The organism is Kitasatospora sp. NPDC056273 (assembly GCF_042268845.1).
GTDB lineage: Bacteria > Actinomycetota > Actinomycetes > Streptomycetales > Streptomycetaceae > Kitasatospora.
This window is the reverse complement of record NZ_JBHJSJ010000004.1, coordinates 39,443-154,785: the sequence shown is the minus strand read 5'-3', so window position 1 is coordinate 154,785 and position 115,343 is coordinate 39,443. Positions and strand designations below refer to the sequence as shown.

Genomic DNA, 115,343 nt, shown 5'->3' with positions numbered 1-115,343 from the left:
CACCAATGTCATCGGCCAGGCCGGCGCGAGCACGCGGTCCGAGGTCCGCCAACTCCTGCAAGACCCTCTCTCGCGCAATCAGATCGAGATCACCACTAGCCAACTGCGCCCGGAGGATCGTTTCCGACACGTCGCGCACGGTCGGGTCCATATGCGCGAGATCTGCGGCCAGCGCGGCGAGCTCCAGTGGTTGCACTGCCCCGCGCACAGCATCTAGGACGTGCAGTGCCACCTGAGCATCCGAGCCCTCCAATGTACTCAGGAGCCGTGCGGCATTCATCTTGTCGATCCCCGCGGTGCCAGGGCCTTGCGCGATTTCGCTGGCATGTGCAATAGCTGACTTAGGGTCATGACTGGCAAGAGCGGTCGCCATCGTCAGCCTCTCCGCGGGGTTTCGGGAGCGACTAGCGGCTCTCTTGAGCAGACGGAGTGCTTCATCACGGTCAGCGGCAACAGTCGTGCGGATCAACTCGTCGACCGCCTGGCACCAGCTACTCGCAATATTGGTGAGGCCTATTGCGGCTCGGCTGTCCAGGTAGCTGACGGCATCAGCCCGGAATTCCGCGCCCAGCCCCAGAAGGGTGGAGACCACGATATAAGGGTCGGCGGTGCGGCGTCGAGTGAGGAAGTGGACGGCAGCATCGAGATCAAGGAGGCGGAGCGCCTGGACGATCGCGGCACGGGCGGTATTGGGCAGTTTGAGGTCCAACGCGATAAGGCAGACCCGCTCCGTAACTTGGCCGCGCATCTCGGTGGACCTTAATGCGAGCGTACCTAGCACGGCGGTGACAGCCACGAAGTTCCAGGCGGTCATGTCGGGCGTCAACAACGCGAGGCTTGCCCGCTGGTGCACGGCGTCTCCGTGGGCCAGAAGCGCCGCCAGTAGAAGCCGCTTCGTCCTGCCGAGCTGCGCTGTGTTATGGGTGACCGACGAGGTGAGGGCCGGCGTTCTTTCCAGCAGTTGCTGAATGTGATCTGCGAGTCGAGATCCAGCGGCTGGTCGGTGATTGGAAAGCCAGGCCGCGACCAGCGGCCAGTACTGAACGCCTCGGCCTCCCGTGGCTCGGGATTCGCCGTGGCCTCGCAGCCCGCTCGCAATCGCGTTGACCAGTACCTCAGCCACCGCATCAATCACGTCCTCGGCCCGTGCTCGACTATCCAAAGAGAGGAAACTTCCGATGCCCCCTGGCACCTCTGAATCCTGTTGCCTGTCCGCAACCGGCTCCAGCCCCGGCGACGGGCAACGGTGCGTGATCGGGTTGGGCCATCCGGCCGGATGCTCTTCGGGGTGATTGTCCAGGTTGAGTGGATCTACCACCATCGAAAACGAATGACCCTGCGTATCGCCAGGCTGGACGGGCCACAGTTCCAGCGGCATAGCCTGAGCAACTTCGCCGGCCAGCATGTCCCCCGCCCACTGGCGGTGGAAGGGATGGACAGATGCACCACCTCCGGCAAGGCCCATCAGGCCGTCTTGCGCCATCTCCGGTTGCCCTGAATCCAGCAACAGTCGGGCGGCCTCTAGCCGACGCCTACCGGAGACACCGGTGTCAGCAAGGAGACGTTGCAGCGCCTTCAAAGCGTGTGCCCGGTGCGGCTCGCCGCACCGTAGCAGGGTTCGTGAGGCGGCGATGCGAAGTGGCTCCGGTGCTGCAACGTCGTCGATGACGGCGTGCAAGACTCGCTCGACGGGGCGGGATACCGCACGGAGCAGATCGAGCGCGGCAATGGCGTGATCATGAAACTGCCGGTCATGTCTAGCGCGCCAGAGCCAGTAGTCGAGGGTTCGAGCGAGCGCGGCGTGCTGCCCTCGGGCTGCTGGCACACCGTTCGACAGCAACTTGACAGCCAGGATTCGGGCGAGGTCGTTGCCAGCCAGGAGCCAGTCGAGGAGTTCCTCGGCCTCTTTGTTGAGCAAGGCACGGTGAAGAATGGTTCGTTGATGCGCTGCGCCACCGGGAGCGCAGGCGAGCCGCAGGACTCGCCACCACGCCGCCTCGTCGGGATCGAAGCGAGACGGAAGGCGCCGGGCATCCAAGAGATCACAGATGTGCTCGGCGAAGGTGTGGTGGCTGAAGCGCAATCCATCGCCGTCGTGCGCGAGCAGCCCGGTGGAGGTCAGTACGGAAGCGACGACAGCCGACCAGTCGGGCGGCAGTGGCTGAGGCGCGATGCCTTCGCGGCGAAGCCAGTCCAGAGCAGTGGCCAGCAGGGACCGGGTATGCAATGCATGAGGCGCGAGATACTCGATGAGATTCACACGTGCTTCGATGAGGGCCTGCGCAATACTCTCCGCCTGCGGCCAGCCTGCCAGGCGCGCACGGATATCATCCATCAGTTGCCGGGCCCGCGAGTCGTATAAGTAGGAGAAGTAACGCTCGTACAGGTCGAACCGGCTTGCGGGCAGTGGGTGTTCGGGGTCTTCTTCGAAGACGATGGCAGCAACGGTGATCAGCAGTGGAATAGAGGCGACTTCCGCGAATCGCGCCTCCCCCAGTTCAGCAAGGAACCGGTGGGCGAGACCCTCATCCTGGGCGAACCACGCCTTAGCAAATTCGGCACGCTGGTCATGGCGAAAGGGCTCAATCGTGTATTGGGTGAGGTCCTTGTCCCTCTCCCACGCCCGGCGTTCAGCCATTGGCAGGGGACGTGTCGTCACCAGTAGGTGGTAGTCGCGAGACTGCTCCATGAACACCATCAGCCGCTGGGTGAGCTCATTGCGCTCCAACGGGTCTGTGGCCTCGTCGAGCCCGTCGATAATGATGAGCCATCGACTTCCGGGTACCTGTGACTCCAACAGGCCTGGATCCAAGCTGTGGGGCAAGAAGCGGGCCAGGCTCACGCGAACCGCGTCTGCGACGGCGGCCATCAGCCGGGTGTGCGGGCGAGCCGCCAAATCCCGGGCCAGAACACGGACGGGCAGGAGCGTGATGTCGCTCCGCCCGCCGGTTAGAAGCAGCTGCCGGGTCGCGAGCTGCAGGGTGAGGCTGGACTTCCCGGAGCCGGCCTCCCCGATGAGCAGGACGTGGCGGTGTGCGGCCAGTGCCGCCTCTACGGTCTTGGGCTTCAGGGCTTCTAGGTCTGGTGCTGCGACATTGGTGTCTGGGTGAGAGGCCATGGCACCTCCGGCGACGAGCGATGTCGAGACCTGCTGACGCACATAGACCGTGGCAGGATCCTGGCGGTGAAGTCCCACCGCCCGATAGGGGAACGCCCGGGCGGCGCTGCGCTGGGCCTGTAGCAGTGCCTGTACGTCAGACGACTGGGCTTCAGACTGACCTCGAGACGATCCGAGACAGTGCTCCGCGATCGTATCTGCCCGAATCGCATAGCTCTGCCGGGCCGGATCGGCGCTATTCAGCTTGGTGTAGGGCAGGACGTGATGCGCACTGACGAGCATGCCGATGACGACCTGGCGCTCGCGGTCCCACAACGGACTTCCGCTGTAGCCGGGCTGCACAGCATGACCGGTCGCCGACCCGCCCAGCACCAGCCACTCATCGGCCACTCCGGCAACCCGTGTGGACACGATCGTTGTAGGTTCGCCGCTCCCGAACCATGTCCAGGCCTCCTTCCCAAGTTGCGGGGCAGCGAGCGGGATAGGTCGACCCGGAAGCGAAAGCACATCAGCTACGCGCAGCAGGGCAATATCTCCGCGCCACCGCTGGTCAGCGCTACGGAGCATGCTCCCGGCGCCGTCCAGCGAGCGTGCCGGCCACCAGCCGCTGACGCGTGCTCGTGCCCGGACGCCAGGGCCCGCGGGGAAGGCCACCGTCACCGTGTCTGCCTCGTTGGGCTCGTCGGCAGCGAACTGGTCACGCCCCAATGCAAGGTTGACCACGTGTGCGCACGTAAGAATCTCCACCTGCCCCGGCTCAGCAGACGCCACCAGGACTCCGCCGCCGACTACCCGTCCATCGGGCTGCAGCACCGAGGCAAACGCGGAACGAATCGGTTCATCCGCTGTCGGTGGATACACCGTTCCAGCGCTCCGGCTCACTCAGATACTGCCTCGGGACCACCGACTTCGCTCACACTTGTGCTGTTCAATCGCCAGGTTGCCGAGACGTTGAAGCTAGCCTCGCCACCACTGATGATCGCGAGCTTCAGCCCGGCCGTGAGCTTGATCCCGAACTCGACGGTCAGCTCTTCAGGTGCCTGCGGAAGCCGCGTGACCTGGTCGTGCAAGCTCCTGAGGACTGGAACCAGTGGGGCAAAGGCGTCATTCAGGCTCTGGCCTGCATGTTGCACGACACGCGCACCGATCCCCACCGGCTCGATTGCCGAGCTGCCAGGCATCTGGTGGAGCGCATCGGCAGCAGCAGTCGCATGCTCGGTAGGCCACACCTCGACCAAGACGTCGGTACCGTCCGGGAAGTTGAACTCCACGAAATCAGACACGGTCCCCCCGCATTTGCCATGGGTATGAGCAGCTGTGTGCGACTGCCCCAGGAGCCTCAAGCTGAGCTGAGGGTACCGCCTCAGCTCGCCCAGCCCCGTCGAATCACCCAACTACGGCAAACGGCTACCTCGCGGGATCGCCAGCTCGGCGGCGTTCATCAAACCCCTCGCCTACTACAGAGGCAGTTCTGCAGCCTCGTACCAGGACCCTCTTCTGCCGTTGCCGCGCCAGGGCCGCGGTGGAGCCCGACCTCCTCAGTGGGCTCAGCCAGCCTCGACACTCGTCCTTCCCCTCCTTGGACCGTGTGCCTATGACCATCGCCCATGACCGAGGCCGCTTGAGGGGCTCCCGAACACGGAGGTCTTGGCAATCCGGGGCTGGGCGTCACTGTGACGCCGTACGAACTGACCCTCCTCGATCAGCTTCCGCTTCCTCGCCTCATGGTCCGGCCGCATGTCGGGCCCACGCACGCGGAGGTGCCCTGGGGAACAGGATGGCGACCTCGTCGACGGTGTCGTCAGCTCTGCCCATGCGGAGGCGCCCCGCCTCGCCCGTCCGCAGCCGCCTGCCACCGTCACCACTCTGCGTGCTGTCCCGGCTGCCACTACGTCGACCACCAATATCGCTCCTGACACGCAACCGGTACGACCGACAACCCGGCAGAAGGAACAGCGCGGCCCCGGCCCTCACCCAGAAGCCGGGGCCGCAGTCGGCGATCAGGCGCGCAGGCGGCTACGGTTCTCCGCCTGGGTCAGGAGACCGAGGACCGCCCGATCCTGCCAATGCGCGCGCCACCGGTCGGCCTGGTCGCGATCGACGAACAGCCCGAGGCCGTAGTCGGTCGAAGGGGTCAGCTCAATGGCCTCCCACCCGCCCTCGGCGGCGGCAAACCCATCGGCGATCTGGGCGAACGCCGGGCCCCGGAAGTGGCTCACGGCGGTGTCGCTCGTGTCCAACGGCACTCCGGACAGGTCAGAGGTGAACGTCCCGGCGGCGCGCCGCGACTCGAAGTAGGCGGCCTTCTTGTCCTCGATCTCCACCTGCATCACGTTGTGTACCTGGGATCGAAGGCTCGGGGTAGTGAGGCAAGTCTTGTAAGAGAAGTCGATCGTACTGCCGTCCGTCCGCACCACCTCGAACCCGGGGTACTTGCCCTTCTGCGGAGGGGCGATCCGGATGCCAGCCACGCCTACGCCAATCTTCTCCTCGGCCTCGTGGTGCATGTCGAGAAGGTCCCGCACAAGGTCGAACTCTTCGCCAGCCAACTCGGTGCCGATCGGGTTCCCATGCAGAATCTTGCGCACCGCGTCGCCGGCCGCCGTCTTCGTCGTGTACCGACGTCGCCCGATCCAAGTCACTGCCACCAGATCAACCTCCTGATCATCCGCCCGCCACATCCGGGCGCCCCCACAACGATGGACCCGCCAAGCGGCACGAGGGAAGCGAATACCGCGGCTGTGGTAAGGGAGTTCGCGTCTCCAACACCAACCCGTCCGGGCATACCCGGGCCAATTCGTCTGCTCCGCCTTCACGGGGGTTCGGATCCAACAGCGATCCCGGGTCACTCGACCTACGCCGAGCTGCCAGCGCGCTCCAGCTTCGGTGCTCGTGCTTCGAGTTCGGCAGGTAGACACCAGTTTCCGATCGTGGGTGTCATGTAGAGCTGCGCCCGCGTCGAGCACGGCTTCGCCCGTTCACGAATTCTCCACCCCGGCCGGTGAACCGGCCGGGACCGGGCACCGGCGCAGCGCCGTCACTCTTCCTGTGGCAGGACGAAGCGCAGTCGCATCGCGGTGCTGACGATCTGATAGCTAGTCAGGCCGGACTCGCTGAACGGGTTGGGCAGCGGGGTGATCCTCCGGCGCTCGTGGTCGTTGACGTGGGAGACGTAGACGATCCGGTACTCAACGTCGGGCTCCAGCTGGCTCGCCCGTGCGGCCCGCGTCTCGGTGTCCCCGAGGTGGATGTCGCCGTCCGCGCCGGTGGACGACTTGACCTCGAAAAGCAGCGTGCGCTCGCCGTCCCGGATCAGGAAGTCGTAGCCGAGGCTGTCGTTGCCCAGCCCGTCGGCGAGGACGTGGCGGCGCATCTCCGACTTCCACGACTCCTCGGGCGGCACCCCGAAGTGCCGTTCCAGCCAGGCGCCGACCACCACCTCGCCGGCGAGGCCGACCGCGACGGGCTTCTCGCCATTGCCGGACTCCCGCAGGCCGCCCGTGCCGTTCCCTGAGCCGCCGGATCCGCGCTGGCGCGGGATGGCGGCAGCGGGGCCGGGGGCCTCGGGGGGCACCACGTCGACCGGCGTCGCCAGCTGCGCCTCGGTAAGGTCGGCTACCACTGTGCGCGCGAGTTCGCGCAGGTCGTCGCTCCCTATGGGCAGGAGCTCACCGTTGAACTCCAGCGTCGGCGTCTGGGACCGCCCCGACGGTGCCGCTGCCCGGCCGTCGCGCGGCGACGACGGCTGACGGCCCGCCATGTCGCCCTCCAGCCCGAGATCGGCGAGGTTCGTCGTGGCCGGCATCCCGTCCGGCCAGTAACCACGCGAGCGCAGCCAGGCGATCAGTGCCTTGCGGGTCAGCGGAGCGAAGTCGAGGAGCCCCTCCGCCTCCATCTCCTGGGCGACCCGCGCCGCCCCGGGGCAGGTGAACTCCATGGCACCCCCCTGCCGGGTGACCCAGCGCTCGATCAGGCTGCGCAGTTCCGGCAGTCGGGCGTGCACGAAGCCCACATACGCGCCCCGGACCTCGCTCACCGGCGGCAGCGCCCCCGAGTCCTTGCCCGCCGGGGGCAGGTGCTCGGCCAGCCACCGGTCCGCGTGGTCGGCCATCAGCTGGGCGGGGAGCTCCCAGAGCGTCCGGTGCCAAGCCGGGTCGGGGCCGAGCTCCGGCAGTTCGCGAAGCCGCACGTACTCCCCCAGCTCCCGCCCGGCGCGGTGGGAGGCCGCGAACGCGTCGCGCACCCGGTCCGCCAGCCGCGCGCGGTTGCCCTGCAGCCATGCCTCGAATTGGCGGGTATGCAGGGCAGAGTTGTCGATCGTGGCAAGCCCAAGGACCTCCCACGCGCGGTTGGCCCGCTCCAGCGGCACGCCGAGCCGTAGCAGCAGCCGCTGCCAGTCGTCCTCCGAGAGTGAGAGCAGCAGCTCGGCGCGATCGGCGCCGAGGTTCTCGGCCAGCCAGCCGCGCAGCTCCTCACGGCTGTTGAACGTCTCCTGGAGCTGCTGTAGCTGCTCCGCCAACTCGACGTCCTCGCAGGCGAGCACGGGGACCATCCGGGCGCTGCCTGAGCGGGCGGAGGCACGGTCGGAGAGCACCGCCTCCAGCCGGTGGAGCGGCAGGCGAAGTGCTGCGGCCAGGTCGGCCTCCGTCACCTCGGCGGTTCCCCGATTCCGCATTCGCTGCCCCAGCCTCACCAGGGCAATCTCCAGTGCGTCGGCTCGGTACGGCGCGCCAACCAGCTCGGCGATGCCCGGCGCGGCCGCCTCCAGGACCGGCCAGTCCGCTCGCGGCGGTGCCTGGACGACGACCAGGCAGGGGCGCTCGGGGTCGTCGTGCAACACCGAGCGGTCGGTGGCGGTCAGCACGTGTCCGGCAACATGGGTGACGGCCTCGGCAGCGAGCACCAGGGAGCAGGAGCGCAGACGCCGGGTGAGCCGGGCGACCGTGACCGTCCCCGGACGCAGGGCGCGGTCCTCGTCGTACTCCACCACTGCGGCCACCAGGGTGCGCAGCCAGGGGCCGGCAAACTCCAGCAGGGGCGTGCTCGGCGCCTGCGGTGCGGGCAGCTGGTCCGCGACCACCTGGACCGCCGCCTCGCTGCACGGACGGGGCTCAAAGCCGTCGTGGTCCGCGAGGTACTCGTGCACCCGGCCGCCCAGGGCTCGGTCGTCCAGCGGGAGCACCGGGACGGGGACCTGGTCGAGCAACTTGCGCTGCTGGCCGGCGTCCGGGTCCGGCAGGTAGACCGGTTCGGCCGCCTCATCGTCGGGGGCGGCGGGGAGGACCTCCAGGGCGCCGGCCCGGGAGACCAAGAGGGCTTCCAGGTCGGTGGACCGGCCGCCGGTCGGCAGTCCGTCCTGCCAGTGGGGTGGTAGTAGCTCCGACCAGGCCCGCTCGTAGGCGCGGCGGATCGCGTTGGCATGCACCCCGTGGCGCAACTGAGGCGCCTCGAGCAACAGTTGGGGCAGGTGGCGGAGCCGGTCGAGGGCGGTGCGGGGGTCGGCCCAGCGGCGCACGCCCAGCAGGTCGAGCCGTTCCAGCGCCCTGCCGGTCGCCAGCTGCCGCAGCCCCGCGGGCACGACCGAGAGGTAAGCGGGCGGCTGCTCGCTCTCGCTCCACCACCACGCGGTCGAGACCGAGGCGAAGGCGCTCCGGCCCCGGTGGTCAAGGGTCTGCGGTATCCACGGCGCCTGGCAGAGGAAGGCTGCGAGCGGGGTCGGCCAGACGGTGCCGGAGTGGTCGCTGCCTCCGGTGAAGCGGGCCTCCAGGGCGCTGGGCAGCCACGTGTCCAGGCCGTGGACGATCAGCTCGGCGTAGAGCCGACGGCTCTCGTCGGAGAACCCGGCATAGACGTCCTGGCCGGGGAGCTTCGCCAGCCGGCCGTTGTGGGGCCGGTAGGAAACGGTCGAGTAGAGGCCCTCGCGTCTGTTTCGCCATTTCTGGGCCGTCGCCGTCCAGTCCCGGTGCGCCTGGGCGGTCGGGCAGATCGACCAGTAGGCGTCGAAGGACCACGGGTGGTTGAGCTGGCTCCCCTTCACCGGCCCCCAGACAGGGTGGTACGTCGGGCGCAGGCCGTGGCTCACCTCATGGCGTTCCAAGAAGCGCTGGAGCACGACCGGATCGGTGCCGCTGCCCTCGCACACCTCGGCGGCCGGCCGCAGGAGTGCGTCGTGGGCCTGCCGGAGGGAGTCGTCCAGGGTCCAGGTCAGGTCCAGGAAGCGGACGAGCATGTCGTCGACGGCCGAGGCCGCTCCCGCCCATCCCGGACCGAACATCGCGTCCGAGGAGGGCAACCAACCTCCCCGGGTGGGCACGAGCAAGCCTTCGACGCGGCCCGCGCGCGGACCCTGCGCACTCCACAGGCAGCAGGCCAGGTGGAGGCACTCCCGCCGGGTCCCGTCGTCCTGCCCGTCCTGCCGCATCACCGAGGTCAGGACAGGCAGCAGCGCCGCCGGGGTGTACGTCCGCACGAGCCCCTCCTGTTCGAGCCACCGGCGCCCGGCGGCACGCCGGCTCCGGACCCTGCCCCGGCCTGCCGACCACGGGATCGCGTCATGGACGAAGGCGAGGTGCTCCCGCACGCGCACGGGCAGCGCGTCGGGCCGGAGCAGAACGTCTCCGGTGTCAGGGAAGAAGACGTGCCCGGCACCGGCCGGGACGAGCCGGCCGCTCGTGTCGAGGACGATCCGCTTGCCCCGCAGCTCCGTGGTATCGGGGAACGACACCGCCAGGTCGTGGTAGAAGTCCGCCCAGCGCTCGTGGTCCGCCCCCTGCGTGCCGGTGGCTGCGGCCAGCCCCTCGGCCACGGCCTCCGCCCACCCGGCGAGCCGGTCGGCCGGCGGCTCCAGGGACAGGCTGAGTAAACGGCCCATCGTCCGGAGCCGCTCGGCGCGCAGCGGGTCCAGGGCCGGGTTGATGATCGCGGCCCTGCCGGTCGCGCCGACGGCCTGCGGGGTGAAGACCTCGACGCCCTCGGGCCGCCGCATGAGGTAGCCGTGGTCGAACGAGGTGCGGGAGCCCTCCGGGTGGACCCTCGGCATGAAGGCCACCTCGTCGATCTTGCGGCCCAGCCTCCGGAACGCCTCCTCCAGCCGACCCAGTTCGGCCTTCCGCCGGAAAACCAGGTCGATCACGGCCTCGCCCGGCAGCCGCACCCGCCCCTCGTCGACCAGCACGGCCGCCTGGGCGCAGGCCGTGGCCACCTCGTCCAGCAGCAGCTGGTTCCACGGCGTCTCGAGGACGAGCGCGCGGCGGTTGACGTGGGCGAAGAACGGCGCGTTGACGTACCCGTCGACCGGGCAGTCCGTGGTGCTCATCGGCAGGAAGGTGTAGAGCCGGCCGCCCCTCAGCGGTTCGCCCACCGGGACCGCCACCACCACCTCGGCGGACCCGCGCCACCGGTCCCAGGCCTTGCCCATGTCGCCGCTGGCCGCGATGGCGGGAAGGACGCGCTCCTCCGGCACCTTGCTGCGCACCAAGACCAGCTTCAGGCGCCCGCGGCGCAGCGTCACCTCCTCGATCCTGAGGTCGCGGGCCTTGTACAGCGTGGTCACCCGCCGCCCGAAGACGGTGCGCTTCGGGGTGGCGCCGGCCTCGGCGTGGGTCACCACTACCGTGGCCAGACGGTCGAGGAAGAGCTCGAACGGTGCTCTGTCGTCAATGAGTTCGCACAGCTGTCGCGCGGCCGAGGCGCGGGCGTCGGCGTCCTTGAGGGGAAGGCGGACGACGGTGACGATCCCGCGACGGCGGAACCGCCGTACCGGCTCCGGGATCTCGTCCACGGGAACCGGGAGGGTCAGCGCGGACAGGTTGGCGCGCAGCTTGTCGGCCGCGCCGGGGTCGTCCGGGGCCGCCTCCGCCGCCAGCCGGTCGAAGTCCGACGGCCGGGCGAAACGGAAGCAGTATCCGTCGAAGGCCTTCGCGGCCGGGCCCGAGACGCTGTACAGCTCGGGGGCCTCGGCCAGCTGGCGGACACTCTTGAAGCCCACCCCCTTGTGCCCGATGCCCTCGTCCGGCCGCTTGCTGGACGACGCGACCCGGCGCAGCGCGTCGAAGCGCTTCGGCGTCAGCTCACGGCCGCCGTTGGCCACGTAGAGGACCCCGTGCTCGCCCTCGGTCTCGTCGAGCAGGATCTCCACCCGCCCGTCGCCCGGTTTGGCCAGGTGCGCGTCGTGGGCGTTCTGCAGGAGCTCGACGAGCACCCGCCCCTTGTACTCGGGGGCCAGTATTTCCTCGATCACGTCCTTCAGCTCGCGCGAGGTCGTGTCTCCCTCCGCCAGGTTCCTCAGGCACGTCCGCGCCTTCCTCACGGACTGCGCCCACACCTGCCGCCGACGGGAACCCGCCGCCTCGGAGCCCTTCAACCGCCGCCTCCACGTGCCGTACGAAATCATCCGCGGCCACGTTACGAGGCACGCATTTCGGTCATGATCAATGGGTCCGAGGCCTTTATCCACCAGCTGCGTCGATCGTCCACATACTCTGAGCCGGGGGCGACGACTTGTCCGTCGTAATGCCCACGCGATGGAGCCAGGCCCGATGCTCTTACGCCAACCAGGCTCAGCGGTCCTCGACGATGAAACACGCCCGCTGGTAGAGCTCGTCGAACGTGATGATCTCGACGTCCTGGATGGACGTCCGGTACAGCTCGAAGGAGCTGATCTTCTCCGGGTTCACGGCACCGTTCTGGATGAACTCCTGCAGGCTCCCGATCACCACGACCTGTCGGGGGCGGGTGGTGGACAGCCCGACTTCGATCGGGGTGCCGTCGTCCTCGTAGATGCGATCGAGGAACTGACGGGAGATGAGCTGCTGGGCCTTGTTGGCGGTCTTCTGCACCTGGGCCACGCCCCCGCCCAGCTCCTTCGATGCCTGGTAGACGCCCGATCGGTACGGGGTTCTGGCGAGTAGCTCCGTCTTGTGGGTCTTGATCTCGCAGAACAGCATGCTGCTGATCAGGCCCTTGGAACGCATGATGGCGTCGATGCGCTTCCCGGCCCCGCCGAAGATACTGGCGCCTGTGGTGATGCGTTCCAGCTTGCCGTCGTCGATGGACTCACAGGCGATGAGGTTGAGGCCGTAACCGAAGATCCACTGATTCTCCTCGAAGAAGGCCTGCCAGACCGCCTCCGGCCCGCGTGTCGTGGCCAGGCTCTCCGCCTGCTGGAAGTAGTCCGGATCGGTAAGCAGCCGCTCAAACCTCTGGAGCTGTTCCTTGCGGTTGCTGATCAGCCGGATGTCCTCTTCCGTGAGTCCGCCGCCGATCGCGGTCCTGACCGCACCGAGAACCATCGTCCGGTCCTGACCGGTCAGCAGCTGGGCCAGCTGCGCTTCGTCCCCGGTCACCAGCTGGTGGAGGTCGCCGGGGGTGCTCAGGCCCGCGCAGCCCTGGAGGAAGTTGATGACCTTCCAAAAGTTCTCGTGAACGTCGCCGGTATCGACGAGCGCCTTGACAACCCGGGTGGCGCCGGTATCAGGCACCATCAGGAAGATAGGGGTGTCCCCCGCCTTCTTCTTGTCCTTCTTCCAGAGTTTGACCCTCGGCGTGTAGCTGTCGCCCTTCTTGATGATGGTGACGCTGAGCAGGGTCGCTACCTGAGGCCGATCATCGAGGACGAAGTCGGTGATCATTCGGCGGGCGCGGGTGTCGTAGAGGTGCTGGAGCCCATCGCCGTCTCGGGAACCGCGGATCTCCAGGCTGGCGAAGTCCCCTCGGGTGACGTCGAACTCGGTGGTGAGATTGAGGAGGCGGAAGCCGCGAACGATGGGGGTGGCAGGTGCAACGGCCTGGGTCCGCCAGTCCGGCGGGATGTTGGGCATGGGCCGGGGATCGCCTTCGACCACGAGGCGCTGGACGTCAATGCGCCCGAGCTGGCCGAGCACTCTCTCCAGAGTCCGCCAGATCAATCCCTTCGTCATTTCGGTGAAGGCGGGCACGAGCTCGCGCTCCACCGTCAGGACCGCCTCGTAAGTATCCGCTGTCCAGCCGTCACCCGGCATGGGATGGAAGAAGCCGCCGTCACGGCGCAGGGTCAGAACCGCGGTGCGCAGCAGGTCGCGTGCGCTCTCCTCGCCGGCGCAGTCCAGGAGGCTGAAGGTCTGGCCCAGGACCAGGTCGAGCTTGCCTGTGTCCTCATCGCCCAGCGGCAACGGGACCAACGGGCCCGTCGGCGCGACACGGACCGGGGTGTACAGCGGACGACCGGAAACGAACTCATAGGGACGCAGGCCCCATCCGTCCGGTGCCAGAAGCCTGTTCAGCTCCTCGACGTGCCCAGTCGCCTCCTCTACATCGGCCGCCACCTCGGGATGGACCACCCGGGCCAGAAAGGCGAGCAACACCTCATCCGGCCCCTGAGCAAGCTCCAACCTGGGGTCCTCGAAAATCCAGTCGTCGGCCAGGTCGTCGTTGTTGAACCGGTGCTGCTGGATCTCGGCGCGGACAGTCGGGAGCTGGCTGTTCTCTGACGGCGGCCGGTCGAGGTCGTAGAGGCCTTCCAGGAACGTGACCTCGTCCAGCTTTCCCCACCAGGGGCTCGACATCCCGCGCAGGTACTTGAAGATGTCTTGCCGCGTCACCGCCGTGACCTCGGGTCGCGCGTGTACTGGGGCGGGGTCACTGGACGTCATGCCTCCATGATGGACGGCCGGTATGCCACGAGGCGGGCTATCGGGAGATTCCGTTCTCGCGCGGGCATCAAGGAGTCTGGCTGGCTGCGAGAACGTCGCAGCATTTCCAGGCGAGGCCGAGGTGTCGGCAACGATCTTGCTCATCCTCAACGTCGCGCCAGGCGGCCGGCGTTGTGGGAGTGGGCGCCTCTCCCAACGATGTACCGTGCGCCCACGGACTGAGGTCATCCGGCTCTTGCGAAGGCGACCACGTGCAAGGCGCTACCCATCGCACGACCGGCCCGGCGCTTTCGCCCGCCCGGCACAGCCGTTGCCTGGGCGGATGACATTTCGTCGCCCCGCAGCTGCCGCCAGACACGCCGCTGACCCACGCCGATCCCGCAGGCGGTGATCGTCAACGGTCATGGCTGCCGAGCCGGTCCTCAAGACCGAGGCTTCGCTCCAGGACCATGGTGTCGATTAGATCGAGTGCTCGGTGCCCGAGGTCGCCCTCCGGGTGTCGGGCGTAGATGCTGGTGACGACCTCCGTCAGCATGTGCGCGTGCGCAGCGGCAGCCGAACTTAGGTCTGATGTCTTCTTGCCGTGAAGTTCGTAGAAGCACTCGGCCAGGTCGAGGACGAGGCCGGGGTACACCTCCTGACAGCGCATGGCCGCCTTGACAGCGGGTCCGGGGTCCAGCTCGAAAGCGCGGGTGTAGGCGACGTTGGTGAGCAGGTCCTGGACGTGTGGATGATCGGTGGCTGGGAGTTCGCGGACGGTTGTCAGAGCTGTTCGGGCGACCGCATCGTTGGGGTCGTCGCACAGCTTCAGCAGCGCGTCGACCAGTCGGCGGGGAAAGGCGGTGACTGGTTGTAGATCGGCGAGGGCGGTGGCTACCCCGAGGCGCTCTGGCACCCGGCCCTCGGCCACGGCGTCGAAGGCACGTTCCGCGGCCGGGGCCCGGTCGGTCGCGTAGGCGTAGGTGGTCAGGAAGGCGGCGTTGTGGGCGGCTCGTTCGGCGACGGATGCCAGGATCCGGTTGGTGGAGTCTTCGGTGTTGGCGGCGGTGCGCAGGTCCAGCATGCGCGCGGCGAAGGTCTCGATGGCGGCGTAGTCTCCCCAGCCGATCGTGTTCAGGAGTGTGTGGAGGGGCAGGGTGGCGAGCAGGATCCGGGAGTCAGCCGGGTAGTCCGAGCCGGGGGGCATCGTGAGGCCTGGGGCGTCGAGCGCGGTGGTGAGGAGCTCTGCGAGCGTGGCCTTGTTGGTGCTCTGGGTCCGGCCGGCGATTTGAAGGGCGGTTACGCGCGCCACAAGGTCGGGGCTCGACGCGAAGCGCTGGAGCTCCTCCTGTAGGGCCGTGGCAGCCTCCGGGTGGCTCTCGGCGAGGCCGCGGAGGGCGTCGAGGGCTGTCCCTTCGGCGTGTTGCCAGACGGTGCTGACAAGTTGGCCTGCGATGTCACCGCCGTACTCCATCAGGTGAAGCTGGCCCTGGTCGGGGTTGTCCTCCGCTTTCGGTGCCGGCTCCTTCGGGAGTCGGGGAGCAGGCCCGGACGCTGTGCTCGCGGGTGTCGCGGTGGCGCCCGTGGTCGTCCAGATATTGCGGAGAATGGCGACGAGGTCCTGGGGAGTACAGTTCGCGGTGGTGAGGTCGTCGGGGGTGATGTACCCGGTGGTGTTGCCGATGAGAATGGCGAGGCTCTGTCGGCCGTACGTCTCCACGCGGGGGGCGGCGGCCATCACTGCACGCAGTACCTGAACGCTGGTAGCTCTCTTTCCGGCACGGGCCTTGTCCAGGCCGGCCAGGATGGCGGCGACGTAGGTTTCGGGAAGCAGGCCGCTGCGTTCCAGGAGCGTGGTGAAGCGCTCGGGGTTGTGGTCGGTCGCGGTGGTGACGACCTCGGCCAGGCTGATCGCCCCGCCGATGAGCTGACCGTCCTCCTGCCATGCGTGTCCGTCGGCAGCGTGATCGTTCAGCTGCTGGATGAGCTGGTCGTCCTCCATGGCCTCGACGTCTTGGAGGCTGATCGGCGGCCGTAGCGGTGCGAACCGGACAAAGCCACCGAGGGGCTGGATCGTATTCGCGGGAGTATCGACGCGCCCAAGCTCGGTGTCGAGCCTGTTCCGGTGCTGCAGGGTCTCCTTGGTGAGCTGTGAGGCTGGGATGTTCGCCAGGAGGATCTGCGAGATGCTGCCCTTGGGCAGTCTGCCGTCCTCCTCAGCCGGGCTGGTTACGGAGGCGGCCCGTTGCTGAGCGGGAGCGGACTGCTCGGGAGCACGATGTTGGCAGACCTGGGTGAGCGCCTCGGCCGAGAACCCGTACGGGGCAAAGACCCAGCCTTGGACGAGAGCGAAGGAGTTCCCGCTCAGCCATGCGAGCGCGTTGTCGATGAGGTCGGGGTGTCCGGCCGCGAACCCGGCGGCCGCGAGGACCTGTTCAGTGGCAAGTCCAGACTTGGCCATGTCCCGCACGGCGGCGTGGGCTTCGCTGTCGCCGGCGCCCGACGCAGCCAGGATGGCCTGTGCCAGGTGGCCGAGGACAGTGTTGTTGTCACCTCCAGCCATCGGCGGCTGGGGCGGCCGCTGCGGGAAGGTGGCGTCCTGCTCCCCACGGTCCGTGACATGGCCGGTGCGGGTGGCGGCGCTAGCAGCGCGTACAACGGGCAGGACGTGGCGCACGAATGCGGCCGGGTCCTGTCCCGCGAGCTTGCCGATGACGTCCAAGGCGCTGTGGTAGCCGATCCCGAGAAGCTCCACGGGGCGAGGGTCCCGGGGGGCGGCCAGGGCCAGGCTGGATTCCGGCTCCCGAACGACGGACTTCTCCCCGGCTTCGTGCTCCGCCTCGGTGTCGGCCGAGGAGAGCGCGGCGACGTGGAGAACGAGCCGGCGGCTCATATAGGCGCCGACGATCCTGGCGCCCGCCGCCGCAGCCGTGTCCGTGGTGGCGTAGAGGAGGGTGAAAACGTCGTGCCTTGGGTCATCAGTGGCGCCGGCCTTGATCGAGTTCTCGAACAACTCGACGGCCGCGTCGCTCCTCGCCAGCGGCGCCAGGTTGATCACGTCGATGATGCGCGGAGGCCAGGCCGGATCGTCGACATGGGGCTGCATGAGTGCGGCGACTTGGTCCGGGTTGTTGCGGACCATGATCCTGCAGAGCCACACACCGAACCCGGCCGTGGCCGGGTCGGCAAGGTAGTCCCTGACGATGCCGTGGGTCAGCAGCAGTTCACCGAAGGCGGGAGAGCGGGCGGCGAGGGCATGGGCTCGGTCCGACAGAGGCTCGGTGCGGCCGTCGCCCAGGACGGTCAGGGCCTGCCATTCCTGCAGCGTCGGGTCGGGGACGCTGGTGACCAGGGCGATGACCAGTTCCTTGATGTGCGGGCGTACGTCCGCAGCCGCGAGTACGTCACGGACGTCGCGCAAGTACTGGCTTCGGTCCTGCTCCCGTTCGAGTGTCAGGATCTGGCGGACCTGGGAGCGGCGGAACAGGTGCTGCTCCGCGCTGCGCAGGAGCTCCAGCAAGGATAGCTCACCATGGACGTGGTGGCGGGCGTAGGCGTGGTCGAAGTAGGCCTCGTGGGCGAAGCCGATGCGGCCGTCGCTCTTGCGCAGCCAACCGGCGCTGATGAGGTGGTCCACCGTGACCAGGTACTGACTCAGTCGTGCTTCGGGAGCGGTCAGCTCTTGGTGGGTACTCAGCCGCACGGCGAGGATGCTGGTGACCTCCTCGGCCGGCGCGCCGGGCTCGATCCGGTGGACCTCGCGGATGACGCTCTTGAAAAACCGGTCGAAGAGGTGGAGACGCGTGGTGATTCCGGTGGTGTCCTCGCCTCGATCGCCCAGCATCACCAGCATGCGCAGGTGCAGCGGAGTACGAATGAGGTCCTGCAATGTGGGCGGCAGCGCGGCGAGCGTCAGGCCGACTGCGGTCAGTGCCCGCTCCACGTCATGCACCGGGAGCGGGCCCAGGTCGATCTGGAATCCCTCCACAGCGGGCACGGTCAGGCCTTGCAAGCGGTCGTCCTCATGGAAGTCGAACGTCCGACAGGCCAGTAGGACACGCACTCCCATGGCGCGGGCCTGACTAAGCGTCTCGGTGACAGCATGAAACCGCTCCGGGTGACGCCCGGATACGCTGCTGAACGCGTCGACCTGATCCAGCACCAGCACGGCCGGTCCCCCTGCGGCCAGCCGTGCCAGGACGACAGCGGGTGATTCTGGCAGGCCAAGTGCCGCGCCCAGTCCAGCGGCATCGTAGAACTCCCCGGCAAGGCGGTCCAGCCGCGCAGCGAGTACTAGAGGCTGCGATGCGGCCGCATCGACGGGCGGTGCAGTGAGCTGCTCGACGACCTGCCCCAGCAGCTCCGACTTCCCCATGCCCGCGACACCGGTGACCGTCACGACGGGTGGACCGTCAGCGGAAGTGAGCGGCCCGTAGATGGTGTCGGCCTCCGTCCGCCGGATGGCGGCCAGCTGGCCGCGGTCTATCGCCACGCCGAGAGCGTAGGACTGGTTGACCGCGTTGATCCTGACGCGTGTGCCGGGGTCCCTTCCCCAGTCGTTAGGGGTCAGCTGCTTGGTGGCCAGGTGGTTCCAGACGTCCTGCGCGGTGATCTCCTGGCTGAGATGGTCTTCCAAGTAGGTGCCAAGGAGACTCACCACGGTCGCCGGGTCACCGCTCACCAGACAGCGAGCCTTTGCCTCCAGGAGGGTTTCCAGAATCGGCTCGCTGATCACCCCGACGGTGACCTTCCGGAGCGCCTGCCAACTCTCTTCCGGACCCCACCAATCCCACTCATCGCAGATCTTGGTCCAGGACTGCTTCTTCTCCTTGGCGGCCGCGAAAACCCCCTCGAAGTCTTGCAGGTCGCCGGCCATGCGCGCGCTCTCGGTCAGGTCCTGCAGGTGGGAGGCAGACAGAGTCGAGTAGAACTCACACTTGGCGGTGGACGCGATCTTCAGCTGCCTGCCGAAGTCCTTGATGATGCCCCTGCCCACCAGCTTCGCCAGCGTCCACTGTTCATCACCGTCCAGCTGACGCTTGACCTGAGCGTAGGTCCGGGAGCCGTCACCATGCTCAACCCACCACTCGAAGTCGTCCTCGCCCGGCTGCTCGAGCCGAAACCGAACCGAGTCATGCGCCTCATCCAAGAGCTCGAGCAGGCGCAACAGTGCGAGCCGGCGCTCGTAGCGGTTTCCGATCTTGTCGGCGAGGCCTCCCTTTGGCGGCATGGGCGGGCCGTGCTCCTCTCAGCAAGTAAGTCTTCGGTCGTTCTACAGCCATCCTTCCGCAGCGAAGACCCTGGCGGTGACGATTTCGGGTTCGAGAAACACGGAAGGAGAGACATACGGCGCTCCTTCCACACCAGGGTGATGCTGGAGAGGTACCGAAGAAGTCACCGCCAGTGGTGCAGGACCGGGGCGCTCCCGCTGATGCATCCCGATCGTCAGCCGCCCTGCGCCGTGCTTCCGGCGTGCACCGACTGCTTGACGCGTGCTTCGAGTTCGGCGGGCAGGTACCAGCCTTCGATGGTGGGTGTCATGTAGAGGCGGGCTTTGAGGCCGAGGAGGAGTTGGCGGCGGTGTTCCTGGTCGGCCTTTGTCCAGGCGTCGGCGAAGGTCTGGCCGGTCTCAACTTCCACCCAGGCGGCGGGGCGTTGTGGGAGGGCGGCGAGGCGGCGGCGTTCGTCGACGAGGACTTCGAGGGCTTCGGAGTACTCGTCGTCGCCGCCGGGGTAGTCGAACAGGCCTCGTCGTTTCTCCTCGCGCAGGTCGCGCATGGCCTGGGTGACGTGGTTGAGCTGCTCGGTGTGGTCCTCACCGGGAATGAACCGACGCACTGTCATCGCCAGCCCGGCCAACCGCTCCACCAGGGCGGTGATCGCCGCTGTGACGCGCTCGCCCTTCACCGATTGCCCCTTGCAGACCGGCTTGCTGGCCGTCTTCGCGCAGCGGTAGTACTCGTAGATCTTGCCGTTCTTGGCGAGGTTCACCTGGCGGTAGAACCGGTCGCCGCAGCGGTCGCAGTGAGGCACGCCCAGCCAGGGCGAGGCGCCGTTCGAGCGTTCCTTCGTGATCGTGCGCTCGTTCATCGCCGCCTGGATCGCGGCCCACTCCTCCTCCGTGAACAGAGGCTTGGCCATCCGGATCGGCAGGCCCTTGGCGTCGCGGGCGACCTTGCGCGCCTTCACGGAGCGGCCGGTCAGCTTCAGGCCCATCGTCGCCGGCGAACGAAGGATCTTCCCCACGCTGGTCGGGTTCCAGTGGTTCGACGGCGGCGTCTTGCGCTTGCTTGAGTACGACTCGCCCTGGTTCTTGAACGCGTGCATCGACGGGGTGTCGAAACCAGCGGCTTCCAGAGCCGTGGCGATCATCCACTGGCTCTGCCCCTCCAGCAGCAGCTTGCCCATGTACCGGACGGCTTCGGAGGTGACCGGGTCCGGTTCGAGGGTGCGGCCACCGCCAGGTCGGTCGACGATCCGATACCCGTACGGCGGCTGCCCGCCCGCCCAGCGGTCCGTCTTGCGCAAGTGCCTGTGCGCGGCACTGACCCGGGCCTTGATCCGCTTGAGCTCCATCTCCGCGAAGATCGACGCCAGCATCAGAAAAACCTTGGCCAGATCGTTCCCGAACGACCGTTCCTGACCGTTGCGGTAGTCCAGGGTGATGCCGTCATCCGTGAAGACCAGAACCTTGTGGTTCTCCTCCGCCCAGTGCGCCACGTCCGCACAATCCTTCGCGGATCGGAACGCCCGGTCGACCTTGGCCCACACCAACGCGTCCCACTCGCCCTGCCGCTCGGTCAGCCACGGACCCAGGTCCGGGCGCTTCCACGGCGTGACCTCCGCGGAGACATCCAGATCCTCGAAGGACCCGACGATCTCCCACTCCTTCGAGACCGCATGCCGGGTCGCCGACTCCGCCTGGACCAGGTGCGACACCTTGCCCTCGTTGCCGTGCGTGTCCGAGACCCGCAAACCCACCACTGCCCGAACCGGCGCCGAAGCCGTCATAATGCCCATGGGCGTCCCCCTACCGCCCAGGCCAGCAGGCACCCTCGAACAGGCTGCACTCGAACGGATGGACCTTTTTCGAAAAGGTGTCGTTCCGCTGGCGCATCGACTATCTGATGGCCAGTCAGAAACTTGCGGACACCGCCATCGAGGCCTACGTCGAACGCCCCGCCTCCCATGCCGAACGCTGGAGCGACCACGCACCAGTGACAGCCGTCTTCGACATCGACCAACTCCTCAAGCACTGAACCAAATTCGGGAAGCTGGCTTGAACTGCTGCGGTTCGTCGCACGCCCTACCGGAGGAACGATTGGGGCTGCCACTGGCACTGCAACTGCACTCTGCGGCGACCCGCTTCCCTGACTGACAGTTGGCTGATGTTCTGGAAACGCCTCGGTTTGTAAAAACCAAGGCAGTCTGGCGGGAGTCGCCTCGCGGCACAGGTGACGACTCGGGGAAGTCGATTGACGCCCTATTTGAGGCCCAGCCGGCCACTCACCAGTGTGGGGTGTGTCAGTCCGCGACCCGGCGCTGTGGCCCGACCCGGAGCGCTTCGACCCCGCCCGCTTCCCCCTGGCGCGGACCGACCCGGGCAGCTCGGCGCCTACTTTCCGTTCGGCCTCGGCGCCCGCGCCTGCCTGGGCATCAGGTTCGCTCTCCGCGAGACCACGGCGCCGCTGGAACTCCTGCTGCCGCTCGGGCGGTTGGAGTTCCACTCCCGCCCGAGCGGGGCGGCGTACAGCATCGTCGTCCGCCCCAACGGCCCGACTCCGGCGGTGCTGCGCTAAGTCCCCCTGGCCGCCCTTCTGTCCTCCAACCAGGCTGCGATCGCGCGCGACTGTGCGAGATCCGCCTCGTGCACCTCGGGGTTCGTCAGGTTGAGTTTCAACCGGATCTTGGTGCTCTCGGCCAGGGCTGTTTCGGCGACGTTCCATCGGTTCAGGTTGCCCAGGCGAACGGCGAGGTTGCTGAGGCATGAGGCGACGTCATCGAGACTGGCATCGATCGCGGCACCGTGCAGATCCACCGCCTCCTCGATCGCGGCCAGCGCCTCCTCGTCCCGGCCCGCCTGGCCCAACCGGTTCGACAGGTTGTTCAACGCTTGCGCGAGACCGGGCCCGAAGGCCCCGGCATCGTAGTCGGCCAACTCCCGGTACAGGTGCACGGCCTCCTCGATTGCGGCCAGCGCCTCCTCGTCCTGGCCCGCCCCAGCCCATCGGTTCGACAGGTTGTTCAGCGTCAGTGCGAGACCGGCCTGGACCGGCACCGAGGCGCCTTCGCGGTACAGCGCTCGGTACAGGTCGGCGGCTTCCTCCACCAGCGTGAGCGCCTCCGCCGGCCGGTCCAACTCACCCAGCCAGACGGACAGGTTGTTCTTGGTCTTGGCGAACTTGGCGCCGAAGACGTCCGGCTGCTGGTCCGCCAGAGCCCGGTACAGCTGTGCGGCCTCAGCTGCATTGGCCCACGCCTCCTCGCGCTGCCCCGCCCTGCCCAAGAGGTTGGAGAGGCCGGTCAAGGCGCTGGCGAGCCCGGGGCTGAAGGCCTCCGGTGCCCGGTCCCACAGCGACCGGTAGTGACTGACCGCCTCACGTGCGGCCGCGACATCCGCGCCGGCTTCCTCCTGCAGTGACTCACCAGTATCGACCAGCTTCTGTTCGAAGAAGTCCGCCAAGCCGGCAGCAGTCGGCCGCTTGGCCGGATCCCGGTCCAGACAAGCCCAGAGGACACCGGTGATCCAGGATTCGAGGCCCACGGCCTCCAGACTTGCCCGCACGTCGGGCACTTGCCCGACGTAGTTCCACCGACCGGTGGCAGCGGCGATGAGAATGGCGCCGACCGCGAACATGTCTTCCGCTGTCGTCGGACCCTGGGGTTCGTCCTCCGCCGTCAGTCCGGAGAGTTCGAACTCCACTTGTCGGTAGGCATAATCCCTGGGGTAATCCTCTCGGTGACGACTGTGGACCCCATCAAGCGTTGCCGTCATCCACCCGACCAGCTGCACATCGCGGTCGGTGACCAGGACGGTCTCCGGCGTCAAGGATCCGTGGATCAGCCCCCGTCCGTGCGCATGGCGGACCGCGCAGGCCAGGTCGTATCCGATCCGGTAGAAGAGGCCGATGTCCACCGGCCTCCAAGCCTTCCCTGCGATGGCCCGGATGTTCGGCGCAAGACCGGACCGTGAGTGGCCATTTCGCCAGACACAGGAGGCCGCCACCCACGGGGGCTCCTGCTCCTGGTCGTACCGTGCGTCGAGCAGCTTCGGGGCGAAGACCCCTTGCATGCGATCGAGGCATTCGGCCTCCGTCCGGATCAGATCGCGCGCCTGCTCCGGATCGAGGTCACCCAGTGAGGTCGGTGTCCGTAGCGACACCGTTTCGCCGTTCTCGTCGAGTGCCAGGTACATGGGCATGTCGATCCAGCCATGGTCGTATCGGGCGTACAGCGTGTACGGTCCGAGGCTCTGCGGGTCGAAGAGGGACAACGGCGACCAACCCCGCGGAATCTGCGGAGGCTCCGCGCCCGGGCCATCAGCCGATCGACCAAGTTCGGCTTCCCGCACGCCCGTCGCCCCGGTCTCCCCTCGCACGGCCTCGCCCGTTCCCCCCGGCGACACGCCGAGCCGCGCCAGCAGCCGACCCGTCAGCCACCCGAAGGGCCGGTGCTCATCCCCGAGCGCAGCCGTCCCGTCGGGGTGGCCCACCCAGGCCGCGAAGCCCGGGGAGCGACCGACGCCGGCCTCCAGCAGCTCGGCGACGGCGCTCGTGGTGCGCAGCAGCTCCTTCGGGGCGAGTGCGCCCAGCAGGATGCGGCTGGTCTCCGGTGCGAAGTCGTAGAGCCGGTGTTGGGGCAGCAACCCGGGCTGGCCGTCCGGGACTTGCCGCATCAGGCCGCCGAGGAAAACCTCCACGACGTGGCCGCTGTCCGTCGGCGGGCCCAAGGCACCCTGGACCAGCCGCATCACCGGCACCTTGACGGGAGCCACCGCCGCAAGGTGTGCCGCCAGCCGGTAGGCCTCGGGCGAGGCGGCGGAGCGGAACCGGAGCACCGCTTCCGCCTCGTCCTCCTGTCGGGTGTCGGCGAAGTCCCCTCCCGGGCCCGGCCGGTGACCGTTCCAGAGCGGTAGCAGCGCGCTCGCGCCGGGCGACGCGATCAGTCGTGCCCAGTCCGCCACGGCAGCGGGCGAGGGTTCGAGCACCGGCACCGGCAGGGCGTCGAACCTGACCAGGCCCGGGGGCAGCACCGGGTCGGCCACCTGCCAGGCGGCGTTCGGACCCCCTCGGCGGATCGTCGACACCCGCCATCTCCGCACGGGGATACCCGAATTCACCCACAGGCGGGTGGGCAGCGCGTGCACGATCGCGGTGGGGCCGCGCCGCGCCCAGAGGTCGATCGCGTCGCGCATCCGGCCGTCCCACCACGCCTCCCCGACGCCGTCGCTGATGATCAGGACGAGGGTGTCACCGCTGGGGTCGACCAGGCTGGCGGGCGACCGGAACGGTCCTTCGGTACAGTACGGGCGGGCGCTGATCAGGGGAGCCTCGGCGCTGCGGGCGTCGAGGCCGTACACCCGGACGTCGCGGAAGGCGCCGGCCCGCTCCATCAGCCGGCGCACCTTGGCGGCCAGACCCTGCCACAGCACCATCGACACGCCGTCGTCGACGACCAGGGCCAAGGACAGCCACCTCGTCCTGGCCGGCCGGGTGATCGTTTCCGGCAGCCCCGAGTCGGCCATCGCCGCGACCGTCCGCGCCAGGTCGAACTCCTGGATCCGACGGTCGACGAAGCGCTGCCGCAGGGGGCGGAGCGCCTTTCCCAACCGTAGTGCGCTTGCCGGAAGTTGAGGGTTGTCCGGGACCCGGACGCCATGGGCGCGGGCGCCGTCCGCCCCCGCCTTCGGCAGCTGCTCGTCGTCGGTCCGGGAGCCCGCCTGCAGCGGCCGTTCGAACGATCCGTGCTCGGCCGTCTCCTGCTCCTCAGGTCGGCCGACGGGCTCCGCAGCGTCCTGCGGGACGGCCGCCGGGTACTCGGGACGGTGGTCGGACCGCGGCCGGGGTTCGCCGGGAACGCCCCTGCGGGCTAGCGGCCCGACGCCCTGCGGGAGCATGCCGGCCAGCCACAGAGCATCGAGGAGCTCCTCCTCGGAGAGCTCCACGCCGCTTCTGGCCAGGACCTCCGTCAGCCTCCCGAGCATGCCGTCACACCGCTCCGCCGAGCTGGTGCAGGACGGCCTCCAGCAGCCGGCCGGCCTCCAGGTCGACCCCGCTCTTCCGCAGGAAGACCGCGTTCAGGAGCTGGTCGGTCGCCAGCTCGCCAGGGGCCCGGCGGCGGAGGAACTGCGCCAGCAGGTCCTCGACACCGGCCAGCGCGTCCGGGCCCAGGTGGGCGGCCACGATGTCCCGCAGCCGCTGCTCGTCGGGCTCGGGCAGGTCGAGGCGGACACAGCGCCGCAGGAAGGCGGGAGGGAACTCGCGTTCACCATTGCTGGTGATCACGACGACGGGGAACTCCTGGCACCGGATCCGGCCGCGCTCGACGGCCACCGGCTGGTCCGGCTCGTCCGTCTGGACCAGGACCGCGGAGTGGCTCTCGGCCAGTCGGGCGAGCTCCGGGATCGCGAACTCGCCTTCCTCGAAGACCGTGAGGAGGTCGTTGGGCAGGTCGACGTCACCCTTGTCGAGCTCGTCGATCAGCAGCACCCGCGGACGGTCCCGGCGGGCCATGGCGTTGCCCATCGGGCCCAGCCGGATGAACTCACCGATCTCCGGGTCCTTCTCACCGGCGTCCCGGCGCAGGTTGGCCTCGCGCAGCCGGCCGACCGCGTCGTACTGGTACAGCGCGTCCTGAAGGGTGGAGCGGGAGTTCACCGGCCAGTGCAGGACGCGGCCGAGCGAGAGCTCGTGTGCGATGGCGTACGCCAGGGAGGATTTGCCGGTCCCGGGGTGGCCAGTCACCAGCAGCGGCCGGCGCAGGTGCAGGGCGGCGTTGACGACATCGGCCTCGTCCTCCCCGATCAGGTACGGCCGCGAGGCGGCGGTGTCCTCTCCCGGCCGTGCACCAGTCGGCAGTTCGGCGGAGAACCGACGCCAGGGCGGGGCCGGGGGGAAGTCCACGACCCGCTCGGTCCCGTCGCCGCGGAACAACCTCCAGTCCCCCTCGACTCCTTGGGGTCCGCTGTCGACTCCACGGCCTGTGGTGGTCATGAGAAGTTGGCTCCCTTCCGAGGGTCCATCAGTTTGAGTGAGGAGGATTCCGGGCCCGTGCCTCCGTCCTCCCACACCAGGGCGGGGCGGGCGGAGTTGGCCTGGGGATCGGTGGATGCCCGACCCCGGAAGATCCGCACGCGCTCCGGAAGATCGGCCAGCTTGCCGACCGGATCGAGCGGCCGCAGTTTCTCGGCGTCCTCGAAGTCACTGGCTTCCCGGTCCCACAGCACGACGGGGACGCCGAGTGCGAGACAGACGGCGAGCAGGCCCGGCCGTTCGTCCCGGGGCCCATGCAGGACGACGCGGCTGGTGTCCCGGTAACTGGTCTCCAGGAGGTCTTGGAGCTTCTCCCTGGTCGCGGTGGACTTGTCCACGACCAGGGACTCCGCCGAGCCCCGCTCCCATCGACGCCGCTGGGCGGCGTCGCGCTCGGGGACCCATTTGCTCATCTCCGGACAGCTCAGGGTGAGCCGGTACTGCGCGCCGACCGGTCGGCCCGGGACGAAGATGTTCGGCGCGCCCGGATTCCACTCGTCGACGGCGATGTCGAGCCCCTCCGGGTCCACCAGGACCTGCACCCACGGCACGTCGTGATCCGACTCGTCCGCGGCGAACTTGACCGCCTCGCGCAGGTACCGGGCGACTTCCTCCTGCGTCTCGAACGCCGTCGTCGACTCCTGGAGCGGGGTGTGGGTACCGTCCTGCCGAGCCAGGAAGGTCCGGCAGACGTACCGCCGGTCCGTGGTTCCACGGTCAGTGTTCAGTGTCAGGACCACCCGCGTCGTCGGCAAGGCCTGCTGGGCTCCCCACTGCCTGGCGTCCTCGCGTCGCTCGAAGAGCGCCCTCGGGTGGATGCCCGTCCGGTCGGCGACACCGCTGGACCAGCTCCGGAGCTCCGCAGCACATTCCGGCCCGACGGCCGCGGCCAGGTACTCGACCACCCGCAGCAGGGCCGGAACCGGCGGCGTCCCCGACGGGACGCGTTCGCTGTCGGAGACCTCCTCCAGCGCCTCGACCACGTCCTCCAGGTCGTCGACCGCCAGACCGGGGCGGGAGAGCGGCTCCGGGAGCACGGCGTACCGCAAGGCCTCGCGCGCGGCCCGGGGAAGCAAAGCAGAGTGTTCCGAGTAGATGTCACGCAGGAGCGCCAGCAGCCGCCCGTGCTCCTCCAGGGCGAGCAGAGAACCGACACCGAGAGCACGCGCTCTGGTCAACAGCCTGGTCAGCTCGTCACGCTCGGCCTGGCCGTTGAGGGTCACCGCGAGCAGGCTGCTGAGGGACGCGAGCGCACGTCGATCCACTGCCACCAGGTCGACCAGACCGCGGATGGTCGACTTGTAGCCCACCGGCACCGAGTAGTCCAACTGCTCGGCCAGCTCCCGCACATGCTCGGAGCAGTCGTCTCCGCCGATCAGCTGCCATAGCGACTGCTTCAGTTCCACGTCGAACGGGGTCCATGCGGTGGACGGCCGCTCCGCCGGTACGGACACGCCGATGCTAGCCAGCTCGGGCGTGCCGTCGGCGTACTTTCCGAGGACCTCGTCGAAGACGCCGTTCTGCAGGAAGGCGTGCGCCGGGCAGGCCCGCAGACGGCGATTGCCGTAACCCTGATCGTCCCGGATGACCACGCCGACGAGCCGGCCCTCGCAGAAGACCGCACTCCCGGACGCCCCCGACCAGGCCTTCTTGCCGTCCGACCGCGGATCGGGCGCAATCTGCTGGTCGAGCACGTAGAGACCACTGGCCCCAGAGGACAACGGGGACAGTTCCCCCCGGAGATACTCGACCTCGCGCCCCTCCTGCGTACTGGCCTTCGGGAAACCGAGCCCCTCATAACCCAACACGGCCCTGCCGACCGGCCGGCCCCACCGCACCGTCTGCCCTGGCACGACCACGTCACTGCTGAGGAGCAGCAGCGCCACGTCCAGGCCGTCCGGGTGCGGCCAGACCTCATCGACCTCGGCAGACCGTACGGCGTCCTCGCCCTCACCGGGATGCCCCACCCGCACCTGGATCTCCGGCCAGGGCGTTTCGGCGTCCTCCTGCATCACCACATGGCGAGCGGTCAGCACGAGTCTCGGGCCGATCAGATAACCCGACCCGGTGCTCTTTCGATCCTTCGTGGTCCCACTGCGGATCAGCGCCAGTCTGCGCGGATCCATCTCACTCCTCGTCCCACGACCCGGTTTCGTCGTCGCTGATCTCGGCCGTGGTCGCGCCGGCCGCGCGATCACGGACCGACAGCTTCAGCGTCAGCTTGTGGGTCCGGACGGTGGTGTGCTCGCCTCCCGCGCCGACGGTGGCCACGCCGAAGTTCAGCTTGCCGTCGCCCTTGCCGCTGTCGCGCAGTTCGAGGAGCAGTTCGATCTGGGCCTCCTCGACACCGAACGCGAACTGCTGGCCCGCGCCCAGGTCCTGAGCCTGGTAGAGCTCCTGCCTCAGTTCCTCGATGGCTGCTGCCAGCCCGATGCTCTCCATCTCCACTCCCCCTGCGCCCCCACCCTGTACGGACCACCGGTCATACTGGGCACACGCTACAGCCTCACGCGGACACACCGCCAAGCAGGACCACGGAGACCACTAGCCCATGCCACCGCGTCAGAGGGACTCGGACGGAACGCCGCAGGAGTCCGAAGCGAAGTCCACTGCGGAGCTCACAGATTCGATCTGGCGCGCGATGGACAAGCTCCGCGGCTCCTTCGACACCATTCGGTACCAGGACATCGTCCTCAGCCTGGTCTTCCTGCGGCACTTGTCCGTAGCGTTCGACGAACGCCGCGCGGAGCTGACACAGGAGGTGCTTGGCCTGGGTATCGACGAGGACCGCCTCGACGAGTTCTTGGATGACAAGGACGAGTACACCAGCGCCCATACGTTCTGGCTTCCGCCCATCGCCCGCTGGTCGTCGATCACTGCCCCTTCGCCGGAGCGCAGTCTCCGTCGGCGCTTGGACGACGCAGTGAACGCGATCCGTCGCAGACACTCGTCATTGACAGACGTTCTGTCGGGCCTCCCCCTCCAAAGCGGCATCGACGAAGTCCGCCTGACCGAGCTCGTCGGGATCATCGACGAGATTCGGATCGACAGCGCCGACGGCGAGCCCGTGCGCAGTCCGCTTCCCTACCTGTACGAGGCACTACTCCTGCGCTTCGCACGTGCGATGGGGCCAGGAGGCGGCGAATTCCACACGCCTCCGTCTGTTGCTCTGTTGATCACGCGGCTCCTGCAGCCACTGGGAGGTCGGGTGTACGACCCGACGTGCGGAACCGGAAGCCTGCTCGTGGAGGCGGCCAAGTACAGCGCGAGGCACCGGAGGACGGCCGGCCCCATGGCTCACGTCGCCCTCTTCGGCCAAGAGGTGAACGATCAGTCATGGCGCCTGGCCAAGATGAACCTCGCCATCCACGGTCTCGACGGAAGTCTCGCCGACCGCCCCGAGGACACTCTGACTAACGATCAGCACCCAGACATCAAAGCCGACTTCGTCATGGCACATCCGCCCTTCGACATGAGCCTCCGGAGCGTGGACCCGACTGACAACCGCTGGAGGTACGGCGTCGCGTCGACAGGCAACGCCAACTACGCCTGGCTCCAGCACGTGATCTCCAAGCTGGACGATCACGGTACGGCCTGTGTTTTCCTGCCGAGCAGCTCGATGTCCTCCCGAACCCCTCGCGACCGCCAGATCCGAGGTGCATTGATCGAAGCCGACCTGGTGGCGGCCATGGTGGCCCTTCCCGAGCAGCTCTTCCCCCACGCCAAGATCCCAACCTGCCTCTGGGTGCTGGCGAAGGACAAAGCCCCGTACCCGAGGACGGGAAGGAACGACCGGAGAGACCAGATCCTCTTCATCGACGCGCGGACCATGGGCTCCACGGCCGACGGCGCTCTCCGCGTGCTGAGGCCCCAAGAGAATGCCACGATCGTCGACACGTACCGGTCGTGGCGGGGGACGTCCTCCGCCCGCAGGCGCGACGGACCGTACCGGAACGAACGGGGCTTCTGCTTCTCTGGTCGCCTCGACGCGGTCCGCGACAACGGATACACGCTCACGCCCGAGGAATACGTGCGCGCCTATCCCACCATCCGCGAGCGCACCGGTCCTCCGCCGACCAAACTCACGAAGGACCTGTACGGCCTGTTCGAATGATCACTGGCCTGAACGTCCTTCCACCTTCCCGCCGAGGGGAGTGCGCCGCGCCGACACCTTGCGGTGGCCGATCCGCCAGCCGTCAGCCGTGCGGACGACCGTGTCGTCGTAGGCCAGCAGTCCTGAGGCGCAAGCGGCCTGGCGCGCTCGGGCTCGATGCGTCCCGCAAGCGCTGTGTGGTGGGCCTGTTCCGGATACCCGACAGTGTCGGTGGCCGGGCCGCGTGGTCAGTCGGTCCCGCCGGGTTCCACCAGCCTGACAGCAAGCCTGCCGTCCTGGCATTCCATGACGACAGGAAAGGCCGTCATTCCCTGCGCTCGGTCGTCCGGGTCCTCGGGAAGACCTTCGAGGGCCGAGATGTCCACTCCGACGTCTTTCAGTTGCCCAAGGCGGACCGTCACGACAGGCTCCTGGTCGTCGTCACCGGTCCTGTAGGCGAACCCACTCATGGTGTTCACGGCCGGGGAGGCGGCGGCGAACGGCGGGGTCTGACTTCCGTCGTCCACGTGGCCGAAGAGGGCCGCGGCCTCGGCCACCATGGCCCTCGTGCCCGCCAGAGGTTTGAAGTCCCACAGGACCTGGTCGATGAACCGGTCCGAGAGTTCGACGGACCGGCCGTTCACCAGGGTCTCGAAGCACAGTGCTTCTCCACGCCGGTGGACCTCGATACGCACGCTCACGCCGCGCGGGTCGCCCGCGTAGTCAAGCGCGCCGGCGTCCACGATCCTCATGACCGTCATGTCTCCCTCTGCCAGGTCCGTACGCTGAGCGGCGGAGAGGGGCAGCGTGTAGGGATTGCCGCGGAACGGCGAAGGATGCCAGATCGCGCCGGAGAAGCCCTGGAGGACCGGGAGCCTCCAGCCGTCCGGCCTGACGGTCTCCATGAGCGGTTCCATCAGTTCGCCGACCGTCTTGGAACCGTGCCGGAGGACGAGGATGAAGTCCCTCTCGCCGATGACCCCGACGGAGCTTCCGCCGTCGGGGCCCGCATAGGCCCGATCGACGCAGTCACGCAGGACGCCGTACGCGCTCGGGGGCTCGTCCAGGTCGACGGAGACGGTTGTTCGCCCGTCAGAACCGGTGACGTGGCCTCTGCTGAGGTAGTCCGACGCCCGGCGGGCGCGGGCCTCCTGGCGCGCGTGCCTCCCGCTCGGCTCACGGAGCGGGAACTTCTTGTTCTTGCATTCGAGGACGGAGACGGACGCATGGCCGACGGAGACGATGTCGCCTACCGCGAGCAGGTGGGTGAGGTCGCAGATGACGGGAATCCCGCCGTCCAGGCCCCTGCGAGCCACTGACATGACGAAGTCGAAGTCCTCCCCTTGCGAGGAGATGGACGGGGGATCCCGGCGGCTTCGTGCCATCTCCCGGATCGTGTGGCGGTCCACTAGCTTCCACGCGAGGGCGTCACCCATGAGCCGCAGGAGATGCCTGTGCTGGTGGGCTTCGTCGGTCTTCTGCGGCTCCGCGGCCCTGATCCCGTCGGCGATCCGTACCTGGAATTCGAAGATTTCTTCCGGACTGCCTGCGGCGTCCAGTGCGTCGAGCAAGGATGCGCGCGAATCCTCGAACGTCATGCGGGCGATTGTAGCCCCGGCGCGCCCTCGGTCCCTTTGTGATCCGGTGTCCCGGGGAGGCTGGAGGGCCCGGCCCGCGGGTCGTGGGGATAGAGTGCGACCGATATGGCAATCCGTCACCCCGCACACGAGACCGATAAACGCCCGCTCTGGCCCGCCTGCGGCCACGGAGCCGGCGGGGACGATCCCATCGGCTGCCGCGGCCGCGAAGTGGCGAGGTCCGGCGCTTGCCTGGCCCACATGCCGGACGGCCCCAGAGCCGGATACTTCGCGGGCCTGACCGCCGGAGACCCTGTCGACCACCGCGGCACCACCTTCACGCGGGAGTTGCTCGACGGCCTCCTCACCGCCCTGACCCATCCGTCTGAAAGCGCGCCGAGGTTCGGACCGGCAAGGTTGAGCGAAGCGGTGTTCGAGGCGCCGGTAGACCTCACCAACGCTTCCTTCCGCGCAGCGTGGTTCGACAAGGCACGGTTCCGGGCGGCAGTACGTTTCAACAATGTGGTTTTCGGCGACGCGGCCCACTTCTCCGAGGCACGTTTCGAGGACGGTGTCGCCGACTTCCGGGCAGCGGTCTTCGGCAGGGACGCGGACTTCACCAGGGCGGCGTTCACGTCGGGGGCGTGGTTCGACCTCGCGGGCTTCGGGCCGGGAGCGCGCTTCACCCGGGCCTCGTTCGGCGGCGCGTCCCGCTTCCGGACTGTCCGCTTCGGGGACCGCGCCGACTTCCGCGAAGCCGGGTTCTCGGCATCCGTCGACTTCACCAAATCGGCGTTCGGAGCCGAAGCCCGTTTCACTGAGGCCGAGTTCGCTGGCGAGGCCCGCTTCGGCACCGCGGCCTTCTCCGGCCACGCCCGGTTCAACCGGGCGACGTTCCGGACGGGTTCGATACTCGGCCCGCTCCTGTGCGCCGGCACCCTGGACCTCGGCGGCACGGTCTTCTGCGACACGGTCACCCTCTCGGCGGCGGCCTCGGCTGTCAGGTGCAGGGGCACACGGTGGGACGCCAAAGCCTCCCTCCGCCTTCGCTACGCGAGCGTCGATCTGGCCGACGCGGCCCCCGCGAGCCTGCTCGGTGTCTCCTTCCACCCTGCGCCCTTCCACGAGACACCCGACGAGAGCGTGTTCGCCGGCCGGGACCCGCGGCCCGCGATCACATCCCTCAGCGGCGCGGACGCGTCCAACCTGGCACTGGCCGACACCGACCTCACCGCCTGTGTCCTCACCGGGACCGCCAACCTCGACAAGCTAAGACTCGACGGCGAGACCCCGATGGCCCGCCCTCCCCGCGGCCTGCAACGCTCCGGATGGCGCCCGGTGCTCTGGAGCTCCCGCAAAACCCTTGCGGAGGAGCAGCACTGGCGCGCGTCACGGGGCGCCACCGGCTGGGCGGCGGGCCCGCCCGGCGCACCTGTCCCCCGGCCCGCGACCCTGGCGGTGCTGTACCGCCGGCTGAGGAAGTCACTCGAGGACGGCAAAAACGAGCCGGAGGCGGCGGACTTCTACTACGGCGAGATGGAGATGCGCCGCCACGACCAGACCCGGCCCTTGGCCGAACGAGCCCTGATGCTGCTCTACTGGGCCGTGTCCGGCTACTCCCTGCGGGCCCTGCGCGCCGTGGGATGGCTGGCTGCCGCGATGCTGGTGTCCACGGTCCTGCTCGCGTTGTGGGGCCTGCCCCAGCGTCCTGCTCAGCAGGTCACGACCGGCACGATCAGCGGCACGACGCTGGCGGCGACGACCGTCACTCCGTTGTCCGAACACCCCACCGGGCCTTGGAGCGAGCGGCTGAGCGCCCGCCGGCTGGACAGAGCGCTGAGAGTGACGATCGGTTCCGGCCTGTTCCGGTCCTCCGGCCAGAACCTCACCCCGGCCGGCACCTACATCGACTCCCTGACCCGGTGCGTCGAGCCCGTCCTGCTCGCCTTCGCCGTGCTGGCCGTCCGTAACCGCGTCAAACGGTAGCGGACGGGCCGTACCCGCGCCGTCGCCGGGTGTGCCCCACCGGCCCAGTGCGCTCACCAGCCGGGCGTGCCAGCGTCGTTCGACGGATGACAGTGGCTCCGTCTAGCCTGGGCGTCGTGGGATCGAAGTCCGCGCGGCGCTCCCGCCGCTCGAAGGCCAGCCGCCGGAGCGCACAGACTCCCGTAGGCCTCCTAGGCATGGACCCGGCGACACGCCCCGCCCGCCTGATCGAGGAAGCGATCACGAGGCTGGGGACATACGCGGGGCACGAGGACATGGCCCAGGCCGAGGCTGCTGCCCTGGACAGACTCGACCATGCCGTCGGCGAGTTGACACGGCTGATCGCACCGCATCACGGCTGGGACCTCGTCGAGCTCCTGCGGCTGCGGAACTCCTACCTGCCCGAGTCCGGTGTCCCTGCCTCCGAGCACGACGGCAGCGCCGCGGTGATCGAACTCGTGGCACTCCTGGTGGCTGCCCGCGACGCGTCCGCTGCCCCGTCGTCCTGCACGGGTGCGAGGATCCCGGCGGGCTTCGATGTCGAACCGGTGCAGAAGGCGGCACTGGACTGCTTCCACGCGGCATCGCTGCTCCTTCTCTTCCGCAACGCCGCGCAAGCCCACTCGCTGTCGTTCATCAGCATGACCTCTGTCCTGCGCGAGGTCATGCTGCGCAATTCGATCTATCCGCACATGCTGCGGGACACCCTGCAGGAGCTGTTCGGCGGCACGCTGATGGAAAAGGACTGCCGTGACGTCCTCGGGTTCACCGCGGCCGACGCCGTCGCGGTCCTCGAAGCGTGCAACACCGTGCGCAACGAGGCGTGGCAGCGGCGGTTCGACGTGTTGCGGGGCGTCTTCTCCGCCGCGATGACGCTGGAGGAGGAAGGCAGCCTGGGGACGGATCCGGACACGGCCGCACAGGACCGTGATCGCTCCCGCGATGCGGCCCGACGGGCGTGGGAGCACGTCTGGGCGCGACCGGCCGAGTCGGCGGCCTTCACGTGCGCCGAGATCGCCGGACACTGCGGGCTGCGTCCGGAAGTCGTGCAGGCCGTGGTGTCCGCCTTCACCCTGCCAGCGCGGCCGCGGGCCGCCCGTGAGGTGGCGCTGGAGTTCTTCACGGGCCGGTCGACCCTGCGGGTGACCCCGCTCCTCCAAGACGACAGGGGGCGTGCCCTGCTCGTCCATGACGCGCTGCTGCTTCCGGCGGTTCGCGAGCTGATCGAGCAACGGCTCAAGGATGCGGGACGGTGGGACGCCTACAGCAAGCACCGCGGCGCCTACGTCGAGCGGACCGCGATCGATCTGTTGCTGCGGCATCTTCCCGGCGCGGTGGCGCACATCGGTTTCGAGTACCGCGTTCCCGACCCTTCCGACCCCTCGCCCCGGAGCGGCCCGGCCGGCTACACCAAGACGGTGGAAGCCGACGGGCTGATCGTCGTCGACGACGTCGCGATCGTGGTGGAGACCAAGGCCGGGGCCCTCACCCCACTGGCCCGGACCGGGGAGAGCCGCCGCCTGCGCAGCAACCTGGGCCGCATCGTCACGGAGGCGGCCGAGCAGGCCCACCGCTTGCGGGAGCGCATCGAGGTCGACCACGGCCTCAGACTGCGCGACGGCACCTGGCTCGACCTCGCTCACGTCCAGGAGGTGCACACCGTCGCCGTGAGTCTGGAGGACCTCTCCGGTATCTCGACGACGACCGCGGACCTCGCCGCGGCCGGCCTGCTGCCCGGCACCGCGTACCCCTGGACCGTTTCCCTTCACGACCTGCGGGTGATCTGCGAACTCGTCGACCGACCTGCCGAGTTGCTGCTGTACCTGCAGCGCAGGACGGCTCCCGAGACCACGATGAAGTTCCGCGCGGTCGATGAGCTGGACCTGTTCCTGCACTTCTTCCGCAAGGGTCTGTACGTCGAGCCGGATCCCGAGATCGTGCGTCAGGAGCTGCCCCAGTTCGGACAGGCCACGATCGCCGCGCAGCGCCGGCGTTCCGACGAGGCCGTCCACGTGCTCTCCAGTGAGACCGACAGGCTCGACACCTGGTACGACCACCGGCTCGGGCATTCCTCCGTTCCGGCCGACAAGCCCACGATGAACGGCGATCCCGCGCTTTTGGCCCTCGTGGACGCCGTCGCGGCAACCAGGGCCCCGGGGTGGCTGGCCACGGGCGCGACCCTGCTCGCCGGATCCGCCAAGACCCAGCGCCAGTTCGGCCGTGTCGCAGAACAGTTGGCCAGGAGGAGCCGGAAGGACCGCGCACCGCACACCATGGCGATAATCAGCGGCGCCACGCGGCAGGACAGCTACCTCCTGATCTGGATGAGCCACCTCGACGGGCAGGGGCAGGCAGACCCCCGACGGTTCCTGCGAGACTACCTCGAAGCCAAGAAGCACCAGATGCGGATGACACGGGCCGCCGGATTCCTGGTCGACGCCCGTACCGCGGTCCTGACCGATGTCCTCTTCGACAACCGGGTCCCGGGCGCCGACCCCGGCCTCGACGCCCTCGTGGAGAGACTGGCTCTTCGCCCTCCCGCACGGACGCCCCGCAGCCTTCCCCCGCCGTCGGCTCAGCGGGGCCGGTAGCGACGGCCGTACCACGGTCCGGTCGTTCGAGGCACGCGCAGCACGTCGCCTCCGCGTTGCCGTTCACACTCGAAACCATGTCGGAGGTCTCGGCCAGCCTTGGCTCCCGCACTGTCCAGCCAGTCCCGCACGCGCATCGGTTGGCGGAAAGTCGCCGGGCGAGGCGTATGGATCCGTGACGACCACCTTGCCGGCCGTCTGGGACTGGGGCCGATCAGCTGCTCCCCTGGCTGCAGAGCGCCCGGCCGCCGAGGCGGCCCTGGACGAGCGCGGGGATGCCCCCGGTCCAGCTCGGCCTCACCGACCACGAGGGGGCGGAGTTCCAGGAGTCCGCCAGGCCCGGCGCCCCGGCCCCGCCAGCCGTGGCGCTGCTGGCCCCCGTCGTCCCGCACCGCCGACGAGCCGGCCGCTGCCCAGGAGGACAACCCCGAACACCGCCACGTACGCGCCCGCCGAGTTCCTCCTTTACCTCCGCCGGCGGCGCAATCCAGATGTCACCGTCATGTTCAGCGCACCGGACGAGTTGGACCTATTCCTCTGTTTCTTCGAAGTTGATGTGTGAGGGCTCAGGAGATCCTTGACGTCGGTCACTCGTTGGGGGCGGGATGGAGCCGCAGGAGTTGGTGGAGCACAGCCGGGCCGTGTTGGAGGTTCTCGACGGGGCACCGCTGGTCGAGGTCGCCCTGAGGTACGGGGTGTTTCGGTAGCCTTGGCTGCCGCCTGTTCGATGTGTGGAGGGTCCGTGTCGGAAAGCACCGCAACGGTTGGGGCGGGTGTGCCGCCGATCAACTTCGTCATGCATCAGGCGCGTACCGGCAGCATGGGCGGGGCTCGCGAGGATTTCGAGACGATGATCGGCCTACTGGCCGCTGCGACCACGCCGAACGTGCGGATCATTGCGGCGAACCCTGGCGACTGGGGAATCGACGCATTCGCCGGTGACCTCGGCGATGCCATTACCGTCTGGCAGTCCAAGTACTTCTGGCCGATCACCGAAGGGGGAACTCACCAGCGGGCGATCCGGGAGTCCTTCGAATCCGCCGTGAGAGCCGCCGCGGTGCACGGCTACGCGGTGGCGAACTGGATCCTGTGCATCCCCTCCAGCATGGATGGTGCCACTGCCAAATGGTGGGACGCATGGAAGAAGCGCAAGGAGAAGGAACATGGCGTCGTGATCGAGCTGTGGGACGAGACCGCACTGCGTCAGAGGCTCCACACTCCCGAGGCGGACGACGTACGGCGGGCCTACTACGAGCCCTTGCACGGAAAGCCGCCCACCGACGGCGGAACCGATCGACTCCGGGACCTGTCCCGATGGCCGTTGGTGAAGCACTGGGACGTCCTCCAGGCGGGCGTGCACCGGGTGCGCCGAGGGGGCGATGGCGACCGCGTCACGCCGTACGTGGCACGGGACATCGACGAGGGCCTGAAGCGGCGGATTTCCGAGGCTGCCGTCCAGGGCGGACTGGTGCTGGTGGTCGGCGACTCCACTGCCGGAAAGACGCGTGCGGCCTTCGAAGCGGTGCGCGCTGTGCTCCCTGAGTACCGAGTCCTGAGCCCGGAGAGCGGCAGCGACCTTCAGTCGATGGCCGAGGTCCTGGAGGGAACCAGCGAGCCGTGCGTGGTGTGGCTCGACGACCTGGAGCTGTACCTCGGCCCAGAGGCGTTGACCCCAGCGCTGCTCGCGAGGTTCACGCGGTCGCGAACTCCTGTCGTGGCGACGATGCGGTCCTCCCGACATCTCCTCCTCAACAGCTTTGCGGACGCCGACGGCGCCATGGCCGCCAGAGCCTCCAACCAAGCTGTCGCCGCAGCGGCAGCCAGGGTCCTCAATCTCGCGGAATCCATTGACTTGAACCGGCTGTGGAGCGAGGTGGAGCTCGCCCATGCGGCGCAGAGCAGCGACAGCCGTGTTCTCGAGGCCGTGGAGCACCACAGCCCCTACGGCGTGGCGGAGTACCTGGCGGCCGGGCCCGCTCTCCTTCAGGAATGGCGGCGCTCCTGGCGCGCGGGGGCTCACCCCAGAAGTGCCTCCATCGTCGCCGCGGCGGTGGACCTCTCTCGTACCGGAATGCGCGGCCCCTTCACGGAAGGGCAGTTGAAGGAACTGCACGACATCTACCTCGCGAGGGAGGGCGGCCCCGTACTCCGTCCCGAGTCGTGGTCGGACGCGATGGCCTGGGCGACCAAGGTGCACTACGGGGTGACGAGTCTGCTCATTCCATCGACCGATGGCGCATGGCGGGTCTTCGACTACCTGGCCGATCACACGACCAGTGAAATCCCTGCTCAGTCCTGGGACTTTGCCTTAGAGAACTCCCACTCGCCCGCCGATCGGTACACGATCGGCGTCAATGCCTACCGGCCGGCGCCCGCGGTTGCCGAGCGCATCTGGCGTGAACTGGCCGACCGCGGCGTGGTGGAAGCCATGCACTCCCTCGGCGTTCTGCGCCTGAACGCCGGGGACGACGGAGACGAGGCGGAGCAGTGGTTCCGTCGTGCGGTGGACGCCGGTCACCTCATGGCGGCGAACAATCTCGGGATCGTGCTCGTCCGGTCGGGTCGATCGGAGGAAGCAGAGGCGATGTTCCGGTTGGCCATGGCCGTCGATCGAGGGCTCGCTTCGCAAAGTCTCGCGACGCTCCTCGTGGAAACCGGCCGCCGGGACGAGGCGGAGGGGTACTACCAACAAGCCATCGAGTCCGGGCACAGCGCCGCAGCCATCGACTACGGGAAGATGCTGGCGGAGGACGGCCACCTCGCCGAAGCCGAGGTTCTGTTTCGCTTCGCCATCGAGGACCATCCCGGGCCGGCCATGATGAACCTGGGGTGCGTGCTGGCGGCCGTGGGACGCTTGGAAGATGCCGAGCACACGCTGACGCAGGCACTGGAGTCCGGACACCCGCAGGCCGCAGCGCCCCTTTACCAGCTCTACAGCGCCGCGGGGCGTTGGGCGGAAGCGGAGGAGCTCGCCGAGCAGGCTGCCGAGGCCGGAAATCCCGAAGCGGCACTTGGACTCGGACTGGCGCTCATCGAGGAAGGTGAGCCCGACCGCGCCGAGCGTATCCTTCGACGGGCTGCCGAGAGCGGTCTGATCACAGCGGCCGTGAGTCTCGGACTTCTGCTGCGACGCCAGGGCAGGGCACCGGAAGCGGCGGAGATGCTGGCCAGTTCGCTCAGTCAGCTGACCTCCGGTAAGGCACGTCAGTACGCTGACTTCCTCGCGGAGTGGGGCCGCCAGGATCTGGCCGAGGTCGTTATCGGGCATGTCGACGGCCGGGATCGATGACTGCCGGCTGGCGGATCGGTCGCCTGAGCGGTTCGGGTTTCACAGTCACGGAGCCGTGACACGGTCCTCTACAGCGCGCCCGACAGAGCGTCGGGCGCCAGCACGCCGGCCGTCGCCGTCGCGCCAACGGCAATCATGGTCGGCCAGCCGCCATAGGCCCAGGCGAGGGGGCCGAGGGTGGATCCGACGACGATTTCGGTGAACCGCAGGGTCAAGCAGCAGGTGACGAGTCGGCTGTGCGCGTCCGTCTCCAGAGTGACAGGGCACCCCGGCAGGCCACCTGGTTCGACCAGGTGGCCACGGCCGGCCGCGACGACACCCTGCCGGTGCTCACCGGCGTCTTGGGCGAGATCGAGAGCCACGTCCAGGAGCACCACGCCAGCCGTCAGCCAGCTCCGCCTAGACGGAGGTTTCGGGTCCAACAGCGATCCCAGGGCAACCGACCTACGCCAAACTGCCAGCGCGGTCCAGCTTCGGTACTCGTGCTTGGAGTTCGGCGGGTAGGTGCCAGCCTTCGATGGTGGGTGTCATGTAGAGGCGGGCTTTGAGGCCGAGGAGGAGTTGGCGGCGCCGTTCCTGGTCGGCACGACTCCAGGCGTCGGCGAAGGTCTTGCCGGTCTCGACCTCGACCCAGGCGGAGGGGCGTTGTGGGAGGGCTGCGAGGCGGCGGCGTTCGTCGACGAGGGTTTCGAGGGCTTCGGAGTACTCGTCGTCGCCGCCGGGGTAGTCGAAGAGGTTGCGGCGTTTCTCCTCGCGGAGGTCCTTCATGGCTTGGGTGACGTGGTTGAGCTGTTCGGTGTGGTCCTCACCGGGAATGAACCGACGCACTGTCATCGCCAGCCCGGCCAACCGCTCCACCAGGGCGGTGATCGCCGCTGTGACGCGCTCGCCCTTCACCGATTGCCCCTTGCAGACCGGCTTGCTGGCCGTCTTCGCGCAGCGGTAGTACTCGTAGATCTTGCCGTTCTTGGCGAGGTTCACCTGGCGGTAGAACCGGTCGCCGCAGCGGTCGCAGTGAGGCACGCCGAGCCAGGGCGAGGCGCCGTTCGAGCGTTCCTTCGTGATCGAGCGCTCGTCCATCGCCGCCTGGATCGCGGCCCACTGCTCCTCGGTGAACAGGGGCTTGGCCATGCGGATGGGCAGGCCCTTGGCGTCGCGGGCGATCTTTCTCGCCTTGACGGAGCGGCCGGTCAGTTTCAGGCCCATCGTCGCCGGCGAGCGCAGGATCTTGCCGACGCTGGTGGGGTTCCAGTGGTTCGACGGCGGCGTCTTGCGCTTGCTCGTGTAGGTGTCGCCCTGGTTCTTGTAGGCGTGGGTCGCCGGGGTGTCGAAGCCGGCGGCTTCCAGGGCGGTGGCGATCATCCACTGGCTCTGCTCCTCCAGCAGGAGCTTGCCCATGTAGCGGACGGCTTCGGAGGTGACCGGGTCCGGTTCGAGGGTTCGTCCTCCGCCGGGGCGGTCGACGATCCGGTAGCCGTACGGCGGCTGGCCTCCGGCCCAGCGGTCCGTCTTGCGCAGGTGCCTGTGCGCGGCCGTGACGCGGGCCTTGATCCGCTTGAGCTCCATCTCGGCGAAGATCGAGGCCAGCATCAGGAAGACCTTGGCCAGCTCGTTCCCGAACGACCGTTCCTGACCGTTGCGGTAGTCCAGGGTGATGCCGTCGTCGGTGAACACCAGGACCTTGTGGTTCTCCTCCGCCCAGTGCGCCACGTCCGCACAGTCCTTCGCGGACCGGAACGCCCGGTCCACCTTCGCCCACACCAACGCGTCCCACTCACCCTGCCGCTCGGTCAGCCACGGACCCAGGTCCGGACGCTTCCACGGCGTGACCTCCGCGGAGACGTCCAGATCCTCGAAGGACCCGACGATCTCCCACTCCTTCGCCAGCGCGTGCCGGGTCGCGGTCTCTGCCTGGATCAGGTGCGAGACCTTGCCCTCGTTACCGTGCGTGTCCGAGACACGCGAACCAACCACCGCCCGAACCGGCACCGAAGCCGTGATGATGCTCACAAGAGGTCCCCTACCGCCCAGGCCAGCAGGCACCCTCGAACAGGCTGCACTCGAACGGGTGGACCTTTTTCGAAAAGGTGTCGTTCCGCTGGCGCATCGACCTCCAGGTCACCACCCCCACGCTGGCCGCCCGCGCCACCGACGCCCGCGTCGAGCGCGCCGACACCCACGCCGAGCGCTGGAGCGACCACGCCCCGGTCACCGTGGCCTACGACGTGGACAACTGACCAATACATAGCACCACTTGGGCAGGCTGGAGGTGCCCCCAAGCGTCTTCGACCCGGGAACCTCCGCCGTGCCCCTGGTCAGCGTCAGCCCGCCTGCGAAGTACCGCTCGCCACTTGCCATCCAGTCCACCATCACCACAAGGCCAGCCAACTCCACCACCAACAACCCATGAGCTCTACTATGGATAGCCAACCGAATCGAACTGAATCAAATAGCGCTCGCTGAAGCGAATCACCGCAGGTCAGCAAGTGTCGGCCCCGCGCTCGCGGGGGTTGCTCGCCCGGACCTCTGCATTGCCGACCTCGACACCTGTCGGCCCCGCGCTCGCGGGGTGGCTCCACAGCACTCACGCTCGCCGACCACGAGCGGCGCCCGGTCGAAGGTGAGCGCGCCCGTACTGCGGCCGAGGAAGTGCCGTAAGCGGACCGGCGACAGGTGCGCAGCCCGGTGTCCTCGGTCGTCGGGATCGTCTCGGGGCTGCTGGCCGCGCTGGTGGCTGTCCTCGCTGGGCTCTGCCTCTGAACTACCGCGCCCCCGCTCGGCTTCGGCCGGGCGGGGGCGCGTTCGTCGTGTGGTCGGTCGGCAACTACCCGAACGGCAACGTCGCGGTGCTGCGGGCCGTCAGAGTACGCGAGTACTCGGCTGCCGAGGCTGTCAGGGACCGGTAGTTGATCACCGGGTCACCTGCGGCGACCAGGGCGGTGGCGCACCCCAGGCACCACGGCCGAGGAAGGTCCACGTCCAGGTCCTCGATGACTGCATCCGCTGTGCAGCACTCGGCGCAGATCGGCATGCTGCCGTCCTCCTGCTTGCTCAGGCCCAGGTCGAGCCGCACTGGGTGCAGCCCCACCGGCCGTCCATGGTCTGGTAGGTGGCGCCCGACCCGCACATCGGGCAGGCCATGGCGGCCGCGGGCTGGTCGCTGTGCGGCAGGCTACCGGGCTGCGAGGTGTCGTGGGCCGGATTCTGCACCTCGGGGCGGTCGAGCAGGACTGCACTCATGACGCACTCTCCTCTGGGTGAGAGGTGGATGGGGAGGCGCCCGGCCGGGGCACTCACCGGGCTTCCCGTCCGTCAGCCGCTCAGGGAGGCATGGAGGCAGCGCCCGCACGCCGTGTGCGTGCTCCGCACACCCTGTGCGCGCCCTGCCTGTGGGCGCGGTCCTGCCGATACGGTGGCGGCCCCGCGTAGTCGGAGGGGGCGTCGTGTCGCGTCAGCGCCAACGTCAGCTCGGGACGGCTATCAGGTCCGCCCGGTGCGCACAGCGGATGACTCAGGCTCAACTGGGCCAGGCCTGCGGCTACTCGGCGTCCGCGATCAGCCGGGTGGAGGCGGGCCTGCTGCGGCCGGCCGACCACTCGCTCGCCGTGATCGTCCAGGTGTTGGGTCTGCAGCTTGACGCCCTTGGCCTGGGTGGAGCGGCTACTCTGGCGCGAGATGTGACCCCGGATCAGGAGGATGTCATGCTCCGCAGGCAGCTGCTCGTGGCCGGTATGGCAGCCGCCGGAGCCTCGGCACTCCCGGCAACGGCGACGGCCGCGGCCCGGCCGGATGCGTCGACCCGGATCGTCGGGGCGCTCTACGAGCCGACAGCTTCGGTGCCTGTGTCGCTGCAGGAGCTCGGCCGAGCGCTGGCCGCAGCGCGCTCGCAGTTCACGGCGGCCCGGTACGAGGATCTCGGTGCCGCTCTGCCTGGCCTGCTGAGCACGGCCCAGGCGACCCGGGACGCGTCGGCCGGCCGGGCCCGGGAGGACGCGCATGCGTACGTGGCCCGTGCCTGGGTGCTGGCGACGGAACTCGCGTTGAAGGGCCATTCGGACGTCGCCTGGCCAGCGGCGGACCGGGCTCTCGCTGCGGCCCAGGCCAGCGGTGACCCCGTGGTTCAGGGAGAGGCGGCCCGCGTCCTGGCGATCACGATGCGGCGCGCCGGCCGCCCGGCCGCCGCGGTCGACCTCCTGCGCCGCACTGCCGGATCGCTTGGCCAGGGCCCGGGCGAAACCTCCCGGGCGGTGGCGGCGACGCTGCTCATGACAGCGGCCTACACGGCGGCGTGCGGGCACCGCCGCACGGACGCCCTCAATCTGATGGCGGGCGCCGAGGACGCGGTCGGCCGCTTGGCGGACGCCACCACTCGGCCGCGATCCCAGCTGTTCACGGTCGACGCCACCACCGCGCAGGCCGACCTGTACTGGATCGGCGTGCACACAGCGCTGGGCACCCCGGATGAGGGCGTCCCGTACGCGGCACGGATCACCCCGGGACGGCTGCCGACAGCAGAGCGCCGGGCCCGGTACGGCACGGACTGCGCGCGCATGTGGCACCACCTCGGCGACCACCGCCGCACGGTCGCAGCCCTGATTTTCACCGAGCAGGTCGCCCCGGAGGAGGTCCGCCGACCAGCACTGCGAGCACTGACGGCAGACCTCCTGTACGCACCCGTGACGGTGGCAGGCGTGAGGGAACTGGCCGCGCGTACCGGCGTCTCATAGAGAGAGCCATCCCCGTGCTCGCGGGTGTTGCTCCCACCGCGACCAGGTCAGCTGCTGGCTGGTGCCGACGGCCCGGTCCGCCGTGGCGCTGTGGGACTTCGTCCGGACTCCGCGGCGGGCTTCGGCCGGCGCGGGCAAGGCGGTGTCCAGGCGTCACACCTGCGGGGGACGAGGCCGTGACCGATCCCGGCGGGTCGGAGTTGCAGGGGCATGAGCAGTGCGTTCACAGAGTGGGGTGCGTCATGACCACCAGCCCGGCGAATCCGCGCGAGGTTTCCGACGGTGACTCCCCCGCGCCCGGCCAACCGGAGTTCTCCGCCTGCCCGTTGATCTTCGATCCGCAGTGCCCGGAGCTGCCCGAGGACGTGCTCGGCGGGCTGCGGGAGCAGGCCCCCGTCGTGCGGATCACCCTGCCCGGCGGGCTGCCGGCGTGGATGATCACCCGGTTCGACGACGTCCGGGCCGGGCTCGGGGACCCGCGGCTGGTGCAGTCCCCGCTCTCCGTGCCGGGGTTCACCGGCGAGGATCCCCGCATGGCGCAGATCCGGTGGCTCGGCCTGCCGGAGCGGATGAACCAGTACCTGCTGCGCGCCCTGCTGGACCTCGACGCGCCCGACCACACCCGGCTGCGCAAGGCGGTCGCACCGCACTTCACCGCGCGCCGCATCCACGCGCTGCAACCCCGGGTGGAGCAGATCACCGACCGGCTCCTGAGCGAACTGCCCGGACGGGCGGCCGCCGACGGCAGCGTCGACTTCATCGAGGAGGTCGCCCTCCCCCTCTCGATCACGGTGATCTGCGAGATGGTGGGCATTCCCGAACAGGACCGCCCGCTGTGGCGCCGTTGGGCGGACGACCTCAACGGCCTGGACACCGACCTCGTCCGCGACTCCGCGCCCGCCCTCGTGGACCACGTGCTCGCGCTGATCGAGGAGCGTCGGCGCACCCCCGGCGACGACCTCATCAGCGCGATGGTGACGCCCTCGCCGGACGGTGAACCTCCCCTCCCGGAGCGGGACATCGTCACGATGACGATGCTGGTGACCAACGTCGGCTACGAGAACACCGCCTACTTCCTCGCCAACGGCCTCGCCGCCCTGCTCGCCCACCCCGACCAGCTGAACCTGCTGCGCGACGACCCTGCCCTGCTCCCCTCAGCCGTGACGGAGCTGCTGCGCTGGGGCGGCTCCGTCCCGGCGACCCGGCCGCGCTTCGCCGCCCAGGACATCGACCTGCACGGCACCCGTATCCGGGCCGGCGAGGCCGTCGTCCTCTCGCTCCTCGGTGCCAACCGCGACCGCCGGTACCACCCCGACGCCGACCGGCTCGACATCACCCGCTATCAGGACGCGCAGGACGACCACGTCGCCCTCGGCCACGGCGCCCACTTCTGCCTCGGCGCCGCCCTCGTCCGCCTGGAGACACAGGTCCTGCTCGGCGCGCTGACCGCCCGGTTCCCCGGCCTCCGGCTGGCCGTCGCCCCGGACCGGCTGGAACGCGTCCACGTGCCGGGCGTGGGCCGCCGCCTCACCCGCCTCCCGCTCCACCTGTGAGCGTCCGGCGGGCCCGGGCCCCGGACGTCCTTCGTCTCCCGGGAACCCTCCGCCGCAGAGATGTCCGACCGCCTCAGAGAGGCCCGACCGGTGCCCGAGGCACCGGGCCGCCCCGGAAAGGGACGACGCACGATGCCGAACGACCAGGCGGTAGCACCGCCGGCACCCGTACCAGCGCCGGTACCTGCACCCGTACTCGCCGAGCACGCCGGCGGGTGTCCGGTCCGCGAGAGCCGGATGCCCGACGGGTCCATGGGCTGGGTGGCGTCCGGCTTCGCCGAGGTCCGCGATGTCCTCACCGACCCCCGCCTGACCAGCGCCCCCTCCACCCTCGCCGCCGACGGCTCCCCCGACCCGCGCATCGCCGGCCTGACCGCGCTCGGGCTGCCGCCGGAGACGCACCACTACTTCCTCAACGCCATCGTCGACTTGGACCCCCCGCGCCACACCCGCCTGCGCCGGCTGGTGTCCCGCGAGTTCACCGCCCGCCGCATCCAGCTCCTCGCCCCGTCGATCGAGCTGATCACCGACCGGCTGCTCGACGAACTGCCCGACCACCGTGACGAGTTCGGCGTCGTCGACCTCGTCGAGCACTTCGCCTACCCGCTGCCGGTCGCCGTCATCTGCGAACTGGTCGGCGTCCCGGAGCCCGACCGGCGCCTCTGGTCCGACTGGAGCCGGAACCTGACGGCCGGCCACACCGAACGGCTGCGGACGGCGACACCCGCCCTGGTCCGGCACGTCCGGGAGCTGATCGACCGCCGCCGCGCGGAGCCCGGCAGCGACCTCATCAGCGGGATGCTCCAGGCGCGAGACGACAGCGCGGACGTCGGCCCGGACAGCGGCCCGGACGGCGGCCCCTCCAACGCGGCGATGAGCGAGGACGAGATGGTCAGCATGACCCTCATCCTCGTCCTGGCCGGCCACGAGACCACCGCCCACCTGATCGCCAACGGCACCCTGGCCCTGCTCACCCACCCCGACCAGCTCGCCCTGCTGCGCCGGGACCGCACGCTGCTACCGCACGCCGTCGAGGAACTGCTGCGCTGGTGCGGCCCGGTACCCTCCGCCCGCCTGCGGTACGCCGACCGCGACCTCGTCCTGCGGGGCGTGCACATCCGCAGGGGCCAGGCCGTCCACCCCCACCTCGACGCCGCCAACCTCGACCTGCGGCACCACGACCGCGCCGAGCGGCTCGACCTGACCCGGAAGCGGGCCGCCCAGGCCGACCACCACCTCTCCTTCGGGTACGGCATCCACTTCTGCCTGGGCGCGGCGCTGGCCAGGCTGGAAGCGGCCATCGCCTTCGGTCGGCTCCTCGACCGCTACCCCGGACTGTCACTCGCGGCCGCCCCCGGCACCCTGATCCCCGGCGACCGCCCGGTCGGCTGGGAGCTGAACCACCTGCCGCTGCACCTGGGGCGGATTTGACGGACCGTCCGGCGACGGGCGGTGGCCCCCGGATCGGTCGGCGCCCGATGCCGGGCGGGGTGGCTCAGGGAGTGGGGCGGGCGAGGGTGGTGAGGTGCTCCGCCACGGCGGTCGGACTGGGCATCGCCGCGATCTCGGTGCTGACCTCGCGGGCGGCGCGGGTCAGGATGTCATCGGTGGGAGACGGTGGAGCAGGGCCGGGGTGATCTCCTCGGCGGTCGCGCTGAGGCCGGCTCCACGCTGGTGGACGGCGGCCGCGGTGAGAAGCGGTCGGAGCCGTCGGGCAGGACCAGCTAGGGGATGCCCGCATCGAGTGCGCCAAGGGTGGTGCTGCTGCCGCCTGGTACCACTGCCAGCGGTCATCGACCATGCCTCGACCTCCATGTCCGAGTACGCTTCGGAGCGTAGATCGAGGCACTGACAATCCACCCTGGATTCACAAAGGAACAACGATCGGCACATGAGGTCTGCTGTGGAAGCCGACCGAATCGAACTGAATCAATCAGCGCCAGTTGACGCAGATCACCGCAGGTCAGGAAGTGTCGGCCCCGCGCTCGCGGGGGTTGCTCCGGGACCCGCATGCCCGTCCGGCCACGGTCGCGGTGTGGTCGGCCCCGCGCTCGCGGGGGTTGCTCCCCTACCTGATAGGCCCGCGCAGAAAGGGAGCCCCCCGGTGCGTACCGGGGGGCTCTCATTGTGGCGTCTCGGTGCTGACCGAGTGGGCCCCTGTCGCACGGCGGCCAACTGCTGTGGGGATCTCGGGGCAGGCCCTCGAGAGTTGCCGGGTGGGGTGGCTCAGGGGGTGGGGTGGGCGAGGGTGATGAGGTGCTCCGCCACGGCGGTCGGGCTGGGCATCGCCGCGATTTCGGTGCTGACCTCGCGGGCGGCGCGGGTCAGGGTGTCGTCGGTGAGGAGGCGGTGGAGCAGGGCCGGGGTGATCTCCTCGGCGGTCGCGCTGAGGCCGGCTCCGCGCTGGTGGACGGCAGCCGCGGTGATGAAGCGGTCGGAGCCGTCGGGCAGGACCAGCTGGGGGATGCCCGCGTCGAGGGCGCCGAGGGCCGTGCTGCTGCCGCCGTGGTGGATGGCGGCGGCGCAGGTCGACAGCAGGGCCTGCCAGGGGACCCAGCCGTACGGGCGGACGTTGTCCGGCAGGCTGCCGAGCGTACCGAGGTCGAGGTCGCCGGTGGCGAGGACGAACTCGGCGTCGATGTCGGCGGCTGCCGCGATGACCCGCTCGATCCTGGTGAGACCGTCGGTCTTGGGCGGGACGGTGCCCAGCGTCACGGCGATGCGCGGGCGGTGGGCGGGTGCGGCCAGCTGGGCGGGGAGTTCGCCTTCGCCGTTGTAGGCGACGGGCCGCATCGAGGAGCCGTACCGCTCGTCGCCGGCCATGCTGGGCGGCGCGAGGTCGATGGTGTCCGCCGGGTCGGGCAGCCGGTCGATTCCGTGCCGGGCGAAGGTGTCCGCCATTTCGGCGAGCATCAGCGCGCGCAGCTTCGGGGTGCGGGCGAATCCGAGGTCGTGCTGGACGGCGGGCACGCCGAGGCGGGTCGCCGCGAGCAGGGCCACCGGGAACTGGTACTCGTACACCACCAGGTCCGGCCGCCACTGTGCGGCGAGTTCGACCGTCTCGTCGGCGACCCGGCTGTTGACGTGGGCGGCCAGTGGGACGAAGGCCTCGCGGTCGGCCGAGTTGCTCTCGACCACCCGCCGCATCAGGTCGGGCCGCCGGGTGCGGCCCGCCTCCCTGATCTCCTTGCGCCAGTCGACCCCGGGCGCGATGGGCAGGTACGGCAGCCCGGACGCGGCGACCCCTTCGCCGCCGTCCATCGAGGCCACCGCGACCTCGTGGCCGAGCTCGCGCATCGCCCTGGCCAGTGGGACCAGCGGGAAGAGGTGGCCCAGGCCGGGTGCGCCGGCGAACAGTACACGCATGATGGAACCTCGGGGAGAAGGAGAAAGAGGGAGAGGGAGGGGATGGGAGGAGGAAGGGGGGTCAGGAGGCGGCCCGGTGCAGGGCGGCTTCCATGCCGTTCAGCACGGCGTTGCAGTCGCGCTGCAGGGTGGCGGCGTCGACGGCGCTGAGCAGGTAGACCCCGAGCCAGTTGCGCGAGCCGGCGGACGGGTCGAAGGCGGGGACGGGCCGGCCGGCGGGCATCGCGAAGGCGGGGACGGCTTCGATGGTGCTGCCCGGGGAGAGCAGGCTCTGCCAGTCGACGGCCTGCGGGTTCCAGAGCGGGGTGCTCTGCCAGGGCACGCCCGACGCGTCGGCCGGGACGACGGCCAGTGACGCGGCGGCCCGGGTGCCGGTGGTGGGCATGGCCTCGGGGTAGTCGACGCGCTCGCCGAGCAGTTGGCGGACCAGCATGCCGATCGGGTCGAGTCCGAAGACCTCGTGGACCTGCCTGGTGGTGAGCAGGCCGCCGAACCTGGCCGCGGTCTCGATGACGACCAGTTCGCCGTCCTTCATCAGCTTCAGCTCGGTGTGGGTGCCGCAGTTCTCCAGCCCGAGCGCGTCGACGGCCTGTCGGGAGACCTCCTCGATCCGGCGCTGGACCGGCACCGTCATGACGGAGGGCGAGGTGCTGGCGACCTCGACGAAGGACGGTACGGTCGGCAGCTTGGCGGTGATGGCCAGGGGGCGGTAGACGCCGTCCGCGACGATCCCCTCCACGCTGACGTAGTCGCCGTAGCCGGGCTCCTCGTACCAGCCTTCGGTGGAGCCCTGGGCGATCTCCTCGACGAGGCGGTCGTGGTCGGTGTCGGCGGCGTAGAGCTCGTTCATGCCGACCCGGCTGCCGGCCTGGAGTCCGCGCTCGATCTCGGCCCACGCCGGGGCGGCGTCCTCGGGCTTGTCCAGCACGATCTGGGCGACCGAGCCGGCGCCCCAGGCCGGCTTGAGCAGCAGCGGGGGCGTGAACTCGGCCAGCGCGGTGTCCAGGTCGGCGAGGCTGTCGACCCGGCGGAACGCGGGTATCGGCACCCCGGCGGCGGCCCAGGCCTCGCGCATCAGCCGCTTGTCCCTGGCGCGGACGATCCCCTCGCCGGGCCCGGCCAGGTTGAGGCGGATCGCGGCCTGGGCGACGGCGAGGACCGCGAACTCGGAGAGGGTCAGCACCGCGTCGGCTCCGATGGCCTTCGCGTACTCCACGATCAGCTCGACCAGGTCGTCCCCGCGCGGCGCCTCGGGCACCAGCTCGATGCTGGTGCAGCTGGGCCGCCACACGTCCTCGCCGGACGCGGGCAGCGGCGCCAGTGCGAGGACGTGCAGCTCCCCGCAGGCGGCGATGCGCGGGAAGGCGTACTCCAGCGGGGCGCCGCCCTTGACGTAGACGTACAGAATCCGGTTCAACGTACTTGCTCCTGAGGGAAGTTCACTCGTGGGCGGCCGCGGGAAAGGACGCGGAGGGGCACACGGGCGCGCTCGTGCGCGGGCCCGTGCGGTGTTCCGGCGACATCAGCCGACGGTGTCGGCCGGCCGCGTCAGCCGGCGGTGCGGAAGGGGCGCAGCTGCAGCAGGCTGATCTGGTCGCCCTCGATCGCCCACTCGATGTCGACCGGGGTTGCGTACGTCTCGTCGGGCGAGAAGTGCGACTGCAGCAGCCTGCTGATCAGGGCCAGTCGGCGTACGAGGTCCTTGGTCCCGGCGTCCAGGTCGGTGCCGGCGGTGCCGAGCGAGACGGTGCGGCTGCCGCCTTCCATGGTGTTGCACAGGTACTGGAGCGGGGCGCCCCGGCCGGAGACCACGTCGGTCACGGAGCGCGGCGAGATGTTGAGGTAGACGTTGCGGAAGTCCTGCGGGCTCAGCGGGTTGCAGGTGACCAGGACGCCGCCGACGGTGGCTCCGACCTGTTCCTGGACGATCACGGCCATCCGGCAGTGGTCCAGGGGGATGCCCGCCTGGCGGCGCAGCAGGACCGCGCGGGGTGAGAACAGCGAGGCCCAGACCTCGCGGACCGCGTCGAGGACGGCGTCCGTGCCGCTGACGTCGGCCACCGATTCGTAGAGTCCGGCGGCGGAGAAGCCGGCCAGGTCCTCGGCGTTGGAGGAGCTGCGGACGACCTGGACGCGGGCGCCGTACAGGTGCCGGTCGATCGCCCGGTCGATCTCGGTGCGGATCGGGTCGGGCAGCGGGGTGTCGCGGATCAGCCGCTGGGCTTCGAGGCAGAGTTCCTCGATCCGTTCCTCGATCCGCATCCCCTCGTGGAGCGAAATCCCGTCCCGGAGGGCGGAGTCCAGCCGGTCGACGGCGGTGCGGAGTTCCGCCGAGGAATCGAGGAAGCGCTGCTGGAGGGAGAACGGCAGCACGATGCCGCGCGGCACGTGGGCGTACTCCTTCACCAGGAGCTGCGCGGCGGCGTCCAGTTCGGTCCTGTCCGCGTCCTCCGGGAGGCCGAGCTGCCGGGCGAGGTAGCGCAGCAGGTTGTCCCGGGGCGGCCGGGGCACGCTGTAGAAGCCGAGCCAGCGCGGTGAGCCGTGCTGGAGCAGGTGGGTGAGTTCGCCGAGGTTGGCGGCCTTGGTGCCGAACCGGACGTGGTCGCCTTCGCGCAGTGCGGACAGCGGGGTGACCGGCGTGGGCGTGAGGTCGGGCAGGTCCACGGTGACGCGGTCGGCCGGCGGGGTCGGCGGGGCTTCCTCGCGGTCGCCGGGCCGGGCGGCTTCGAGGAGGAGCTCTCCGCCGTCGGCTTCGACGCGGTAGTGCACCCAACATCGGTCGCGCAGCCCGGCGCGGTCGATCCGCTCGGCGGCTTCGACGCCGACGGCGTTGGGGATGCGCCATCCGGCGGCCATCACGTTGATGTGGGAGAGCGGTGTGGTGTGCTCGGTGTGGATGATTCCGGAGACCCGGGGGATGTCCTCGGGCACCCGGGGCATCACCACGATGTCGTGCCACTCCAGCGGCTCGGGGTCGGCCCGGTACTCCTCCTCCGAGCCGAACACGCGCAGCCGTCCGTGGGCGGTCCCGGCGTTCAGCGGTACGTAGGAGGCCGCGGAGTAGAGCTCGTGGGACAGGACGCGCGGTATCTCGGTCTCCGGTATGCGGGCGAGGTAGCCCTCCTGCTCGTGACCGGCCGGCTTGAGGACCAGCGGCAGCGCCGGGTCGATGTGCTCGCGCACCCGGTGGTAGAAGAACCGGAGCATGTCCTGGGACATGGTGTCGACGTCGACGGTTTCCAGGGACAGGAAGGTGTCGGCCTCGTGGCCGTTTTCCGCGGCGCGGCGGGTGTGGCGGGCGAGGGTGCCGAGATAGAAGCGACGGTCGGGATTCCGGTACACGTCGTCATTGAACGAATCGAGTCCGCGCGCCAGTTCGTCGATCGACATGCCGAGGATCTCGCACGCGATGTAGCGGACGTGGAGGGTGCCGTCGGCGCTGTCGATGAAGTGGAGCACCGACTCGTCGCGGTCGAGTACGACTTTCACATAGGGATAGCCCCCGACCTGGCCGGCGAGCTCGGAGAACTCCTCCAGGGTGAGCTTTTCGCCGGCGAGGCGGGGCCGCGTGGTCGCGTCGTTGCGATCCGAACGGGTCATGCGCACAGTTCAGCCATTCTTCGTCGTGTACACGATCAGTACACCTGGTGCAGAAGGGTCGGTACGACGGCGCCCACATTGCCATTCGATTTCAATGTTTGACGAATGGTCATGTCACATCAGGCCATCATGGAACGATCCGGCCACGGGAATCCGATAGGGGAATCCGCCCCGCCGCATCAAGCTGTGGTAAAGGTCACAACAAGGGGTGACCGGTGCTTGGTGAGCGATCGAGCATTTCCGGAATCATTGATTCCTGTACGACCTCAGGAGGGCGCGCGCACTCCTCGCGCACCCTCCCCGCGCACCCCGATCGGAGCCGGCCGACGGATCCGGCGGCCTCGGCGGCACACCGGGGCAGGACAGGGCGTACGACCCTCCAGTGCCAGTGGCATATTGCCCGGAACGGCCCACTCCCGGATGCGGCGAAAGTGCGTAGATCCCTTGTATTTCAAGGGAGTTGACGCATACCGGAGGGTACGGTGAGGTGGGCATGACGCTCCGGTCGGCGTCGCGTCCCGGGCTCGGGCCCGGGCGGGTCGGCCGTAGCTGCCATCGGCGCGAAGGGGGAGCTTCCTGATGGCATACGCGAAGGGTTATGACGTCTCCGACTTCCAGTCGGGCATTCCGGGGGACGCGGAGTTCGTCTTCATCAAGGCCACCGAGGGCGGCCGCACCGGTCAGTCGGGGTACACCGACAAGCTGGCGGACGCCCGGGGGCGGGGACTGGTGGTCGGGCACTACCACTTCCTGCACGCGGAGAACCCGGTCGACGGCGAGATCGAGCACTTCTGCCGGGTCGTCGGGCAGGTGCCCGCGGGCGAGCTGCTGGTGCTGGACTTCGAGCCGTACGGGCAGTCCGTCGCCGACGGCGACGCGACCGCGGCGAAGAACCAGTGGCTGGCGGCGGTCAAGCAGCGCTACCCGGACCACCTGGTCGGGCTCTACACCAACCGGGACTACTGGTTCCGGACGGACGACAACGCGGGCGACTTCCTGTGGATCGCGGACTACGTGTCCCCGGGTTCGCCGCGCGTCCAGGCCTCCTGGCGCTTCCACCAGTACAGCGACGACCCGCTCGACGCGGACGTCTTCAACGGCTCGCTGGACGAGTTGAGGGCGTGGGCCGGCAGCGGCCAGGCCCCGGCCCCCGACACACCCGCGCCGACGCCGACACCGAATCCCACGCCCTCGGTGCCCGACTGGCCGGGGCTGCAGCTGGTGAGCCGGGACCAGTGGGGCGCGCGGGCATGGCGCGAGCCCAACGGTTCGATCCCGTACGCCGGGGCGCGCGCCGGGGTGAAGGTGCACTACCTGGGCACCCGGTACGCCTTCGACACCCACGACACCTGCCCGGCCTACGTGCGGCGCCTCCAGGCCTCGCACATGAACGACGACGGCTGGTCGGACATCGGCTACAGCTTCGTGGTCTGCGAGCACGGCTTCGTGTACGAGGGCCGCGGCCTGAACCGGCGCAACAGCGCCAACGGCGACGTCCCGCTCAACGAGGCCCACTACGCGGTGTGCGGGCTGGTCGGCTCCTCCGGGTCGACGGAGCCGACCCCGGAGCAGCTCAACGGGCTGCGGGACGCGATCGAGTACTGCGAGCAGCAGGGCCCGGCGGGCCCGGAGATCAAGGGGCACCAGGACGGCTACTCGACCGACTGCCCCGGCCCGGCGCTGTACGCCTGGGTGCGGTCCGGTGCGCCGCGCCCGTCCGGGACGGTGGTCACCCCGCCGTCCCAGCCCGCGCCGCAGCCCGACCCGACGCCGGCCCGCTACCAGAGCAGCGTCGGCGGCCTGTCGTACGGCTACGGCGCGCACGGACCGCAGGTCACCATCGTCGGCGAGGCGCTGGTGGCGGCGAACTTCGGCTCGCACTACACCCAGGGCCCCGGCCCGGACTGGACCGACGCCGACACCCTCAACTACGCCGACTACCAGCGCGGTCTGGGGTACTCGGGCGGGGACGCGGACGGCGTGCCCGGCGAGGCCTCGCTGCGCCGGCTGCTGGGCGGGGCCGTCCCGCTGGCCGAGGTGTCGAAGTCCCGGGTGGTCGCGGCCGCCCGCCAGGACCCGGACGCGGCCCAGGGCGCCACCACGTACCCGGACGACGTGTACACGGTGGAGCAGGCGCTCCGCGCCGAGGGGCTGCTCGACGGGCAGTGGGTCGACGGCTCGTTCGGGACCAGCACCATCGACGCCTACGCCGCCCTGCAGCGCCGGTACGGGTACAGCGGGCAGCAGGCGGACGGCATCCCCGGCATCGACTCGCTGACGCGGCTCGGCCAGGCGCACGGCTTCACGGTCACCGGCTGATCGACGGTCACCGGCCGATCCGCGGTCGCCGGCTGATCCGCAGTCACCGGCCGACGTCGTCCGAGGAGGATCGATGTACCAAATCGCCCTGTCCCTGTGGCGCACCTGTGTGCCCTACATCGTGGCGTTCCTGGCGGTGCAGGCGGCGCGGCTCGGCCTCCACCTGGACAACGCCTCCGTCACCTCCGCCCTGGTCACCGGCTTCGGTACGGCCTACTACGCGGTGTTCCGCTTCCTGGAGCACCGGTTCGGCGCGACCTGGGGCTGGTTCCTGGGGGCCGCCAGGCCGCCGTCCTACCAGCAGCCGGCGGCCACCCCGCCGGCGGCCGCCAAGCCGGTAGCGGCCACGCCGACCACGCCGACCACGGCGGCCACCACACCGGCCGCACCGACGGCGACCGAGTCGCCCACGCCGCCGCCGACCACCCGCCCCGACTACCGGAACCTGCCCGAAGGCGGCTGACCGGCCGGACGGGAGACCGACCCGGGGTTGCGGAATTCCCTGTTCCGCAACCCCACGAAATAGGCGCAGTAATACAATTAAGTTTCTCAGTTCAGGTCTTGACGAATTGTCACCCGATTATGAAACTGAGCCTGCCACCACTGCATCGGGCACCATCGGCCCCTTGATGCACGAAGTGAACGGAGGGGGAATTTGCCGACGATACCGACCTACCCCGGCGTCTACATCGAAGAACTTCCCAGCAGCGTCCGTACCATCACCGCGGTGAGCACCTCGGTGACCGCCTTCGTCGGGGCCACCCGGCGCGGCCCGCTCGACCAGCCGGTCACCCTCACCAGCTTCGCGGACTTCGAACGCCGTTTCGGCGGGCTCGCGGCGCAGAGCCCGGTCAGCTACGCCGTCCAGCAGTTCTTCCTGAACGGGGGCTCGGTCGCGGTCGTCGTCCGGGTCGCGGCGGCCGGCACCGGCGCCGCCGCGGCCGCCACGCTCACCTCGACGCAGACCTCCACCGCGACCCCGGTCCTGGACGTCACGGCCGTCGAGCCGGGGCTCTGGGGCGGGACGCTGCGGGTCGCCGTGGACTACCGGACGCCCACGCCCGGCGACACGTTCAACCTCCAGGTGTTCGACACCTCGGGCGCGGTCCGGGAGTCCTTCGCGGACCTGTCGGTCCAGGACGGCAGCCCCCGGTTCGCCGAGACGGTGGTGAACAGCGGCTCGGCGGTGGTCCGGGTGAAGGTCCGGGCGGCGAGCCGGCCGGACCCGGTGGGCACCGTCTCCAAGCCGTTCGCGGCCGCCCTGCCCGACCTCACCCACGAGGTCCAGGTCAAGATCGGCGACGTGACGCGGACGGTCAGGATCTACGACCCCGCCGTGGACGGCGCCGCGCCGACCACCGTCACCGAGCTCGCCCTGCTGCTCGAACGCAAGCTCCGCGCGCTGCCCGACGCCCCGGGCAAACGCGTCTTCGCGGGCACCCGGGTGACGGCGTTCGGCCGGCAGCTCCAGGCCGTCGCCGGCTCCACCGACCCGGCCGACGTGGTCCGCTTCCTCGGCGAGGCGGCCAACAACCTCGGCCTGGAGGGCTCGGTCAGCCCGCCGGTCTTCGCGCTCGCCGGCGGCCAGGACGGCGGGGCCCCCGGGCTGACCGACCTGATCGGCAGCGAGGCGGGCAAGACCGGCATCCAGGCGCTGCGCGACGTGCAGGACGTCAACCTGCTGGTGCTGCCCGAACTGGCCGGCTACGCCGACGTGGACGACGCCGTCACGGTGGTCTCGGCCGCCCAGGCGCTCTGCGTGGAGAAGCGGATGTTCCTGCTCGTCGACTCGCCGCAGGCGTGGACGACGCTGGACGCCGCCCGGGCCGGCCTGTCCGCCTTCGACTCGGTGCGCGGCGACCACGCGGCGCTGTACTTCCCGCACCTGGAGCTGGTCGACCCGCTCACCGGGCGGCTGCGCGCCTTCCCGCCGTCCGGCACCGTCGCCGGGGTGATCGCGCGCACCGACGGCCAGCGGGGCGTGTGGAAGGCCCCGGCGGGCACGGAGGCCGGCCTGCCCGGGGTGCGCGCCCTGACCGTCCCGATGACGGACCGGGAGAACGGCCTGCTGAACCCGCTCGCGGTGAACTGCCTGCGGACGTTCCCCGTGGTGGGCCCCGTGGTGTGGGGGGCCAGGACCCTGGCCGGCGCCGACGTGCTCGGCTCGCAGTGGAAGTACGTGCCGGTGCGGCGCCTCGCGCTGATGCTGGAGGAGAGCCTCTACCGCGGCACGAAGTGGGTCGTGTTCGAGCCCAACGACGAGCGGCTGTGGGCGCAGATCCGGCTGAACGTGGGCACGTTCCTGCACTCGCTGTTCCAGCAGGGCGCGTTCCAGGGCACGTCCGCGCGCTCGGCCTACTTCGTCAAGTGCGACCGGGACACCACCACCCAGGACGACGTCAACCGCGGCGTGGTGAACGTCGTGGTCGGGTTCGCGCCGCTCAAGCCCGCGGAATTCGTGATCGTCAAAATCGAGCAACTCGCCGGACAGTTCGAGGTTTAGGATCTCCATGGTCGAGTTCACCGTCAATCCGCACCGGTTCGATCCGTACAAGAACTTCAAGTTCCTGGTCGTCTGGGACGGACGGGTCGTCGCCGGAATCAGCAAGATCAGCCCGCTCAAGCGCACCACCGAGGTGGTGAAGCACCGCAGCGGGGGCGATCCGAGCGCGCCGCGCAAGTCACCGGGCCGCACCGACTTCGAGGCGGTCACCCTGGAGCGCGGGGTCACCCACGACCCGGAGTTCGACCGCTGGGCCAACAAGGTCTGGATGGTCGGCGCGGGCCGCGGGGCGGAGGTCTCGCTCCGGGACTTCCGCAAGGACCTGGTGATCCAGGTGCTCAACGAGGCCGGCCAGGTGGCGGTCGCCCACAAGCTGTACCGGGCCTGGCCGAGCGAGTACCAGGTGCTGGGCGAACTGGACGCCAACGCCAACGCGGTGGCCATCCAGAGCCTCAAGCTGGAGGTCGAGGGCTGGGAACGGGACGAGGAGACGCCCGAGCCGGAAGAGCCCTCGTTCCAGCAGCCGGCCTGAGGGGCCTGAGCGCGATGGAACTCGCGGGGGAGGCGGCCCTGTTGGCCACCTGGGAGGCCGGGGTGGCGGCCGGCCGCAGCGGGCGGGCCCTGCTGCTGCACGCCGTCGCCCGGCCCGCCGCCGGGCCGGAGGAGCTGCTGGCCGTACCGGTCGGCGAGCGGGACGCCGAACTGTTCGGCCTGCGCGGCGAATTGTTCGGTGAACAGCTCACCGTACGGGTGGGCTGCCCGGGGTGCGCCGAGGAGATGGAGTTCGACTTCGACGCCGGACAGGTGGTCGGTGCCGGTCGACCGGCCGCCGGGCCGCTGCGGGTGGAGTCGGACGGCTGGCGGGTCGGCTTCCGGCTGCCCACCACCGGCGACCTGGCCGCCGCCGAACAGGCCCCCGCGGGCGAGGCCAGGACCGTCCTGCTGGAGCGGTGCGTCCTGAGCGCCGAGCACGACGGGGAGCCGGTGCCCGCCCGGCGGCTCCCCGAGCCGGTCCAGCGGCAGGTGGCCGAGGCCGCCGCCGCGGCCGACCCCTGCGCGGACGTCCGGCTGAACCTCGGCTGCCCCGACTGCGGCCGGCAGGCCCTCGCCGAACTGGACATCGCCTCCTACCTCTGGGAGGAGCTGGACGCCTGGGCCCGCGCGACCCTGCTCGACGTCCACCTGCTGGCCACCGCCTACGGCTGGAGCGAGCCGGAGGTCCTGGCGCTCAGCCCGCTGCGGCGCCGCTACTACCTGGAGCTGTGCGCAGATGCCTGACTACTTCGACCGCCTGGTCGCGAAGGGCGGCCCCGGCGGGGACACCGTCCGCGTCCGGCCGCGCCTGCCGGGGCCGTTCGAACGGATCGAGACGCTCGGGGCGGCGCCGCCGCCCGTCGGGGAGGCCGCCGCGTCGGGCCGGGAGGCCGGACAGCCCGGGCCCGCGCCACTCCCCCGGCCGTCGGCGGCACCGCGTCCGCTGCCGTCCGAGGGGCCGCTCCGGCCGGCCCTCCGCGAGGCGCCGCCGACTCCTCCGGCCGCGCTCCCGCTGCCGCGCACGCCGCTGCTGGTCACGCCCCCGCTCGCGCCCGCTCGCGTCGCGCCGGCCGCACCCGCCGGGCCCGGGGCGGAGGGTGCGGCCGCCCGCCCGGCGGCCGCACCGGCGGTCACCGCACCGGTCCGGCCGCCGGGCCCGGAACAGGCGGCAGCCCCGCCACCGGCCACGGGACGGCTCGGCGTCGCGCCCGCCGTCCGGCGCCCGGCCGCCGCGGGCGCTCGGGCCGCCGCTCAGGCGGCGCGTGGCCGGCAGCGGCCGGCCGAGCGGGTGGTCCGGGTCCAGATCGGGCGCGTGGAGGTCAGGGCCGCGGAGCGCGCCCCGGCCGGCCCGCGCCGGGCGGCGGCCGCCCGCCCCTCCCCCGCGCTCGACCTGGGCGCGTACCTCGACCGGGAGCGGCCATGACCAGGCGAGTGGGCCTGCGGGCCGTCACACGTCGCGCACGGGCACACGCCCCTGCCGGGCGAAACGGGGAGGGCGCATGAGCAACCACCTCGCGATCGCCACGGTGACCGAGGCGCTGCGGCTGCTCGTCTCCCGCGCGCTCTCGCCCGACATCCCGTTCGCGGTCGAGGTCGGCACCCGCAAGCCGCCGACCGAGCCGCCGGCCGACCCGACCATCACCGTGTTCCTCTACCAGGTCACGCCCAACGCCTCGCTGCGCAACCACGACGCGCCCACCCGCGCGACCGACGGCACCGTGCTGACCCGGCCGGCCGCCGCCCTCGACCTGCACTACCTGATCAGCTGCTACGGCGAGGAGTCCCAGCTGGTGGGCCAGCGGCTGCTCGGCTGCGTGGTCCGGACGCTGACCGAACAGCCCGCGCTGTCGCGGCAGTTGATCGAGGAGGCGGCCGCCCAGCCGTACCTCGTGGGGACGGACCTGGCCGCCTCGCCGCAGCGGGTGCGCTTCACCTCCACCACGATGGACGTCGACGAGATGTCCAAGCTGTGGAGCACGCTGCTCCAGACCCCCTACGCGCTGTCGGTGACCTACCAGGCCACCGCCGTGTTCGTGGAGGGCAAGGTCGATCCGGTCGCGGGCAAGCCGGTGCTGCGCCGCACCGTACGGGCCGTGCCGTCCCGCGGGCCGGTCGTCGAGCGGGTGCTGTCCCGCCCGGCCGGGTCCACCGGCGCGCCCGAGGAGGGGCCGGTGACCAGGGACCGGGAGCTGGTGGTGGTCGGCTCCGGTCTGCGCGCGGAGCTGGTCGTGGCCCGGCTGGGCGGGCGCCGGGTGCCGGTCGCCCCGGGTGGCATCCGGGACGACCGGCTGGTGGTCGCCGTCCCGGCGGACCTGCCGCCCGGCGTGTACCAGCTGCAGGTGCTGCACGGCCTGGCGCTGGACGGCCGGCCCGCCGCGGAGCACCTCGCCGTGGAGTCCAACGCGCAGACCTTCGCCCGGCAGCCGCGGATCGCCGCGCCGATCGGTACGGCGGACCGTACCGACGGACCGGCCGGGGTCTCGGCCCAGGTGGACGTCCGACTGGACGTTCCACTCCGGGACGACCAGCAGGTCCTGCTGCTGCTGGACGAGTTGAGCCCGCCGACCGGGCGCGCCGGGGCGAGCTACCAGTTCCGCGCGCCCGTGCCGTCGCAGCCGCGCAGCGACCCGCATGCGGTCCGGGTGCCGGTCACCGGCGTCCGGCCGACGGTGTACCTGGCCCGGGTCCAAGTGGACGGCGTGCCGAGCGAGTTGACGGTGTCCGGCGACGGGGCCTTCACCGGTCCCGTGGTGGACCTGACGCACTGACCACAGGACGCACCGACACAACGGACGGGACGGGGGGAGAGATGGCAACGCGCCGCAGACAGGACCGCGAAGGCCTGGCGGACGAGTCGCACCGGCAGTCACTGTCGGCCGCGGTCGCCGCCGTGCTCGCACGGGTCGACGCGCACGCGGCCGGCCGTACCGCCGAGCCGGCCCCGCCGTCGACCCCGGAGACGACCCGTACCGCCGAGCCGCCCGCCCCCGGCACCCGCCGCACCGGGCGGCGGCAGCCCGCCACCGCCCTGGACGCGCTCGCCGCCTCCTTCGGGCTCACCCCCTTCGAGCGGGACGTCCTCGTGCTGGCCGCCGCGCCCGAGATCGACCCCACCGCCGCCGCCCGGTGCGCCGCGGCCGGCGGCGACCCCGGGCGCGGATACCCGACCTTCTCGCTCGCCCTCGCCGCCCTGGACCGGCCGCACTGGAGCGCGCTCACCCCGGTGGGCCCGTTGCGCCGCTTCCGGCTGGTCGAGCTGGACAACGAGACGGCGATCACCGCCTCCCGGCTGCGGATCGACGAGCGGGTGCTGCACTTCCTGGTCGGCGTGCCGTACCTGGACGTACGGCTGCACGGCCTGCTCACCCGGGTCGGGCCGCCCGGCGAACTGCCCGAACCCCACGAGCGGTGCGCGGCCGAGCTGGCCCAGGGGTGGTCCGCGGCCGGGCTGACCGGCCCGCCGCACGCCGAGCTGAGCGGCGCCGACCGCCGCACCCGCTGGGAGATCGCCTCGGCGGCCGCCCACCGCTCCGGGCTCGGCCTCTACGTCGCGCACCGCGAGGACCTGCCCACCGAGCCCGCCGAGCGCGAGCAGCTCGCCCGGCTGTGGCAGCGGGAGGCGATCCTGATCCCGGCCGCGCTGCTGGTCGAGGACGGGGAGCCGGCCCGGGAGCAGCCGCGGTCCCCGAACGGCGCGGAGGCCTTCCTCGCGAGCCTGGCGGTGCCGCTGGTGGTGTCCGGCGACGAGCCCCGGCCGGCCGGGGCCTCCGACCGCGCCCGGCTGACGGTGCCCACGCTCGGCCCCGAGGAGCAGCTGGGCATCTGGACCGAGGCGCTGGACGGCGCGCCGGGCATCGCCGAGGCCGAACTCCGGGCGCTGGCCGCGCAGTTCTCCCTGCCCGGCCATGTGATCCGGTCGGCCGCCGCGACGGCCCGGCGGGCGGCCGAGAAGGACCAGGACGTCGGCGAACTGGCCTGGCACGCCGGGCTGGTGGAGGCCCGGATGTCCCTGGACGAGCTGGGCCGGCGGGTCGAGCCGCGCGCCGACTGGGAGGACCTGGTCCTGGAGGAGCGCCAGCGCGCGACGCTGCGCGAGATCGTCGCCCACGTCCGCCGGCGCGGCACGGTCTACCAGGAGTGGGGCTTCGAAGCGGTGCTGCGGCGCGGCCTGGGGGTGACCGCGCTGTTCGCCGGCGGCTCGGGCACCGGAAAGACCCTGGCGGCCGAGGTCGTCGCCGGGCGGCTCGGGGTGGACCTGTTCGTCATCGACCTCTCCCAGGTCGTCAGCAAGTACATCGGCGAGACCGAGAAGAACCTCCGGCGGGTCTTCGACGCCGCCGAACGCGGCGGCGCGCTGCTGCTGTTCGACGAGGCCGACGCGCTGTTCGGCAAGCGCAGCGAGATCAAGGACAGCCACGACCGCTACGCCAACCTGGAGGTCAGCTACCTGCTGATGCGCATGGAGGCCTACCGGGGCCTGGCCGTGCTCACCACCAACATGAAGAAGGCGCTGGACCCGGCGTTCATGCGGCGGATCAGGTTCGTGGTCGACTTCCCGTTCCCCGGGGTGCCGGAACGCGCCGAGATCTGGCGGCGGGTCATCCCCCGGCGGACCCCCAGCGAGGGCCTCGACCCCGAGCGGCTCGCCCAACTGACCGTGGCCGGCGGCTCGATCCGCAACATCGCGCTGTCCGCGGCCTTCCTGGCCGCCGACGAGGGCTGCCCGGTGCAGATGCGGCACATGCTGGCCGCCGCGCGCACCGAGTACCTGAAGCTGGAGCGCTCGCTGTCGCCCTCGGAGGTCGGCGGATGGGTGTGAACGCGCGGGACGGAGGCGGGCCGGGCACCCCCGAACACCCGGGTGCCGGACGGATCGAGGTCGAGATCGGCGAGCTGGTCCTCGACGGCTTCGACCGGATCGACCACGAGCGGCTGACGACGGCGTTCCGCGGCGAGCTGGCCCGCCTGGTCGAGACGCGCGGCGTACCGCTCGCGGCGGGCGGCGACCGCGCGCTGGACCTGCTCTCCGGGCTGCCGCCGCTGCCGGCGGGCGCCTCACCGCAGCGGCTCGGCGAGGCGCTCGCCCGCGCCGTGCACGCCGGGCTGTCGGGTGGTGGTCAGCGCTCGGGTGGTGGGCGGCTCTCGGGTACCGGGCGGCACGTGGAACGGGGGCGGACGTGACCCAACTCAAGGCCCCCGCACGGGACTCCGCGCAGGACGCCAAGCAGGGCGGCCAGGCCCGGCGCAAGACCCGGGCACCGAAGGCCCGCACCCCCGAGCCGAAGGAGATCGTCTCCGGCGCGGGCCAACCGCTCGACCCGGGCGTGCGCCGGGAGTTGGAGGCGCGGCTCGGCCACGACCTCAGCCGGGTCCGGGTGCACACCGACCGGGACTCCGCCGCGCTGACGGAGCTGATCGGCGCGGACGCCGTCGCGGTCGGCCCGGACCTCTTCTTCGGCGAGGGCAAGTACCGGCCGGCCGCCGAGGACGGCCGCCGGCTGCTCACCCACGAGCTGCTGCACACCATCCAGGCCCCGAACCCGCTCGGCGCCCTGCGGGCCGGCCGCGACCTGGGCGCGGTGAGCCTGCCGCAGGACGCCGTCGAACGCGAGGCGGAGCAGGGCGCGAGCGGGGACCGGCCGACGACGGCGACGCCCAGCGCCACACCGGGCTGGCTCCGCTACGCGACCGTCGACGCCGACCGCTTCCGCACCGAACGGCTCGACCCGGCCACCCTGGTCGACCGGCTGGCGTCCGGCATCCTGCGCTCACTGCGCGGCGACCCGACCGACTCCTCCGGCCGGGTGCGCCTCCAACTCGCCAGATTCGCGCCCGAGTTGCAGTCCTCCGTCCTGGACCGACTGGCGGTCCTGATGCCCTCCTCCGACTACACCCGGGTGCTGGAACTGGTCGAGGCCGCCGAGCACCGCCCGGCCGACGTCGACGCCGCCCAGACCCCCGAGCCGGTGACCGATGCTACCGACCGGACCACCGACGACCGCGACCGGACCGACCAGGAGGACCGCGAGGAGCGGGACCGGCAACAACAACTCGACGACGAGGCACGGCAGTCGGACGACCCGAAGGCTCGCCGCAAGCACCGGAAGCACCGCAAGGGCCAGGGCGACCAGGAAGGCAAGGACGACAAGGACGGCGGCGAGGAACGCCCGGAGCAGCAGGACGGACAGCAGGCACCACCCGCGGAGGGCGAGGCCGCTCAGACCGAACCGGCCGCACAGCCCGCCGCGCAGCCGGAGGCCGGTCAGGCTCAACTCCCCACGGAGGCGCAGCCGGAGGCCGGTCAGGCTCAACTCCCCACGGAGGCGCAGCCGTCGGCTGTCGAGGAGGCGCCCGCGGCAGGCCCGGAACAGGCGCCCGTACCGGCCGAGGAGGGCGCCGCCCAGCCGGTCGCCGCCTCCGTACCCGGCTCGCCCGAGGCCGAGCAGCAGGGCGTCGGCACCCGGCCCTCGGCCGGTACGAAGCCGCAGGAGCCCGCCGCCGGGCTTCTGCCGCAGACCGCGCCGGTCAAGCCCGAGCGCCTTGACGCGATCGCGCGGGCCGAGGACAGCCCGCTGGCCCGGCACGGCCTGCTGGAAGGCGACTACCGACAGGGCGAAACCCCTGACGAGGAACGGCCGTTGGGCATGGAGCCCGGCGCCGACTCCGAGGTCCACGACGCGCCCGCCGCGGGCGAGGACCGGCAGTCGTCGGCCGTCCCCGGGCCCGAGCTCAAGCCCGGGGACTTCCTGCCCTCCGCCGACCTCGACGTGTCCGCCGTCCCTACAGCCGATCAGCTCACCCTGTCGGCGGACGGCACGCCCCCCGCGCAGGCCGAGGCGCCCGAGTTCCCCGAGCCGCCCGCGACCAAGGCCGAGCAGGTGCAGGCCGAGCGGGACAGCCGGCCGGAGGACGACGCGGAGACGGCCCCGGCTCCGCCCGAGCAGGCGGAGCCCGGGGCGGCACCCCAGGCCGCCCCCGAGCCGACCCCCGCCACCGAGGCCGAGGACCGGAGCGCCCGCGACCTCCAGCCGGAGCAGCCGGTCGAGCAGGAGATCGGCCCCGAACCCACCGCGAACCCGGCCGCGGCCCCGGCGCCGGCCCCTGCCGAGCCCACGCAGCCGGAGGCGCCGCAGCCCGAAACCCCCGCCGAGGCGGCGCGCGAGGCCGAACCCGCACCCGAGGCGGCCCCCGAGCCGAGCGGCCCGGACCGTACCGCCCCCGCGACGCCGGGACCGGTCGGCGGCAGCGGGCCGGTCGGCGGGGACGGCGCCGTCCTCGACAGCGCTCCTGGGGCAGCCCCCGGGGCAGCGCCCGGTGCCACCCCCGACGCCGCCCTGGACGCCGCCCCCGGCCCGGCCGCCGAGCAGGCCGACGCGCCCGGCGGACTCACCGCCCAGGCCGCCCCCGACGCCTCGCTGGAGGCGGGCGGCGGCGCCTGCGCGGGCCCCCAGCAGCCCACCACCGAGGCGGAGCAGGACGGCACCGGCGGCGCCGGCGGCTGTGCGGCCGGGGGCGGAGGCGCGGCCGCCGCCGGGGGCGCCCAGGGCGGGCAGGAGCAGCAGCAGAAGCCGGCCGCGCCCGACGTCTCCGGCCAGGACCCGCAGAGCGCGCTGGCCACCGCCGCGAGCCTGCCGCCCGATCAGATGGCCACCACCCTGGACGGCGTGGACGGCTCGGTGGACCGTACGGTCGGCGAGCAGCACGCCCGGCTGCAGGCCGCCCCGCCGACCACCCAGCGCCCGTCCGGGGCGCCGCAGACCCAGTCCGGCGCACCCGAGGCCGCGCCGCCCGCCGAAGCCGTGACGGAGCGGCTGGAGCGGGTCGGCCCGGAGGGCGCGGACGGCGGACAGCAGACGGCCGACCAGAAGAAGGTCGAAGGCCGGAACCCCGGCGACCGGGTCGCCCCGCCCAATGTCGCCGACGACGCGGGCAACCAGGTCTCGGCGCAGGAGGTGCAGCAGGCCCAGGTCGCCGTCGACGGCGTCCCCTCGACCGACCCGGCCCTGAACACCACCGTCGGCGCCGCCCCCAAGGTCGAACTGACCGGGGAGAGCGACCCGGCACGCACCGACCGGCAGGCGGCCAAGCTCAAGGAGAGTTCCGGCAGGATCCTCGGCGTCGGCCGGGAGGACACCGCCAAGCCGATGGGCGAGGACCGGATCTACCCGGACGTCCCGAAGGAGACCCTCACCGCCTCCGTCCCCGGCGGCGGCAAGCGCGGGGGTGCCAGGGCAGGCGGCGCCGTCGACACCAAGCCGGGCATCGGCATCGTCACCCAGCAGGAGCGCGGCCCGCAGATCCAGGCCGCGGTCGGCGAGGGCCAGGGCCGGCTGGGCTCCGAACAGGCCAAGCAGAAGCAGGGCGAGGCCGACGCCCGGCGGCAGAACCAGGCCGAGGTCGACCAGGCGGTCGCCGACAACGCCCAGGCCCAGGCCGGGGAACGGGGCGACGCCGCCGAGAAGGTCAAGGCCGAACGCGAGCAGTGGCGCACCGAGCAGGACGGGAAGATCACCACCGCGGACCAGGACGCCGGTGCCGAACACACCGACAAGACCGGCCAGATCGACAAGAAGCGCGCCGGGGCCGACAAGGACGTCCAGGACCGTCAGCAGCAGGACAACCAGAAGATCCAGGACAAGCGGAAGGAGGCCGAGGAGAAGGCCCAGAAGGAGAAGGACCGCAAGAAGGAGGAGTCCGAAGGCTGGTGGGGCTGGGTCAAGTCCAAGGTCAAGGCGGCCTTCGACGCACTGGTCGAGGCCGTCACCAAGGTCTTCGACTTCTTCCGCGGCCTGATCAACGACATCATCGACGGCTTCCGGAAGTTCGCGAACTGGGCCATCGACCAGGCGCGGAAGTTCGCCGTCGAGCTGATCGACAAGCTCGCGGACGCGCTCATCAAGATCTGCGACGTCCTGCTGGCGGCCTTCCCCGAACTGCGGGACAAGTTCCGCAAGAAGATCGAGGAATGGCGCGACAAGGCCATCGCCAAGGTCAACGAGTGGGCGGACCGGCTCAAGAACGCCGTCAACAAGCTCCTCGACGCGCTCGCCGCCGGGCTGAACGCACTGCTGGACGCGCTGGAGGCAGGACTCAAGGCCGCCATCGAGGCGGTCCGCAAGGCCGTCATGGACGCGATCGACTTCGTCCAGAAGGCGATCGCCGTCTTCGGCGAGTTCGCGGCCCTGATCGGCGACATCGCCCCCGACCCGGGCGGCTGGCTGAAGAAGCTCGGCACCGCCGCGGTCGACGGCATCCAGCACTACCTGTGGGGCGCGATCAAGAGCGCGGTGCGGACCTGGTTCAACGAGAAGGTCGAGTCGGTCGTCGGGCTGACGTCCACGATCGTCAACGTCCTGGTCAAGGGCTGCATCTCGATGGCCCAGATCGGCCGGATGGCCTGGCAGGCGATCGTCGCGGCACTGCCCGGGATGATCGTGTCGATCGTCGTCGAGAAGCTGGTCTCGATGATCGTGCCGGCGGCCGGTGCGATCATGACGATCATCCAGGGGCTGATGGCGGCCTGGAACACCATCAGCAAGATCATCGCGGCGATCGGGAAGTTCGTCGCCTTCCTCAAGGCCGTCAAATCCGGATCGGCCGCCTGCCTCTTCGCCGACGCCGTCGCGGCGGGCGTGGTCGCGCTGCTCGACTTCATCTCCAACTTCCTGCTCAGCAAGCTCAAGGGGGCGGGAAAGGCGGTCGGCGCCAAGCTCAAGGGGATCGCCCAGCGGATCCTCAAGGGCCTGGCCAGGGCGGGTCGCGGTGCCCGCAAGGCGGCGGGCACCGCCGTCAACAAGGCCCGCGCGAGCCTGCGCCGGGCCACCCAGTCCCTGCGGCGCCGACCCGGCCCCGGCCGTCCCGCCCGGCCCGCCCGCCCTGCCCGGACCGGACCCGCCCGGCACACCGTGCAGCACGCGGAGCGCCCCGCCCAACACCGCCCGGCCGCCACCCGCCCCAAGCCCACCACCCCGCGCCGCCCCACCTCCCCCGTCGGCCGCGCCCTCAACTCCTCCCGCCAGACCGTCAAGGCCGCCCTCAACCGGGTACGGACGGCCGCCCGCACCCTCGGCCGCAAGGTCCTCAACAGCAAGCTGGGCCGCGCCCTCACCAACGGCGCCCACAGGATCCGCGACGCCTACCGCAAGCAACGCGACCGCCTCCGCACCTGGCACCAGAAGCGCCAACAGCAACGCGCCCAACGCCGCGCCCACGAGAACTCGCCCGAGGCGAAGCAGCAGCGCCTCGACCTGATCGTCGCCCGCATCCGGCCACGGATCCAGAGCCTGCTCGGTCGGGGCATCCCGACGCGGGTACTGGGCGGTGTGCTCGGGGCCATGCGCCTGTGGTACCGATTGACCCGGCTCGACATCGACACCACAGGGCAAGCGCGGCTCCTTCGGGCCCTGCTCAATCCGACCGCGGACGTCACCGATGCCGAGTTGCTACGCCGCATCGAGATCCTCTCCCATGTCGAACGTCGGGTCCAAGAGGTCCTCGCCGACCGAGCCGCGAACAACTCCCGGAAGGCACCGGGCGATCAGGCCGTCGACTTCGAACCCGAACGGGCTTCGCCGCGCGAGGGCGAGAAAGCGAAGCGCACCATGATCGCCAGAAACGGCGCGGAGCCGGTCGACGTCCTGGCCGAGACCCAATTGAGGAAGAGCGAGAAGAAGTCTCCCCAGGCATTGATTCTCGACGAGGTCGCCGAGATGCAGATCGTCAACAGACCGGGCGATCCAGGCGGGAGGTGGGACCGTCGCGACCGGGACACCGGAAAGATCGCCCAGGGCGAAGGTAAGTACGACGACCTTTTCGTCCAGCTGAAGGAGCTCCGCACAAAGTTGGGGAACGAGCGCTTCAAGCAGATGTTCAAATCACTGCTCGAAGGTAACTACAAAGATCTCCCTGCGAACTATCGGTCGAAGTTCATTGGCATCGGCGCCCTCTACGTTTTCGTCCGCGTGGTGGCGGAGGGGCAGCGCCGCCCGGGTGCCCTGGTCAGCTCCATGGGCGAGCTCAACCGCATGACGCTCCCGCATGTCGACCCGGAGCAGGAGCTCTCCAGGATATCGAAGACTGGACCGATGGTGGCCGACAAGTCGGTCGCGGTCTCCAACTCACTCTCCTTCCTAATGAAGGAGGTGAACGGCATCACCGACGAAAAGGGGAAGCTCGCCAGGATAGCGAAGGCCAGGAACGAAGGATTCCACCAGGATCGCAAGCTCTTCGAGCTCTCCAAGAAGGACTACGAGAGTGCCGCGAAGTGGCCGAAGTTGAAGGGCATTTCCAAGGAGGACCTCCCCAGTCACCTGGAGACTCCGGGGGGCATGCTCCACAAGTTGATCGATTCCATCGAGCGGACGCTGGAGGACGAGGAGATCCTGACGCGCGGCACCGGTAAGGCCAACACGGCAAAAGCCGTGAACCGTGCAGTGGACACGCTGCTCAGGCGGTGGGGATGGATAGAGTGACGCTGTCCTGGAGCACCGGTAAGGAAAGGTGGCAGCAATGGAGTTGAGGAGCCGTCGAATGGTCCTCAGGGAAGGTCAGAACCCTGAGGATGTCGAGGAAGTGATCCGGGCCCTGGGTGGCTCCGAGGACACCAGGGTCGTACGGGAGTTCTTCGGCGGGAGGCGGGAGGTGGAGTGGCCGATCGGGGACGACTTGAAACTGGTGCAGGGCGAGGACGGAACCTCCCACTGCCGCTACGTCCAGGTTCTCGGGGACGACGAGGACGACGTCATGGCGGCGATCGAGTCGTGCGAGGAATCCCTGCGGCCGTGGAGCTACGAGGATCTGATCAGGTTCTACGACCTCGCGAGTGGCTCGGAGGAAGGTCCGCATGCCGTCCTCCGGCTCGCCCTGGGCGCCCCGCCGTCCCCGGATGACGACTTCGTTGCACGGGTGCTCAAATCCCTGGGGAGTTCGGATCCCGAAATCCGCGATGCCGGCGTCCTCGCGGCCGCCACCTATGCGCTCAGCGCTTTTGTGCCGCGTCTCTCCGAACTGGCCAGCAGCGACGCCGACCCGGAGGTCAGGGACACTGCGCGGGCGACCCTCGAAGCCTACGCGGGAGCGGGGTTGACATGACCGGGTACACGGATGCGCCGAAGCCGATCAGGGCCGGGCTGGTCGTCGTCGATCCGCTGCGCGGCACTCCTCAGCGGGTCGTGGTGCTGCAGTTCAATCCGGACAGCCTTGAACGCTCGTTGGCGCCGCAGGTGGCAGGAGCGGACGGGAGCGGGGACCGGACGGAGGCGTTGCGGTTGAAGGGGCCGGCTGTCGAGACCTGGAAGTTCACGGCGGAGTTGGACGCGACCGACCAGCTGGACCTTCCGGCGCCGAACGGGATTCATCCGCAGCTGGCGACGCTCGAGCTGCTGGTGCAGCCGACCAGTGACCAGGTGCGGGCGAACCAGGCGCTGGCCTCGCTCGGGACCTTGGAGGTGACGCCGATCGAGGCGCCGCTGACCCTCTTCACCTGGGGTGGGAAGCGGATCCTGCCGGTGCGGCTGACCGAACTGACCATCACGGAGGAGGCGTTCGACATCGACCTGAACCCGATCAGGGCGGCCGTCGCGATCGGGCTGCGCGTCCTGACCGTCAGTGATCTGCCGACCGGGCACCGCGGGGCCGAGCTGTACCTCGCGCACCTGGCGCAGAAGGAGCGGCTGGGTGGTGCCGCGGCCGACGGCCGGTTGGGCGCGCTCGGGGTGGGAGGGGGGTTCCAGTGACCGTCGACCCGCTGAACGCGCTGCCGGCGCCTTCGCCGTATCCGCTGACCAGCCGGTACCACGGTGTCCCGGTCGCGTTGCACACGGAGCCGGACGGGCGCCAGGTCCCGTACCTGCGGCGGCGGTTGCTGCCGAGCGCGGAGGGGCTGACCCCGCTCGCCGAGCACACCGTCAGCGCAGGCGACCGTCCCGATCTGCTCGCCTACCGCTACCTCGGCAGCGCCGACCAGTGGTGGCGGATCGCCGACGCCAACCCGGTGCTCGATCCACGGGAGTTGACCGCGACGCCGGGGCGGCGGATCACGATCGCGCTGCCCGGCGCGGTGCCGGGGGCGGGGCCGGGGGTGGGGAATGGTTGACGCCTCGGCGGTGACGGGGGGCGGGGCGATCGGGTCGATCCACCTGAGCCTGTTGATGGGGCCGCAGATTCCGGTGCCGGTGCCGCAGCCGGTGACCGACGCGCTGCTGTCGGCGCAGGTGACGGTGGCGTCGGGGCAGCGCAGCGGGTTCCAGTTGGCCTTCGACCTGTCGAAGAACGGGCTGATCAACACCGCGCTGCTGCCGGGCGGTTTCTTCGACCCGAAGATCAGGGTCGTGCTGATGGCGGTCGTCACGGGGACGCCGGCCGTGCTGATGGACGGGGTGATCATCCGCCAGGAGGTCGGGATCAGCAACCAGCCCGGCCAGTCCACGCTGACCGTCACCGGTGAGGACCTGACGGTGCTGATGGACCTGGAGGAGCAGGCCGGTGTGCCCTTCCCCGCGATGTCGCCGGCGGCCCGGGTCGCCGCGATCATCGGCAAGTACGGGCAGTACGGCATGGTGCCGCTGGTCGTCCCGGAGCTGGTGCCGCAGACGCCGATGCCGACCCGGCGGATCGACTTCCAGAAGGGCACCGACCTCGGCTACGTCAACGAGCTGGCGAAGGCGAACGGTTACGTGTTCTACCTGGACCCCGGGCCGGTCCCGGGGATGAGCCGCGCCTACTGGGGGCCGGAGGTGCGGCTGGGCGTCCCGCAGCACGCGCTGAACGTGAACATGGACGCGCTGTCCAACGTCGACCAGCTCACCTTCGCCTTCGACGGCACCGCCCGCGAGGAGCCGGAGGCGCGCATCCAGCTGCCGGCGACCAAGGTGTCGACGATCCTGCCGGTGCCGGAGGTCAGCATCCTGCGGCCGCCGCTCGCGCTCAGGCCGGCGCCGGCGCTGAAGAAGAAGGTCATCGCCGACACCGCCAAGAAGGACACCTCGCAGGCCGTCGCCGAGACGATCGCGAAGGCGATGCAGTCGGCGGACGCCGTCTCCGGCTCGGGCCAGCTCGACGTCGTCCGGTACGGGCACGTGCTGCGGCCGCGCGAACTGGTCGGCGTCCGAGGGGCCGGGATCACCTATGACGGCCTGTACTTCGTCAAGAGCGTCACCCACAACCTCAAGCGCGGCTCGTACACCCAGAACTTCACCCTGGCCCGCGAGGGCCTGATCGCCCTCCAGCCGACCGTCGTCCCGTAACACCGAAGTCCCGCAGCACCGCACCACCAAAGCACCAAAGCACCAAAGCACCGCAGCACCGCAGCACCACAGAGCGTCGAAGTCCCGCAAGGCCGCCCCGACCAGCAGGAGTTGCCAGCATGGCCGAACCGACCCGCTACCTCGGCAAGTACCGGGGAACGGTGGTGACCAACACCGACCCGCTCGGGATCGGCCGCATCCAGGCGCAGGTGCCCGACGTCCTGGGCGACGCCGTGTCGACCTGGGCGATGCCGTGCTTCCCGGTGGCCGGCCCGGGCATGGGGCACTACGCCGTGCCGCCGGTCGGGGCGGGCGTGTGGCTGGAGTTCGAGCAGGGCGACCAGAGTTACCCGATCTGGACGGGCTGCTGGTACGGCTCCGCCTCGGAGGTGCCGGTGGAGGCGACGACCGGGCCGCCGGGCGTGCCGAACATGGTGCTGGAGACCTCGGGGCGGCGGGTGATCGTGCTGTCCGACGACCCGACCACGGGGATCACGCTGCGCATCCCGAGCGGGGCCTCGATCGTGATCAACGACTCGGGCATCCGGATCAGCAACGGCCAGGGCGCCTCGATCGCGCTGGTCGGCGCCACCGTGACCATCAACCAGGACGCCCTGAGCGTGACCTGACGGGGGGAGATTGTCTTGTCCGGAAAACTGCTGCACGTCAATGCGACGGTGATCTGCCCGCACGGCGCCCAGGCGACGGCGGTGCCCGCCCAGGGCCGGGTGCTGGTCGCCGGGCAGGCCGTCACCAGCACGGCCGACCTGTACACCGTGACCGGCTGCCCGTTCACCGTGGCCGGGAAGCCGCAGCCCTGCGTCACGATCCGCTGGGTGCTGCCGTCCGCCCGGATCCGGGTGAACGGCTCGCCCGCGCTGCCGCAGTCCGCCACCGGGCTGTGCCAGAGCGCCGAGCAGATCCCGCAGGGGCCGCCGGTCGTCACCGTCGTCCAACAGCGGGCGGAGGGGGTATGAGCACCACGCGATCCACCCAACAGCCCGTCGGCGGTGCCGAGTTGATGGCACCAACGCCAGGGCCCGCCCGGACGGACCTCGCCTTCCCGTTCCGGATCGACAGCCGAGGGCGCACCGCCGGGGCGGCGTACGACGACCATGTGCGCGACCTGATCGAGCAGTTGCTGTTCACCAGCCCGGGTGAGCGGGTCATGCACCCGGACTTCGGCTGCGGGCTGCTCGACCTGGTCTTCGCGCCGAACAGCCCGGAGCTGGCGGCCACTTTGCAGCTGTCCGTCCAGGCGGCGCTGCAGCGGTGGCTCGGCGATGTGATCGAGGTCGTCGCGCTCGACGTGGAGAGCGAGGACAACGTGGTGCGGGTCGAGCTGGCGTACGTCGTCCGCCGGACGGGCACCCGGCGGCAGGACGTGTTCGAGGGCGGGGTGGCGGCATGACCGGCCAGGCGGAATTCCCGACCTCTCAGTGCGGCACGGAACTTCGCCGGGCCGACGTGCGCGCGGCGCGGCTGCTGGGCCTGGACGGCGCCGAGCCGAGCGACGACGGGCGCACGCTGACGGTGACCTTCCTCGGCCGGGCGCCGGACGAGCTGGGCCCGGAGAACATCCGGGTCGACGGCGGCCGCCGGATCACCGGTCTGCGCGCCCTCGCGGTCGACATCGAGCGCGCGGACGACCCGGAGCTGGACGACCGGATGCTCGTCACCCTCGACCGGGCGGGCGACACCTCCCGCTACCGGCTGAGCGTGGTCCTGGCGGACGCGTACGGCCGGCCGGGCACCCGCCCGTTCCCGGGCTTCGACCCGCGGTACGCGCACACCGGGTTCTCCTTCGGCGCCGACTGCCCGTCCCCGTACGACTGCCGCACCGACGAGGGCTGTCCGCCCGCCGTCCGGCCGGCCCCGGTGATCGACTACACCGCGCGCGACTACGAGAGCCTGCGCCGGCTCGTGCTGGACCGGATGAGCCTGACCGTCCCCGGCTGGACCGAGCGGCACCTGCCCGACCTCGGCGTCACCCTGGTCGAACTGCTCGCCTACACCGCCGACCAGCTCTCCTACCAGCAGGACGCGGTGGCCACCGAGGCGTACCTCGACACGGCCCGCCGCCGGGTGTCGGTGCGCCGGCACGTCCGGCTGGTCGACTACGCGGTGCACGACGGCTGCAACGCCCGGGCGTTCGTCGCGCTGGCGGTGGACCGCTCCGTCACCCTGCGCTCCGGCACCTTCCGGTTCGCCGCCGTCGACGTCGGCCGGCTGGGCCCGCAGGAGCGTCCGGAGCTGTCCACGGTGATCCCGGACGAGGACCTGGACGTGCTCGCCCGCACCGCCGCCGTGGAGGTGTTCGAGCCGCTCGGCGGGGCGGACCTGGTGCTGCACCCCGCGCACAACACCATCCGGTTCTGGACCTGGGGCGACCAGGACTGCGTCCTGCCCCGGGGCGCGACCTCCGCCACCCTCCGCGACGACCGGCCCGACGCCGACCCGTGCCCGCGCGAGGACCGGCCCGGGGCGGCCCCGCGCGAGGACACCGCCCCGCCCGGCGACCGGCCCGGCACCGACAAGCCGGAGCCCCGCACCCGCCACCTGGCGCTGCGCCCCGGCGACCTGCTGGTCATCGAGGAGGTCCTCGGCCCGCGCACCGGCGCGCCCGCCGACGCCGACCCCGCGCACCGCCAGGCCGTCCGGCTCACCTCCGTCACCCCGCTGGTCGACGAGCTGTACGACCAGCCCGTGCTGGAGGTCACCTGGGCGCCGGAGGACGCGCTCGCCTTCCCGGTCTGCCTGTCCTCCCACGGCGGCAGCGACTGCGGCCCGATCGCCGACGTGAGCGTCGCCCGCGGCAACGTCGCCCTGGTCGACCACGGCCGCTCGCTCACCTTCTGCGGCGGCGCCCCGGAGTCCTTCCCGGTGCCGCCGGAGCCGGTCCGTACGGCGCCCTGCGGGCCGGGCGGGTGCGGCTGCGAGGACCGCGCCGAGGGCAGCCCGGCGGCGGAGGCGATCCGGGAACTGCTCGACCAGGCCCGCGACGGCCGCCAGCTCGGCCCGGAGCAGGTCCGCGCCCTGGACGCGCTGCTGGGCGAGGCGGCGGTGCGGCGGGCCGGGCTGAGTGTGCTGCTCGCGCCCGGCGCGACCGCGGAGGGCGAGGACGGCGAGGGCGCGGTGGTGGAGCCGCCCACGGCCGACGCCCAGGCGGCGGCGCTGGAGACCCTGCTCGACCAGAGCCGCTACCCGGTGCTGCCGCAGCCCTTCCGTCCGCTGCTGCGCTACGCGCCGGTCACCCAGGCGGCCGCCTACCCCGACCGGGCGCACGTCTGCGCCGGGCAGGCCACCCTGCTCGCCGGCGTTCCGGAGCGGGTCCGGCTGCGACTGGAGGAGCTGTGGCACCGGGCGTGCGACGGCCACCACCTCTCCCGGGCCGAACTCGCCGAACTGACCGTGCTGTTCGGCGCCCGGGTGGTGCAGGAGCTGCGGCTCGCGGAGCGGCCCGCCGCCGGGCTGCGCGAGCTGCTGGCCCGCCGCACCCGCCTGCTCGCCGCCAAGCTGCGCCGCCTGGAGGTGCTCACCGCGCGCGCCCGCTCCGGCGGGGTGCTCGGGCGGCCCACCGTCTGGGAGGTGGCCCAGAGTTGGGGCGCCCGGTACGCCGCCGGGCTCGACCCCGACTCCCCCGCGCTGGCCGGCCCCGCGGCCGGGATCGCCGTCCAGGACCCGCGCGCCGCCCTGCCCGAGGTCCGGGCCACCTCGGCGGGCCAGGAGTGGACGCCCCGCCGGGACCTGCTCGCCGACGGCCGCCGGGACCGGCACTTCGTGGGCGAGCTGGAGGACGACGGGCGCCTCGCGCTGCGCTTCGGCGACGGGCGCCACGGCCTGCCGCCCGCACCCGGCGGCACGCTGGAGGTCGCCTACCGGATCGGCAACGGCACGGCCGGGAACGTGGGCGCGGAAGCCGTCAACCACCTGGTGGTCTGCCGGGACCGGCCGCCCCAGGCGAACCGGCGCGGCGCCGCCGCCGCCCGGCCGCAGGACGCGGTGCGGCTGGTCCGCAACCCGCTGCCCGCGACCGGCGGGGTCGAGCCCGAACCGCTCGACCAGGTCCGCCGGCTCGCCCCGCTCGCCCTGGGCCGCACCCGGCTGCGCGCCGTCACGGCCGCCGACTACGCGGAGCTGGCCGCCGCCCTGCCGGGCGTCCGGCGGGCCGCGGCCGCGCTCCGCTGGACGGGCAGCGTGCAGGAGGTGCACGTCGCCGTCGAGCCGTTCGGGCAGGCGGTGGCCGGCCCGGCCCTGCTGGAGGCGGTCGGGCACGGCCTGGAGGCGTACCGCCGGATCGGCCACGACCTGGTCGTCCGGCCCGCCCTGCTGGTGCCGATCGACCTCGAACTGCGGGTCTGCGCCGCCGCCGGCTACCAACGCGGCCACGTCCTGGCCGAGTTGCGCCGGGTGCTGGGCAACCGCGCCCTGCCGGACGGCCGGCTCGGCTTCTTCCACCCGGACGCGCTGGGCTTCGGCGAACCGGTGCGGGTCTCCAGGCTGGTGGCCGCGGCGGCCGCCGTGCCGGGCGTCGTCAGTGCTGAAGTGACCAGGCTGCGGCGGCAGTTCGGACGGGACGACGGCGAGCTGGACGACGGGCTGCTGCGGCTCGGCGCGCTGGAGATCGCCGCGTGCGACAACGACCCCGACCGGCCGGAGAACGGCCGGCTCTCGATCGTCCTCGGAGGTGGCCGATGAGCGGCCAGTGCACCTGCGGCTGCGCGGGCACCGCCACCGCGACCCCGGTCCCAGTGTTCAACCCGCCCGGACTGGACGCCATCGGCTACCGGGTCGGCCGCTACGGGGAGTTCCTCGACAGCCTGCTCGCCCGGCTGTCCGGCCCCGCCTACCCGGCGCTGCGCGACCTGACCGTCCGCACCCCGGACGACCCGGCGATCGCGCTGCTGGACGCCTGGGCCGTGCTCGCCGACCTGCTCACCTTCTACTCGGAGCGGATCGCCAACGAGGGCTACCTGCGCACCGCCACCGAGGAGGACTCGCTCGCCCTGCTCGGCCGGCTGGTCGGGCACCGGCCCCGGCCCGGCGTGGCCGCCGACACCTACCTCGCCTACTCCCTCGACCACGACCCGAGGGCGGCCGAGGACCCGACCGTGGTGATCCCGCGCGGCGCCCGCAGCCAGAGCGTCCCCGGCCCCGGCGAGGACCCGCAGTCCTTCGAGACCGCCGAGGACCTCCCCGCCCGCTCGGCCTGGAACGAACTGGCCGTGCTGCGCCGCCGCCCGTACCAGCTGACGCCCGGCCAGCTGAACCCCGGCGGACGCGCCGAGCTCTTCGCCGCCGGCACCGCGAACAACCTGCGGCCCGGCGACCGGCTGCTGTTCGTCTTCAGCGCCGACAAGGCCGCCGACCCGGTCCACCGGATGCTGCGGCTGGTGCCCGAGGTGCGGCTCGACCGCGACAACGACGTCACGGTGATCGGGCTGCCCCGGGACCTGCGCACCCTCAAGGACCTGCGCGCCGAACTCGCCGACTGGATCACCGTCTCCGAGTCCGCCCCGAACCCGAGGCCCGGGCACAGCCGGATCGTCCGGGACTTCGACGAGCAGGTGCTCGCCCCGCTGCGCGCCGACCTCGACCGGCCGTCCGGCCCGCTGGGCACCCCGGCCGAGTTCGCCGACCGGCTCGCCCCGGTGGTCGACCGGGCCGCCGAGGCCGCCGAACTGGCCCACGCCCAGCAGCCGGTGGCCGACTGGTTCGGGCACCTCGGCGAGGAACTGACCGGCCTGCGGGACCGCGCCCACCAGCTGGAGCCGCCGCAGGCCCCCGACAAGCCAGGGCCCCCCGGCCCCGGCCCCGGCACCGCCGACCCGGCCGTCCGCGGACTCGGCTCGCTGCTGGCCGCGCTGCGCACCGCCCCCACCCGGCCCCCGCTCAGCGCGCGGGACCTCGCCCGCGACCCGCAGCGCCTGTTCGCGCCCGGCTCGGACCTCGGCGCGCAGCTGCTGTCCGCGCTCGACCCCCGGCTGCGCGACGGCCTCTACCCCGCCTGGCGGCAGGTCGACCTGACGGCGCCGCTGGCCGTGCACGAGATCCAGGCGATGCGGGTGGTCGCCACCCCGTTCGGCGCCACCGCGCCGCTCAAGCCCGTCTACGGCACCGACGGCCGGATCGACCGCTACGTGGACTGGCCGCTCTCCGGCAGCACGCTGGTCAGCGTCCGGATCGCCTTCGACGACGCCGGCGCCGTCCCGAAGACCGCCGACTTCACGTACGTCGAGGCGGGCAGCCTGGTGCACAGCGGCTTCTCGCTGCCGTGGGACCACACCTTCCCGTTCGGGCCGGGCCAGGTCAAGATCGTCACCACCGAGCCGACGGCACCGCCCGTACCGCCGCCGTCCGCCCTGCGGACCGCCGTACCCGCGCCCGCCCCGGAGCCCGGCGTCAGCGCCCAGCTGCTGGCCGAACTGCCGGAGCGCACGGTCTTCGTGTCCCGCCCCCAGGCCGACGGCCGCGTCCACGTGAAGGTCGAGGGCGGGCCCGGCCCCGCGCTCGACTACCAGCTCGACCCCGGCCAGGAGCGGACCGGCGAGTCCGGCGAGCTGAACGTCCGGGTGCACCGCTACGCCGGCACCGACCAGTCGGCGCCGGCCGTCGAGGTGGCCCTCACCACCAAGCTGCAGCCGGTCTCCGGCACGGTGCTCACCCTCGACGCCGTGTACGACCAGATCGCGCCCGGCAGTTGGGTGGTGATCCAGCGCCCCCGCAAGGGCCTCGACGGCGGCATCCCGGGCAGCCGCGACCTCGCCGAGGTCATCACCCGGGTCACCGACGTGCGCGTGGTCTCCCGCGCCGACTTCGGCATCACCGGGAAGGTGACCGAACTCTCCCTCCAGCAGCCCTGGTTGGACGACCAGGACACCCAGCTCTCGCACCTGCGGGACGCCACCGTCTACGCCCGCGGCGAGGCGCTGCGGCTCGCCGACGAGCCGGTCACCGAGGACGTCCGCGGCGACCGGATCGAACTCGCCCGGCTCTACGACGGGTTGACCCCCGGTCGGTGGATCGCGGTCAGCGGCGAGCGGACCGACCTCCCGCACACCACCGGCGTCCGCGGCACCGAGCTGGCCATGATCGCCGGCGTCGAGCAGGGCGTCGACCCGCTCCTGCCCGGGGACACCGTCCGCACCACCGTCACCCTCAGCGCCCCGCTCGCCTTCCGCTACCGGCGCGACACCGTCCAGGTCCTCGGCAACGTCGTCCGCGCCACCCAGGGCGCCACCCGCGACGAGGCGATCGGCAGCGGCGACGCGGGCGTCCCCGGCCAGCGCTTCACCCTCTGGCAGTCACCGCTCACCTGGCTGGCCGCCGACACCCCCGGGGGCGCGCGCAGCACCCTGGAGGTCCGGGTCGACGGGGTGCTCTGGCACGAGGTCGACAGCCTCACCGGACGCGGCCCGGACGAACGGGTCTACGTCACCGCGACCGCCGCCGACGGCCGCACCACCATCACCTTCGGCGATGGCGTGCACGGCTCGCGCCTGGCCACCGGCCGGGAGAACGTCCGCGCCCGCTACCGGATCGGCATCGGCGAGAGCGGCAACGTCGGCGCCGGCCGGATCACCCAGCTCACCACCCGCCCGCTCGGCGTCTCCGCCGTCGTCAACCCGCTGCCCGCCACCGGCGGCGCCGGACCGGACGGGCCGGGCCTGGCCAGGCGCACCATCCCGCTCGCCGTCACCGCCCTGGACCGGCTGGTCTCGGTGCCCGACTACGAGGACTTCACCCGCGCCCGGGCCGGCATCGGGCGCGCCAGTGCCACCCGGCTCTCGGACGGCCGGCGGGAGCTCGTCCACGTCACGGTCGCCGGGGTGGACGACATCCCGCTCGCCGCCGACTCCGACCTGCTCCGCACCCTGCGGTCCTCGCTCACCGCCTACGGCGACCCGCGGCTGCCCGTCCGGGTCGCCGTGCGCGAACTCGTCCTGCTGGTCGTCGCCGCGGGCGTCAAGGTCGCCCCGGACCACTCCTGGGACCTCGTCGAACCGGCGGTGCGCCGCGCCCTGCTCGACCGGCTCGGCTACGCCGGACGCCAACTCGGCCAGCCCGCCCACCTGTCCGAGGTGCTCGCCGCCGCCCAGGCCGTCCCCGGCGTGGACCGGGTGGACGTCGACGCCTTCACCGGCGTGCCCGGCAGCCTCACCCCGGACGGCCTGGAGAACCTCGCCGCCCAACTCGCGCGGCCGCAGCCGACGGTCCCGGCCCGGCTCGCCCGCTACGAGGAGCAGCGCTACCGGGTGCGGGACGCCGCCGGCGAGACTCTCACCGACATCGCCGCCCGCAACGGCGTCCCGCTCGCGGAGCTGCTGCGCCTCAACCCGGCCGTCACCGACACCCGCCCGCTGCCGGCCGGCCACGTGGTGACGGTGTTCCGCGGCATCCGACCGGCCCAACTCGCCGTACTGGCACCGGACCTGCCCGACACGTTGATCCTCAAGGAGATCCGCGGATGAACCAGCGCATCCATCGGAGGTGGGCATGACCAGGGACCCGGACGGGCTGCTGGAGCTGCTGCCCCAGTGGCACCGGCTGCGGGACGCCGACGCGGGCGAGCCGCTGCGCGCCCTGCTGGCCGTCATCGCCGAACAGGTGGACGTCGTCCGCGGCGGCGTCGACCAGGGCTACCAGGACTGGTTCGTGGAGACCGCCGCCGACTGGGCCGTCGCCTACCTCGGCGACCTGGTCGGCTACCGGATCCTGCCCGGCTACGAGGAGGTGCTCGCCACCGGCCTGCACGGCGAGGCCTCCGCCGAGCGGATCGCGGCCCGCGACCGGCTCGCCGCCCGGCTGGCGCCCCGCCAGGACGTCGCGAACACGGTCGCCAACCGCCGCCGCAAGGGCACCCTCGCCCTGCTGGAGGAGCTGTCCGCCTCGGTCGCCGACTGGCCGGCCCGCGCCGTGGAGCTGTCCCGGCTGCTCGCCGGCACCCAGCCGGTGCGGCTGCTGCGCCCGGACGAGGAGCCGGCCGACCGGCAGCGGCTGGGCCGGGGCCGGCTGGTCGACGTCCGGCGCGGCGCGGCGCTGGACCTGCTCGGCGGGCCCTTCGACGGCCAGGCGCACACCGTCGACGTCCGCCGGGCCGCCTCCCCGCGCCGCCAGGGCGGCTACACCCCGGCCGGTGTCGCCCTGTACGTGTGGCGGCTGAAGCCGTACCCGGTGACCCGGGCGCCGGCCTACTGCGTCGACCGGGCCAGGAACCTCTTCACCTTCTCGGTCCTCGGCAACGACGCCCCGCTGGTCACCCGGCCCGAGCCGGGGCCGGCCGGCGCGCACCCCGCGACGGCCGACACCGTGCCGGCCCCGATCCGGCGCCGGCAGCTGGCCGAGCGCACGGCCGACTACTACGGGCCCGGCAAGAGCTTCGCCATCTGGCGCGACGGCTCCCAGGAGCCCGTCCCGCCCGCCGAGATCGTGGTGGCCGACCTGACCGACTGGACGTATCGGCCCAAGCGCGGCCAGGTCGCCGTCGACCCGCTGCTCGGCCGGATCGCCTTCGGCGCCCGCTCCGCCCCGCGCCGCGGCGTCTGGGTCGACTACCACTACGCGTTCGGCGACGACACCGGCGGCGGCGAGTACCCGCGCGACCGCCCGGAGGCCCGGCACCGGACGCTCTACCAGGTCGGCCCCGGCCGGCCGTTCGAGCGGATCAGCGACGCGTACGAGCAGTGGCGCGCCGACCAGCGGGACGGCACCGCGGGTGGCTCCGCCGTCATCGAGATCACCCACAGCGGCGCCTACCAGGAGCAGTTGGACTTCGACCTGGAGGCCGACGACCGGCTCGAACTGCGCGCCGCCGAGGGCACCCGGCCGGTGATCCGGCTGCTCGACTGGTACAGCAACCGGCCGGACGCGCTCAACGTCCGGGGCACCTGCGCGGGCGGGCGGCTCGTCCTGGACGGCCTGCTGGTCACCGGTCGCGGGGTCAACGTCACCGGGCCGCTCGCCTCCGTCACCCTGCGGCACTGCACCCTGGTGCCGGGCTGGTCCCTGGAGCCGCACTGCGAACCGCACGCGCCGCAGGAGCCCAGCCTGGTGCTGGACCACACCACGGCCTGCGTCCGGATCGAGCGCAGCATCCTGGGCACGATCCAGGTCGTCGGCGACGAGGTGGACGACGACCCGCTGGAGATCCACCTGGCCGACAGCATCCTGGACGCCACCGGCCCGGACCGTCCGGCGCTCTCCGGGCCGGACTGCGAGCACGCCTACGCGGTGCTGCACGCGCACCGCTCCACGGTGGTCGGCGAGGTGCACACCCACGCGGTGCGGATCGCCGAGGACAGCGTCTTCACCGGCCGGATGCGGGTGGCCCGCCGCTCGCTCGGCTGCCTGCGGTTCTGCTACGTGCCCCCGGGCTCGCGCACCCCCCGCCGCTACGAGTGCCAGCCCGACCGGGTGCGCTCGGCGGTGACCGAGCTGGTCGAGCGCGGCGAGCTGGACCCGGTGCGGGCCGAGCGGCTGCGCGAGACCGAGGCGCAGCGGGTGCGCCCGCTCTTCACCAGCCTCCGGTACGGCACGCCCGGCTACGGCCGGCCGGCCGCCGGTTGCGCGCCGGAGATCACCCGCGGCGCCGAGGACCGCTCCGAACTGGGCGCCTTCCACGACCTGTTCCAGCCCCAGCGCGAGGACAACCTGCGGGCGCGGCTGGCCGAGTACACCCCGGCCGGCACCGACGCCGGCCTCTTCTTCGCCACCTGACCGACCCTGAGCAACTCCCAACCAGCTAAATACCGTTGACTGTGAGAGGGACCCCGTGCACGCAGACTTCTCGCGCCTGACCTTCCGGCCCGGCAGGCACTACTCCGCGGTGCTGACCCAGCAGGGCCGGGTCCAGCTCGACGCCGACGCCAACGAGCAGGCCGCGATCGAGCGCCACCAGCTGCGCACGCTCGCCACCGACCTGATCGGCCGGCGCGGCGGGCCCGCCGGCGCGGCCGGGTTCGCGATCGGCTACCTGCCGGGCAACCACGACCTGGACGACCTCGCCATCGGCGGCGGCCGGTACTACGTGGACGGCGTCCTGTGCGAGGCCGACCGGCCCGGGCCCGGCACCGCCGTGCCCGACGACGGCGTCTGGGGCGCCGAGACCCGGGAGGCGCCCGCCGGCTGGACGTACTGGGACCAGCCGGACGCCTACCGGGACCAGGAGCGCCCCGGCGACCGGCTGCCCGACGCATTCCCGTTCCTGGTCTACCTGAAGGTCTGGGAGCGCAGTGTCACCGCCGTGGAGGACCCGGAGATCCGCGAGGTCGCGCTCGGCGCGGCGATGCCCGACACCGCGGCCCGGGCCAAGGTCGTCTGGCAGGTACTGGCCCTTCCCGCCTCGGAGTTGAACGTGCCGGACGGCGGTCCGTCCCGGGTGCTGGAGGCCTTCGACGCCTGGGCCGCGCCCCGCGAGCGGCCCTCCTCCTGGCTGGCCGCGCGGGCCCGGCGGCCGGAGCGGGCCGGCGAGGACCCGTGCCTGGCGCACCCCGAGGCCGGCTACCGGGGCCCGGAGAACCAGCTGTACCGGGTGGAGGTCCACCACGGCGGATCGGCGGAGGGCGGCGCCACCTTCAAGTGGTCCCGGGAGAACGGCTCGGTCGTCCTCCCGGTCGCCTCGGTCGAGGGCGTCTGGGTCGCCCTGGACACGCTGGGCGACGACGACAAGCTCGGCCTCTCGGTGGGCGACCGGGTCGAGGTCGCGGACAGCGCGTACGTCAGCCGGGACGAGGCGGCGAACCTGCTCCAGGTGGAGGAGATCGACCTGCCGGGCCGCCGGGTCCGGCTGTCCGCCGAGCCGGTCCCCGGGGTCGGGCGGCTGGCCGAGCTCCACCCCTTCCTGCGCCGTTGGGACCACCGGGAGGCCCGCGGCCGGGACGCCCTGCCCCTGGCCGGCGGCGCCCTGCAGCTCGCGGAGGGCGCCTGGCTCGACCTGGAGGACGGCGTCCAGGTGTACTTCCGGCCCGGCGGCGCCTACACCCGGGGGGACTACTGGCTGGTCCCCGCCCGCACCGCCACCGGGTCGGTGGAGTGGCCGCGGAACGCGGCCGGGGAGGCGCTGCTCCAGGAGCCGGCCGGGGTGCGGGTGCACCACGCCCCGCTCGCCTGGGTGAAGGGCCCGACCACCGTCGTCGACCTCCGCCAGACCTTCGCCCCGCTGACGGCCACCGCCCGCTCCGAGATCTGATCGGCCGGGGCGCGACGGCGGGCGCGGCAGGGCCGTCGGCGTCCTCGAGCCGAGGGCCGCGGGCCCGGGTGGGGGCGTCGACGGCGAAATGGGAACCGGCCACGCCCCCCACCCGCGCACATCGGTCACCCCACCGATACGTCGCGGACATTCCCGGTGTTCGCGGTGTTCGTGGTGCTTCCGGTACCCCCGGTGTTCGCGGTGTTCACGTGTTGTCCGAATGGTGGTCGGGCTTTTTGACATCCTCCTTATCGTCATACATTCTTCTCGGCATGTCTGACCGTCACCCGATCACGTGCGCCGCCATCGAGCTGGCGCTGATCGGCGTGGCCGCGCACTGCGTTTCCGACAATCTCTGTCGCTGAATCCGCCCTGTCCCGACGCGTTTAGCGGTGATCGCCGCGTCGGGGCGTCGCCCCCTGCTGCGGGCGCGGTGCCGCTCACTTCCCCAGGCCTCACTGTCGCCCGCCTTCCTCCGTACACCATCGGTAGCGAAAGGCCCCCTTTCCGATGTCTCGAACCACCACCTTCACCCCTCGCCGCCTCGCCACGGCGACCGTCACCGTCGCACTGGTCGTCGGGCTGGCGGCGTGCGGACCGAAGGCCGACGGCGGTGGAGGCTCCGGCAAGGACGCCGCGCCGCAGCAGGGCGGCACCCTCACCGTCCTCAACCAGAACCCGCAGGACCAGTTCGACCCCGCGCGGCTCTACACGTCCGGCGGCGGCAACGTCCCCTCCCTGGTCTTCCGCACCCTCACCACCCGCAACCGGGCCGACGGCGCGGCCGGCACCAAGGTCGTCCCGGACCTCGCCACCGACATCGGCACCCCCTCGGAGGGCGCGACGGTGTGGACGTACCACCTCAAGGACGGCCTGACGTTCGAGGACGGTTCGCCGATCACCACGGCCGATATCAAGTACGGCATCGAAAGGTCATTCGCCCCCGAACTCTCGGGCGGCGCACCGTTCCTGAGGGACTGGCTGGTCGGCGCCGCGGACTACCAGGGCCCGTACAAGGACACGCGCGGTCTGGACGCCATCGAGACGCCGGACGAGAAGACCATCGTCTTCCGTCTCAACAAGCCCGAGGGCGACTTCCCGTACCTCGCCACCCAGACGCAGTTCGCCCCCGTCCCGAAGGCCAAGGACACCGGGACGAAGTACCAGGAGCGCCCCGTCTCCTCCGGCCCCTACCAGGTCGTCAAGAACGAGAACGACGGCGCCCACCTCGTCCTCAAGCGCAACCCCAACTGGTCGGCGGCGACGGACGACCAGCGCAAGGCGTACCCGGACACCATCGACGTGCAGTCCGGGCTCGACCCGGCGGTGATCAACCAGCGGCTCTCCGCCGGCACCGGCGCCGACGCGGCCGCCGTCACCACCGACACCAACCTCGGCCCCTCCGAGCTCGCCCAGGTGAAGGACGACAAGTCGCTCGCCGCGCGCGTCGGCACCGGCCACTTCGGCTACGTCAACTACCTGGCGTTCAACCCGAAGGTCAAGCCCTTCGACGACCCCAAGGTCCGGCAGGCCGTCGCCTACGCGATCAACCGCACCTCGGTCGTCAACGCGGCCGGCGGCTCCTCGCTCGCCGAGGCCGCCACCACCTACCTGCCCGCCCAGGAGACCTTCGGGTACACGCCGTACGACCCGTTCCCGGCCGGTGCCACGGGCAACCCGGCGAAGGCCAGGGAGCTGCTGAAGGAGGCCGGCTACCCGGACGGCCTGACCATCACGCTCACCCACTCCAGCGCCACCGGCAAGGGCTACGGCCCGGACCTGGCCGCCGCCGTCCAGGACGGTCTGAAGGCCGCCGGGATCACCGTCCAGCTGGAGGCCCTGGACTCCACCCGGTACTCCAAGACGATCCACACCGTCGGCACCGAGCCCGGCCTCTTCCTCTCCGGCTGGGGCGCCGACTGGCCGTCCGGCGGCCCGTTCCTGGCCCCGATCTTCGACGGCCGGCAGATCGTCACCGACGGCTACAACTTCAACTCCGCGCAGCTGGACGACCCTTCGGTGAACGACGAGATCGACCAGATCAACAAGATCACCGACCACGCCGAGGCCGCCAAGCGCTGGGGCGCCCTGGACAAGCGGATCGGCGACCAGGCCCTCACCGTCCCGCTGTTCCACCCCGTCTACAAGCGGCTGTCCGGCAAGGACGTCCGCAACATCGTCATCAGCGACTGGACCGGCGTCCTCGACATCTCCCAGGTCGCGGTCAAGTAACGGACGGGACCGGACGGATCGATCGGACAACCATGGCTCCACAGCAACCCCGAGCCGGGGAGGCCCCCGCGGCCTCCCCGGCCGCCGGGGGACCACAGGTGTGGCGGCGGCTGCTCGCGCGGCGCGCCACCCTCACCGCCGGCCTCGTCATCGTCCTGCTCGTCCTGATCGCCGCGGCGGCACCGCTGCTCAGCGCGATCGAGGGCCAGGACCCCACCAGCTACCACAACGACCTGCTCGACTCGGCGGCCGGCGGGGTGCCCACCGGCTCCTTCGGCGGCGTCAGCGCCGAGCACTGGCTCGGCGTCGAACCCGGCACCGGGCGGGACGTGTTCGCCCGACTGGTGCACGGCGCCCGGATCTCGCTGCTCGTCGCCGTCGGCGCCACCCTCGTCCAGGTCGCGATCGGCGTCCTGCTCGGCCTCGCCGCGGGCCTCGGCAACCGGTGGCTCGACCAGCTGATCGGCAACACCACCGAGGTGATGCTCGCGCTGCCCACGCTGGTCTTCGCCATCTCGCTGATGGCGGTCGTGCCCCCCGGCTTCCCCCGCCCGCTGCTGCTGACCCTGGTCATCGGGCTGCTGGGCTGGGCCGGCACCGCACGGGTGGTCCGGGCGCAGACGCTCAGCCTCCGGCAGCTCGACTACGTGGCCGCGGCCCGGCTCGCCGGCGCCACCCGGTGGCGGATCGCCCGCCGGGAGCTGCTGCCGTCCCTGGCCGCGCCGGTCATCACCTACGCGGCGGTGCTGCTGCCGTCCAACGTGGTCGCCGAGGCCGGGCTGTCCTTCCTCGGGGTGGGCGTCAAGCCGCCGACCTCCTCGTGGGGCCAGATGCTCTCCGGGGCGACCACCTGGTTCCGCGCGGACCCGATGTACGTGCTGCTCCCCTCCGCGCTGCTGTTCACCACCGTGCTCGCCTTCACCGTGCTCGGCGACGCCGTCCGCACCGAGCTCGACCCCCGTGCGGCCTCCCGGCTGCGGGTCGGTACGGCGCGCGGCGGCTCCGGTCCGTCGAAGGCCGGCCCCTCGGGTGCCGTTCCGTCGAACGCCGGTCCGTCGAGCGCGGGCCGGGGCCCCTCCGAGGAGGCCACCGCATGACCCGCTTCCTGCTCCGCAAGGCCGTCGGCATGCTCGGCGTCCTGCTCGTCCTCTCCCTGGTCGTCTACGCGATCTTCTACATCGCCCCCGGCGACCCGGCCCAGCTCGCCTGCGGCGAGAAGTGCAGCCCCGCCCAGGTCGCCCAGGTGCGCGAACGGCTCGGCCTCGACGCGCCCGTCTACCTCCAGTACGCCCACTTCCTCCAGGGCGTCGTCGCCGGCCGCGACTTCAGCGCCGGGACGGGCCTGCTGCACTGCCAGGCGCCCTGCCTGGGCATCTCCTACCGCAGCGGTGAACAGGTCACCGACATGATCACCGCCCGGCTCCCGGTGACGGCCTCGCTGGCGCTCGGCGCGATGGTGCTCTGGCTGGTCCTCGGGGTCGGCACCGGGCTGGTCTCCGCGCTGCGCCGGGGCCGGCTCAGCGAGCGGCTGCTGACCGCGCTGACGCTGGCCGGCAGCTCCATCCCGGTCTTCGTCATCGGCCTGGTGCTGCTCATCGTCCTGTGCGCCCAGCTCCAGTGGCTGCCGTTCCCGAGCTACGTGCCCCTCACCGAGGACCCGCAGCAGTGGTTCTGGGGACTGCTGCTGCCCTGGGTCTCGCTCGCGCTCATCGAGTCCGCGAAGTACGCCCGGCTGACCCGCTCCTCCATGCTGGAGACCCTCGCCGACGACCACATCCGGACCTTCCGGGCGTACGGCGTCAGCGAGCGGCACCTGGTGACCAGGCACGCGCTGCGCGGCGCGCTCACCCCGGTGATCGCGCTGACCGCCATCGACCTCGGGACGATGTTCGGGTCCGCCGTGCTGACCGAGTCGCTCTTCGGCCTCCCGGGGCTCGGCAAACTGCTGGTCACCTCGGTCGGCCTGATCGACCTGCCGACCGTCGTCGGCCTCACCCTCGTCACCGGGTTCTTCGTGGTCCTCGCCAACGTCATCGCGGACGTGCTCTACGCGGTGACCGACCGAAGGGTGGTCCTGACGTGAGCGCCGGAACCCTGAGCCCCGAGCCCCGGGGCCCGGAGCCCCTGCGCCCCGGCCCCCGGGGCTCCGAACCCCTGGCCGCCGAAGCCCGGGGCGAGGCCCTGGTCGACGTCCGGGACCTGGTCGTCGACTTCCCGGTCGGCGACGGCCACGTCCGCGCCGTCGACGGCGTGGGCTTCACCCTGGAGGCCGGGCAGGCGCTCGGCATCGTCGGCGAGTCCGGCTCCGGCAAGAGCACCGTCGCCTACGGACTGCTCGGCCTGCACCGCGGCACCGGCGCCCGGATCGGCGGCTCGGTGCGGGTCGCCGGGGTCGACGCCGTCACCGCCGAGGGCGACGAACTCCGGCGCCTGCGCGGCGGGTTGGCCGCCATGGTGTTCCAGGACCCGCTCTCCGCCCTCGACCCGTACTACGCGGTGGGCGACCAGATCGCCGAGGTCGTGCGGGTGCACCGGGACGTCTCCCGCCGGGCCGCCCGGGCCCGGGCCGTCGAGGTGCTCGACCGCGTGGGCATCGCCGACGCCGCGCGGCGCTCGCGGTCGCGTCCGCACGAGTTCAGCGGCGGCATGCGCCAGCGGGTGCTGATCGCGATGGCCCTGGCCTGCGAGCCGCGGCTGCTGGTCGCCGACGAGCCGACGACCGCGCTGGACGTCACCGTCCAGGCCCAGATCCTGGACCTGCTGCACGAGTTGCGGGCCGAGACCGGCGCCGGGCTGGTCCTGGTCACCCACGACCTGGGCGTGGTCGCCGGGAGCGTCGACCGGGTGCTGGTGATGAAGGACGGCCGGGCGGTGGAGCACGGGCCGGTCGCCGAGGTGCTCGGCGCTCCGCGCGAGCCGTACACCCGCGCGCTGCTGTCGGCGGTGCCCCGGGTCGACGCGCCCGCCGAGGCGGCCAGGTCGACCGGGCCCGTCGGGGACGAGGTGCTGCTCGAAGCCGTCGACCTGCGCCGGGAGTTCGCCACCCGCGGCGGCCTCACCCGGCGCACCGGCCCGGTGACCGCCGTGGACGGCGTCTCGCTCACCGTACGGGCCGGCGAGACGCTGGGCGTGGTCGGCGAGTCCGGTTCCGGGAAGACCACGCTCGGGCGGATGCTCGTCCGGCTGCTGGAGCCGACCGGCGGCCGACTGCACTACCGCGGCCGGGACATCGGAGCGCTCGGGGAGAAGGAACTGCGCCCGATCCGGCGGGAGTTGCAGATGGTCTTCCAGGACCCGGTGTCCTCGCTCAACCCGCGTCGCAGCATCGGCGAGTCCATCGCCGACCCGCTGCGCATCGCCGGGGAGAGCGACGAGCGCCGCATCCGCAGCCGGGTCGGCGAACTCCTCGAACGCGTGGGGCTCGACGCCGACTGGTACCACCGCTACCCGCACGAGTTCTCCGGTGGGCAGCGGCAGCGGGTCGGCATCGCCCGCGCGCTGGCGCCCCGACCGCGGCTGATCGTCTGCGACGAACCGGTCTCCGCGCTGGACGTCACCACCCAGGCCCAGGTGGTCGAGCTGCTGGGCGAGTTGCAGCGCGACCTCGGCCTCGCGCTGGTCTTCATCGCCCACGACCTCGCCGTGGTCCGGCAGGTGAGCGACCGGGTCGCGGTGATGCGGGCCGGGCGGATCGTGGAACAGGGCGACGCCGACACGGTGTACGACTCCCCCCAGCACGCCTACACCAAGGGCCTGTTGGCCGCCGTCCCGGTCCTGGACCCGGCCGAGGCGACCGCCCGCCGCCACGCCCGCCTGGCCTCCGCCGGCGCCTGACCGTCGACTGCCCGGCCCGGGTCGCACCTCGCGGGGTGCGGCCCGGGTCGGGCAGTCGCGTACAGGTTTATGACGAATCATCAGTTGGTCTTGGTGGCCCGGGAGTTGGCGCCTTCACCCGCGCGGCCTTCGTCCCGGCCCTCGACCAGGACGGCGGGCTCCAGCGGCGAGGCGATCTCCTGCGGCCCGCTGCGGGACGCCCAGTCGCGGATGCCGAGCACCACCATCACGAAGAAGATCCCGTAGACGATGCCGGAGAAGTACAGCTCGGAGTGGACCGCGAGCGGCACGCCCACCAGGTCGACGGCCAGCCAGACGAACCAGAACTCCACGTAGCGGCGGGCCTGGCTGTACATGGCGAGGATCGAGCCGACGAAGATCCAGGCGTCCGCGAGGACCATCCACCACGGCGCCCCGGGGTAGAACGAGGCGTCCGTCCCCTTCAGCACCGCGCCGAACGCGGCCGTCCCCGCCACCATCGCGGCCGCCAGCACGGCGCGTTCCCGCCACGACGCCCAGCGGACGTTGATGGTGCCTTCCTGCTCGCGGCTGCGCTTCCAGGTCGCCCAGCCCCAGGAGGCCGAGACGATGATGACGATCTGCCGGGCGGCGTTGCCGCCGAGGTGCACGTTCAGACTGGCGACCAGCAGCAGCACCGAGCCGAGGATCTGCACCGGCCAGGCCACCAGCGAACGCCGCAGGGCGAGCCAGACGGTGGCGAGCGCCAGGATGTTGCCCAGGAAGTCGGACCAGTAGACGGGGAGGCCGAAGAAGTCGAACTGCTCGTTCAACCAGTGGAACGCGCTCATGACTCACACCTTTGTTCGTGCGGAGCGAGGTGGGGGAAGGGGCGGTCGGCCCCGCCGAAGCGGGGGGTGCGGGGCCGACCGGGCTCGTGGCGCGGGACGCGCGGTCCCGGGGGAAGCGGGGGCGCGCGCCGGGCAGGTGAAGGACGGTGCGAAGAGGTGGTGCGGGCGGATCAGAAGAGAACGGTTCAGGAGAGAACGGTTCAGGAGGGAACGGTTCAGGAGGGAACGGTTCAGGAGGGAACGGTTCAGGAAAGGACGGTTCAGGAGAGGACGGCGAGCACGTGCCGTCCGTGCTCGGAGTCCAGCAGGGCCTCGGAGCGGCGGACGTCCTCCCGGGCGGCGAGCAGCAGCTCGTCGACGGAGGCGAACCGCTCGGTGCCCCGGATCCGGGCGACGAACCAGAGCTCGACGCGCTCGCCGTACAGGTCGCCCGGGGTGTCGTGGCAGTACACCTCGGTGTGGATCTCGGAGGTGTCGCAGAAGGTGGGGTTGGTGCCGACGCTGATCGTCGCGCGGTGCACGGTGCCGCTCGCGCGGCGGGCCAGCCAGCCGCTGTAGATCGCGGGCGGCGGGGCGGGTGTGCCGGGGTCGGGGGCGATGTTGGCGGTGGGGAAGCCCAGCCCCCTCCCCCGGCCGGCACCGTGCACCACGGTGCCGGACAGGGGGGCCGTCGGGGTGTCAGCCATGGGGGGTGAGCTCACGGAACTGGCTGGTGTGGAAGACCAGCGGCTCCACTCCGGGGAACAGCTCGACGGTGAGCAGTTCCAGCAGGACGATCTCGTGGTCGCCGCCGTCGTACACCGCGTGCATCCGGGCGGTCAGCCAGAGCGCCGCGTCGTGGATCAGCACCGCGCCGCCCGGCGTGGCCTGCCAGCCGGTGCCGTCGAAGCGGTCGCCCGCGCGGGAGGCGAGCCGCCGGCAGAGCGCGCCCTGGCCGCGGCTGAGCACGCTCAGCCCCAGCTCCGGAGCCTCCGTCAGCCGGGGCCAGGTGGTGGAGGTGCGGGCCACGCTGACCGCGACCATCGGCGGCTCCAGCGAGATCGACACGAAGGAGCTGACCGCGAGCCCGACCGGTTCGCCGTCGCGCAGCGCGCCGAGCGCGACCACCCCGGTGGGGTAGGCCCCGAACGCCTGGCGCAGCGCCGCGCCGTCCAGCTCGGCCCGGTCGGGCCGCTCCGCGGCGGTCGCCGCGGCCGCGGTCGGGTGGTGGGCGGGAGTGACCATGGTCGTCGCCGTCCTCTCGTCGCCGGTGCGGGGGGTCAGTGCCGGTACCGCGCGGCCGGGTGGCTGACCGGCAGCGCCCGGTCGGACGCGCCGGTCAGCCGCTCGCGCAGCGACTCGCCCTGCGCGTACTCGCCGCGGAAGACGCCGCGGGCGCGCAGGATCGGCAGCACCGACTCGACGAACTCGACGGTGGAGGCGGGCTGGACGGTCGGCGAGAGCAGGAAGCCGTCCAGGTCGGCGCCCTCCGCCAGGGCGCAGATCTCGTCGGCGATCTCCTCGGCGGTGCCGACCACCGGGCGGGCGCCGACGCCATGGGTGTGCCAGTCGGCGAGCACGTCGCCGACGGTCTTGTCGGCGAACCGGGCGACCTGGGTCTGCGACATCTCGGTGGACAGCTCCGCCATCGGGGTGTCCGGCGCGTACGAGGACAGGTCGAGGCCGGTGAACATGGCGTAGCTGGCGACGGTGACCTCCGGGCGCTGGGCGTCCAGGACCCGCTGCCAGCGGCGTTCGGCGTCCGCGGTGGTGGCACCGATCACGCAGGAGAACGCCGACATCACCTTGACCTCGTCGGCGCCGCGGCCGGCCCGGACGGCCTCCTCGCGGATCGCCGCGGTGTGCCCGGCGAGCTGTTGGACGGTGCCGCTGCCGACGAACATGCACTCGCCGTGCCGCCCGCCGACGCGGCGCCCGGCCGGGGAGGCGCCGGCCTGGAACAGCACCGGGGTGCCCTGCGGGGAGCGGGCGGTGTTGCCGTAGCCCTGCGAGCGGAAGTACGGGCCGTCGTGCTCGACCAGGTGGACCTTGGCCGGGTCGGCGAAGCGGCCGGCCTTGTCCTTCTCCAGGGCGTCGGGCTCCCAGGAGCCCTCCCAGTACTTGTAGACCAGGTCGAGGAAGTCCTCGGCCATCCGGTACCGGTCGTCGTGCGCCACCATGTCCATCCCGAAGGCCTTGACGGCGGTGTCGGCGGTACCGGTGGTGACGATGTTCCAGCCGAGCCGGCCGCCGGAGAGCTGGTCCAGGGTGGCCAGTCGGCGGGCGAAGGCGTACGGCGGCTCGACCAGCACCGAGCCGGTCACCACCAGGCCGAGGTCGGTGGTGCTCGCGAGCAGGGCCGAGGCGATCACGAACGGGTCCAGGCGCGGCAGGTCGAGGGTCTCCTCGGTGGCGATCGGCGGGCGCACCCCGCCGATCTCCGACCAGCCCCAGGCGTCGGCCAGGAACAGGAAGTCAAGCTTGGCGTCCTCGCAGATCCGCGCGATGTCGCGCCAGTACCCGAGGGTGTCGAACAGGTGCCGGCGGCTGTCGGGGTGGCGCCAGGTGGCGGTGCCGCTCGCGTTGGTCTGGGCGTTCTCGAACAGTCCGAGCTTGAGGTTGCGCATGGGGTGTTCTCCGTTGAACTGGTGGTGCGGGGGAACCGGGGTGCTGAGCGGACCGGGCGTGGGGGCCGGGGACCGTCAGGGTGCTACGGGAACGGCGGGGGCGTCGAGGACCGCGCCGGTCGCGTCGGGGAGCGGGGCGGGTGCGCCGAGGGGGCCGGCGGCCGCGTCGAGCTGCGCCGCGGACGGCATGGCGGACTGGGCGCCGAGCCCGGTGACGGCCAACGAGGCCGCGCGGACGGCCCGTTCGGCGGCGGCGAGCAGGTCGGCGCCGCGGGCGAGGGAGTCGGCGAGGGCTCCGCAGAAGGTGTCGCCGGCGCCGACGGTGTCGACGGCGTCCACGACGGGGGCCGGCAGGTGCACGGCGGGACGGCCGGGCTGTTTGACCAGCGCCCCGTCCGCGCCGAGCGTCACCACGACCGCCCGGCAGAGCAGGGCGGCCCGCTCCAGCAGTTCGCGCGCCCCGTCGGGGCCGGCGGGCGGCTCCGCGCCGAGCAGGGTGGCGAGTTCGCCGAGGTTGGGGACGAGGACGTCGACGGCGGCGAGCACCTCCGGGGCGACCGGGCGGGCCGGGGCCGGGTTGAGGACGACGGTGCCGCCCTGCTCCCGGGCCCGCAGCACGGCGGCGGCGACCACCTCGGCGGAGATCTCGTGCTGCACCAGGACCACCTCGCCCGCGGACCGGGCCAGCCGCTGCGGCAGGTCCGCGACGGACAGTTCGGCGTTGGCGCCCGGGTTGACCACGATGGTGTTCTCGCCGGCCCGGTCGACCACCACCGAGGCGATCCCGGTGGTGCTCTCGGGTGCCGGGCGCACCGCCCCGACGTCCACCCCTTCGGCGGCGAGCGCCCGCAGGATGGCGTCGGCGTCCGGGCCGACCCGGGCGACCATCCGCACCCGCGAGCCGAGCCGGGCCGCCGCGACGGCCTGGTTGGCGCCCTTGCCGCCGACGCCCTCCACGAAGCCCCGCGCGAGCACGGTCTCGCCGGGTCGCGGCAGGTCCTCGACGGTCAGGACGAGGTCGCGGTTGATCGAACCGACGACGGTGATGGGCGGCATCTGCACTCCTTGGGAGATCGATCTCCCACACTGTGGACCAGGCCCCCGGAACCGTCAAGTACCCTCGTGCTGCGTATTCCGCGAGCTCAGCCGAGCCCGTTCCCGACCGCGAAGGACCGCCCCACGTGACAGCGCCCCGACTCCTCGACGTGGCCGCGGCCGCCGGTGTCTCCCGCGCGACCGCCTCACGCGTCCTGGCCGGCACCCAGCGCAACGTCGACCCCGAACTCGCCCGCCGCGTCGAGGAGGCCGCCCGGCACCTCGGCTACCGCACCAACCACTCCGCCCGGGCGCTGCGCACCGGCACCACGGGCACCATCGGCGTGGTCGTCCCCTCGCTCGCCAACCCGTACTTCGTCCAGCTCGCCGACGCCCTCGCCCAGCAAGTCCGCGCCGCAGGCGGGCAGTTGGTGGTCTCCGACGCCGCCAACGACACCGCCGTCGAGGCCGAGCAGATCGAGACCCTGCTCGGCGGCCGGGTCGACGGGCTGCTCGTCGTCCCGGTCTCCGCCGGCGCGTCCGGCCCCGCCGTCCGGGCCGCCGCCCAGCGCACCCCGGTCGTCCTGTTCGACCGCTGGGCCACCGGCTCCGGCACCGTGGCCGTCACCCTCGACAACACCGCCGCGATGCGGCTGCTCCTCGACCACCTCGAAGGCCTCGGCCGCCACCGGATCGCCCTGGTCGCCGCCGACCAGGCGTCCTCCTCCGGCGCGGAGCGCCTCGCCGCCTTCACCGGGGCCCGCGGCGCCGACGCCACCACCGTCCTGCTGCCCAGCTTCACCACCGACGCCGGGCGCACCGCGGGCCGCCGGATCGCCGAGCGGCACGCCGGGATCGACGCCGTGGTCTGCGGGGCGGACGTCCTCGCGGTCGGGCTGGTCAGCACCCTGCAGCGCTCGGCGATCCCCGTCCCCGGCCGGATCGCCGTCACCGGCTTCGACGACACCGAGATGCTCGAACTCCTCGACCCGCCCATCACCTCGATCCGCCACCCGCTCACCGCCATGGCCGAGCGCGCCCTGACCCTCCTTCAGTCCCCGGCCCGTGAACGGTCGGAGCGGGTGGAGCGCTTCGCGCCGCAGCTGGTGGTGCGCTCCTCCACGGACGCGAACGCCTGAGCGGGCGAGGGGCGGCCCCGGTGTGCGGCGCGCACCCCGGGGCCGCCTCTCGGCGAACCGCTCCGACCCTCGACCGGGCGGGACCCCTCAGGCCTTCCGCCGCACCGCGATGACGGCCGCGCCCAGCACGCAGGCGACGGCCGCGGTGACGTAGGCGAGGTGGTAGCCGCCGAGCTGGTCCGAGCTGGTCCCCGCGACCAGGACCATCACCGCCACGCCCGCGCTGGCGCCGATCTGCTGCGTCACGACGTTCACCGCACCCGCGACGGCGTGCTGCTGCTCCGGGACGCCGGAGAGCCCGGCCGTGGTCATCGAGGGGAAGTTCAGCCCCTGGCCGATGCCGCTGACCACCAGGCCGGGCAGCACGTGCAGCACGTAGTTCCCGTCCTGCGGCGTGCCCAGCCACAGCCCGGTGCCGACGCCGATCAGGACCAGGCCGACGGCCATCAGCGTCCGCGGGGAGTACGTGGCCAGCAGCCGGCCGGTGACGAAGTTGGCGGTGAGGAACACCGCCAGGGACATCGGCACCAGCGCCAGGCCGGACTCGGAGGGCGAGTAGTGCAGCATCCCCTGGAGGTACAGCGGGGCGAAGAACAGCATCCCGATCGAGCCCGTGTACTGGAGGAACGCCGACAGGCTCGCGTCCCGCACCGAGGCGATCCGGAAGAGGCCGAGCGGGAGCACCGGGTCGGCGGTGCGGTGCTCCCGGACGACGAACAGCACCAGGGAGACCGCCGCGGCGGCCAGGACGGTCCACGCCGTCGCGCCGCTGCTGCTCACGCCGACCACGAGCAGGGTGAGGCCGAGGGTGCCGGTGATCGCGCCGGGCAGGTCCAGCCGGCCGCGGTGACCGGCGCCGTCGGGCAGTCCGACGCGGGTCGCGGCCAGCACGCCGACCCCGATCAGCACCGAGAACCAGAGCACCGAACGCCAGCCGAAGAACTGGGTCAGGACGCCGCCCAGCAGCACCCCGCCGCTGAAGCTCACGGCCCCGACGGCCGTGTACACGCTGATCGCCCGGTTGCGCGCCGGGCCGACCGGGAAGAGCGCGGTGAGCAGGCCCAGCGCGGCCGGCCCCGACAGGGCGGCGCCGATCCCCTGGACGGCGCGCGCGCCCAGCAGCGTGACGGTGTTCGGGGCCACCGCCCCGACCAGCGCGGACACGGTGAACAGGGCGACGCCGACCTCGAACACCCGCCGCCGCCCGAGGACGTCGGCGAGCCGGCCGCCCACCAGCAGGAAGCCGGCGAAGGTGACGGCATAGGCGGTCATCACCCACTGGAGCGTGGTCTCCCCCAGGTCGAAGCGCTCTCCGACGGACGGCAGGGCGGCGTTGAGCACGCCGAGACCGCTCACGTCCAGGGCGAACGCCCCGGCCAGCACGCCGAGCGCCAGTCCCGGCCGGCGGGCCGACTCGACCACGGTGGCGGTCATGCGGGCCCGCCCGGGAGCTCGCGGCCGAGCGCACGGCGCCGCGGGAGGGACCCTGCTAAGGAGCTGCCGCCGACACTGGCTGACGATGCATCAAGATTCTCAACTGCCATGCGGTCAGCTTGCATTGATCGCTCATCCGCTGTCCACCCCGCCCGGCGCGCATGGTACCGGCAGTCGACGCCTCCCCAGGTCATTCGATTTCCGTCGACCTCTACCCGACGGCGGCACCCATCACACATTCGTACATCTGTCGCATCGAGGAGATCGAATCGGACACTTTGTCGATCAAATCCCGCCAGCGCTTCATCCGGCCGTCGAAATACGCGATCCTTGAATCGATGAACGCGTAGTCGACACATCTCTCCGCACCCCGAGGGCGGATGAACATACCCGCGCTGCGGAATTCTCAGCAGCGGAAGTGGCCGGCAGCCCGACCGGCAGGAGCCGAACGCGTCGGCCAGAATTCCACAGTGTGCCGCTGATCAGTGAGCCGCTGAACGGCGACCACTCAAGCACCCCCGAAGACCCGACCCTCACCCCGTCCCGCCGCGCCGCGCGGTCGGCACCCCGAGTCCTTCCTCCTGTCACGAGAGGAGCAGCGCTGCCCGACCGCACGTCCATGCATGTCATGTACAGACCTACTACCGTGCCGGCAGGCTGACCGGCGCTGCCCCGACGCCGCCCACCCTCCACTCCGCCCCGCCCCGCTTTTCGTTCGCTCCACCGGATTTCCCGTTCACTTCACCGGACTTCCCGTTCACGTCGAGCGCGAACTCCGGAAACACCGGCACCGTCCGCACGCCGCCCCGCCGATTCCGCGACGGCCCCCGGCGCGGAGGACGGATCCCGCCGTGCCCCGCCCCCCTGCTCCCGGCTGCCCTGAAATCGGCGTCCCCCCCGACCGGCCGGCCGCGAAGCCCCGTCCTCCATTCCATCCGCCCTGCTGAGGGAGTCGCCATGCCCCACGAGCGCGCAGCGCGAGACATCACCGACGTCACGGATTTCCTGCTGTCCCGCTTCGCCGAGCTGTCGGACGTGTCCGCGGCCTCGGTGGACCTCCGGGCGCCCATGCACCGGTACGGGCTGGACTCGTTGAAGTCGGTGAACCTCGCGGCCTCCCTGTCCGAGTACCTCGGCTGGCAGGTCCCGGCCACCTGGATGTGGCAGTACCCGACCCTGGACGGACTGGCCCGCGCCCTCGTCGACGGCCCGCGCTCCGCCGGGCCCGCCCCCGGCGCCGAGCGCCGCAAGCCCGCGCACGAGCCGGTCGCGGTCGTGGGCATCGGCTGCCGCTTCCCCGGCGGACCGGACCCGTCCTCGTTCTGGCGGCTGCTGGTCGAGGGCGGCGACGCCGTCGGACCGGTGCCGGCCGCCCGCCGCGAGCTGCTGGGCGACCGGGTGCGCTGGGGCGGGTTCATCGACGGCATCGACCGGTTCGACCCGCTGTTCTTCGGCATCTCGCCCCGCGAGGCCGTCCAGATGGACCCGCAGCAGCGCCTCGTCCTGGAGCTGTGCTGGGAGGCGCTGGAGGACGCGGGCATCGCGCCGCACAGCCTCGTCGGCAGCGACACCGGCGTGTTCATGGCCTCCTGCTGGAACGACTACGCCGCGCTGGCGCACTACCGCGGCCCCGACGCCCAGATCACCCCGCACACCGCGACCGGCATCCACGACGGCATCATCGCCAACCGCGTCTCCTACGTCCTCGGCCTCCAGGGCCCCAGCATGGCGATCGACGCCGCCTGCGCCGGATCCCTGGTCTCGGTGCACGTGGGGTGCCAGTCGATCCAGCTGGGCGAGAGCGACCTGGTGCTGGCCGGCGGCGTCAACCTCAGCTTCGTCCCCGACTACTACACCGCCATGGACCAGCTGGGCGCGATCTCCCCCGACGGCCGCTGCAAGACCTTCGACGCCCGGGCCAACGGCACCACCCGCGGCGAGGGCGCCGGCGTCGTCGTGCTCGCCCCGCTGAGCGTGGCGCTGGAGCGCGACCTGCCGGTGTACTGCCTCATCAAGGGCAGCTCCTCCAACAACGACGGTCCCAGCAACGGGATGACGGCGCCCAACCCGCAGGCGCAGGAGAAGATGCTCCGCACCGCGTACCAGCGGGCGGGCATCGCGCCGGACCTCGTGGACTACATCGAGTGCCACGGCACCGCGACACCCCTCGGCGACCCGATCGAGGCCAACGCCGTCGGCGCGGTCCTGGGCGGCGCCGACCGCGCGGCGCCGCTGAGGATCGGCTCCGTCAAGTCCAACGTCGGGCACCTGGAGGCGGCGGCCGGCATCGTCGGCCTGGCCAAGCTCGCGCTGTCGATGCGCAACGGCGTCCTGCCGCCGAGCCTGCACTACAGCGCACCCAACCCGCAGATCCTGTTCGACGCGTACAACCTCACCGTCCAGGACCGGCTGACGCCGTGGCCGCGCCGCTCCGACGCCCGCCGGGGCGGCGTCAGCTCCTTCGGCTTCGGCGGCGCGATCTGCCACATCGCCGTCGAGGAACTGCCGCGCCCCGAGGCCTCGCTGCTGCTGCTGGCCGCGGACTCCCCCGCGGAGCTGGCCGAGCGGGCCCTGGAGTCGCGGGACGCGACCGACCTGCGCGCGCTCTGCCGCCGCACGCCCGGCGACGGCCCGTTCCGGCTCGCGGCCACCGCCCGCGACATGGCCGAACTCCGCAGCAGCCTGGACGCCTTCGCCGCCGGCGCCACGGCCCCCGGCCTGAGCGTCGGGGAGCGGCCCGGCCGGCCGCGGGTGGCGTTCCTGTTCTCCGGCAACGGCTCGCAGTGGGTCGGCATGGGCCGCCAACTGCTCGCCGGCCAACCCGTGTTCCGCCGCTCCATGACGAGGTCCGACCAGCGGATGCGGGAGCTGCTGGGCTTCTCGCTCGTGGAACAGCTGATGGACCCGGACGGCCGCCTCGACGACATGGACGTCTTCCAGCCGCTGCTGTTCTCGCTCCAGGTCGCGCTGGCCGAGACCTGGCGCTCGCTGGGCGTGGAGCCGGACGTCGTGGTGGGGCAGAGCGTCGGCGAGTTCGCCGCCGCGCACATCGCCGGCGCGCTCGACTTCGAGGACGCCTCCCGGCTGGCCGCCCACCACGGCCGGCTCCTCCAGCAGCTGGCCGTCGGCCGCGGCGAGGGCATCGTGGTGATGACCCCCGCGGACGAGGTCCGGCCGCACCTGACCGGCGGGCTCACCCTCTCCGGCCACAACGGCCTGAGCTCCACCCTGGTCACCGGCACCCCGCAGGAGATCGACGACCTCGTCCGGCGGCTGACCGACGCCGGCGTCGTCAACCACCGGGTGCGGATGGGCCACGCCCCGCACTCGCCGCTGGTCGACCACGTCCTCGCCCCGCTGAAGGCCGAGCTGGACGGCATCAGGCCGCGCACCGCCCGCGTCCCGATGATCTCGACGGTCACCGGCGAGCCGGTCGACGGCGCGGAGCTCGGGCCGGACTACTGGGCGGACAACCTGCGCCGGGAGATCCGGGTGGTCGACGCCCTGACCAGGCTGCGCGACCACGACGTCGACGCGGTGGTCGAGCTCAGCCCCCACCCCCTGCTGCTCAAGTCGGTGTCGGAGATCCTGCCGGCCGTCACCACCCTGCCCTCGCTGCGGCGCGGCGCCGACGAGGCCGCGACCCTGCTCGGCTCGCTCGGCGCCCTCTACGCGGCCGGACTCCCCGTCGCCGCCCACCCCTTCCTCGCGGGCGACCGCGGACGGCACGCCGCGCCGGGCGGCGGCGAGGCCGCGGCGGCCGACCGGGTGCACCTGGTCCCCGTCACGGCCCGGACCGCGGACGCGCTGGCCGACACCTGCCGCGCGCTGTCCAACCACGTCGAACGCGACCCGGCCCTGCGGGTCTCCGACCTCGCCTACACCCTCGCCGCCCGGCGCACCCACCACGCCCACCGGATCGCCCTGTTCGCCCGCGACCGGCAGGACGTCCTGGACGGGCTCGCCCGGATCGCCGACGGCCGGCCGCACCCCGACGCCGTGACCGGCACGGTCTCCGGCACCGCCGACCGGCGGGTGGCACTGGTGTTCTCCGGCACCGGCACCCACTGGACCGGCATGGGCCGCGAACTGCTGCGCTCGCACGCCGGCTTCCGGCGGTGGATGCACGCCTGCGACGACGCCGTGCGCGCGGCCGGCGGCGGCTCGGTGCTCGACCGGCTCACCGCCCCGGACGGGCAGGCCCGGTACGAGGAGCTGGACGTCCAGCAGCCGGTGCTGTTCGCCCTCCAGGTCTCGCTGGCGAAGGTCTGGCTCGGACTCGGCGTCGAGCCGGCCGCCGTGGTCGGGCACAGCCTGGGCGAGGTCGCGGCCGCCTGCGTGGCCGGCGCGCTGTCCCTGGAGGACGCCGCCAAGGTCGTGGTCGCCCGCTCGCAGCTGCTCGAACACGAGGCCGCCGCGGGTGCGATGCTCTCGGTCGATCTGCCGGAGGCGGAGCTGCTGCCCCGGCTCGCCGCCTACGCCGGGCAGGCGGCCGTCGCGGCGGTCAACAGCCCCACCAGCACGGTGGTCTCCGGCCCGCGCGAGGCCCTCGACGCCCTGGCGGCCGACCTCGGCCGGGACGGGATCACGGCCAGGAGGCTCCGGGTCGAACGGCCGATGCACAGCCCCGGCATGGACGCGCTGACCGGCCCGCTGCGTGAGCGCCTCGAGTCCGTCACCCCGCTGACGCCCGGCATCGACTTCCACTCCACCGCCCTGGCCGGCGCGGTGAACCCGCTCGTCGACGCCGACTACTGGGCGCGCAACCTGCGCGACCGGGTCCGGTTCGCCGAGGCGACCGCCGCGCTCGTCGACCGGGGCGTCTCCACCTTCATCGAGATCGGCCCGCACGAGACGCTGCGCGGCGCGGTCGAGGAGACCGGACTGTCCCGGGGCGTCCGGGTGCACGCGGTCAACTCGATGCGGCGCGGGGAGAGCGACCTCCGCTGCCTGCTGGGCGCCGCCGCCGAACTGTTCGTCAGGGGCCTGCCGCTGACCTTCGACCCGCTGTTCGGCGACGACGTCGAGGTGGTGGAGACCCCGCTCGTCCAGTGGCAGAAGGAGCGCTACTGGATCGACTCCGAGCCCCGCCGCGAGCCCGCCCCGGCCCCGGCCGCCGCCGTCGCCGAACCGGTCGCGGCACACCCGGCGCAGGCCCCCGTGGCGGAGCGGCCGGTGGCGGAGGTCGTCCTCGCCGAACTCGCCGACGCGCTGGGCGTACCGGCGGGCCGGTTCGACGCCGGCGCCGGCCTGCGCGACTTCGGCCTCGACTCGATGCTCGCGATCCGCCTCGTCAACCGGATGCAGGCGGTCCTCGGGCACCGGGTCTCGCCGGTGGTGTTCCTGGACGGGCGCTCCATCGCCGAGGTGGTCGGCCACTTCGTCGGGCTCGCCGACGGGCCGGCCGCTCCCGCCCCGCAGCCGCCCCAGGCGGTCCAGGCGCCCACGCCCACGCCCACGCCCACGCCCACGCCCGAGCCTGCGCGGTCCTTCCTGGAGGACCTGTCCGAACTGGACGCCGAGGAGCTGCTGGAGGAGCTGGACGCGCGCGGCCTGCTGGAGGCCACCGACACGCCGGCGTCGGAGCAGCTGCGCGCCGAAGGCCTCGGCCTCGAACTGGCGCCGGCCTCGCACGGCCAGGCCTCGCTCTGGTTCATGCAGATGATCGCGCCGGACGCCGTGCCCTACAACTACATGGTGACCGCCCGGATCCGGACGGCGGTCGACGAGGACGCCCTGGAGCGCGCCGTCCTGGCCGTGCTGGACCGGCACCCCGCGCTGCGCACCCTCTACGTGGAGGCGGGCGGCCGCCCGTACCAGGTCGTCCTGGACGAGCCGGTGTACGAGTTCCTCGTGGTGGACACCGCCGACCTGGCCGACGAGGAGGCCCGCGAGGAACTGGCCCGGTACGGGCACGAGCCGCTGGACATGGACAACGGTCCGCTGGTGCGGGTCGTCCTGATGCGGCGCGGCCCGTCCGACCACTTCCTGATGGTGCTGGTCCACCACATCGCCTCGGACGCGGCCTCGGCCGACATCATGATCCGTGAGCTCCAGGAGTTCTACGAGGGCGCCGACCCGGCCGGCCGCGCTCCGGTCGCCCCGTACACCGAGTTCGTCGAGTGGGAGCGGCAGTGGCTGGCCGGGCCGGCCGCGGAGGCGGCGCTGGACTGGTGGTCGGAGAAGCTCGCCGACCCGCCCGCCCACCTGGACCTGTCCAGCAAGGAGCGGCCGCCGGGCGTCACCTACGAGGGCCGCGACCTCGCGTTCCGCTGGAGCGCCGAGGAGACCCGCCTGCTGCGGGAGTTCGCGGTGCGCGAGGGCGTGTCGATCAGCACCGTCGTGCTGGCCGGGTTCTTCGCCACGCTCAACCGCGCGGCCGGGACGGAGGACTCGGTGCTGGCCACCGCGATCGCCCAACGGGCCGAGCCCGGCTGGGAGTCCGCGATCGGCTACTACCTCAACACCGTGCTGGTCCGGGCGAACCCCGCCGGGGACCGCAGCTTCCGCGAGCTGCTGCGCGAGGTCCACGCCTTCTCGCTCGGCCTCCTGGAGCACATGAACTACCCCCTCGACCTGCTGGCCGCCCAGCTGAAGCCGCCGCGCGCCGAGGGCCGCTCCCCATGGTTCGACGTGGTGGTGAACTGGCTGTCCTCGGACGCCTTCCCCCGCTCCGTCAAGCTCTTCCACGGCGTCGGCGAGACGCTCTCCCCGGACGCCGCGCTGCCGCTCGAACCGCTCCAGGTGCGCAGGCACCTCGCCAAGTTCGACCTGGAGATCTCGATGGCCGACATCGACGGCCGGGTGGCCGGCCACGTCCAGTTCAAACCGGGCTACCTGGAGAGGCAGACCGTGACGGCCCTGCTCGCGCTGTACCGCACCGTGCTCTTCGACTCGATCGCCCGACCCGACCAGGCCCTCGGCGACATCGCGCCGGCCGGCCTCCCCAAGGAGACAGAGCAGTGACCGAAACCCTGCACTCCGAGTTCATCGCCCAGGCGGTCAAGAACCCCGACGCGACCGCGGTCTACTCCGACGCCGGCGTGCTGACCTACGGCGAGCTGAACGAGCGGTCCCGCGAGCTGGCCGAGCGGCTCCTCGCCGACGGCGCGGGCCCGGGCGTCCCGGTCGGCATCTGCGTCGAGCGCACCCCCGACCTGCTCGTCGCCGTCCTGGCGGCCCTGCGCACCGGCTCCTGCTACCTGCCGCTGGACCCGAACTACCCCGCCGACCGGCTGGCCTTCATGGTCCGGGACAGCGGGACCCGGCTGCTGCTCACCACGCCCGCCTCCCGGGCCAGTTGCCCGCCCGGCCCGACCGTGGTCGTGCTCGGCGGGACCACGACCACCGAGCCCGGCGCCGAGCCCGTGGCGGTCGTGCCCGAGGACACCGCGTACGTCATCTACACCTCGGGCTCCACCGGCAGGCCCAAGGGCGTGGCCGTCCGGCACGCCGGCGCCGTGGCGATGCTCGCCGAGATGGACCGGGTCCTGGAGGGCTGCGACCTGAGCGGCGTCTCGGCGGCCAGCTCGGTCTGCTTCGACCTGTCCGTGATGGAGGTCTTCAACGCGCTGTGCCGCGGCGGCGCCGTCGTGCTCGTCGAGAGCGCCGTCCACCTGACGGAGAGCCGGTACGCGGACCGGATCACCCACCTGTCCGTCGTCCCGTCGGTCATGAACGGCCTGCTCGACGCCGGCGCCCTGCCCCCGAACGTGCGGTCGATCGTCTTCGGCGGCGAGGCGCTGCGCCGCAAGCTGGCCGACCGGGCCTACCGGGAGACCGGCGCCACCCGGGTGTTCAACGCCTACGGCCCCACCGAGGGCACCGTCTTCTGCTCGTTCGGGCTGGTGCCCGAGAACGGGACGGACGAGCCGACCATCGGCCCGCCGACCACCACCGACCTGGTCTACGTGCTCGACGACGAGCTGCGGCCGCTCCCGGCCGGCGAGTCCGGCGAGCTCTACCTCGGCGGCGTCGGCCTCGCGCACGGCTACGTCAACCGGCCCGGCACCACCGCCGAGCGGTTCGTTCCGGACCCGTTCCGCGACGGCGAGCGGATGTACCGCACCGGGGACGTCGTCAGGTTCACCGAGGACGGCGAACTCCGGTTCCTCGGCCGCTCCGACCACCAGGTCAAGCTGCGCGGCTACCGGATCGAGCTGGAGGAGGTCGAGGCCCGGCTGACCGGCTGCCCCGAGGTCCGGGAGGCCGCCGCCGCCGTCCGGGGCAACCGGCTGGTCGGCTACGTCGTCCCCGCCGGCGAGGGCGCACCGCAGGACGGCCCCCGGCTGGACCCGGCCCTCCAGGGCGCGATCACCGGCCGGCTCGCCACCGAGGTGCCCGACTACCTGGTGCCCGCGACACTCGTCTTCCTGCCCGCCCTCCCGCTGGGCCCGGGCGGCAAGCTCGACCGCGACGCGCTGCCCGAGCCGCCGGCCGCCGGCACCGACGGGCCCCGGTCGGCCGCCGGCACGCCGACCGAGGTGGCGCTGGCGGAGATCTGGGGCGAGCTGCTCGACCTCGATCCGTCGGGCATCGACGTGCAGTCCGCCTTCTACGACCTCGGCGGCGACTCGCTGCTGCTGATCCGCCTCGCCCGGCTGATGACCCGTCGCTTCGACCGCCGCGTCCGGGTGCCCGACCTGTTCAGCTTCCGCGACATCGCCTCCCTCGCCCGCTGGCTCGACGACGACAGCGGCGCCACCCCCGAGGTGGTCGAGTCGGCCCGCCAGCGCGCCGGCGCCCGCCGCGCCGCCCTGCGCGGCCGCGGCGCCGGCGGCACCGGCCGATAGCCACCCGCGTCACCTCCACCCGACACGAAGCACACGAAGCAGGAGCCTTCCATGACCGACAGCCCCGAGCAGGAGTACGACCCGGGTGACGTGGCCGTCATCGGCATGTCCCTGCGGGCGCCCGGCGCCCGCACCAAGGAGCAGTTCTGGGACGTCCTCGTCCACGGCCGGGAGACCGTGTCGTTCCTGGCCAAGGAGGACATCCACGTCGACGAGACCCTGATCCACAACCCGTCCTACGTCCGGGCCTGCGGCGTCCTCGACACGTACGACAGGTTCGACCCGTCGGTGTTCGGCATCAGCGACCGGATGGCCGCCGCGATGACCCCGGAGAACCGGCTCTACCTGGAGAGCGCCTGGGAGTCCCTGGAGGACGGCGGCTACGACCCGGACCGGCTCACCGCCGAGATCGGCATGTACGGCGCCAACAACCCGCAGACCGCCGCGCTCTACAGCTCCCCGCCGGACCGGGCGTCGGTCGGCCCCGAGGCGATCGAGGCCAGCCTGGCGTGGTCGCCGGACAGCATGACCTCCAACGCCCTGTACTACATGGGGCTCACCGGCGAGGCCGTCACGGTCGCCGCCGTCTGCGCGGGCTTCCACTACGCGGTGCACCTGGCCTGCCAGTCGCTGCTGCTCGGCCAGAGCGACATGGCGATCGCCGGCGGCGCGATGGTCCGCCTGCCGCACCCGCGCGGGCACCTGTGGGAGGAGAACCGCATCCTGTCGAAGGACGGCCACTGCCGTCCGTTCGACGCCAACGGCACCGGCAGCGCGCTGTCCAGCGGCGTCGTCACCCTGCTGCTGAAGCCGCTCGGCCGGGCCGTCGCCGACCGCGACCACGTCTACGCCGTCGTCCGGGGCTCGGCCGTCAACAACAACGGCGTCAGCGCGATGGCGTACGGCCTGGCCCAGCCCGAGCGGCTGAGCGCGTGCATCGCCGCCGCCATGGAGGTCGGCGGCGTCAGCCCGGACACCGTGTCCATGTACGAGGCCAACGGCCTCGGCCTGCCGGTGACCGACGAGCTCGAAGTCCACGCGGCGACCATGGCGTTCGGGAAGCAGACCGCGACCGCCTCGATCGGCGGGGTCAAGGGCAACGTGGGCCACGGCGGCGTGGTGTCCGGCGGCTTCGGCACGGTCAAGGCCGCGCTGGCGCTGTACCACCGGACGCTCCCGGCCACCATCAACCTGACCGAGGTCAACCAGGACCTCGACTTCCCCAGCACCCCCTTCGTGCCGCAGATCGAGGGCGCGGCCTGGGAGCCGGAGGCCGGCATCCGCCGCGCGGGCATCACCTCCCTCGGCGGCGGCGGCTACAACGCCCACCTGGTGCTGGAGGAGCCGCCGGCAGCGGCCGGACGCGCCCCCGAGGAGGCGGGCCGCCCCCGGCTGGCCACCCTGTCCGCGATGGACGACGACGCGCTGGCCCGTCAGCGCACCCGGCTCCGGGAGTGGCTGGAGGCCCGCCCGGAACTGCGCCTGGACGACGTCTGCTTCACCCTCAACCTCGGCCGCAAGGTGATGGGCCGCCGCTGGGCGGCCGTGGTCCGCAGCCGCGAGGAGCTGATCGCGGCGCTGTCCGACGACGCCCGCGGCCCGGCCACCTCGACCGCCGCCGCCCCGCGCACGGACCCGGGCTCCTTCTCCCGCACCGACGACGGGATCGTGCCGTCCGGCCAGGACGCGCCGGCCCTGACCGACCTGGCCGCCGCCTGGGTGACCGGCCTGCAGGTGGACTTCGACGCCCTGCACCGGGACGGGGCCGGCCGCCGCGTGCCGCTGCCCGCCTACCCCTTCCAGCCCCGCCGGTTCTGGCGGACGGACTGGTAGGCATGAGCACACCGGCACTGGACACCGTGGACCTGGGCGACCCGGCCACCTTCGCCGACCACGACCTCGACGGGTTCTGGCGCACCCTGCGGGACACCGCGCCGATGCACTGGAACCCGCCGGTCGACGGCCGCCGGGGGTTCTGGGTGCTCTCCCGCCACGACGACATCATGGCCACCTACCGGGACAACGTGAACTTCACGTCCCAGCGCGGCAACGTGCTCGTCACCCTCCTGGAGGGCGGCGACGCCGGGGCCGGCCGGATGCTGGCCGTCACCGACGGGCCCCGGCACCTGGAGCTGCGCAAGATCCTCCAGCGCGTGCTCTCGCCCCGGGTGCTCGACGAGGTCGCGCGGACCGTCCGGGTCAACACCCGGCAGTGGATCCGCGAGGCCGTCGGCTCCGGCGGCTGCGACTTCGCGGAGCGGATCGCCTCGCGGATCCCGATGACCACCATCTCCAACCTGCTCGGCGTCCCCGAACGGGACCGGGACTACCTGCTCAGCCTCACCAAGACCGCGCTGTCCGCGGACGACGAGGACGTCGACGAGGTCGACTCCGAGATGGCCCGCAACGAGATCCTGATGTACTTCATGGACATCGTCGAGGAGCGGCGCGAGGCACCCGGCGACGACGTGATCAGCATGCTGATCGGCAGCGCCGTCGACGGTGTGCCGCTGTCCGACGAGGACGTCGTGCTCAACTGCTACAGCCTGATCATCGGGGGCGACGAGACCAGCCGGCTGACGATGATCGACTGCGTCCGCGCCCTCGCGGCCCACCCCGAGCAGTGGCGCCGGCTCAAGCGGGGCGAGGTCGCGATCGAGACGGCCGTGGACGAGGTGCTGCGCTGGGCGTCGCCCACCATGCACTTCGGGCGCAGCGTCGAGCGGGAGACCGAACTGCACGGCGTACGGCTGCGGCCGGGCGACATCGTCACGCTCTGGCACGCCTCCGGCAACCGGGACGAACGGGTCTTCGCCCGGCCCGGGGAGTTCGACCTCGGCCGCACCCCCAACAAGCACCTGGCCTTCGGCTACGGCCCGCACTTCTGCGTCGGCTCGTACCTGGCCAAGGTGGAGATCGCCGAACTGCTCAAGGCCCTGCGGGACTTCACCCTCGGGTTCGAGCAGACCGAGGAGGCGCTGCCGATCCGGTCCAACTTCCTGACCGGGTTCTCCACCATGCCGGTGCGCTTCACGCCCGACCACTCCGGACTGAGAGAGTGCGGATGAACATCTACATGTCAGGACAGGGGGCGTTCGCGGTCCAGGTCGCGGAAGCCCTCCTGGACAAGGGGCACAAGATCGTCGGCGCGGCCGCGCCCCGGCTGCGCAAGGGGAAGTCCGACGAGAGCGACGCGATGTCCTGGGACCGCCTGCGCGCCTGGGCGTTCCCCCGGGACATCCCCTGGACGGACTCGCTCGAACTGCGGGCGATGCACATCCCGGACGGGGTGGACGTCATCCTCGCCGCGCACTCGCACGCCTTCCTCGGCCGGCGGACGCGCGCCCGGGCCGGCCTCGCCACCATCGGCTACCACCCCAGCCTGCTGCCGCTGCACCGCGGCCGGGACGCGATCCGGTGGACCATCCGCGACGGCGACAAGGTGACGGGCGGGAGCGTCTACCACCTCACCGAACGCACCGACGGCGGCCCGCTCGCCGCCCAGGAGCACCTGCTCGTGCCCCCGGGCTCGACCGCGCAGAGCCTGTGGCGCGACCACCTGGCGCCGCTCGGCGTGCGACTGCTGCTGAAGGTGGTCGACGACCTCGCCGCCGACCGGCGGATCGAGGTGCCCCAGGACGAGAAGCTGGCGACCTGGGAGCCCGCGATGGACACCCAGCCGCTGTTCAAGCCCGAGCTCATCGCCCTGCCGGGCAGCGTCCGGGTCGACGGCAGCGCGCGGGCGCTGCACGAGTGAGAGCCGTGTAGCGCCGCGCCGGCCGAATTGCCGCGATCAACTCCTCAGGTGCCCCCGGGTGTTCGATACTCCGGGGGCACCTCTGTGCTTTCGGAAAGCCGGAGTTGGCAATTCTGCTGCCCATTTCCCCGACAACTCGACTGCGCTGAAGCCTGGTTATCCGACCTGACGGCCAGCCAGCAGGAATCGGATTTCCCGCGTCGAACCTCGCAAGAACGACCTTTCGGATCCCGGGAACCGTACGGCCCCGCCGAGCGTTTCACCTCGCGCCCGCCGCCCGGATCCTGCCGCGAGACCCGTGGTGACCAGCGGAGATTGCCCGGCGGAGCGTCGTCGATCCGGCGGCCGGAGCGGCGCCCCGGTGCCGTGCGTCACCGTTCGCGACCGCCCAACGTGCCTCGGAGGCAGGCCCGCGACCGCCCCTCGGGGCGTGATTTACCTCACACCCAAGTGGTCGGTTCATCCGTTTTCACCCGAGCTGCCCCCCGTCTGACAGGGCCGCAGCAAGGGCTCTTTTCTCATGCATTTCTGATGAAGCGTTGACAGCTCTTTTAGGTGTCCATAAAGATCCGCTCAAACTTCGCCCACATTCCGGAAGTCGGAGCTTACGCACAGTGAGAACAGCAGCAAGACGGTCGGGCAGCATGCTCGCCGCGGCACTCGCCGCGGTCGCGCTCGCCGCGACCGCGGTGGTGCCCGCCGCCGCCGGAGGGACACCTCCCCCCGGCGTGACGGAGCCCCAGGACACCGCCGAGACCCTGGCCGTCCAGGAGGCCGCCCGCACCGGCAAGCCGGTCGAGGTGCTCGCCAAGCGCGGCGAGACCAGCGACACCGTCGCCCAGCCCGACGGCAAGCTGAAGACCACCACCTACGTCCAGCCCAAGCGGGTGCGCAAGAACGGCGCCTGGGTCGACCTCGACCCCACCCTCCGGACGCTGCCCGGCGGCGCGATCGCCCCCAAGGGCTCCACCGCCGACCTGACGTTCTCCGGCGGCGGCACCGCACCGCTGGTCACCATGGCCCGGGCCGGCAAGGAGCTGAAGCTCAGCTGGCCCAAGCCGCTGCCCAAGCCGACCGTCAACGGCGCGACCGCCGAGTACGCGTCGATCCTGCCGGACGTCGACCTGAGGCTGTCCGCCACCAAGACCGGGTTCACCCAGGTCATCGTGGTGCACACCGCCGAGGCCGCCAAGAACCCCGAGCTGGACCAGCTCCGGCTCGGCCTCCAGGGCAACGGCCTGACGGTCAGCCAGGAGGCGGACGGCACCCTCAAGGCCAAGGACCCCTCCGGCGGCGGCACCGTCTTCGAGGCGCCCGTCCCGGTGATGTGGGACTCCTCCAAGCCGGCCGGCGCCGCGCCCGCTCCGAGCGCCCCGGCCGCCGCGCCTGCCGCGCCCGCCGCACCCGCCGCGCCGAAGGCGTTCAAGGCCGCCCCGCAGGCGGCACCGCAAGCCGAGGCCGCGGCTCCCGCCGCTCCCGCTGCTCCCGCCGCCCCCGCCGCCCCCGCCGCTCCCGCGCCGACCGACCCGGCCGTCGCCGGCTACGGCGACCTGCCCGGCGAGGGCGCCAAGATGACCCGCCTCAAGGTCGAGCTGCCCAAGGACGGCCTGCTGCTCTCGCCCGACCAGGCGATGCTGGACGCCCCGGACACGGTCTACCCGGTGATGATCGACCCGGCGTGGAACACCCCGCACGCCGGCGACTGGGCGGGCGTCTCGCGCACCTACCCGAACCAGGCGTACTGGCACTTCACGTACAACAGCAGCTACGTCCACGACTGGGGCGTCGGCTACTGCGGCGACACCTCCCGCTGCGCGCCGACCGACGTGAAGCGCGCCTTCTTCCAGGTGTCCAACCCGTTCGTCGGCAAGCAGATCCTCGGCGCCACCTTCGGCACCTACGAGAGCTGGTCGTACTCCTGCGACGCCCGGCCCGTCGAGCTGTGGAGCACCGGCTACATCTCCCCCGGCCTGAACTGGAACGCCCAGAACGCCTCCGGGTTCTGGAGCCGCTACCTGCAGACCATCAACACCGCCAAGGGCTGGAGCGGCAACTGCCCCGGCGGCTGGCTGGAGTACGGCGAGACCGGCGCGGTGAAGAACCTCGTCCAGGACGCCGCCAACTGGGGCTGGCCGACCATCACCTTCGGCCTGAAGGCCCAGAACGAGGGCGACACCCTCGCCTGGAAGCGCTTCACCGACGACGCCTACCTGCAGGTGTACTACAACCTGCGGCCGAACCAGATCCCGATGTCCGACATGACGATGTCGCCGGGCTCGGTCTGCCAGTACCCGGGCATCAAGATCAACAAGATGCCGCAGGTCACCACCCGGGCCACCGACCCGGACGGCGAGGCCATCGGCGTGCAGTTCGCGGTCGGCTGGGACGACGGCACCGGCCTGCGCCGGCGCTGGTGGTCCACCGGCTCCGAGGACGCCGCGCCGGGGGGCAACACCTTCAAGGCCTCCGGCTCGATCTTCTCCTGGCCGCTGCCGACCGACCTGCCGAAGAACCTCCAGCTCGACTGGGAGGCCCGCGCCTGGGACGGCGCGCAGTGGGGGCCGTGGTCCTCCGACGGTGACCCGACCGGCTGCTACTTCATCGTCGACACCTCCGCACCGGACGGCCCGGCGATCACCTCGGACGCCTACCCCGGCTCCAAGGACGCCACCGCGGCGCTCCCGTGGACCGACGGCGTCGGCAAGAGCGGCCAGTTCACCCTGAAGTCCGCCGCCACCGACGTGGTCAAGTACCAGTGGGGCCTGGACACCTCGCCGTCCGCGGCGAACGAGGTCGCCACCAGCGGCGGCGCCGGACAGACCGTCCGCATCCAGCCGCAGACCGCCGGCGTCCACTTCATCTCCGCCCGGGCCGTCGACGGCGCGGGCAACGCCTCCCAGCCCGAGACGTACTACTTCAACGTGCTCACCGGGCAGGCCCAGCGCACCGGCTGGTCGATGGACGACCCGAGCGGCACCAGCGTCACCGGCACCGGCGGCGGCTTCGAGGCGACCCTCGGCTCCGGCGCCACCGCGGGGGCCCCCGGCCACCTCGCCGAGGGCCTCGCCCTCGACGGCACCGCCAACGGCTACGCCGAGACCCAGGGCAACGTGCTGGACACCACCCGCGGCTTCGCCGTCTCCGCCTGGGTCAACCTCACCGGCGACACCAGCCGCAACCGGGTCGCGGTCAGTGAGAACGGCAACTGGGCCGCCCGCTTCGCCCTCGGGCTGATGAACGGCAAGTGGACGATGTGGACCTCCACCCAGGACACCAACGCCGTCTACACCCTGGAGCCCGCGAGCTCGGACACCCCGGTCGTGCTCGGCCAGTGGACCCACCTGGTCGGCGTCTACGACCCGACCGCCAGGACCAGCACCCTGTACGTCAACGGCGTGCCCGGCACCCCGGTGGCCGTCACCGCCACCTGGGACGCGCGCGGCCCGCTGGAGTTCGGCCGCTCCAAGTGGCACGGCAACTGGACCGACCCGTGGACGGGCTCGGTCGACGAGGTCCGGCTCTGGGACCGCTCCCTGAGCAAGGCCGAGGCCGCCGACGTGGCCGCCGACAAGCAGCTCGCCACCGGCCGCCCCGCGAAGGCGGTCTGGCACCTGGACGGCAGCTCCGCCAAGCCCGTCGGCACCACCGAGACCGACAACCTGACCGCCTACAACGGCGTCGCGCTCGGCCGCCCCGGCATCGCCGACAAGGCGATCCACCTGGACGGCGCGGACGACTACCTGCGCGGCACCCGCCCGCAGGTCGACGGCAGCCGGGACTTCTCGGTCTCCGCGTGGGTGAAGCTGCCCGCGCCGACGCCGGGCGACACCACCCCGAAGATGGCGGTCACCCAGATCGGCCAGCACAACAACGAGTTCTCGCTGTACTACTCGCCCTACTGGGGCCGCTGGATCTTCGGGCGCTACAAGGAGGACAGCTCCACCGACACCCTGGTCCGCACCTGGCAGGACGCCTGCACCGCGGGGAGCCAGATCAACGGCGTGCCGTGCTTCACCGGCACCACCGGTGAGTGGACCCACCTGCTGGGCGTCTCCGACACCGCCGCGAAGAAGCTGCGCTTCTACATCAACGGCTTCCTCGTCGGCCAGTCCGACTACACCCAGAACGCGCCGTGGGCCAACCCCGGCCCGATCCAGATCGGCGCCGTCAACCGCGAGGGCGTCAACGGCGAGTTCTTCGGCGGCGACATCGACGACGTGCGGATCTACGACCGCGTCGTCACCGGCCCCGAGGCCGGCGCCATGGTCCAGCAGCGCCCGCAGCTGGCCGGCCGCTGGAAGCTCAACACCGCCACCAGCACCCCGGCCGATGCCCCGGCCGTCACCCCCGACGAGGGCCCGGCCAAGGCCGGCGCCCAGCTCGGCGGCGGCGCCTCGATCAAGGCCGACGGCGGCCTGTTCCAGACCCCCGGCACCCTGCTGCTGAACGGCTCCACCGGCTACGCGGCCACCGGCTCCGTCCCGCTGCACACCGGCCAGAGCTTCACCCTGGCCGGCTGGGCGAACACGGCGGGCGTCCCGACCCGGGACATGACGGTGCTGTCCGTGGCCGGCGCCAACAACAGCGCGGTCACCCTGCGCTGGCACCCCCTGGGCAACGACGCCAACGGCCAGCCGACCGGTCAGTGGCAGGCCGAGGTCCGCGACTCCGACGCCAACGGCGCGGCGCGCACCCTGACGACCCACACTCCGGCCACCTCCGTCATGGAGAACTGGACGCACCTGGCGGTCAGCTACGACGCCTTCGCGGACCGGCTCGCCCTGTACGTCAACGGCCAGGTCGAGAACCAGGGCTGCGCGGACGGTGACAGGACCTGCACCCCGCACATCTCCTGGACGGGCGCCCCGCAGCCCTACGAGGCGGGCGGCGGCGTGCAGTTCGGCCGCACCAAGGCGTCCGGCGCCTGGGGCGAGTACTTCTCCGGTGAGCTGGACGACGTCTGGCTGTACCAGGGCGTGCTGAGCCCCGCGCAGATCGCCAAGCTGGCCGACTACAACGTCGAGCTGGGCACCTCCACCGGCGTCTGATTCCCCAACCTTCCGTGGGGGGGGGGGGGGGCGGGCCCCCCCCCCCCCCGGCCGCCCACCCCGGTTTACCAGAATGGTTTTTTGACCACACAGAAAGAAAAGTTGGGGGGGGA

General features: G+C 71.7%; 67 protein-coding genes and 1 pseudogene (1 of these 68 cut by a window edge). 43 read left to right on the top strand and 25 right to left on the bottom strand.

Annotation, left to right across the window (positions count from 1 at the left end; all coding sequences use genetic code 11):
* From ACFCY1_RS05275 to ACFCY1_RS05245, 7 genes are all read right to left on the bottom strand, one after another.
* Positions 1-3,889: the 5' portion of a trypsin-like peptidase domain-containing protein gene (locus ACFCY1_RS05275; RefSeq protein ID WP_375873590.1), read on the bottom strand. The gene continues 623 nt to the left of window position 1, outside the view; only the first 3,889 of its 4,512 coding nucleotides appear in the window; the start codon lies at positions 3,887-3,889; its stop codon lies off the left edge, out of view.
* A 107-nt stretch (positions 3,890-3,996) separates the two neighbouring features.
* Positions 3,997-4,401 carry a CU044_2847 family protein gene (locus tag ACFCY1_RS05270; protein ID WP_375873589.1) on the bottom strand — a complete coding sequence of 135 codons (405 nt, stop codon included), beginning with the start codon at positions 4,399-4,401 and terminating at the stop codon, positions 3,997-3,999.
* Between the two features lie 717 nt (positions 4,402-5,118).
* Positions 5,119-5,766 (bottom strand): DCL family protein, encoded by a 648-nt coding sequence (locus ACFCY1_RS05265; RefSeq protein ID WP_375873588.1) that lies wholly within the window; start codon positions 5,764-5,766, stop codon positions 5,119-5,121.
* A 389-nt stretch (positions 5,767-6,155) separates the two neighbouring features.
* On the bottom strand, positions 6,156-11,357 hold the full coding sequence (locus ACFCY1_RS05260) for a sacsin N-terminal ATP-binding-like domain-containing protein (protein ID WP_375873587.1): 5,202 nt from the start codon (positions 11,355-11,357) through the stop codon (positions 6,156-6,158).
* Between the two features lie 319 nt (positions 11,358-11,676).
* Complete coding sequence (locus ACFCY1_RS05255; protein ID WP_375873586.1) at positions 11,677-13,746, bottom strand: Shedu anti-phage system protein SduA domain-containing protein; 2,070 nt, start codon at positions 13,744-13,746, stop codon at positions 11,677-11,679.
* A gap of 394 nt (positions 13,747-14,140) precedes the next feature.
* The gene (locus tag ACFCY1_RS05250; protein ID WP_375873585.1) at positions 14,141-18,955 is read right to left on the bottom strand and encodes an NACHT domain-containing protein; all 4,815 of its coding nucleotides are present in this window, start codon (positions 18,953-18,955) and stop codon (positions 14,141-14,143) included.
* Between the two features lie 215 nt (positions 18,956-19,170).
* Positions 19,171-20,745 carry a recombinase family protein gene (locus ACFCY1_RS05245; RefSeq protein WP_375873584.1) on the bottom strand — a complete coding sequence of 525 codons (1,575 nt, stop codon included), beginning with the start codon at positions 20,743-20,745 and terminating at the stop codon, positions 19,171-19,173.
* A gap of 107 nt (positions 20,746-20,852) precedes the next feature.
* On the opposite strand from ACFCY1_RS05245, the gene ACFCY1_RS05240 reads away from it, so the two are divergent.
* Entirely contained in the window at positions 20,853-20,984 is a 132-nt protein-coding gene (locus ACFCY1_RS05240; protein WP_375873694.1) for a hypothetical protein, read from the top strand.
* Between the two features lie 285 nt (positions 20,985-21,269).
* Positions 21,270-21,524 carry a cytochrome P450 gene (locus tag ACFCY1_RS05235; protein ID WP_375873583.1) on the top strand — a complete coding sequence of 85 codons (255 nt, stop codon included), beginning with the start codon at positions 21,270-21,272 and terminating at the stop codon, positions 21,522-21,524.
* Here ACFCY1_RS05235 and ACFCY1_RS05230 read toward each other — a convergent pair.
* From ACFCY1_RS05230 to ACFCY1_RS05215, 4 genes are read right to left on the bottom strand one after another with little or no spacing between them, the layout of a single operon-like run.
* A complete protein-coding gene (locus tag ACFCY1_RS05230) occupies positions 21,521-24,889 on the bottom strand; it encodes an SAV_2336 N-terminal domain-related protein (RefSeq protein WP_375873582.1) in 3,369 nt (1,122 codons plus the stop codon). The genes ACFCY1_RS05235 and ACFCY1_RS05230 overlap by 4 nt on opposite strands.
* 43 nt (positions 24,890-24,932) lie before the next feature.
* On the bottom strand, positions 24,933-25,937 hold the full coding sequence (locus ACFCY1_RS05225; protein ID WP_375873581.1) for an AAA family ATPase: 1,005 nt from the start codon (positions 25,935-25,937) through the stop codon (positions 24,933-24,935).
* Positions 25,934-28,102, bottom strand: a complete 2,169-nt coding sequence (locus tag ACFCY1_RS05220) for a trypsin-like peptidase domain-containing protein (protein WP_375873580.1) — start codon at positions 28,100-28,102, stop codon at positions 25,934-25,936. The genes ACFCY1_RS05225 and ACFCY1_RS05220 overlap by 4 nt, the downstream gene beginning before the upstream one ends.
* A 1-nt stretch (position 28,103) precedes the next feature.
* Positions 28,104-28,418: a trypco2 family protein gene (locus ACFCY1_RS05215; RefSeq protein ID WP_375873579.1), complete on the bottom strand. Its 315-nt coding sequence runs from the start codon at positions 28,416-28,418 to the stop codon at positions 28,104-28,106.
* A 109-nt stretch (positions 28,419-28,527) separates the two neighbouring features.
* Here ACFCY1_RS05215 and ACFCY1_RS05210 point away from each other — a divergent pair, with 109 nt between their 5' ends.
* Entirely contained in the window at positions 28,528-30,090 is a 1,563-nt protein-coding gene (locus ACFCY1_RS05210; protein ID WP_375873578.1) for an N-6 DNA methylase, read from the top strand.
* Between the two features lie 227 nt (positions 30,091-30,317).
* Here ACFCY1_RS05210 and ACFCY1_RS05205 read toward each other — a convergent pair whose 3' ends face one another.
* Positions 30,318-31,667, bottom strand: a complete 1,350-nt coding sequence (locus ACFCY1_RS05205) for a hypothetical protein (protein WP_375873577.1) — start codon at positions 31,665-31,667, stop codon at positions 30,318-30,320.
* Positions 31,668-31,772: 105 nt separating this feature from the next.
* Between ACFCY1_RS05205 and ACFCY1_RS05200 the strand changes: the two genes are divergently transcribed.
* The 3 genes from ACFCY1_RS05200 (at position 31,773) to ACFCY1_RS05190 (ending at position 39,512) form a co-directional block, all read left to right on the top strand.
* On the top strand, positions 31,773-33,632 hold the full coding sequence (locus ACFCY1_RS05200; protein WP_375873576.1) for a pentapeptide repeat-containing protein: 1,860 nt from the start codon (positions 31,773-31,775) through the stop codon (positions 33,630-33,632).
* A 197-nt stretch (positions 33,633-33,829) separates the two neighbouring features.
* Complete coding sequence (locus ACFCY1_RS05195) at positions 33,830-36,223, top strand: hypothetical protein (protein ID WP_375873575.1); 2,394 nt, start codon at positions 33,830-33,832, stop codon at positions 36,221-36,223.
* Positions 36,224-36,965: 742 nt separating this feature from the next.
* Positions 36,966-39,512 (top strand): tetratricopeptide repeat protein, encoded by a 2,547-nt coding sequence (locus tag ACFCY1_RS05190; protein WP_375873574.1) that lies wholly within the window; start codon positions 36,966-36,968, stop codon positions 39,510-39,512.
* A 68-nt stretch (positions 39,513-39,580) separates the two neighbouring features.
* Here ACFCY1_RS05190 and ACFCY1_RS05185 read toward each other — a convergent pair whose 3' ends face one another.
* Positions 39,581-39,874, bottom strand: a complete 294-nt coding sequence (locus tag ACFCY1_RS05185) for a hypothetical protein (RefSeq protein WP_375873573.1) — start codon at positions 39,872-39,874, stop codon at positions 39,581-39,583.
* Between the two features lie 82 nt (positions 39,875-39,956).
* Positions 39,957-41,486, bottom strand: a complete 1,530-nt coding sequence (locus tag ACFCY1_RS05180) for a recombinase family protein (RefSeq protein WP_375873572.1) — start codon at positions 41,484-41,486, stop codon at positions 39,957-39,959.
* A gap of 125 nt (positions 41,487-41,611) precedes the next feature.
* On the opposite strand from ACFCY1_RS05180, the pseudogene ACFCY1_RS05175 reads away from it, so the two are divergent.
* Positions 41,612-41,749: pseudogene (locus ACFCY1_RS05175) on the top strand (exodeoxyribonuclease III); the annotation flags it as partial.
* A 587-nt stretch (positions 41,750-42,336) separates the two neighbouring features.
* Here ACFCY1_RS05175 and ACFCY1_RS05170 read toward each other — a convergent pair.
* Together ACFCY1_RS05170 and ACFCY1_RS05165 are read right to left on the bottom strand one after the other, a co-directional pair.
* Positions 42,337-42,600, bottom strand: a complete 264-nt coding sequence (locus ACFCY1_RS05170) for a hypothetical protein (RefSeq protein ID WP_375873571.1) — start codon at positions 42,598-42,600, stop codon at positions 42,337-42,339.
* Entirely contained in the window at positions 42,564-42,752 is a 189-nt protein-coding gene (locus tag ACFCY1_RS05165) for a hypothetical protein (protein ID WP_375873570.1), read from the bottom strand. Before ACFCY1_RS05165 ends, ACFCY1_RS05170 begins: the two co-directional genes overlap by 37 nt.
* A gap of 134 nt (positions 42,753-42,886) precedes the next feature.
* Here ACFCY1_RS05165 and ACFCY1_RS05160 point away from each other — a divergent pair, with 134 nt between their 5' ends.
* The 3 genes from ACFCY1_RS05160 to ACFCY1_RS05150 all read left to right on the top strand — a co-directional run bounded on the left by ACFCY1_RS05160 (position 42,887) and on the right by ACFCY1_RS05150 (position 47,223).
* Complete coding sequence (locus ACFCY1_RS05160; protein ID WP_375873569.1) at positions 42,887-44,239, top strand: helix-turn-helix domain-containing protein; 1,353 nt, start codon at positions 42,887-42,889, stop codon at positions 44,237-44,239.
* A 242-nt stretch (positions 44,240-44,481) separates the two neighbouring features.
* Positions 44,482-45,792, top strand: a complete 1,311-nt coding sequence (locus ACFCY1_RS05155) for a cytochrome P450 (protein ID WP_375873568.1) — start codon at positions 44,482-44,484, stop codon at positions 45,790-45,792.
* 237 nt (positions 45,793-46,029) lie between these two features.
* Positions 46,030-47,223, top strand: coding sequence for a cytochrome P450 (locus ACFCY1_RS05150; RefSeq protein ID WP_375873567.1), 1,194 nt, complete (start codon positions 46,030-46,032; stop codon positions 47,221-47,223).
* 795 nt (positions 47,224-48,018) lie between these two features.
* Here the strand turns inward: ACFCY1_RS05150 and ACFCY1_RS05145 are convergent.
* From ACFCY1_RS05145 to ACFCY1_RS05135, 3 genes are all read right to left on the bottom strand, one after another.
* Positions 48,019-49,158, bottom strand: coding sequence for a nucleotide disphospho-sugar-binding domain-containing protein (locus ACFCY1_RS05145; RefSeq protein ID WP_375873566.1), 1,140 nt, complete (start codon positions 49,156-49,158; stop codon positions 48,019-48,021).
* A gap of 61 nt (positions 49,159-49,219) precedes the next feature.
* Entirely contained in the window at positions 49,220-50,575 is a 1,356-nt protein-coding gene (locus ACFCY1_RS05140; protein ID WP_074006016.1) for an acetyl-CoA carboxylase biotin carboxylase subunit family protein, read from the bottom strand.
* 131 nt (positions 50,576-50,706) lie between these two features.
* Positions 50,707-52,758: a PEP/pyruvate-binding domain-containing protein gene (locus tag ACFCY1_RS05135; RefSeq protein ID WP_375873565.1), complete on the bottom strand. Its 2,052-nt coding sequence runs from the start codon at positions 52,756-52,758 to the stop codon at positions 50,707-50,709.
* A gap of 579 nt (positions 52,759-53,337) precedes the next feature.
* Between ACFCY1_RS05135 and ACFCY1_RS05130 the strand changes: the two genes are divergently transcribed.
* The 26 genes from ACFCY1_RS05130 to ACFCY1_RS05005 all read left to right on the top strand — a co-directional run bounded on the left by ACFCY1_RS05130 (position 53,338) and on the right by ACFCY1_RS05005 (position 90,610).
* Positions 53,338-55,077 carry a peptidoglycan-binding protein gene (locus ACFCY1_RS05130; protein ID WP_375873564.1) on the top strand — a complete coding sequence of 580 codons (1,740 nt, stop codon included), beginning with the start codon at positions 53,338-53,340 and terminating at the stop codon, positions 55,075-55,077.
* Between the two features lie 73 nt (positions 55,078-55,150).
* Entirely contained in the window at positions 55,151-55,540 is a 390-nt protein-coding gene (locus tag ACFCY1_RS05125; RefSeq protein ID WP_375873563.1) for a hypothetical protein, read from the top strand.
* A gap of 192 nt (positions 55,541-55,732) precedes the next feature.
* The gene (locus ACFCY1_RS05120; protein WP_375873562.1) at positions 55,733-57,580 is read left to right on the top strand and encodes a phage tail sheath family protein; all 1,848 of its coding nucleotides are present in this window, start codon (positions 55,733-55,735) and stop codon (positions 57,578-57,580) included.
* A gap of 7 nt (positions 57,581-57,587) precedes the next feature.
* The gene (locus ACFCY1_RS05115; protein WP_049649365.1) at positions 57,588-58,112 is read left to right on the top strand and encodes a phage tail protein; all 525 of its coding nucleotides are present in this window, start codon (positions 57,588-57,590) and stop codon (positions 58,110-58,112) included.
* A gap of 14 nt (positions 58,113-58,126) precedes the next feature.
* On the top strand, positions 58,127-58,858 hold the full coding sequence (locus tag ACFCY1_RS05110) for a hypothetical protein (protein ID WP_375873561.1): 732 nt from the start codon (positions 58,127-58,129) through the stop codon (positions 58,856-58,858).
* Complete coding sequence (locus ACFCY1_RS05105; RefSeq protein ID WP_375873560.1) at positions 58,851-59,537, top strand: hypothetical protein; 687 nt, start codon at positions 58,851-58,853, stop codon at positions 59,535-59,537. Before ACFCY1_RS05110 ends, ACFCY1_RS05105 begins: the two co-directional genes overlap by 8 nt.
* Positions 59,538-59,613: 76 nt before the next feature.
* Positions 59,614-60,882 (top strand): DUF4255 domain-containing protein, encoded by a 1,269-nt coding sequence (locus tag ACFCY1_RS05100; RefSeq protein ID WP_375873559.1) that lies wholly within the window; start codon positions 59,614-59,616, stop codon positions 60,880-60,882.
* Positions 60,883-60,923: 41 nt separating this feature from the next.
* Positions 60,924-62,933, top strand: a complete 2,010-nt coding sequence (locus tag ACFCY1_RS05095; RefSeq protein ID WP_375873558.1) for an ATP-binding protein — start codon at positions 60,924-60,926, stop codon at positions 62,931-62,933.
* Complete coding sequence (locus tag ACFCY1_RS05090) at positions 62,924-63,295, top strand: hypothetical protein (protein WP_375873557.1); 372 nt, start codon at positions 62,924-62,926, stop codon at positions 63,293-63,295. The genes ACFCY1_RS05095 and ACFCY1_RS05090 overlap by 10 nt, the downstream gene beginning before the upstream one ends.
* Positions 63,292-69,585: a DUF4157 domain-containing protein gene (locus ACFCY1_RS05085; protein ID WP_375873556.1), complete on the top strand. Its 6,294-nt coding sequence runs from the start codon at positions 63,292-63,294 to the stop codon at positions 69,583-69,585. Before ACFCY1_RS05090 ends, ACFCY1_RS05085 begins: the two co-directional genes overlap by 4 nt.
* 37 nt (positions 69,586-69,622) lie before the next feature.
* Positions 69,623-70,204, top strand: a complete 582-nt coding sequence (locus ACFCY1_RS05080) for a HEAT repeat domain-containing protein (RefSeq protein ID WP_147409044.1) — start codon at positions 69,623-69,625, stop codon at positions 70,202-70,204.
* Positions 70,201-70,848, top strand: a complete 648-nt coding sequence (locus ACFCY1_RS05075; RefSeq protein WP_375873555.1) for a hypothetical protein — start codon at positions 70,201-70,203, stop codon at positions 70,846-70,848. Before ACFCY1_RS05080 ends, ACFCY1_RS05075 begins: the two co-directional genes overlap by 4 nt.
* The gene (locus tag ACFCY1_RS05070; RefSeq protein ID WP_375873554.1) at positions 70,845-71,207 is read left to right on the top strand and encodes a hypothetical protein; all 363 of its coding nucleotides are present in this window, start codon (positions 70,845-70,847) and stop codon (positions 71,205-71,207) included. Before ACFCY1_RS05075 ends, ACFCY1_RS05070 begins: the two co-directional genes overlap by 4 nt.
* A complete protein-coding gene (locus ACFCY1_RS05065) occupies positions 71,200-72,357 on the top strand; it encodes a hypothetical protein (protein ID WP_074006029.1) in 1,158 nt (385 codons plus the stop codon). Before ACFCY1_RS05070 ends, ACFCY1_RS05065 begins: the two co-directional genes overlap by 8 nt.
* A 119-nt stretch (positions 72,358-72,476) precedes the next feature.
* Positions 72,477-72,986, top strand: coding sequence for a phage baseplate assembly protein V (locus tag ACFCY1_RS05060; protein WP_049657827.1), 510 nt, complete (start codon positions 72,477-72,479; stop codon positions 72,984-72,986).
* Positions 72,987-73,001: 15 nt separating this feature from the next.
* Entirely contained in the window at positions 73,002-73,334 is a 333-nt protein-coding gene (locus tag ACFCY1_RS05055; protein WP_074006030.1) for a hypothetical protein, read from the top strand.
* A gap of 44 nt (positions 73,335-73,378) precedes the next feature.
* Positions 73,379-73,768: a GPW/gp25 family protein gene (locus ACFCY1_RS05050; RefSeq protein WP_049657840.1), complete on the top strand. Its 390-nt coding sequence runs from the start codon at positions 73,379-73,381 to the stop codon at positions 73,766-73,768.
* On the top strand, positions 73,765-77,055 hold the full coding sequence (locus tag ACFCY1_RS05045; RefSeq protein WP_375873553.1) for a putative baseplate assembly protein: 3,291 nt from the start codon (positions 73,765-73,767) through the stop codon (positions 77,053-77,055). The genes ACFCY1_RS05050 and ACFCY1_RS05045 overlap by 4 nt, the downstream gene beginning before the upstream one ends.
* On the top strand, positions 77,052-80,828 hold the full coding sequence (locus ACFCY1_RS05040) for a putative baseplate assembly protein (RefSeq protein ID WP_375873552.1): 3,777 nt from the start codon (positions 77,052-77,054) through the stop codon (positions 80,826-80,828). Before ACFCY1_RS05045 ends, ACFCY1_RS05040 begins: the two co-directional genes overlap by 4 nt.
* 25 nt (positions 80,829-80,853) lie before the next feature.
* Positions 80,854-83,073 carry a hypothetical protein gene (locus ACFCY1_RS05035; protein ID WP_375873551.1) on the top strand — a complete coding sequence of 740 codons (2,220 nt, stop codon included), beginning with the start codon at positions 80,854-80,856 and terminating at the stop codon, positions 83,071-83,073.
* A 55-nt stretch (positions 83,074-83,128) separates the two neighbouring features.
* Complete coding sequence (locus ACFCY1_RS05030; protein WP_375873550.1) at positions 83,129-84,544, top strand: DUF6519 domain-containing protein; 1,416 nt, start codon at positions 83,129-83,131, stop codon at positions 84,542-84,544.
* Between the two features lie 272 nt (positions 84,545-84,816).
* Entirely contained in the window at positions 84,817-84,909 is a 93-nt protein-coding gene (locus ACFCY1_RS05025; protein ID WP_310593099.1) for an Ms4533A family Cys-rich leader peptide, read from the top strand.
* 145 nt (positions 84,910-85,054) lie between these two features.
* On the top strand, positions 85,055-86,776 hold the full coding sequence (locus tag ACFCY1_RS05020; RefSeq protein ID WP_375873549.1) for an ABC transporter substrate-binding protein: 1,722 nt from the start codon (positions 85,055-85,057) through the stop codon (positions 86,774-86,776).
* A gap of 32 nt (positions 86,777-86,808) precedes the next feature.
* On the top strand, positions 86,809-87,873 hold the full coding sequence (locus ACFCY1_RS05015; protein WP_375873548.1) for an ABC transporter permease: 1,065 nt from the start codon (positions 86,809-86,811) through the stop codon (positions 87,871-87,873).
* The gene (locus ACFCY1_RS05010; protein WP_375873547.1) at positions 87,870-88,859 is read left to right on the top strand and encodes an ABC transporter permease; all 990 of its coding nucleotides are present in this window, start codon (positions 87,870-87,872) and stop codon (positions 88,857-88,859) included. The genes ACFCY1_RS05015 and ACFCY1_RS05010 overlap by 4 nt, the downstream gene beginning before the upstream one ends.
* Positions 88,860-88,930: 71 nt before the next feature.
* Positions 88,931-90,610, top strand: coding sequence for an ABC transporter ATP-binding protein (locus ACFCY1_RS05005; protein WP_375873687.1), 1,680 nt, complete (start codon positions 88,931-88,933; stop codon positions 90,608-90,610).
* Between the two features lie 80 nt (positions 90,611-90,690).
* On the opposite strand, the gene ACFCY1_RS05000 is transcribed toward ACFCY1_RS05005, so the two are convergent.
* From ACFCY1_RS05000 to ACFCY1_RS04980, 5 genes are all read right to left on the bottom strand, one after another.
* Positions 90,691-91,419 carry a nicotinamide riboside transporter PnuC gene (locus ACFCY1_RS05000; RefSeq protein ID WP_375873546.1) on the bottom strand — a complete coding sequence of 243 codons (729 nt, stop codon included), beginning with the start codon at positions 91,417-91,419 and terminating at the stop codon, positions 90,691-90,693.
* A gap of 260 nt (positions 91,420-91,679) precedes the next feature.
* Positions 91,680-92,105, bottom strand: coding sequence for a riboflavin kinase (locus tag ACFCY1_RS04995; protein ID WP_074006036.1), 426 nt, complete (start codon positions 92,103-92,105; stop codon positions 91,680-91,682).
* The gene (locus tag ACFCY1_RS04990; protein ID WP_375873545.1) at positions 92,098-92,643 is read right to left on the bottom strand and encodes a flavin reductase family protein; all 546 of its coding nucleotides are present in this window, start codon (positions 92,641-92,643) and stop codon (positions 92,098-92,100) included. The genes ACFCY1_RS04995 and ACFCY1_RS04990 overlap by 8 nt, the downstream gene beginning before the upstream one ends.
* Before the next feature lie 35 nt (positions 92,644-92,678).
* A complete protein-coding gene (locus ACFCY1_RS04985) occupies positions 92,679-94,025 on the bottom strand; it encodes an NtaA/DmoA family FMN-dependent monooxygenase (RefSeq protein ID WP_375873544.1) in 1,347 nt (448 codons plus the stop codon).
* 75 nt (positions 94,026-94,100) lie between these two features.
* Positions 94,101-95,081 carry a ribokinase gene (locus ACFCY1_RS04980; RefSeq protein WP_375873543.1) on the bottom strand — a complete coding sequence of 327 codons (981 nt, stop codon included), beginning with the start codon at positions 95,079-95,081 and terminating at the stop codon, positions 94,101-94,103.
* Positions 95,082-95,206: 125 nt separating this feature from the next.
* On the opposite strand from ACFCY1_RS04980, the gene ACFCY1_RS04975 reads away from it, so the two are divergent.
* Positions 95,207-96,199, top strand: a complete 993-nt coding sequence (locus ACFCY1_RS04975; RefSeq protein ID WP_074006038.1) for a LacI family DNA-binding transcriptional regulator — start codon at positions 95,207-95,209, stop codon at positions 96,197-96,199.
* An 87-nt stretch (positions 96,200-96,286) separates the two neighbouring features.
* Here the strand turns inward: ACFCY1_RS04975 and ACFCY1_RS04970 are convergent, their stop codons facing one another.
* The gene (locus tag ACFCY1_RS04970; RefSeq protein WP_049651517.1) at positions 96,287-97,633 is read right to left on the bottom strand and encodes an MFS transporter; all 1,347 of its coding nucleotides are present in this window, start codon (positions 97,631-97,633) and stop codon (positions 96,287-96,289) included.
* A gap of 957 nt (positions 97,634-98,590) precedes the next feature.
* Between ACFCY1_RS04970 and ACFCY1_RS04965 the strand changes: the two genes are divergently transcribed.
* The 6 genes from ACFCY1_RS04965 to ACFCY1_RS04940 all read left to right on the top strand — a co-directional run bounded on the left by ACFCY1_RS04965 (position 98,591) and on the right by ACFCY1_RS04940 (position 115,230).
* Positions 98,591-104,599, top strand: a complete 6,009-nt coding sequence (locus ACFCY1_RS04965; protein WP_375873542.1) for an acyltransferase domain-containing protein — start codon at positions 98,591-98,593, stop codon at positions 104,597-104,599.
* Positions 104,596-106,425, top strand: coding sequence for an amino acid adenylation domain-containing protein (locus ACFCY1_RS04960; RefSeq protein ID WP_375873541.1), 1,830 nt, complete (start codon positions 104,596-104,598; stop codon positions 106,423-106,425). Before ACFCY1_RS04965 ends, ACFCY1_RS04960 begins: the two co-directional genes overlap by 4 nt.
* 51 nt (positions 106,426-106,476) lie before the next feature.
* Complete coding sequence (locus tag ACFCY1_RS04955; RefSeq protein WP_375873540.1) at positions 106,477-108,258, top strand: beta-ketoacyl synthase N-terminal-like domain-containing protein; 1,782 nt, start codon at positions 106,477-106,479, stop codon at positions 108,256-108,258.
* A gap of 2 nt (positions 108,259-108,260) precedes the next feature.
* Complete coding sequence (locus tag ACFCY1_RS04950; RefSeq protein WP_375873539.1) at positions 108,261-109,493, top strand: cytochrome P450; 1,233 nt, start codon at positions 108,261-108,263, stop codon at positions 109,491-109,493.
* Complete coding sequence (locus ACFCY1_RS04945; protein ID WP_375873538.1) at positions 109,490-110,182, top strand: formyltransferase family protein; 693 nt, start codon at positions 109,490-109,492, stop codon at positions 110,180-110,182. The genes ACFCY1_RS04950 and ACFCY1_RS04945 overlap by 4 nt, the downstream gene beginning before the upstream one ends.
* Positions 110,183-110,826: 644 nt before the next feature.
* On the top strand, positions 110,827-115,230 hold the full coding sequence (locus tag ACFCY1_RS04940; RefSeq protein ID WP_375873537.1) for a LamG-like jellyroll fold domain-containing protein: 4,404 nt from the start codon (positions 110,827-110,829) through the stop codon (positions 115,228-115,230).
* Positions 115,231-115,343 lie beyond the last annotated feature (113 nt).

What these genes read in the sequence shown, in the direction of transcription:
- ACFCY1_RS05255 (WP_375873586.1), bottom strand. Translation starts at nt 13,746, where the DNA reads ATGACGTCCAGTGACCCCGCCCCAGTACACGCGCGACCCGAGGTCACG.
- ACFCY1_RS05250 (WP_375873585.1), bottom strand. Translation starts at nt 18,955, where the DNA reads ATGCCGCCAAAGGGAGGCCTCGCCGACAAGATCGGAAACCGCTACGAG.
- ACFCY1_RS05245 (WP_375873584.1), bottom strand. Translation starts at nt 20,745, where the DNA reads ATGGGCATTATGACGGCTTCGGCGCCGGTTCGGGCAGTGGTGGGTTTG.
- ACFCY1_RS05240 (WP_375873694.1), top strand. Translation starts at nt 20,853, where the DNA reads ATGGCCAGTCAGAAACTTGCGGACACCGCCATCGAGGCCTACGTCGAA.
- ACFCY1_RS05225 (WP_375873581.1), bottom strand. Translation starts at nt 25,937, where the DNA reads ATGACCACCACAGGCCGTGGAGTCGACAGCGGACCCCAAGGAGTCGAG.
- ACFCY1_RS05220 (WP_375873580.1), bottom strand. Translation starts at nt 28,102, where the DNA reads ATGGATCCGCGCAGACTGGCGCTGATCCGCAGTGGGACCACGAAGGAT.
- ACFCY1_RS05215 (WP_375873579.1), bottom strand. Translation starts at nt 28,418, where the DNA reads ATGGAGAGCATCGGGCTGGCAGCAGCCATCGAGGAACTGAGGCAGGAG.
- ACFCY1_RS05210 (WP_375873578.1), top strand. Translation starts at nt 28,528, where the DNA reads ATGCCACCGCGTCAGAGGGACTCGGACGGAACGCCGCAGGAGTCCGAA.
- ACFCY1_RS05205 (WP_375873577.1), bottom strand. Translation starts at nt 31,667, where the DNA reads ATGACGTTCGAGGATTCGCGCGCATCCTTGCTCGACGCACTGGACGCC.
- ACFCY1_RS05200 (WP_375873576.1), top strand. Translation starts at nt 31,773, where the DNA reads ATGGCAATCCGTCACCCCGCACACGAGACCGATAAACGCCCGCTCTGG.
- ACFCY1_RS05195 (WP_375873575.1), top strand. Translation starts at nt 33,830, where the DNA reads ATGGACCCGGCGACACGCCCCGCCCGCCTGATCGAGGAAGCGATCACG.
- ACFCY1_RS05165 (WP_375873570.1), bottom strand. Translation starts at nt 42,752, where the DNA reads ATGAGTGCAGTCCTGCTCGACCGCCCCGAGGTGCAGAATCCGGCCCAC.
- ACFCY1_RS05155 (WP_375873568.1), top strand. Translation starts at nt 44,482, where the DNA reads ATGACCACCAGCCCGGCGAATCCGCGCGAGGTTTCCGACGGTGACTCC.
- ACFCY1_RS05150 (WP_375873567.1), top strand. Translation starts at nt 46,030, where the DNA reads ATGCCCGACGGGTCCATGGGCTGGGTGGCGTCCGGCTTCGCCGAGGTC.
- ACFCY1_RS05145 (WP_375873566.1), bottom strand. Translation starts at nt 49,158, where the DNA reads ATGCGTGTACTGTTCGCCGGCGCACCCGGCCTGGGCCACCTCTTCCCG.
- ACFCY1_RS05135 (WP_375873565.1), bottom strand. Translation starts at nt 52,758, where the DNA reads ATGACCCGTTCGGATCGCAACGACGCGACCACGCGGCCCCGCCTCGCC.
- ACFCY1_RS05130 (WP_375873564.1), top strand. Translation starts at nt 53,338, where the DNA reads ATGGCATACGCGAAGGGTTATGACGTCTCCGACTTCCAGTCGGGCATT.
- ACFCY1_RS05125 (WP_375873563.1), top strand. Translation starts at nt 55,151, where the DNA reads ATGTACCAAATCGCCCTGTCCCTGTGGCGCACCTGTGTGCCCTACATC.
- ACFCY1_RS05115 (WP_049649365.1), top strand. Translation starts at nt 57,588, where the DNA reads ATGGTCGAGTTCACCGTCAATCCGCACCGGTTCGATCCGTACAAGAAC.
- ACFCY1_RS05110 (WP_375873561.1), top strand. Translation starts at nt 58,127, where the DNA reads ATGGAACTCGCGGGGGAGGCGGCCCTGTTGGCCACCTGGGAGGCCGGG.
- ACFCY1_RS05105 (WP_375873560.1), top strand. Translation starts at nt 58,851, where the DNA reads ATGCCTGACTACTTCGACCGCCTGGTCGCGAAGGGCGGCCCCGGCGGG.
- ACFCY1_RS05100 (WP_375873559.1), top strand. Translation starts at nt 59,614, where the DNA reads ATGAGCAACCACCTCGCGATCGCCACGGTGACCGAGGCGCTGCGGCTG.
- ACFCY1_RS05095 (WP_375873558.1), top strand. Translation starts at nt 60,924, where the DNA reads ATGGCAACGCGCCGCAGACAGGACCGCGAAGGCCTGGCGGACGAGTCG.
- ACFCY1_RS05090 (WP_375873557.1), top strand. Translation starts at nt 62,924, where the DNA reads ATGGGTGTGAACGCGCGGGACGGAGGCGGGCCGGGCACCCCCGAACAC.
- ACFCY1_RS05080 (WP_147409044.1), top strand. Translation starts at nt 69,623, where the DNA reads ATGGAGTTGAGGAGCCGTCGAATGGTCCTCAGGGAAGGTCAGAACCCT.
- ACFCY1_RS05075 (WP_375873555.1), top strand. Translation starts at nt 70,201, where the DNA reads ATGACCGGGTACACGGATGCGCCGAAGCCGATCAGGGCCGGGCTGGTC.
- ACFCY1_RS05065 (WP_074006029.1), top strand. Translation starts at nt 71,200, where the DNA reads ATGGTTGACGCCTCGGCGGTGACGGGGGGCGGGGCGATCGGGTCGATC.
- ACFCY1_RS05060 (WP_049657827.1), top strand. Translation starts at nt 72,477, where the DNA reads ATGGCCGAACCGACCCGCTACCTCGGCAAGTACCGGGGAACGGTGGTG.
- ACFCY1_RS05050 (WP_049657840.1), top strand. Translation starts at nt 73,379, where the DNA reads ATGGCACCAACGCCAGGGCCCGCCCGGACGGACCTCGCCTTCCCGTTC.
- ACFCY1_RS05045 (WP_375873553.1), top strand. Translation starts at nt 73,765, where the DNA reads ATGACCGGCCAGGCGGAATTCCCGACCTCTCAGTGCGGCACGGAACTT.
- ACFCY1_RS05040 (WP_375873552.1), top strand. Translation starts at nt 77,052, where the DNA reads ATGAGCGGCCAGTGCACCTGCGGCTGCGCGGGCACCGCCACCGCGACC.
- ACFCY1_RS05035 (WP_375873551.1), top strand. Translation starts at nt 80,854, where the DNA reads ATGACCAGGGACCCGGACGGGCTGCTGGAGCTGCTGCCCCAGTGGCAC.
- ACFCY1_RS05025 (WP_310593099.1), top strand. Translation starts at nt 84,817, where the DNA reads ATGTCTGACCGTCACCCGATCACGTGCGCCGCCATCGAGCTGGCGCTG.
- ACFCY1_RS05020 (WP_375873549.1), top strand. Translation starts at nt 85,055, where the DNA reads ATGTCTCGAACCACCACCTTCACCCCTCGCCGCCTCGCCACGGCGACC.
- ACFCY1_RS05015 (WP_375873548.1), top strand. Translation starts at nt 86,809, where the DNA reads ATGGCTCCACAGCAACCCCGAGCCGGGGAGGCCCCCGCGGCCTCCCCG.
- ACFCY1_RS05010 (WP_375873547.1), top strand. Translation starts at nt 87,870, where the DNA reads ATGACCCGCTTCCTGCTCCGCAAGGCCGTCGGCATGCTCGGCGTCCTG.
- ACFCY1_RS05000 (WP_375873546.1), bottom strand. Translation starts at nt 91,419, where the DNA reads ATGAGCGCGTTCCACTGGTTGAACGAGCAGTTCGACTTCTTCGGCCTC.
- ACFCY1_RS04995 (WP_074006036.1), bottom strand. Translation starts at nt 92,105, where the DNA reads ATGGCTGACACCCCGACGGCCCCCCTGTCCGGCACCGTGGTGCACGGT.
- ACFCY1_RS04990 (WP_375873545.1), bottom strand. Translation starts at nt 92,643, where the DNA reads ATGGTCACTCCCGCCCACCACCCGACCGCGGCCGCGGCGACCGCCGCG.
- ACFCY1_RS04985 (WP_375873544.1), bottom strand. Translation starts at nt 94,025, where the DNA reads ATGCGCAACCTCAAGCTCGGACTGTTCGAGAACGCCCAGACCAACGCG.
- ACFCY1_RS04980 (WP_375873543.1), bottom strand. Translation starts at nt 95,081, where the DNA reads ATGCCGCCCATCACCGTCGTCGGTTCGATCAACCGCGACCTCGTCCTG.
- ACFCY1_RS04970 (WP_049651517.1), bottom strand. Translation starts at nt 97,633, where the DNA reads ATGACCGCCACCGTGGTCGAGTCGGCCCGCCGGCCGGGACTGGCGCTC.
- ACFCY1_RS04965 (WP_375873542.1), top strand. Translation starts at nt 98,591, where the DNA reads ATGCCCCACGAGCGCGCAGCGCGAGACATCACCGACGTCACGGATTTC.
- ACFCY1_RS04955 (WP_375873540.1), top strand. Translation starts at nt 106,477, where the DNA reads ATGACCGACAGCCCCGAGCAGGAGTACGACCCGGGTGACGTGGCCGTC.
- ACFCY1_RS04950 (WP_375873539.1), top strand. Translation starts at nt 108,261, where the DNA reads ATGAGCACACCGGCACTGGACACCGTGGACCTGGGCGACCCGGCCACC.
- ACFCY1_RS04945 (WP_375873538.1), top strand. Translation starts at nt 109,490, where the DNA reads ATGAACATCTACATGTCAGGACAGGGGGCGTTCGCGGTCCAGGTCGCG.
- ACFCY1_RS04940 (WP_375873537.1), top strand. Translation starts at nt 110,827, where the DNA reads ATGCTCGCCGCGGCACTCGCCGCGGTCGCGCTCGCCGCGACCGCGGTG.